Consider the following 114,876-nt stretch of genomic DNA (forward strand, 5'->3'; position numbering starts at 1 on the left):
ATCGCTTAACGGTGGTGGCAAGTTTGTTGAATACTATTAGAGGTAATGAGTGTGGGTCTGGGTTAGTAACCGGGGGGAGTTGTGCACTTTCAGTCTGTAATTGCAACACTGAATGACTTTTGGGCTAAGCAGGGCTGCGTAATTATGCAGCCCTACGATACGGAGAAGGGAGCCGGGACGAAAAGCCCACACACGTTTTTACGGGCGCTAGGGCCAGAGCCTTGGGCGGTGGCCTATGCAGAACCCTGCAGGCGTCCAGCGGATGGGCGCTATGGGGAGAACCCGAACCGCTATCAACATTATTTTCAGTACCAGGTGTTGATTAAGCCATCACCTGAAAATATTCAGGAGACTTATATAGAGTCGCTGCGATCGCTAGGGATTAAACCGGAAGACCACGATATCCGGTTTGTGGAAGATAACTGGGAGGATGCGGCGGTAGGCGCTTGGGGCGTAGGCTGGGAGGTATGGCTGGACGGGATGGAGATTACTCAGTTCACCTATTTTCAACAGTGTGGGGGGATTGACTGCCGTCCGGTATCGATTGAACTGACCTACGGGTTGGAGCGATTGACAATGTATTTGCAGGAGGTGGATGCGATCGCAAAGATTCGCTGGAACGATCAGCTCACCTATGGCGATATCTATATGCAGGCGGAGGTCGAGAATTCGACGTACAACTTTGAGGCCTCAAACTCAGAACTGCTGTTCACGCTGTTTGATTTGTACCAGCAGGAGGCAGAGCAGCTGATGGATCGAGGGCTAGTGCTGCCGAGCTATGACTATGTGCTGAAGTGTTCACACACTTTTAATCTGCTGGATGCGCGAGGCGTGATTTCGGTAACAGAGCGCACTCGATACATCCGCCAAGTACGAGGACTAGCCCGGCGAGTAGCGCAGCTTTACCTAGAACAACGGGAGAAGCTAGGGTTTCCTCTGTTGACAAGCGGGCAGCAGAAAGTAGCTTAGAAAATTACCTCGGCCAAGAAGGCGTCTCTATAAGTTATGGAGACGCCTCCTCAGTTTGCTATGGTAGTCAGCGATTTGACGCGTTAAGCGGATTGACGCAGCACCGTCCCCAGAGCATGTAACAAAGTATCGACGTGCTTTGGCTGACTGTTGTAGCCCATCAGGCCAATTCGCCACACCTTGCCCCCAAGCTCTCCAAGGCCGCCACCGACTTCGATGTTGTAGTCGGTCATGAGTTGGCGACCAACGGCTTTGGCATCGACACCGTCGGGCACGCGTACAGTAGTTAGGGTAGGTAGACGAAGGGATTCTTCAACGTGGCAGGTGAGGCCAAGGTCGGCTAACCCTTGCCAAAAGTAGGTGGCGGTTTGTTGATGGCGCTGCCAGCGAGTCTCTAGGCCTTCTTCGGCTAGCAGACGCAGAGCTTCGCGTAGAGCGTAGGTGAGATTGACTGGCGCGGTATGGTGATAAACCCGCTCTGGCCCCCAGTATTTGCGCAGCAGAGCCGCATCAAGATACCAGTTAGCGACGGGTTGGCGACGGCGCTCTAGCTTGGCGACGGCCCGAGGGCTCATGGTGAAGGGAGAAATACCGGGGGCGCAGCTCAGCCCTTTTTGGCTACAGCTGTAGGCTAGATCGACCTGCCATTCGTCGAGAAAAATTGGTACGCCGCCTAGGCTGGTAACAGTGTCGACCAGCAGCAAACAGTTGCGATCGGCGCAGGCTGATCCTAAACCTTCGAGGGGTTGGCGGACTCCAGTAGAGGTTTCGGCATGGACGATCGCCAGCACTGCGGGCCGATGCTCATCCAAAGCAACGGTTAGTTCCTCAAGGGTAAAAGCTTCGCCCCAGGGTCGGTGAATAGTGACGACATTGGCTCCGTAGCGTTGGGCCATATCGACAAGGCGATGGCCGAAGTAGCCTTTGACGGCGACAAGGATGCGATCGCCCGGCTCTACGGCATTGGCGATCGTGGCTTCCATTGCTGCAGACCCGGTACCGGCTACCGCATAGGTGAGGGGATTGGTGGTTTGCCAGGTGTAGCGCAGTAAGTCTTGCACCTCGTCCATCATCGCTAGATAAGCGGCATCGAGGTGGCCGATGGGCTGTTGGTTCATTGCCGCAATAACGCGAGGGTCGGCATTGGAAGGACCTGGCCCTAGCAGTAATCGCTTGGGCACCTCAAGGGGAGCGAGGGGAGCAGGGGGCGTTAGCCGAGTGGAAGGGGTAGGGGAGAGGGTGGTTGCCATGAATTCACCGATGTTTAATTTTGAATTGACTTTGGATTGACTACTGAATGCAGAAATACATCTATTGCAGAATCTGTTGCAGAATCTGTAAGTTAAGCGTTTACAGTCGAAAAGACCAAAGTGATACGACGTCGAACATGAAAACGACAAAGGCACCAGCGGGGCAGATTAGCTGATTTCATTCTCCTATGGAAGCGGCTTTTAGTAGCGTTGAGCACAGCTAGGGGAATGCCTGCACCAAGACCTGGCGGGTGGGCTTAAGTATCTGCTTTGGCAGGCGATACTGACGAAGACTCTCTGGGGGAGACCCGCAGCCACACTACGAATAGTGTTCCTGGATGGGGAGGATAGGCGGCGGCCTCGGGGGGTAGCCAGGGGGTACCCTGGACTGGGCTAATTAAGTCGACGTGCCCCCCCATACCCTGCACAAGATCTTGAACAATTGCTAAACCTAGACCAGTGCCGGGAATGTCACCCCGGGCCTGCACGCCGCGAAAGTGACGGGTAAACAGCTGCGGCTGATCGTCAGTGGGAATGCCCGCTCCGGTATCGCCCACGGCAATGCCCTGGAAGATCTGGGCGTTTAGCTGCTGAACTAGCCCGGCTGTTACCCACACCAGCGCTCCGGGGGAGGTGTACTTAAGCGCATTGTCGATCAGGTTGTGAAGCACCTCGCTCAGGGCGGCTGCGTCAAGCCAGACATCGGGTAGAGCGCTAGGAATGTAGTGCACCAAATGCAGCCCCCGCTCCTGGGCCAGGGGCAGAACTGACTGCACCAAGGGTAGAGCTACATCGGCGATCGCACCAGATTTTACGGTTAGCGATCGCCCCAGACCGTGACCCGTTGGGGCGATCGCCAGTCCACTGGGGATTTCTTTTGGGTCAAATGTAGCGGCAGCGTGCTCGGCAAAACCGACGGTTGAGCCGGGCAATAGTAGCCCACCCACCGAAGGACTGGTGGGCTGAGTAAGGGTTTCATCGACGGTAGCGACAGCGTCATCAAAGTGCTGAGCCAAATCTTGCAAGCGTCGACTTTCACGCACAATACCCTCGGCAATGGGGCGATTGGTATCTTCGGGAGGCAGGCGCTTGACCATCAACTTGCCAAAGGTCTGCAACGCCGTCAACGGGTTGCGAAACTGGTGCAGCAGATCGTGGAAGGTTTCGGACTGGTCAGCCTGGTTGAGCTGGCGCTGGTTGAGCTGGCGCTGTAGCCACTGGCTGCGCTGATCCATAACGCAGGCGATCGCCAGAGTGCTAGCCACCTGCTCTGCCTGCTGATAATCATCGGGCGTGAAGGGTTGGGCATCACGGGTGCTGACCATCATGCCGAGCACAATTCCCTCGTGAGTTAAGGGCAGCACCAGGGGATAGGCCGTCGTCTCGGCCCCTGCCCCTGGGGAGGCTAAACTTGAAGGCGAGGAGTAGGCCGACTGCTCGGGCTCGGTCGCCCTGGGGCGGGAAGACCAGTCGTCCAGCTGAACCGCAACTCGAGACAACTCCTGCCCGCTGCCTTTACCCTCACTTTCGCGATCAGAAACCGCTGCCAACCCTTCGCGCAGACCGTTCCAGAGATCGGCGGTCTCCGGGTATGCCACCAGGGGTACTAGGGTTGGGTTGATTGAGTCTGCCGCCGTTTCGACCAGGTAGACCACTGTCGACATTGCCCCTAAAGCCTGGGTCAGCAGGAGAACCTGGGACTGACACAGGGCCATAAATTCGGAGCTAGGGGAGCCAATCATGGCGAAGCAACTTAAGAGTTTGACGGAAGAATAATTAAAGTTTTGTCAATTTTTTAACAATTCTGTTCAGGCCTATCTCCATTGAACACCCTTGTAACCGTTACAAGTTATGGTTTGTAGCACTTTAGACCCAATTTTTAAGAGAAGTTGAAATTCTTATTTTGAGCCTATATACTTGGCCTGGTTAACAAATTTTGTAACCGAAACTACATCCAAATATCCACTGAGAGGGAGGTAGGCAACTTGGCAAGGAGACGCAAGCGTAAGAGTCGTCGTCGCTTAGAAGGCCGTCGCATCTTAGAGGCTGTTCCTCAGTATAGTATTGAGAGCGGCAACGAAAAACCCGTAACCGCAGCTCGGAATTTTATTCATTCCGAGGGCATCGCCCCCCCAGCCCTGCTGCTGGTTAAACGGAACGAGCATACTACTGACCGGTACTTTTGGGCCGAGAAGGGTTTGTTTGGAGCCCAGTACGTTGAAGAGAATCATTTTCTCTTCCCCAGTCTACGAGTACTGCTTGGCGAAGAAGATGAAGAGAATTCTTCAGCCCTAGAGACCCTGACTCACTAAACCAGATAGACTGCTGACCAGCCCAGCTGGTTTAGCGGGGTTGACTGAGTCATCGTATCCAGTAGCGCAAAGCTAAGTACCGAAAAGCTAGCCTAAGGGCTAGCTTTTTTTTCGGTTTCACGCTGTAGATCTTGCTCTAGGGCAATCAGCTCGTCCCGATGGGCGGTGATGGTGACGGTGGCAGACGGGCGGGTAGGGTCTTCTGATGAGGCCTCCGGGCGGACCTGAAGAATGATGTCTTCGTCGCGGTCTGACCCTCGCCAGTAAAACCAACCAGCCACTGGCGCGACCCCAACCAATGCCCAGAAAACAGTACCGTAGGCAGGCCATAAATTGGTCAGCACTAGTGCAAAGCACAGTCCACCAATAGCGGCTAGTAGGGTTAAAAAACCGGCTAAAAATAGGCTAGGCCGCACTCGTCCTTGTAGCACAATGCGCTGAGCCTCGACCTCGGCGGCCGTTACCCTGTAGGCCCGTTCTTCAAAATGGGTAGTTAGCGTTTGCAGCAGGGTGAGCGGCGCTACGGGGCGGGCGAGCGTTAGGGTTTCTATGCGATCTTTAGTAGATGCCCGAATAAAAAAGACTAACCCCACCATCATGAGCAGGGTTAGAAAGAGGGTTGAGTAGGTTATGGTTTCAGTCACGGGTGGGCCAACTGGGGTACCTCTCTAGGGTACGGAATGATGGATCATTCAGGTAGGCCCAGTCTGGTTAATAGCCCTTGAGAGTTTGAACGGCCTGTCACCGCCGTGGGGAAGAGTAAGCAGGGCTTTGAGCGGTGGTGGGCCGCACCGGATCGCCCATGTAGGTTTTCCAGAATTCGGCTAGCTCCTCAGACTGCAGCCGCCAGTCAGGGTTGAGGCGGTACATGCGGCGGGGGCGGCCCCGGCCTTCTACCTTTTTCCAATAGCCATCAATAGCGTTTTCGTCTTCTAAAAACTTAAGCGCTCCGTACAGTACGGTGTCAGATAAGCGATAGTGGGGATAGTTGTGAGTCAACCGCTGGATCAACTCAGTACCGTAGGAATCTTGCTGAAGCAACACCGACAACACATAACAGACGGCAAGCTCTTTGTTGAGGTAGATTGGCGGTGGATCCTCGAAGAACTGATAAATATCCTCAAATTTCATGGGATCGCTCCAGATATATTAAAGTTTGCCTGCTTCGACACAGACCAGGGCTAAAAGCAATTGATTAGCAGCTGACAGTTAGGCTAATTCTAAACACAGGTGATCCCCACCGTATAGAAGTGGGGGTATATGGTAACTATCTGCAAATTTTTTTAGACATTATTAAATATTCGCCGTCAAGGATAATTAATCTTGGATCCTAATAGGGTTAGCGACCCGTGGAATTGGAGCGATTATCGCCATTCTCCAACAGCGTAGGAGCTACGTCCGTTTGAAATAGGATTTGCCCGTCACGCACAGCGGCTAAATTGATCTGCACTGGCCCGGCTGTAAAAATATCGGTTGCGGCAATGGCCTGGAAATCAACGGCCTGCCCGGATTGCTGTACCGCCTCTAGAAAGTTCAGAATGGTTTCAGGGCGGTTGTCAGCTACCTGCAGGTTATCGCTGACAATGCCGTCTTGGCGAGCCCGAAACTGGGTGGCGGCCAATAGCAGATTGAGCCGTTCAAGCAGCTGGCGGTTTCCAAACGGTGGCGGATCGAGCGCTACGGTGGCCAACAGCTCGCCCTCGGCATAAATTTGCTGGTTGGGGGTGGCGTCGATGAATACCTGAATGCAGGGTTCGCCTCGCTGTAGGACGCAGGGTTCACCGGTGATGTAGTTGGCCGCCGACAGCAGGCGCACGACGTAGTCTTCGCCTGTGGCTAGACGGTCAATGAGGGCTTCGACCTCGCGATTGCCAATTAGCAAAATTTGCTGATCCACTGGCGTACCAGGGGCAATGGCGCGAGAAACGATGCGGTTAGCTTCCTGCAGAAATTCGGTTACAAATTCTTCGGCCTGAGCGCGGTTTTCGGCCCGCCCCTGCCCTGCCAAAATCTCCTGGTTGCGGTTGAGGGCAATGTTGCCGCGAAAAAGCCCTTGGTACTGAGTTTGCAGTGCCGCTACCTGCTGCTCTAAAAAGTCTTGCTGGGACTCGAGGTCGGCCAGCAGCTGCTCGCGTTCGGCAATCTGCTGATCCCGCTGGGCAATCTGCTGGTCAAGCTCAGCAATGGCGCGATCGCGCTGGGCAATCTGGCTGCTAATGGTGGCCTGCTGCTGCAGCAAGCGATCGCGCTCTACCCGCAGCGTAGCGGTCGACTGTCGCAGCGTTTCAGCCTGCTGCGAGACGGTGTCTAGCTGGCCGAGGGTTTGGCGCAGCTCTTCCTCGGTGGCATCCTGCTGCAAGACGGCCCGATTGAGTGATTCATTCACTTCCTGAAGCCGCCCTAGGGCTCGCTGGCGCTCAGCTGTGGCTGATTCTAAATCAGCTTCAACGTTTTCCTGCGTCGCCTGGGCCTGGGCCAGGTCGGCCTCGGCACTGGCCAGATCGTCCTGAATGCGGCCCAGCTCAAATACTCCAGTACGCAGCTGGCTGCTCACCCCGAACAGCAGGGCCAGCGTCGAGGCTGAAATGATGCTCCCCGTAGCAGTGCTGACTACCGTCGCCGTTTGCCGAGGACGCATGTTGAAGAGGCTGAGGCGGGCCTTGCCCACTCGCGTACCAATGCGATCGCCCAGGGTGGCAATGACTCCCCCCAACATTAAGACCGCCAAAATTAATACGTACCCAGAAACCATGCACCAGCCACAGGGGAGTTTGCATTTACTCTACTGCATGGGTTGGGCTCTTGTACGCCCAGGTCAAACCGACTAACCGCCTCAGCCCCAGCCTCAGACCAGACCATCGTTGTGCCCTTGGCTTAGCCACCGTCTAGGTAAACTGCTGACTCAGGTTGACCGGGTCGTGAACGGTGATCTTCTTTTTATAAATAGAGATCATGCCCTCCTGGCGCAAATCGCCCAGTAGGCGAGTGACGGTGACTCGAGTTGAGCCAATCGCCTCAGCGATCGCCTGGTGGGAGAGCTTGAGGTCAATCGTGATCCCGTCCTGGCTTGGAACGCCAAAATCGCGGCAGAGAATCAGCAGGAAACTGACCAGTCGCGATCCCATATCGCGGTGAGCCAGCGTTTCAATCATCATTTCGGTCTGCAAAATCCGAGACGATAGCCCTCGCAGCATCAGCAGCGCCAGCTCAGGATTCTCCTCTAGGGACTGCTCAACCTGCTCAATGGGCACCGACAGCAGCTCGACCGGCGTAAATGCCACGGAGTGATAAAAGCGATCGGACCGATTGCCCGTAATCAGTGACAGCACCCCAAACACGCTGTTTTCTCGCAGCAGGGCCACCGTAATTTCTTCTCCCGCCTCGTATACTCGCGATAGCTTAACGGCTCCCTTGAGCAAAAAATAGACGCGTTCGGCGGGGTCTCCCGGAAAGAAAATAGTCTTGCCCCGATCGTAGGACTCAACAACTGGGGGAAACGCCCCCCCAGACAGCTGGCGGAAGACATTGGCAAGCGGCTTATCTTGGGTCACTACCATAAACGTTTTGCTAAGAGCATCACAGAGGGCATCTGCACTGAAATTGCTATTCTATGCCGCCAAATTATGGCTGAGCCCTCAGTACAGACCACCTTGGGCACCAAGCATAGAGCAGTTTGATCGGTCTGGCACATTAGATAATGCAAACGTTCCATGACTTTAGATCACTTAACCTCAACTACCTGGAAGGCGTTTGTATAGCACGCTACTTTGTCAATCCCTAGGCGGTTTTTTCCGTTGTCAAAGTGACTTCTATAACCCAGCTTCCTCCCCGTTTACCTCAGGCCAACTTCAGGCTAAAGCAGTAGGTGCACAAGGAAGAATGGCCCAAGTAGCTGCTGCAAACCTAAATTAGCCCAGAGGACAGTTTTGATAGATTGTTGGCCACGGGTGCGAAGCCCTGGGCACCAAGGATTCAAACATACCCGACAAAAATAGTCGGGTATGTTTGACCAGATCTTGTTTTCGGTGTTACGTTCTGAATACCTAATTCAGCAAGACCTCTACCAGACTCTAGAGAACCGCCATGACGCAGTCCATCGAACGCTCCACCGCCACCACGCCTACCTTTTCGGCTCTAAAGTGCCGAGAGTGTGGAACAACCTACGACTTGGGTGCCAAGCACGTCTGTGAAGATGTCTGCTTTGGCCCACTGGAGGTGGCCTACGACTACGATGCAATTCGTCAGCGGGTGACTCGCAGCACCATTCAAGCTGGGCCGCTGTCAATCTGGCGCTACAAAGACTTTTTGCCGGTCAGTACCGACACCCCCATTGATGTGGGCACGGGCATGACGCCCCTGGTGCGCTCTAACCGCCTGGCTCGGCGGCTGGGCCTCAAAGAACTCTATATAAAAAACGATGCCGTCAACATGCCCACCCTCAGCTTCAAAGACCGGGTGGTATCGGTAGCGCTGACGCGGGCTCAAGAGCTGGGCTTTACAACGGTTTCTTGCGCCAGCACGGGCAACCTGGCCAACTCTACGGCAGCGATCGCGGCCCATGCCGGGCTAGACTGCTGCGTATTCATTCCCTCCGACCTAGAGGCCGGCAAGGTGCTGGGCACCTTGATCTACAACCCCACCGTAATGGCGGTACAGGGCAACTACGACCAGGTCAACCGCCTCTGTTCTGAAGTGGCCAACACCCACGGCTGGGGCTTTGTCAACATCAACCTGCGCCCCTACTACTCAGAAGGGTCTAAAACCCTGGGCTATGAAGTGGCTGAACAACTAGGCTGGCGACTGCCTGACCACATTGTTGCCCCCCTCGCCTCTGGCTCTCTGTTCACCAAAATCTACAAGGGCTTTCAGGAGTTCGTTAAAGTGGGTTTGGTCGACGACAAGCCGGTGCGCTTTAGCGGGGCCCAGGCCGAGGGCTGCTCCCCGATCGCCCAAGCCTTTAGGGAAGGCCACGATTTTGTCACCCCGGTGAAGCCCCATACGATCGCCAAATCGATCGCCATTGGCAACCCCGCCGACGGCATCTATGCCCTCGACATTGCCCGCAAAACCAACGGCAACATTGAGTCGGTCACCGACGCTGAAGTGATCGAAGGCATGAAGCTGCTGGCCGAAACTGAAGGAATCTTTACCGAAACTGCAGGCGGCACCACCATTGCAGTACTCAAGAAGCTGGTGGAAGCCGGTAAAATTGACCCCAACGAGTCTACGGTGGTCTACATCACCGGCAATGGCTTAAAGACTCAAGAAGCCGTACAGGGCTATATTGGCGAACCCTTCACCATTGAGCCCAAGCTCGAAAGCTTTGAGCGGGCTCTAGAGCGGTCTCGCACCCTGGACCGTCTGGAGTGGCAGCAGGTTCCTGTATAGCGCCGTTGCTAACTGGGCTGAGCCAGTTTGGCTTGGCCCGCCCGATCTCCCGGCGATCGCTGTGGGATCATTTTTTTGACTGCTCCTAGACCTTAACTTCTCAAACCTTAGCGATAGACACCACCATGGCTGTAAAAGTACTCATTCCGACCCCTCTGCAAAAGTTCACCAACAACCAGGCCGCCCTTGAATGTAGCGGCGGCACCATCGTAGAACTGCTCAACGACCTGGAGAGCAACTGCCCCGGCATTAAAGCTCGCCTCTGCGACGATGCTGGGGAACTGCGCCGCTTTGTCAACTTCTACGTCAACAGCGAAGACATTCGTTTTCTCGACGGCAAAGAAACGGCCCTCAGCGACGGGGATGAAGTTAGCATTGTGCCCGCCGTAGCCGGAGGCTAGAGGTTTTAAGATAGTCTGCGCGATCGCCCCAGGGGAATTTGAATCCCTGGGGCGATCGCGTTTTTGTAGCCTGGGCTTAACCTCGGAGCGCTCAACCGTCACAATAGACACAATAGAAAGGTGGCGTTATGGGCAGCGGCCTACTTTAAACCTATGGACATTGAACCGATTCTTGCTGAAGCTCTGGCTGGAGCCGACATTTCAGCCGCTGACGGCGTCACGCTATTGCAGCAGCGCGACCCAGAGGCGCTGGCGGCGATTCGGCAGACGGCCGATGCCCTGCGCCTGCGTCAGGTTGGAGAAACGGTGACCTACGTGGTCAACCGCAACATCAACTTCACCAATATCTGCGAGCAGCACTGCAACTTCTGCGCCTTTCGCCGCGATGCCGAGACCGAGGGCTCCTACTGGCTCGATTTTTCTCCCATTCTTGAAAAAGCTGCCGAAGCGGTTGCCGTGGGCGCAACCGAAATTTGCATGCAGGGCGGGCTTAACCCCGCAGCTACAGTTGACGGCAGTTCTCTGCGCTACTACCTGAAGCTAGCAGAGACCATCAAAGGCAGCTATCCAGCTCTGCACCTGCACGCCTTTTCGCCCCAGGAGGTACAGTTCATCGCTCGCCAAGACGGGCTGGGCTACCGAGACGTGCTGCTGGCGCTACAGGCGGCTGGGGTCGATTCGCTGCCGGGCACGGCAGCAGAAGTGCTCGACGACGACGTGCGGCGGGTGCTGTGCCCTGAAAAAATCAACTCGGCTACCTGGCTGGAGATTGTTGGGCAGGCCCACGACATTGGCCTACCGACCACCAGCACCCTGCTGTCGGGCCATATCGAAACTCCGACCCAGCAGATTACCCATCTGGAGAAGCTGCGCCAGCTGCAGCGTCAGTCTATTGCGTTGGGCCGAACAGCGGCGATTACTGAGTTTATTGTGCTGCCCTTTGTCGGGCAGGAGGCACCTAAACCCCTGCGCCGCCGGGTAGGGCGCGACCAGCCGGTGCTGGCCGATGCGCTCCTGCTGATGGCGGTAGCCCGCATTTATTTAGGCAACTGGATTGTGAATCACCAGCCCAGCTGGGTTAAGCTCGGGCTGGCGGGGGCTACCGAGGCGCTGACCTGGGGCTGCAACGATATCGGTGGCACGCTGATGGAAGAGCACATCACCACGATGGCTGGAGCCCAAGGGGGTACCTGCATGACGGTGGATGATTTGCGGGGTGCGATCGCCAGCCTGAATCGCCCCGCTCAGCAGCGCGACACCCTCTACAGATTGGTTTCATCCAGCGGCAGCGCATCAGACGGGGCTGCATCAGACGGGACTGTGTCAGAAGCGTCTGGGAACCCAACGGCGTCCTCGACATCGACAGGGAACACCGCCCCAGCCCGACAGTCGCGTAGCCAGAGCCTGATCGCCTGACCCACAATGCCATCGCTACTTTCCTCGGGTGGGGTAGGCGGACGCTGATCTGAGACTGCGGCCAGGGGGCCAGCGCCTGCCGCATAGCGACCGAGGCTGGAGTAGAGCAGGGCCATGTACCAACCGTCCTGGCTCTGCACTAAAAACAGCCAGTGATAGTTTTGCAGCGCAGCCACCTGGTTTCGCCAGTACTGGCGCTCCAGGGTGGTAAAGAACACCTGCTGAAGCGGACTGTCGCCACGGGCCGCAGAATCACCGTCCGGATCTTCACGGCCTAAGGAATCAGCCGGGGAATCCGTTGGAGAATAGTCAGACAGATCGATGGGGGTAAAGTCGGGCAGGCTAGCGATCACAACGATGTTAGGAGGAGCAACGCTGGGCTCCTCTGCCGATAGGCGCAGGTTGCGGCTGGCCACCCGGTTGGCATAGCTGGGCAGGTCTGTCAACAGCCGGGCAGTCAGCCCCTCGAGATCGCTAGGGCAACGGTTGGGGGGGCGTAGATACGGCGTCTCTGGGAGCGGGGGAGAAACTTGTGCAAAGCTACCGCTCAACGGACTCAAAGTCGCTACCAGAGTAGCTACTCCCAGCCGCAGAGCCAACAGCAGTCGGTATAGGGGTTGATGCACTAGGGGGCGATCGCGGCAGAGCATTCTTCGCAAATGCGCCCAAAGGCGGCAGCGGGGTCGGGGGCCGCCGTAATCGGGCGACCAATCACCAGGTAAGTGGCTCCGGCCTGGAGGGCCTGCAGGGGCGTGAGCGTGCGCCGCTGGTCGTGGCTGCTGGCCCAGGTGGGACGTACCCCAGGGCAGACCAGGGCAAACTCGGCGGGCAAAAAGCGCCGCAGCTGACTGGCTTCTTGGGGTGAGCAGACCGCTCCCTGTAGGCCACTGTCTTGGGCCAGCCGCGCCATTTGCAGCACATAGCTGGTCGACTCAAGCGGAATTTTTAGCTCCTCAGCCAAAACACTGGGGGCAATGCTGGTCAGCAGCGTCACACCCAGCACAGTGGGGGGCTCGACACCTGCCGCTGCGGCTCCGGCGATCGCAGCGGTTTGAGCCGCCACCAGAGCCTCTTTGCCCGCCGCCGTATGAACGGTGAGCAGGTCAACCCCATAGCGGCCTACGGCGGCGCAAGCCCCCGCCATCGTATTGGGAATGTCGTGAAACTTGAGGTCGAGAAACACCCGCTTTTGCCGCGCCTTGAGGGTCTCAATCAGCGCGGGGCCAGCGCTGACAAACAGCTCAAGACCCACCTTCCAGAAGATCACCTGGGGTAGCGCCTCCACCAGGGCCAGAGCCGCCGAGGCCGAGGGCACATCTAAAGGCACAATTATGCGCTGGTCAACAGACATAGACACACCAGGGCAAAGGTCACGCCGGTCGCACCAACATCAGGGTTTGGCCAAACTCTACCGGCTGAGAGTTCTCGACTAAAATCTCCACAATTTCGCCGCTAACCTCGGCCTCCAGCTCGTTCATCAGCTTCATAGCTTCGATAATACACACCGTTTGCCCAGTGCTGATGCGATCGCCCACGCCTACAAAGGGAGGCTCTTCCGGAGCCGGAGACCGATAAAACGTGCCTACCATAGGAGAATTGATGGCGATTAAATCGCTGCCCTTGCCCGGTGGTGCGACCGGCGGCGTAGTCAAGGCCGGGGTCGGCTCAACCACAGGCGGCGGAGCGCTCACAACCAGCTCTGGCCCAGCCCCCGAGGCTACAGGTGCCGCGGCCACCGCTACCATAGCGCCGGGTTTACGCAGGGTAAGCTCAAAATCTGAGCTTTTGAGGGTGAGCTCAACAATATCGCTCTGGCTCAGGGCGGCGACTAAGTCTCTCAGGTCGGTGACGCTTAATTCCACGGCGTAAGTCTCATACGGTCAGATCGGGATTTATAAAAATTTGGCGACTCAGCTGAGCCAGAGGCGGCTTAGATCGCTTGGACACCATTGCATGTTGACGACGGTTGCTCTACTCGCGGCCCAGGTAGGTGTCGGTGCGGGTGTCAACCTTAATTTTTTCGCCAATCGAGATAAACAGCGGCACCATCACCTGGGCCCCGGTTTCAAGGATGGCGGGCTTGGTGCCGCCGGTAGCGGTGTCGCCCTTCACCCCAGGGTCGGTTTGAGTGACTTCTAGCACAATGGAGTTAGGCAGTTCAACCTCTAAAATTTGACCATTCCAGCTCACTACGCTGACGGCCATTTCCTCTTTTAGATATTTCACCTGGGGGCCAATCTCATCGGTAGTCAGGCGCACTTCCTCATAGGTTTCCATATCCATGAAGACGAGGTCTTCGCCATCGCGGTAGGTGTGCTGCATGTCTCGCTTTTCAATCACCGCCTGGGGTACGGTTTCGCCAGCTCGAAAGGTTTTTTCAACGGTGTTGCCAGATTTGACATTCTTGAGCTTGGTGCGCACAAAGGCAGAGCCTTTACCCGGCTTAACGTGGAGAAATTCGACCACGCGCCAGACGGAGCCGTCTAGCTCAATGGAGGTACCGGTGCGAAAGTCGTTGCTAGAAATCATGGCGCTGGCTACGGTGGACAGTCTTTATTTGGCATCTCATTTTACCCCCCTATGGCCATTTCCCACAGGATTTTGCCCCTAACCAGACCTCAGGCTAGACGAATCAGAACGCCACTCCTCTAAAGCCTAGCTCAGCTAGAGATAACGCCTTGCCCCAGAGGGAGTGGCCTAAGTCAGAGGACCGGGGTCGGAGGAGCAAGGCCAGGGGGGCTCCAGAGTATGACAAGATTGTAGGGGCGCAGTGCGCTGCAGGACAGAGGCCGCCTGGGGCGGAAAATGACGTTATGGCCAAGAACATGCAGGCAATGAACAAACGGCTGGGTTTAGGCGGGAGTACTCTGACACGGCTTTTGGCGCGGCTGGGGTGGGGGTTGGTGGTGATGGTCAGCCTGTGGCTTGGTCCGGCGGCCACAGCCAATGCCCTGCCGACTGGTCCGCTGGTGGCCTACCTGCCCCCGGGCAACGCCATTACCGACGGTCGGGCGCTGCTGCGCTACTCGTTGCCCATCGACAACCCGGATATTCGAACGGTGCAGGCCACCCTGGAAGGTCTCTCAGACTGGTTGCGCAGCAAGCGCTGGGGACCCATGGGCAAAGACCTGACCAAGGTGGAGCGCATTCTAATGCGCAATCGGGAAACCATGCTGGCAGCGGTGCCCAGCGGTAAGCGGGCGGCCGCAATCTCCTACCTTGACGACATCGAAACCCAGCTGGTGCCTCTGCGAGAGGCGGTTGACCAGCACGATCGCGAGACCGTATGGCTCAAGCGAGCGGCTATTCTCGACGACGTCAGCCGCATTGAAGAGCTGATGGTGACAGACTTTCCCTACGCTGTGCCGCCGGAGTACGACGCCCTACCCCAGCTCAAGGGCCGCGCTACGGTGGAAATTAAAACCAGCAAGGGCACAATGCAGGCCGTCATCGATGGCTACAGCGCTCCGGTAACCGGCGGCAATTTTATCGACTTAGTGCAGCGCGGTTTCTACGACGGCATGGAGTTTACCCGAGCCGAAGACAACTACGTGCTGCAAACAGGCGACCCGGCTGGCCCCGAAGACGGCTTTGTCGACCCTAAAACCAAGGCTTACCGGGCTATACCCCTCGAAATTTTGGTCAAGGGTGACGAGGCCCCGGTCTACGGCACCACCTTAGAAGACATTGGTCGCTTTTTAGATGCGCCGGTGCTGCCCTTCTCGGCCTTTGGCACCCTGGGTATGGCCCGCCCCAATACCGACCCCAACGGCGGCTCGTCGCAGTTTTTCTTTTTCTTGTTTGAACCCGAGATGACGCCAGCGGGGCTCAATTTGCTGGACGGGCGCTATGCGGTGTTTGGCTACGTGGTCGAGAATAAAGAGGTTTTAGAGCAGCTCACCCAGGGCGATCGCATCGAATCAATTCGGGTGGTTGCCGGGGCCGACAACCTGGTGCAGCCCGCCTAAGTCTGTTTCTCTGGCCTGCCCGTGAGCGACCCACAAACCATTGCCGAGCTGGGGGAACTGGGGCTGCTGCAGCGGCTGTTCCGGTTCTGCCCTGGGGATGTGATTGGCGACGACGGAGCGGTGGTGGCCCTGCCCCCCGATCAGCGCCTGGTCGTCACCACCGACGTATTGGTCGATGGGGTCCACTTCAGCGATCGCACCACCGCCCCGACCGATGTGGGCTGGCGCGCTGTCGCCGCCAATCTCTCTGACCTGGCCGCCATGGGGGCAAGCCCGGTGGGCATTACTGTGGGCCTGAGCCTGCCGGGGCACACCCCCCTAGCCTGGGTAGAAGGGCTATATGAGGGCATGGCCGCTGGCCTTAGCCGCTGGGGCGGCGTGGTGCTGGGGGGCGACCTCTGCCGCGCCGACACCAAAAGCGTGGCCATTACGGCCCTGGGCAGCGTGCGGCCTGAGCGCGCCCTCTACCGCCACCGCGCTCAGCCGGGGCAGGCGATTGTGGCCACGGGTCACCACGGGCTGTCGCGGGCGGGGCTGGAGCTACTGCTGCACCCCGAGCGGGGCGTAGAGGTAGCCGAGGCCGATCGCGATCGCTGGGTAGCCGCCCACCAGCGGCCCCAGCCCCGTTTTGATGCGATCGCCGTTCTGGGGCAAGTGCTGGGGGCCGAGGCCAACACAGACGCGATCGCCGCGATGGACTCCAGCGACGGCCTGGCTAACGCGGTGCTGCACCTGTGCCAGGCCAGCGGCGTTGGAGCTGTGCTGCGGGCGGACGACCTGCCCATTGACCCAGCGGTAGCGACCTGGGTGGGGCGATCGCAGGCAATCGACTGGTGCCTCTACGGTGGCGAAGACTTTGAGCTGGTGCTGTGTCTGCCCTGGCCCCAGGCCAGAGCGCTGCGGACCGAGTTGGGGAGCAACTGCACCATCGTCGGCGAAACAACAGCGACCCTGGGCGTTGAGCTGCAGCCCGCAGACGCAGTGCCCCCCACTGTACTCAGTTTTAACCAGGGCTTTCAGCATTTCGCAGCGGTCCCCCAACCGGAGGGCCAGCCCTAAATATCAGCCTCTAATATCAGCCCTAAACAATAGTTTCAGAATGCGACGGCCCCAGCCCGGTGGGGTTTAATGGGGGTAAACCTGGCCAGAGGCCGGCTCGCCGGATTACCCATCAGCCCGACGCCCCGTTTTACCATGACTGCTAACCCTCTGGACGACCTACGGCCCCTCTGTCGAGACGAGGCCGCCTTTGAGCAACTGCAGCAGGTGTTAGCTCGGCACCAGGCCAGCCGCGATCGCGGCTACCTCGAGCAGGCTCGGCAGACCCAGCGCACCCAGGCCCTAGAGGCTCAGCGCCAGGCAGCAGAAGCCGCCAGCCAGGCCAAAAGCCGCTTTTTAGCCATGATTAGCCATGAGCTGCGCACCCCGCTCAACGCCGTGCTGGGGCTGTCGGCGCTGCTGTCCCGCCAGGTAGTGGGTCCGCTCAACGCCAAACAGGTGGAGTACCTGAACTACATCCACGGCAGCGGTGAGCACCTGCTGGCCATCATCAGCGACATTCTCGATCTGTCTAAGGTGGAGTCAGGCCAGGAGCACCTGCGGCTGACGGAGGTATCGCTGCCGGAGCTGTGTCAATCGTGTTTGGCTATGATCCAGCCCCGCGCCGCCGAGAAGGGGCTGACGCTAGCCTATCGGGGGGCAACCGACGCCGACACCTGTTTGGCCGACGAGCGTCGCCTGCGCCAGATGTTGCTCAACCTGCTGTCGAACGCCGTCAAGTTTACGCCCCAGGGGCAGGTCACGCTGGCGGTGCAGCGCCGCGATACCCAAATAGAATTTAAAGTTGAAGACACCGGCATTGGCATTCCGGCCGATCAGCTGGAGCAGATTTTTCAGCCCTTTACCCAGCTCGATCACGAGCTCAACCGTCAGTACGATGGTGCGGGTCTGGGGCTGTCTCTGACTCGCCAGCTGGCCCAGCTTCACGGGGGTTATCTGCGGGTTGAGTCGGTGGTGGGGCGGGGCAGCCAGTTCTTTTTGCAGTTGCCAATCCACGGGCCGGGGGGTAGCACATCGTCAACTGCCCAAACGATCGGCGCGCCGCTGTTGGGGGCCGGGGGGCAACGCCTCGTGGTCATCGATACCGACCTCGACCATCACCGGGCGCTGGTGGCCTACGTTCGAGCCTGCGGGTGGCAGGTGAACGGCTGCCGCAGCTGGGCCGAGGTGCAGCAGCAGCTGGCGGTGAATGTGCCCCATCTGCTGATTGTGGGCGATCGCGAAGCCCGCAACCCCGCCCTAGCCGCCCACCTGCAGCAGCTCAAGCCACCGCGAGTGCCCCAGCCTATCAAAGTCGCCATTCTGTGCCCTCAGGATGCAGCGATCGCCACGCTGGTGGCAGCGGACGCCTACATCGACCTCCCCCTCACCATTCCCAAGCTAGAGCGAGTGCTGTCGCTGTAGACAACTTGGCCCGCCCAATCGTTGACAGCCAGCTCAGGTTGAAAGGATTGGCGTCAGCTGGGGAAGATTTACAGAATTCGATACACTATTAAGGGTCAAGCCCTGATTTAGCGAGTACTTGCCCGATATTACGTTCAGGATCAGCCTCCATGATTTCGGTTTTGCCCCAAGCGGTTTCCTCAGCGCCTGCCATTGCCCCTGAAAAGACCCGCCAAACTACGCGCAAGCCGTACCCCAACTACAAGATCATCGTCCTCAACGACGATTTCAATACCTTTGAGCATGTGGCGGCCTGTTTGATGAAGTACATTCCGGGCATGGGCAGCGATCGCGCCTGGGAGCTCACCAACCAGGTGCACCACGATGGCCAGGCAGTTGTCTGGGTTGGGCCACTGGAGCAGGCCGAGCTGTACCACACCCAACTTACTCGGGCTGGCTTGACGATGGCACCCCTCGAGAAAGCATAATCAAAGTAATGTCTTCTTAAATCTTTCTTAAATCCTCACATGACACAAGCTTCGGACGGTCGCCTAGTCTGGAACCACTCCACCCATCTGCCCGGGCTGATTCCCATCCTCGAACGCCTCTTAGAACAGACCGGCATTGGCACCGTTACCCCAGGGGTGATTGCAAACGTAAGAGCCCACTCGCCCGAGCTGCGCGTCAAGGTATCAGTTCCCATTCGCGGTGGCTTCAAGCTGATTGCCCGCAAGGGTAAAACCGTTCAAGAAGTGTTTGTGCTCACCGATCTCGACAAGCTCACCCTGGAGAGCGCGATCGCCAAAGCCGTAGAGGCCGCCGGGTGACCGTGGGGCTAGCCCAGGATTTAGTTCGTGAAGGCAAGGTCACCTTCAATGTAGGGTCGGCCTTTTATCGCCCCCAAAGCGCGATCGCCCGCGACTTGGCCATTTTGGCCGCCGCTGTCTATCGCCAGCGCCACGGTCAGCTGCGGGTGCTCGACGCTATGACCGGCTGCGGCGTGCGGCCCCTGCGCTACGGGCTAGAGGCGGGAGCCGACTGGGTCTGGGCTAACGAAGGTAACCCCGACCTGGGTGATCTTTTGACTCAAAACCTCGCCGCCCTGCCCGCCGACGCCTGCCGCCTTACCCATCACGATGCCAACCAGGTCTTTTTTACCTGCTATCAGCAGCGCGACTTTTACGATCTGGTCGATATTGACAACTTTGGCAGCCCCGCCCCCTACGTCAGCACTGGGCTGTGGGCCACGCGCCTGGGCGGAATGCTCTACCTGACCAGCACCGATGGGCGTGCTACCAGCGGTCACGACCCAGAACGCAGTTTGCGCACCTACGGAGCCTGCGCGCGATCGCACCCCGCCGTCCACGAACAGGGTCTACGGCTCATGCTCGGCCACGTTGCCCAGACCGCAGCGGCCCGAAGCTTGGGTATTGAACCGGTGTTTTCGCTATTTACAGGCCAGGTGCACCGGGTGATGGTGCGGTTGGTGAACAAGCCGACGCTGAGCGATGCAACCTACGGCTTCTTGGCCTACTGCCACCGCTGCGGCCATTTTCAAATGGTGGATTGGCGACACCTGGGCCGGGTGCCCTGCCCCTGTGGAACTGCAGATACTGCTGTGGTGAGCGGGCCGATGTGGCTGGGATCACTGCACGATGGGCCTACGCTGGCGCAGATGCAGGAGTTAGCAGAGGGGTGGGGCTGGCGATCGCAGGCCAGGCTGCTGGCGATCATGACTCAGGAAAATGACCTGCCGCCCTACTACTATCCCCTCGGCGAAATTGGGCGGCGGGGGCAGATGGATATTCCCAATCGGGATCAGCTGATCGCAGCTCTGCAAGTCCAGGGCTACCGAGCCGCAATTCCGTCAATGGACTGGCAGGGGGTAAAGACCGATGCGGCCTTTAGAGATTGCGTGGCGATCGCTCGATCGATTCAGTTCTAGGGGCATCAGCTGAATCTTGGTTTGCCTGGTGGGATAGGCGTCTTGCCTGGCTTGAATGGACAGCCGAGACAGCTATCCCACAGGAGTAGAAGCATTACTCAGTTTCCATTCCTGCAACCGGGCCGCCCTACCCCATTCCCCCGTGACAAGGTAGGTGCAGCGTTAATTAATACCTCTGTTATGGAACACCGATGGATGGGGTGGGCCGCGCTTTCTGGCGGGTTAGCCGCCCTAACCCTGGGCTGGGCTCAGCTCCAGGCTCAGCCCCCTGCCCCCGCTGCCCCTCCCGCCAACCATTTAGCTCAAGAGCCTCCTGTAGCCCCCACCGTGAATCAAGACCTAACCCAGGCCCATATCGATTTTGGCTTTGCCCTGTTTGACCAGCTGCGTCAGGAAACCCCCAACGACAACGTGCTGGTATCGCCTACCAGCGTAGCCCTGGCCCTGGCAATGGCCTATAACGGCGCGAGCGGCGAAACCCAGGCAGCGATCGCCAACACGCTCAAGATTCAGGGTTTAGACATCGACCAAATCAACGCAGGCAACCAGGCCCTAACCCAGTATTTAACCCAGCTCGACCCTGAGGTAGCGCTTGAAATCGCCAATTCTCTCTGGGTCAATCAGGAGCTACCAGTGCGAGCCGACTACATTGAGCGGATGCAGGCCACCTACAGTGCGGAGGTGGCCGCTCTCGACTTCAGCCAGCCTAGCGCCGCCGATCGCATTAACAACTGGGTCAAAGCCCAAACCCGCGATCGCATTCCCACCATCGTTGACCAGCTGAGCGCCGATCAGCTGCTGGTGCTGGTCAATGCCATCTACTTCAAAGGAGCCTGGAGCGAAGCCTTTGACCCCGCCCAAACCCGCGATCGCCCCTTCACCCTGACCAACGGCGAGACCATTCGGCATCCCTTGATGGCCCAAAACGGCGACTATCGGTATCTAGAAACCGACCAGTTTCAAGCGGTCAGTCTGCCCTACGGAAACGCCTCGCTTAGTCTGGAGGTAATTTTGCCCGCCCCCGACACCGACCTGGCCGAGTTTTCTACCCAGCTCACCGCCGAAAATTGGCAGAGCTGGATGAGCCAGATGCGATCGCGCCCCGGCGAAATTCAGCTGCCCAAATTTCAGTTTGAATACGAAGCCGATCTGATCCCAGCCCTAGAAACCCTAGGCATGGGCATCGCCTTCGAACTCGGCCAGGCCAACTTTTCGAACCTGACCGAGCTAGAAGCTTTTATTAACCAGGTGCGCCACAAAACCTTTATTGAAGTCAACGAAGAGGGCACCGAAGCCACCGCCAGCACCGCGATCGGCATCATGCCCACCTCCGCTGCTCTACCGCCCGATCCCCCCTTTGAAATGGTGGTCGAACGGCCTTTCATAGCAGCCATCCGCGATCGCAACACGGGCACGCTGCTGTTTATTGGAGCGATCGTCGATCCGCGTTAGGGGGTGGATGGGTAGGCGGGTAGGCGGGTAGGCGGGTAGATGGGTAAGCGGGTGGATGAGGCAAAAGAGATCCTGATCTCCCATCCACGCATCCACGCATCCACACATCCACTCTCCCACCCGCCTACTCTCCTACTCTCCCACTCTCCCACCCTCCTACTCCCCCCTCCCCCGCTGCTCTAGCAACCGCTGCCACTCGGCGTTAATCTTGTCCCTCTGGGCCACTTCCTGATCGGTCAGATCACTCTCGGTGGTGTAGGCCAGGTTATCGGTACCCAGCACCGTCTGACCGGTGAGGGTTTCAGCAAAGGCGAGCTTTTCGCGCTGATCGGCGGTAGGCTGGTTGAGTTCTGCGGCCCGCTGCTCGCGCTCGGCATTGCGAGCCTCAATGCGCCGGTTTTGCCACTGCACCCAGAAGTAGCGCACTAGGGGAATGCCCAGGAAGGCTGCGCCATAGCCCAGCAGCACCCAGTAGAGCGAGTTTGCCAGGGCCACAACGCCACCCAGTTGATACACCAGAGCCTGATCTCGCAGCATGCTGCCCAGCACCAGTGCCCCAATTAGGTTGGCCCCGCCCAGGCCGACTGCGGCCATAATTTGACCCGAGCTAGCCTGGCTAAATCGGCGGGGAATTTCACGTAAAAATTGGGGTGGCCGCAGGCGGCGACGCTCGTTGGCGGTCACCTGCAACTCTGGGAACTGATAGGCAATACCGCCCTGGGGGCTAACCTGGGGTACCCCATTAAAGCGGCTCAGCACCGGCACCATAAAGTCTTCGAGATCGCGATCCCAGCCTTTGCCCAGATCATCTAGGAAAGGAACGATTTGCTCGGCGACCACGGCCCCACCATTGGCTTGAATTACCTGAGCAATGCTCTGCCAGCGGCGATCGTCGAGGTCGGCATTGGGGTCGCCATCGCCAAATAAGAAGGAGAATATCGCCTCCAAAAAGTTCATCTCCTCTTGAGTGCGAGGCTGGCGATGACGGCGAGCACTGGGAGGTTCAAAGCTGCGAAACATTCTGGGGCCAAACCATATCCGGGGCAGAAATATCATGCCGCCGCCGCCACGGTTGCGGTTGTCGTTTTGCTGGCCTGCACTACTGGCTGCGATCGCCAGCAGGGTAATCGCCACCACAATCAGCACCAGCGACAAAATCAGCAGAATGCCAAAGGAAATGCGGATCAGGTAAAACAAGACCCGCCACACTTTCTCCCAGGCTGCCTGCCACCGCAGCCGCCAGGATTTGCTCCACAAAATTGCCTGAATATTTTTGGGGAAGACGTAGGCGATCTCGCCCGACTCGGCCACCTGGAGGTGAGCCTGCACCTCAGAGGCCAGGGCTAAAACCCCCTGCTGTGCCTCCATCAGGGGCATACCGGCTTCAGCGGCCACATCCCCCACGGTCACTCGATAGCCCAAACGTTCTACCGCTTGGGTAATTGTCTTTGTCTGCGCCACTACTTGCGCCATAAGCAAACGAACCCCCTGGGTTCTAACGACCGCACAACCACCCGTTGCATCTACAACCAGTATAGAAAGCGCGACCCTGAATCACAGGGGGCAGTTAACCGTACTAAGGTAAAGTAGGGAGTAGTGCCATGGCACCTACACCTGGCCCTTCCCTAACACCTGGTCACGGATGGCGGCAATGTCGCCCAGCAGCTCTTGCCGGTTGGAGGCTTTGAGCAGGTAGCGATAGAGGAACCAGCCGCTGTAGATCAGCCCGATCAGCTCGAAGGTGGGGGCCAGCAGCGGGAAGTCGTTAATGGCATCAAGCAGAGCCAGCACCAGCTTGACCGCAATAATGGCGGCAATAATCAAACCCACCGTCACAATGGGCCGACGGTAGCGCTTAAAAAACACAGATACATAGTCTGGCAGGTCGCCCAGTAGCCCAGACACCTTATCCCACACGATCTGAACCTGGCGGGTGGCCTCCTCCCCCAAGCTATCAGTGGTGGATTCTGACGTGTCTACGTCAATTACCGGATCGGGCACCGGCGTTACGGGCTCTGTAAATGCAGTATCCGATTGATAGTCATTCATGACGGCTTATCCCAGGGGCTTAGTTAAGGTCTATTAGCATACCGAGCCCAGTTAAGGAAACGTAGCTTCCTATAGACATAACTCCACGTCTAAATGGGCTCGGAGTCAAACTCGAGATAAGGATACACCCAATTCTCACTGAGCGTATTGAATTTTAGGAGTGTTATAGACCAAAATCGGACGATTTTCATTTTTTTTGCCCTGGTCAGGTGCACAGGCAATGCCCTTGGGACAGCCTATTCACCTGAGAACCCCTCTAGAGAATCTAAATACTTGTAAAGCTGTTTGCGATCGACTACAAAACCAGGATCGAGCCTGTCGGGCTGGCCCTGTCGCCGAGATGGGGTTGACCACCGAATAAAACCGCCCTGGCGGCGATCGCCAGCCCGGCCAGAGCGATCGTTAGAATGTTGTGGTGCCATGGATGTCGTTGACGCTCTCACTTCGGCCCCATTACTATGGCATATCCCATCGATCCCAGGGGGGGACTAGCCCTATCGAAACGGTTTACGGAAATCTAAAGGGTCTCAAACCCAGCCAGCTCAAGCAGCTGCAGCGTCTTTACCACCAGAGGCTGCCGGGCGATTGCGTGGTCACCCCCGAGTTTGCCCAGCGCCTTGCAGCGGTCAGCACCGACATCGACAGCCCCCTGTGCGCCTACATCAATCGGCGCGGCCAGGTAATTCGAGTCGGAGTGGGCACGCTTAGGCAAACCCAAATTCCGCCCTCAGAGCTGCCGCGCTACGGGGCCGAGCGCCTCAGCGGCATTCGCTGCGTGGCCACTCAGTTTGAGCTCGACCCACCCAGCGATGCGATTCTCACGGCCATGGCCCTGCAGCGGCTCGACGTGCTGGCGGTGCTGGCGCTGACGGGCACCGGCTTTACCCGCCGCGGCGGCGGCGCGACCGGCTACATTCAAAGTGCTTACCTGGCCCACCTGGTGCCGCACCCCGAGCAGCGCTGGCTGGTGTCTGAGCCCATTGATCTAGACGCTCTGGCCCAGCAGGACTTTCTTGCCCTGGCCGAAGGGCTAGAGGCTGAGTTTAGCCGCGCCTTTACCGCCCTACAGGTCGAAGACACACGCGATCGCGTGCTGGTTGTAGGCCTCTTCACCCAAGACCAGAGCGACGACCACTTTCACACCCGCCTCGAGGAGCTAGAGCGCCTGGTCGACAGCGCTGGCGGTGAAGTGCTAGAAACCCTCTACCAAAAGCGCCCCCGCCCCCATCCCCAGACCGTACTGGGAGCTGGTAAGGTGCAGGAAGTCGCCCTGGCCGCCCAAACCGTAGGGGCCAACCTGATCGTGTTCGATCGCGATCTGTCGCCCATGCAGGTGCGCAACCTGGAAGACATGGTGGGCCTGCGCGTCGTCGATCGCACCGAACTCATTCTCGATATCTTTGCCCAGCGAGCCAAGAGCGGGGCCGGTAAGCTGCAGGTAGAGCTAGCCCAGCTAGAGTACCAAATGCCCCGGCTCAAAGGACGCGGCCAGGCCATGTCGCGACTGGGGGGCGGCATTGGCACCCGTGGTCCCGGTGAAACCAAGCTAGAGACCGAGCGCCGAGCCATTCAGCGACGAATCAACAAACTACAGCAGGAAGTCAACCAGCTCCAGGCCCATCGCGCCCGCCTGCGCCACCGCCGCCAGGACGACAACCTGCCCTCGATCGCCGTGGTGGGCTACACCAACGCGGGCAAGTCAACCCTGGTTAACACCCTGACCAACTCTGAGGTCTACGCCGCCGACCAGCTGTTTGCCACCCTCGATCCCACCACCCGTCGCCTGGCCATTACCGACCCCGATACAAATGAAACCACCCAGCTAGTCGTCACCGACACCGTGGGCTTTATCGAAGAGCTGCCCGCCTCGCTGATGGATGCCTTTCGCGCCACCCTCGAAGAAGTGACCGAGGCCGATGCCCTGCTCCACGTGGTCGATGTGTCGCACCCGGCCTGGCAAGACCAGATCCACTGGGTGATGCGCATTCTCAAAGAAATGCCAATTGTGCCGGGGCCAATGCTGCTGGTGTTTAACAAGGCCGACCGGGTTAGCAGCGAAACCCTGGCGATCGCCCAGGACGAGTACCCCAACGCCCTGTTTATCTCTGCCACCGAGCGCATGGGCCTAGAGACGCTGCGATCGCGATTGCTGCAGCTGATCGACTACGCCGTCACGGTTTAAACTACTGGTCCCTTAAATCTAAACGAAGCGCTCACGGTAGACCAAAGTATTACCGTGGGCCAAGAAACAAATCCACTCTGGTAGAGCGTCTACAATGCCGGGAAATATCACCAGGTCAATTGCGATCGCGGGAGAGAGTTAACGGGTGCCTGATCAACCCATCAAGCGCAACATGCGCCGCTACGAGCAAGACTGGTTTAAGCTGCTGTTTAGCGTGCGGGGGTCGGTGATCCCGGCGGTGATGCCCCGAGTACTGCTGTGCGCCGTCTTTTCGGTAGGCATCCTGCTGCTCTACAGTCGGGACTGGCCGGTGGCGTCACCGATCTTAGGGTCGCTGGTGCCCAGTCTGGTGCTGGGTCTGCTGCTAGTGTTCCGCACCAACACCTCCTACGAGCGGTTTTGGGAAGGTCGCAAGCTGTGGGGCAGCGTGGTGAATTTGACCCGCAACCTGGCCCGGCAGATGTGGGTGGCGATCGAAACGCCCCAGCCTGGAGACTACGAGGCCAAAATGGCAGTCGTGCGCCAGTTACCCGCCTTTGCGATCGCCATGAAGCTGCACCTGCGCGGCGAAGCCCCCGACGCCGAACTGGCCAGTCTGCTCACCGTCGACCAATTCGCCAAACTGCGGCAGATGAATAACCCGCCCCTGGAAATCGCCTTCTGGGTGGCCGACTACCTGCAAACCCAGCAGTGCCGGGGCACCCTCAACCCCTACCAGCTCACCTACTGCCTAGAGACGCTAGATGACCTGGTGGATGCCCTGGGCGGCTGCGAGCGCATTCTCAAAACGCCTATGCCGGTGGCCTACAGCATTCACCTGAAGCAGCTGCTGATGCTGTACTGTCTGGCCCTGCCCTTTCAAATGGTGGATTCGGTGGGCTGGGGTACGCCCCTGCTGGTGGGGCTGATCAGCTTTGCGGTGTTTGGCATCGAGGAGATCGGCATTGAGATCGAAAACCCCTTCGGCCACGACGCCAATGACCTGCCGCTGGATGCGATCTGCCGCACCATGCAGCAAAATATTGAGGATTTGATTTCGCTGGTGCCGGGAGCAGGGCGATCGCCCACCAAGGCCGGTCTTTGACCATCGCGTAGCATCCCCTTTGGGGAATCGTCTCAAGCCTAGCTACTGGAGACTCGGTAAAGCGATCGCAAGCACTGTAAACCTAGGGTTGTACTAAGCTAAACCCGAAGAGGTTACGCCGTTTTTCTCATCTTTTTGGTGCTGCGTCCAGCAATTTTACCTTTCGCGCCTCCCGCCACACGGCTCAGACTAAGCAGCCCAATACCTACTACAGCAAAGTTACTGGTACTGGCAATACCAGATCGCGTAATGGTGTTTTTGGCATTTTGTCGCAGGGTTTCTGCCTGAGTGTCAATTGCCCTGAGGGCGTTGGCAAAGTCGTCTTCGGTGGCATTGGCGGCAATCTCAGGGTTAGAGCGGCTTTGCTCAACCTGGGTTTGTAGCTGTGTGGCTTGACTGCCAATGTTGTTTACGGCTTGAGAATGTAGGGAGAAGCTCTCGCGTACTACAAAAAGACAAATAAGTAGGAACAGGGAACCCAAGGCTAAGGTAACGTAGCTCAGGGTTTTGCGCAGATTCTGATTGTCCCAGGCGCTATAGATCAGCAGAGCAATGCCAATCAGCAACACAATACTGCGATCGCCCATCTGCTGCAGCAGCCCCACCCGCCAGGCCGTACCCGACCCCAGTGGAAAGGTGAGGGCTGTCATATCGACAATAAAGCCAAACACACAGGTCAGACCGACCACACGGGCGATCGCCTGACCGCTGAGAGAGGGGGAAGAGAGCGGATTTGAGGCACCAACCATAGGTAAAACTCCAGATCTATAAAATGCTTAGGGCTAGGGTGAAGAGAGCACGCACCACCAGAGCCAGGCTCACTTCAACCTTTTTCAAGGAGTGAGGACAATTTCCGCCAGGTTTATTCCAACTTCACTGGATGTTTAAGGTTAGCAACGCTGAATCTAAAAAGGCTCCTGCTGCTCAGCAGGAGCCTTTGGAGCATCTATACCAATTTCTTTCAGTGATGGCTACCTATTGCTAGCTTCGACTCCGCTCAGCCAGCATCCTATGAGCGGAGCCGAAGGGGTCATCAGTGGCATTATCACAAAGAACTGGTATTAGAAGTTGATCACCAATATGACCCTAGGAGGCCTGTTCCTCATCGGTTCGGCGCTTGCGCAAGGCTGCTACCCCCATGCCAATTAGCCCCGGCAGTAAGGCTGGGGTAGGAATAGGCTGATAACCATACTGAAGATGATCAACTTCCCAATCGATGCTGTTAGGCATAGAGATTTCGAAATAAGAAATACCCCCCAAGTCTTTAACGCCAAAGAAGCGATCTTCAGCGGTTTGGCCACCAAATAGCCCATCACCGAGGTTAGTTCCGGTAATTTGGGCCAGCAGTTGATTACTTGCACCAAAGGCTCTGAAGACGACGTCGCCGAACCCATCGAGACCCGAAGTAACAAATCCAACATCTGTCCAGACAATGCCAACGTGGGTGGGTAGCTTACCAAGTACCGAGGTATCAAAGGTAAATCGAAGAGTGTTACTTCCATTGGAATAGAGGCTGTGACCATCATTTCCGTTACCATTCAAACCACCGGCGTCACCATCCACAGAATCTGTCAGAGGGGCAGGAGATAGAACATTCGCTGATCCAGGAGTCAAGGTTACTCCTGGGGTGTCTAATCTTCCATCTTCAAAGTCTTCGAGATGAAAATACCCGCCGCTAAAGTTAACCCCTGAAAAAGGACTATCGCTGGCCCGAACATAGGGGCTAGGGCCAAACGTGGCCGCGTTGGCGGAAGGAGCCTGAATGACCATTGCAGCCCCTGCGATCGCAGCCGCAATACCAAGAGATGTCTTGCTAAAAATGTGTTTTTGCATTGCTAGTGTGCAACTCCTAGAAAAGAACAGCGGTAGACTATCCCTGAGTTGCCGTCTAAGCATGATTGCTAAACTATCTAATTAGGTAAATGACCTGGGAATTTCAGAGGACTACAACCGCGTTGCAGTCCTCATTTTAAGTGTAGCTGAGCGGCAGTAAAGTTAAGAGTTTTGGTGTGTCAGTAGGTGTAAGAAGAGGATGAAGTTTACACCTACTGCTTTGCCCAAACTACTTTAGGCAAAGTAGTTAGTCACCGTTAAACTCCCAGCCGTAGAGTCGCTCCCGACCATGCGTATGCCTGTTACTTCAGCCACCAGGTCGGTGTCTCTAGAAAAGGCAGCGGTACCGTTATTGACCGATAGGAATGTACGAGTTCCCCAGCGGAAAAATACTGCCTGATTTGCCGCCATAACCTGCGCTCCACTGGCTGCTTGATCTTTATCTTGGTAGGCGGCCAGAGCGGCCTGCTCCAGGGTGGCACCAGCTTTTAGACCAGCATTAAATAGACCCGATGGTCGCTCAGAGGTGAGCAGGTTGTTGTCGTAGTCAAGCTGAATGCGATCGCCCTGGGTGGCATCAAACCCGACAATGCGGTCGAGCGCTGCCAGGGATGACTGGCTAAAGGCCTCGGCCTGCGATCGCCCTGTATAAACGATGCGATCGGCCCCGGCACCGCTAGTTAGGGTATCGGCCCCGCCCAGCCCTAGCAGAGTGTCGTTGCCGTCGCCGCCCGAGAGGCTATCGTTGGCTGAAGTGCCTAAAAGCACGTCGTTGCCGCTGCCGCCGGTCGTTGGTAAACCGCCGCGCTCAAAGGCTCCCACATCGGGCAGAGAGTCACGGGTAAACTGGCGCTGGTCTTGGGTGGGCACGCCCGTGCCTTTTACCCCAGTATTGATGGCTGGGCTGCCTGCTAGCAGCGGATGCACCAGATCGTCGCCAATTTTCATCAGCGGACCCAGCAGGGGATCGACAATGCGACTATTGGTGGCTACGCGCGGGCCAGAATTTACCGGCGCTGGAAACTCAATGTTGCCACCGCCATCGCGAGGGGTGTAGCCGACTTGGTTCTGCCTCGCATCAACCGCTCTGTTAAAAGCAACAATCGAATTGCGCAGGGTAATTGAGTCTTTATTGCCGCCGTTCATCCACAGCGCCCCGTTGGCGCGTCCAGCAAAGTTGTTGACAATGGTGGAATTGGTGATGTTGACCGGTGTTGAAGCACCAGTGTTGATGAACATGGCCCCACCAGCATCCTGGTTAACCCGATTACTTGAAAAAGTGCTGTTGGTAATATCTACCGGCAAACTGGTCTGCACCCACAGCCCGCCTCCCTGAGTTTGGGCGACGTTGTTGGCCACCGCTACGTTGCGGAGTATGACGCTGCCGCCATTGACTTCAAGTCCACCCCCTCGTCCCCGGCTATAGGTTCCCGGAGTCACGGTATTGCCTACCAGCGTGCTATCTTCTACCCGCAGTTTGTCAGGCCCATAACTCCAAATATATAGAGCACCGCCGCCATCAGTAGACTTGTTGCCTTCAAACCAGCTATTGGCAATGTAAATTGTGCCGCCCTGGGTAGTGCCAGCGCCGCCTGGGCCAGCACCATCGGAGAAAATTGCTCCGCCCTCTCGCTTAGAAGTATTGTTCAAAAACGTAGAGTTTTTGACCGTCAAAGGGCTCGATATGTTATAAATCGCTCCACCAACATACCCTTTGTTATTGGTAAATTGTGAGTTTTCAACGACGAGGAAACCTAGTCCGCCAGCTCCTCCAGCACTGTTGGTAGAAATAGCGCCACCGCTTTTGCCGTTGTTGGTTAGGGTGCCATCATTGCTGTCAAATACGCTGTTCCGAATAGTGACCTGGGCTCCAGCACCTACCTGTAGCGCCCCGCCTCGGTCCGCCTTGTTATTTTTAAGCAAGGTGTCAACCAGCGTGATGCCGACAAAGTTGGCACCGTTAATGGCACCGCCCATACCCGGAACTTGAGCGCCCTGGCCGTTGCCGTTGACTAAAGTCAACCCTTTGAAGGTCGCCTGCACAGGTGACTGAGAATTGCCCACCTGAAAGATGCGGCTGCGGTTGTTGCCGCTAAGGGTCAGGTTAGACACCCCGCTGCCGTCGATGGTAATATTGCGGCCCAGAAAAATCTCGCCGCTGGTGAGGTTGATGGTTTTGTTGGCCAGGGTTGTGGCAAATTTAATCACGCTACCAGCGGGGGCGGCGGCAATGGCGGCCCGTAGCGAACCGGGGCCACTGTCGGCGGTGCTGGTAATTGTGACAGTATTAAGGCTGCCACCATAGCTACCCTGGGCCTCAGCACTAAATACTGAAGTTGCCTCTACTGTGCCCGCAAACACCTCAAACTCCCAGTCGCCACCGCTGCCGGTAATGTCGTCAGAGGCCGCTACATCGGTCTGAGTCCACTGGCTTAAACGATCGACAAAGTTGTGGCCGCCGAGGCCGAATCCTACGTTACAGCCGTAGAGCAGAAGATCAGCCCCACTGTTGAGCGATCGCCCCCACTGGCTGAGCTGCGAGCCATAGCTGTCGAGGGTGTTGGTGTTAAGCGCCGTCGCCCCCAAGGTCAGCCCACCCGCTTCGCCGTGGGAGAGCAGATGGATGCTATCTAGGCCAGAGCGCGATCGCAGCGCTTCGGTAATTTGGTCAATACCATCCTGAGCCGAGTCGAGAAACACCACATCAAGGCCAGGGTTGAGGCCTTTGAGCAGGGTATCGGCATCGGCGATTGAGTCATCTACAAAAACAATGCCTTTAATCAGGCTAGGAACACTTTGAGTTTGAGTCGTCATTTTTTCTCCAACCTACAGGGAATAAATGCCGTCTCCATGCCTTTACTAGAGCCTTAGACTGCGATCTAAGGCTCGTACATTTAATGTGTCTCCGTTGTCAGGGGTGTGATGACTCGCGTGGCTACAATTCAAAGCTTTAGGTAAGGATCAGCTAGTAGCAACTAGCTGGATCCATAGAGACAAATTAATGTTAGCAAAAGGCAAAGACGGCAAACAAAACTGATAGGTAAATGCCCTGAGGTAATGCACGATTGAGGATGTGATTTAACGATGTACCTTTACAATTACTCACGTCTCCCCAACCACCTTACACTAACTTTATAAATTCTCATTGCCTTCCGTATACTTACTCAGCACTTTCCACAAACGGTTACTTGCAGACGTACAAAATACCACCTAGACTTTGCCAGAGATCAATGCTAGTTAAACCTAAGTTAAAAAAAGCGCTATCCCAGCTATGAGATAGCGCTCTCAACAATCAATCAACCAAAAGTTAAAAGATGCTCTTAAGCAACTTCGCCTTCTTCCTGCTGACGCTTACGCAGGGCTGCTACACCCAAACCAAACAATCCAGGCAATAATGCTGGAGTTGGGACTACGCCAACATTTCCTACGCCGCTGGCTCCGGTAACTGTTGTGCCACCAAAATTACCATTGATGCTTTGGTATCGAGCGTAGAAATTGCTCAGGGTAAATTGTGATACTCCCGGGCTAGTAAAAGCAAGGGTTGGGGAAAAGGTAAGTGAACCACCCAATAACACACCACCGTTGCCGTTATTGCAGTTGTTGATTTGACTGCCCGGAGTTTTAAAGCAGACATCTACATCCCCAAAATTTTGAGGTGTATTACCACTTGCGACAGCGATAGGAGCTGAGGCAGTTCTCGTGCCACCTAAGCTAAAGCTACCTTGGCCATTCGGAGTATCAACATTGAAGCCAAGCACAGAGAGTCTAGCAGCTGTAACATCGCCACTCGAGTTATTATCTACCGTAATGTCAAAATCGGCAGAAGATCCATTAAATGCAGTCAGGACAAAAGTTGCTACTGCCTGCAATCCATCAGTAGAAAATGGGTTGGGTGTTAAAGCATTGCTGCCAACATTGCCACCTCTAAAGAAGACCTTAAATTCCTGGCCAATGCTAGAAGCATCAAAGGTTACCGTATTGTCTACGGTATTAAAGGTTATTGCCTGAGCGGGCTGAGAGGCGAAGGATCCAGCGGCCATTAGAGCACCGGCGGCTAGAGCAGAAACAGACAATCGATTCAGTTTTGTGGTCATAGTCCTTAGCAAAAGAGGGATTTAGGTGAATGAGTTTGAAGATCAAGTCTAGGGCTAGAGGCTCTAGATATTGATATGTTAGGTGGCAAAAAACTTAAGCAATCTCGGTTAGCAAAAGCAACTCAACCGTGAACCAAATGCACTTAAATTTCTCACAACCTGGTAGTGCCCCTCGTTTATAGAACCAGTGGTTCGCAAGTGTGGTAGTAACTTAATTGGTAGTGAACCAGCTTGAGATCAAACTCAAAATCTCAGTAACCCTTCAACACTTAGTATAGAATGATATACGTGCAAATACTAGTCCTAACTGTAGTTTTTACAATAACTCTATACAGGCGGCTTTGAGGAAAAAGCTAGGTGCTTTAATACAACAATAAAAGCATTTAACAATTTGATGCATCAAAGCATCGGTTTTTTTGGCGATATTCAGATAAGTGAAGTGCGCCTCAAATTGGGAAGCTAGGGAAACTAGCAAATTTGAGCAATTGGTCTATCTCTCATTCAGACGAAAGCCGCTACAGTACAACTGCAAAGGGGAGAAACCAAGCGCAATGTTTTTTTGAATTCACCATTAATTCATCAAGTCCACAGCCTCGACCAGTAGAGAGCTATGCTTTTAGTTCTTTTTTGGATTTTTCAATCATCGCCATCATGGCGTAGTAATACACAGTGAGCAGTAAACCCACAAAAATTTGCCCGCCCCAAAAGCCGTGCCAAAAATTAAACCACCACTCGCCCCAGTACACGTGAGCAATGGTGACCAGCATCAGTCGGGGAATATTAAAAATCAGCGAAATAATGACTGCAATAAAGATTAACAGCGCCATCTGTCGGGGCTTTTGTTTGTAGAGAATGCCCATAATAAAGCCAGTCGCGGCGATTGATAGGGCCATATCAAGGCCATTGCAGCCCCAGCCCACCTCAACCGCCCCTTCGGGAAAAGTAATGTAGACCCCATCTTGCACTGCCGGAAACCCGACCGCGCGCATGGCGGCACTGCTAATCTCAGCCATTTTGACTTCAAGAAATTTGTAAGGGGCAAAAAAGTCCCACAAAAAACGCGAGACAAAGCCAATGCGCGGGTAGGTAGTCAGGCCAATTAAAAATGTTGGCACGATAAAGCGGGTGAAAAAGCTAGCCCCCCAGGTGCTACAGGCAATGCCCGCCAAAATTGTCAGCCACAAAAAGGCCTGGGACCAGAGGGCAAAACGGCAAAATGGAAACAGCACCGCTGCACAGACGATCAGCAGGTGGCCCAGCAGGCGATCTTCCCCAGAGGCCGAGAGCTTTTGCAGCACCGTGCGGCGATTCCACAGTTCGGCGGCGGCCACCCCCAGCATGCACAGCACCAAAAACCAGCCTACTTTGCCTCGCAGCGCCCTGGGCAACAAGTAGCCCAGCCAGGCTGGCAGGTAAACTAGCCCGACCGTTAGCCCCAGCAGCACAAAGCGCCCGTGAGTGTCTTTGGCCAGGGTGGCTACCCAGCCCTGGATAGTTTGCAGGTGAGGCTTAAGATTTAGGGTGGGGGCTGCCATAGTTCTTAAAGATGAACATACAGGGCAATTCGCAAAGCATTCGGGAATCGGCGGAGAACGAGCAGTGCTCGTTCCACAGTTGCCAAGTGCCCCTAGAGGCTGTGTTTGAGGCCAAATCGCCCCAACGCCATTAGCCCAACGCCAACGACTACTTGGGTACTCAACATTGACATCATTGACTTGGTCGTCTGACCGCGGGCGTTTTCGAGCAGGGCTTGGGCTTGAGTTTCGACCTGTACCAAAGCTTCTTCAATGCGCTCGGGGGTAACCTCGGCGGGCAGGTTGGGGTTATCTTGAGCGGTCAGTAGCTGAGAGCGAATTTCAGTAGCTTCGCTTTCGATGTTGCGCACGGCCTGATTTTGGAGCACCAGCCCATCGCGAATTACAATCACCCCAGACAACGTAAACAAGATACCGACGACCAGGCACACCAAAGCCAGCAAACGGGCCAGAGCAGGCCGTTCCAAACTGCTATGGACCAACATAGCCAGGCCTAGAAAAAACAAGATGCCACGTCCGCTGACCTGCTGCGTAAACCCAATTCGCCACTCCAGGGCCATTGGGTCAAGGGGAACAGCGCTTGCCAGCAGGTTCGCGACAAAGCCCGCCACACAAGCCAGGCCAATAACTAGAAAAATGGTGCTGGCCGACGGAGTCTGCGATCGCGATGGAGTAACTAGGGGGGACTGAGGAAAGCTAGTCATAGTTATCGTTAAAGTTAAAACTAATTGATATAAACCTTTAGGAGTTAAAGCGCACCTTGAGCCAGAAGGCGACCGCTCTGAGTTCACTTTTCTAGCCCGACCAGGTTCAACCGGATAATTTTGCTCCGGGCTGGCGCAAAACATCAAACTTTTATCGGCTTTTACCAGCTTTGAGTAGAACCCTTAGAAAGCTGCCCTTAGTTGAGGTAGGGATTGACTCCAGCCCAACGCATCGCAGGAGCATCCGCAGTGGGGCGGGGGTTAAGCTCATGCCACCGCAGCCCCAGCAGCACCGCAATGGTCAACATAAAGCCGGGCTCTTCCATAGTGGTGAAGATAAATCCGTTGACGAGCACGTTCAGCAGCAAAAACCGCGATAGGTCATCCAGGCATACGCGAGTCCACAGCAGCCACCACAGGCCCACATAGACCCCCAGCCCTAGAAAGCCCAAGTCTCCCCAAATACCGGCAAACCCCCAAAAGGGGGAGAAAAAACTGGAGTCGAGGTAGCTGTTGTTCCAGTAGTTCCAAATTGACTCTACTACTGGATGGCGAGTCGCACCCAGTGGGTTAAGCAAGCTGCTGTAATCGCGAATCATCCAGCCGCCAATACGGCCTACGGTGTGTCCTGGCCCCAAGCCCAAAAACCAGTTGAGTAGCGAGGTGTAGTGCTCGGGAATAGTGCGCAGCGGAAACAGCTTTTGTACAGTAGCATCGCCGTTAGGGCCATAAATCTCAGGCCGAATCCAGGTGCGAAATGTGCGCAGATACTCAATCTCAATGTTATAGACACACCAATAAAAGCTGTAGATGACTACAGTTGCCAACACCGTATACTTAATTGTCTTTTGAATGTCTGCCGTGCGGCTAACAATCAGCACGACCCAGGCTATGGCTCCCACTAATAGTACCTGCTTGGCATCAGCAACTAATACCTCGAATAAGCCAGCGCCCAATACAAAGGTTCGCAGCGCGAATCCAGCTTCTTTGGCCGTCACATAGTAGAAAATGCTGTACATAAAAGCTACAGTTGCACCGACCACGTGCCCACCGCTGGATAGATAAAAAACTCCCTGGATGTTGTCATCCAGCGTCATGCGGCTGTGGGATAGGAGGCCAGTGTGAAGGCCAACGAATTGGCCCAAAGCCAGCACCAAGTGCAGCAGTCCAAAGCCCAACACCCAGCGCCGAAACTGCACCAGCTTTTCAGCCGTGAAGGGAATGCTAATGATCGCAGCCAGCACCAAAAACGGCTCCGACTGAATCATAAAATTCAGAAAAATATTCACCGCCCCAGCCCGGTTCAGCAGCGCGCTGGCAGTGCTAACCGCAAAATAGAGGTACAGACCAATCAAGATCGCTCGCATTAGCTGTCGCTGCTGCTGGCTGACGTTGCGGCTGCGCAGGTACACCAACAGGCAGAGAATGGGCACCACCATAAAGTGCACAAAGTTGATCGGTGACGGTGCCCCTATCGACTCTAAAATGCGGGGAAAAAAGGCCGTGGCAAAGGCGATCAAAATTAGCCTTGAGCTGGAGATAAACCCCTTTTGTTGAGTGGTTTTATAGGCACTGAGGGGAAGAACATTCATCGCGATCGCTGGCTATACTTCGCTTTGTCGTAGATGTCGGCAATGTAGGCGTAGTTTTGGGTGGCGGTGTAGCGCTCCAGGTAAGTTTGGCGAGCGGCGTGGCGCATGGCAAAGCGCTGGGTAGGGTGCTCGAGCATCTGCTGTACCTGCTGGGCCAGGCTTTGGGGGTTACCCGGTTCAAAGTGCAGGCCCGTTTTGCCGGTTTCGACGAGTTCGGCGATCGCACCAATTTTTGCCGCTATCACTGGGGTTCCCTTCGCAAAGGCCTCCACCGCTACCCGACCAAAGGTCTCATACCACTTAGACGGAAAGATCAAAAAGCTGGCCTCTCCCATCAGGCGGTGAACGTCGTCCATAGGGCGGCGACCCAGCCACTCGATGGCGGGCAGGGCCTTGGCAGCGTCTTTTACCAGGTCTGCCAGGGGGCCGTCGCCAACAATTTTGAGCGGATAGGGCACAGGCAGCTGCTTCCAGGCATCGATCAAAGTATCGAGCCCCTTCTCGACCGACAGCCGCCCGACGTATAGAGCAAAACCGCCCGCGCCGCTGCCCAATCCAGGATCGGGGTCAATGAAATTGGGTTTGACGATAATTTGGTCTGCAGATAAGCCCCCTTCTACCAGCTTTTGTTTCGCAAACTGCGTCAGAGTAACAAACAGGTTCACCTGCTGATCCCATGTTTTGAACAGGCGGTGAGTACTAATCATCGCTGTCACCATCGCCGTGGCCGGGCGGCTCTGGCGATAACACTTGTGGACGATACCTGCGTAGGGCACCGCCTGCCCCACGCAGTCTTCGCACACCTGACCGTCGCGAAAAAACAGCCCGTTGGGGCAGATCAGACGGTAGTTTCGCAGGGTTTGCACCACCGGCACCCCCTCGGCCTGGGCCGCATAGTATACCGAGGGCGAAATCAGAGGAAAAAAGTTTTGCACATGGACGATGTCATAGGGCTGCGATCGCAGCCTGCTTCGCACCTCTCGGTAGGCCGTCTGTGACCACAGGGTTTTAGCCGCCAGCCTCAGAGGGCTGTAGCTGGGAATGTCATCGTTAGTGGCGGTATAGCGATCGACCTGGTGGCCGTGGTTCTCGAGCAGGCGCTCCTCAGCCGCGCAAGACTCATCTTCGCCGCCGCGAATTTGATAGGCATTGTGAATACTTAGGATGCGCATGGGACCACCTCCCGACAGAGGGCAGCGTACTGCTGGCCGAGTTCTTGGCCCCGAGCCTGCCAGGAAAAATGCTGCTGCACGCGGCGCTGTCCCGCCGCCCCCATCTGAGCCAGCAGGGCGGGGTTGGCGGCCAGTTTTTCCATCGCTGCGGCCAGTTCTTGAATGGTCGGCTCGGGGGCCTGGGCAGGAATTTTAAAGCCGGTTTCGGCGGTCACCTGCACGCTGGGGCCGCCCAGATCGAGGCAGATAACTGGGCGGCCCGCCGCCATGGCCTCCAGGCAGACCCAGCCCCCGGAGTCGTGCAGGCTAGCGTGCACCAGGGCATGGCACTGACCCAGCTGGTGTAGAGTTTCGGCTCGGGGCAAACGGCCCCAAAACTTAACCCGCTCGGCAATGTCCAGCTGCTCTGCCAGGGCTTGCAAGTTGGCGCGCTCTGGCCCGTCGCCTACAATCCAGTACTCGGCGTCGGGGGGTAGCTGCGCGGCAGCAAAGGCGCGCAGGCCCAGGTGTAGCCCCTTCCAGTGCAGCAGACGGGCCATACTAATGAAGCGCACCGGAGCCGGGGCCGGGGCCGGGCACTGGGCCAGCCGCTCGATTTCGTCAGCCGACAGGCCTGACTCGGACTCAATCTGAAGATTACTAGCCCCCAGAGGCCTTAAGCGGCGCGCGGTATCGGGGGTGGTAGCCTTGACCAGAGCGCTGCGGCGGGCCGTCATAGCGGTAAAGGGGTCAAGCTCGCCGACTCGGTGTACCAAGCTGCGCAGCACCTCGTAGACCTGTCCACGGCGGCTAAAGTCACCCCAAAAGGATTTGGGGGCCATTTCGCCACCGCCCACCGGCCCCCAGACAAAAGGCACCGGCAGCAGGGCCAAAAAGCTGGGAGTGGAGTAGCGCACGTAGGTGACGTGGTGAATCACGTCAATATCCACAGACTTGAGCAGGGTTTTGGCGGCATAGTAGGCCCCTATCTGCCAACCGTAATAGTGGGGCACCTGAGCCGGGGGCAGCCAACGCAGCGGTGGCGGGGGGTCGCAGTAGAGAAAGGTGAGGGTGGGCACCGGAACCTGGGCCAGCTCGGCCTCGATCGCATCGCGATTGCTGCGGCGGGTCAGCACCCACACTTGGTGGTGCTTGGCGAGTTCCTGCACGAGATGCCAGCCCACGCCCGGCTCAGAACCCATATGAGGCTGGCAGGCGTAGGCTGAAATTAATATATTTAGCGGTTTCATAGCGGTTAGCCCCGATTGAGCAGGGTTTCATAGATGGCAGCAACGCGATCGCCGTGGGCGGTCCAGGTAAACAACCGAGCCCGCTCGCACCCCGCCTTGACCAGGCGAGCATAGGCCTCGGGCTGCTCATAGAGCTGGTGCAGGGCAGCAGCAATCGCGCCAATATCCTGGGGCGGCACCCGTAACCCGGCATCGCCCACCACTTCGGGCAGAGCAGTGGCATTGGCTACCACCACTGGAGTACCACAGGCCATCGCCTCTAGGGGAGTGATACCAAAGCCCTCGTATAGAGAGGGGGCTACCAGCACATCGGCGGCGTTGTACAGCGCCACCAGCTCGGCTTGATCAGGTTTACCGACGTAGGTGACACAATCCGTAAGGTTTTGCTGCTGCACGTAGTTTTTTTGCGCGGCGGTCAGGTCGGCCCCAGCTTTGAGTAAATAGGCAGGCACCCCTTGCTGACGCAGCAGCGCCAGAGCCTGGAGCACGGCAACTACGTTCTTGCGTGGATGATTAGAGCCCACATTGAGCAGACAGAAGCGATCGCGTCCCAGCCCGTAGCGCGATCGCGCCGCCGCCGCCTGCTCTGTAGACAGGGGGCGAAAAGCCGGGTCAACGCCGTTGTGGGCCGTAGTGACCCGCGCCGGTTCGACCCCAAAGGTGGCCATCACATCCTTGGCGGTGTGGTCAGACACCGTGACAATGTGGTCAGCCTGGGCTATGCCGCGCACCGCGTAGCGCCACAGCCCGGTACTCAGCCAGGGCAGCTTGGCCTGAACGCTAATATTTTCGGGTTGAATGTAGTTGATCAGGTCGTGGCAGGTGACCACAACCGGGTGGGGGGTACGCCCCAGGGCGTAACACAGGTGGCCGTCGCTGTGGTCAACTACGTGGAACAGGTCAATGCCCTGCTGCCGCGCCACCTGACGCGGCAGCAGCCCGTAGCGCCGAACATACTTAAGCAGCCCCCCCAAGGCCGAGCCCTGAAACTCTTTAAAGGCCGGGGTAATTTCTACAATCTCCCAGGCGGGGCGAGCCTGGCGTAGCCCTGCCACCAGACCATTGGCATAGACATCCATGCTAAAAGATGCGCCGGGGGCTCGGCGCACGACAGCAACGCGCATGGGTTAACCCTCGACCTGAGGCTGAGCGGCAACGTGGGCCGCCAGACTGGGCACCGGCTGCGGTACAGCGTCAGAAATCGCCGCATCGGGCCGCAGCTGCCGAAAGGTGGTAAGAAAGGCACGTAGCTCGCAGTCTAAATCCTGCCCGGCAAACACCTCCTGCGATCGCTGGCTGTAGCGCTGGCGGGTGTTGACGTCGGTCAGAGTCATTATGGCTTCGGTCAGGGCGGCGCGATCGCCAGAGGGGTAGACCAGCCCGTTGTAGCGGTGCTGCACCGTGTCGCGGTAACCCCAGTTGCCGCAGCGATCGCTCAAGATTGGCGGTGTGCCCGCTGCCATGGCCTCAGAAATAACCAGGGGGTGCGGGTCGCTCAGCGATGTTGAAACAAACACATCCAGCGCGGCGTAGTAGAGGGGCAGCTTGCTCTGGTTGACAAAGCCCACGTTCACCACCTCGCCGTTGAGGGTGGCTAGGCGCTGGTTAATCGCGTCTGTAAGTTCGCCGCCGCCAATCATAATGCCGCGCACACGAGGGTCCTGCCGATGGGCCTCGACCACTGCCTCTATAAACTCAAAGGGGTTTTTGCGCTCAATGTACTTGCCGCAAAAGCCGTAGAGAATGGTGCTGTCGTCCCAGCTTAGGGTCTGGCGCAGGCGCAAAATCTCCGGCTGGTTTTGGGCCATGGTGGTCTCCCAGCGATCGCGGTCGACCGGGTAGCAGCCCCGCACCACAATCTTCGGGTTGACGCCGTAGTGGCGCAGGTAAATCTCGTTGTGGTCGCCGCTGCTAATCCAGCGATCGGCCAGGCCATACATCCACGGATACAGCAGCGCCTTAGCCAAACGACGGCTGCCCGACTGATCGCTGTCGGTAATAATCGTGGCGTCATTCTGCATAATGACCGGAATGCCCCGCAGCTTGCATAGCGCCACCGTCAGTCGGTACGACAAAGTATAAAAGCTGGGCAAAAACACCGCATCCACATTGGCTTTAGTCAGGCGGTTAACCAGAGCTGGGGTCAGCAACCCCTTGGTGGTGGCGGTAGCGGTTTTTCCCGTCCAAGTTTTGAGAAACTCGTGGGGGTAGCCGCTGAGCAAATCCACATCCCAGGGTTCGCTGCTGCCCAAGGCGCGATCGCCCCCCGACTGGTTTTCATTGCACAGGTAAAATACCTGTACCTCTACCCCTGGCTGCTGATGCAGCTGCCGCCACAGAGGGGCATGGTGCTGAGTTGGGTGGGTGAAGACCACCCCTAACCGAAATGATTTAGTCATGGTTTTTACTACTTTAGGAATTAATAATAGAGTTCACTCTTTAGGCTCTATGAGGCTGCCCCGTCTTCAGCAGTGCTAACCGCCACCGGCTTAGATCGATTGACCAGTGCTTTGAGTCGCCCCAGTATTTGGGCGATCGCCTTGGGGCGATATTGAGGAGCAAACAGCCAGACAATCATTGGTTTGGCCAGGGATTGCGGAGCCAGCCCCACCCAAACAAACCACACACTAAAAATGATTCGTTTTTGCCAGTTAAAACCCGAATACAGCCACAGCGATCGCAATCCTTGGTAGGTAAGCCACAGAGAGGTATCAGAGGGTACCGGATGCTGCTTGGGGTCAAACCGCAGTGAGGCCAGCCGCGACCAGGCCCGGCCAAAAAAGCGCATGTAGAGGTCGTCGGGCACAGCGTAGCCCAGCTCGCGGCCACGCTGCTGAATTAGTTCACAGCGTTGCAGGTCGTGGCGGATAAAGCGGCGAAAGCGATCGCCCGTTACCTCACTCAGTGCCCACTGGTTGCTGGTGTGAATGCGGTAGGCCCCCAGAGGTGTTTCCACTGAACCAACCTTGCCGTAGAGAGGCATTAGTACCGAGAGGTAGTCATCGGCGGTAGTGTAAAACTCAGGCGGAATGGGCATTACCTTAGCCAGGGCCTGGCGACTGAGGGCGTTGCCGCTGGTAGGCACCCCGGTGTAGGTGCCGCTACTAATTACATAGGGGGCTACATTGCCCTGACTGAGCTTGCCACCACCAGGATAGGAAAACCCTCGTGGGTTGCCCTCTGAATCAATCACGTCTAGACGGTAGTGAAGCTTAGCCAAATCGGGTTGCCAAGCGGCCACCACCTGCTCCACAGCATTGGGGTACAGGTAATCGTCCGCATCTAGAAAAATAATAATGCTGCCGTTGCTATGGGCAAACCCGTTGTTAAGTGCTGCTCCCTGTTTGCTGTTTTCCTGCAAAATCGCTGTGATGCGATCGCCGTATCGGGCAATAATCTGGCGCGAAGCATCAGTTGAACCATCGTCTACAACAATGATTTCGGTATGGGGATAGCTTTGCGCTAAAGCGCTCTCGATCGCTTTAGCCAAGAAGTGTTCATAGTTATAGTTATTTATAATTATACTTACCAGCAAAACAGCATTCATAGGTCTAAACTTTCCTTGTAGAGTCTAAATTAACGACTTTCAAAAGCTTTACAACTATGCTTTAATATCCAAAATCATCTACTCTACGTATTCTTTCCTCGATCAGCCAGAGACAGTGCTCACGGTTCTCAAGGAGTCTATTACGCTCTTTAAGCTGTTACGATTTAAATTGCTTGACCCCATACAGAAAGGTGAGACAAGCAAATAGTGAAAGGCTTCAGATTTTTCTCCTTTTTGAAAAAATGTTGCTTAAAAGTCACATATATACGTGGTGCATTTGATAAAGGCAGCAATAGTTAGCCTTGAGAAGCAACGGATAGTAAAAGTTAATCATTTGAGGGGAAGAATATTTTCAAAGCTTTGCTTAATTGCCCGACTAGTAAAATCCACTTCGCCACAGTCGTGAGCTAGCTTAGATCGAAACCTTGAAATCGTTTCTTTTCAAACCTGCCATAAGATTCAGTTGAATGCTTCAATTAATTGGTTATCAAGCTATCAAGTACACAGACCAGGTCAGTATTCAAGGTTTGATACTGCTTCAGCGCTGTAGCGCCAATGGTCTGCCAGCAGAGCTGGTCGAGCACATACTTTCGGGCCTGATCGCCCATCTGGGGCCATTCGTTCCGCCGCTGCAACAGCTGTTCTAATCCAGCTTTAACCGACTCCACTGTAGGTTGCACTACCACCCCACAATCGCTGGCCTTGATATGGGGTGCCACCCCGGCAATTTCCGACACCAGCAGCACTCGCCCGGCCAACATGGCTTCCAATGCCGCTAGGCTGAAGCCCTCGAACCGCGACGGCACGCAAAACACATCGTGGTGCTGAATTAGCTGCGACGGGGCACTGTCGTAGTCAGGGTCAAGAAACTGAATGCGGTCTTGCTGATGCAGGTCGGCTACCCGTGCCTCTAAAGCCGCGCGATCGTCCCCGGTTGAGCCCTGAAACGTGAGCTGAAGCGGGTAGGTGTCAGACAGCTGCGCCACAGCGTCGATCAGCAGGTCTAGCCCTTTGTTATAGGCGTCGAATCGACCGAGAAACATGAGCTTAACGGGGTTGCCGGGTTGCCAGGGGGCAGGCTCAAAGTCGATATCTTCAGGATGAAAACCGTTGGGAGTTTCAATTACCGGGGTGGCAATGCCCAACCCCCGCAGCCACTGCTGATGGCGCTTGTCGAGCACCTGCACGGCGGCAGCCTGTTGCAGCATGGGCTTTTCGAGCAAAAACCAGTAGGGCCACTTTTTGTGGCGGCTGCGGCGAAAGAACTCGGGGGTGTAGGGGTCGTGGGGAGCAACAATGTAGGGCACCCGCTGCCGCCGCAGCACCCGCGACAGGCTATAGATAGTTGGGTGCAAAATGCCGTTGAGAATCACCAGATCGGTAGGGCACACCTGCTGGTGCAGAAACCGCCGCAGCCCTGGCGAAAGCTTAAAGGTGGGGCGGTGCTGTACAGGTTGGGCAAAGCTGCGAATGGTGTACCCGGCGGGGCTACGGGTAACCGCTTCGGCGTCGGGCAGAGCTTCGCTGAGCACCGTAACTTCGGCCCCGGCGGCCGCTAGGCCGCTGGCCAACCCATGCACCGCTTTAATCAGCCCAGCATAGCGGTTGTTGAAGCTTTTGCCGTCGGGGGGAAAGTTGCGCAGGTAGAGGTAGAGCTTCATGGGTCAGGGGGCGTTAGGGTTGATTACAGTTACTGTTTCGGTACGGTGTAGAAAGCATCAGTGCAGTACGCAAAACTTTCATCTAGACTGCCAAATGTTAGGCCCAGCCCAGCCAGCCCTGAAATCGCCCCTGAAGCGTAGCCCAGTACGATCGCACATCTTCACCTCGACCTCGCAGCAGGGCTACCCCCAGCCCCAACCCCGGCCGCAGCCAGTTATAGATCACAAACCAGATTGGAAACTGATGCTTGCGCAGCAGTCGCCCCCGCCCCATTGCATAGGCATGGGTCTTGGTAAAGTCGCGCTGGGCTGGGGAGGGCACCTCAACCGGCTGGGACACCTCAACCGGATGAATTACCGTAAGGTCTGGGTTGTAGTAAAGGGCAAAACCGTCCTGAATGGCCCGCAGCAGATAGTCAGATTCTTCACCAGAACCCCAGGGGGTACCTGCGCCGACACCGAGGGTTTCGTCAAAGGGGCCAACGCTATCGATTACAGCCCGACGCAAAAAGATTGTGTAAGAAATGCCTCGCCGCCAGAGGTTGAGAGGGTTAATCAGGCCTTCTTTGGCATCCCAGATTTTGGCTGTGCCTGCTGGTCTGCCAGTAAGGCCATCGTGCTGAGGGCTGTCTATAAAGAATTGATTGACCTGCGCCAGCAAATCTGAAGGATAGGCGCAGTCATCATCGGGGAAGGCTACTAGCTCTCCTGAAATCTGCTTGAGGCCAAAGTTGCGAGCTAACGATAGTCCTTTGGCCGATCGCAAATGTTGCAGCTCGAATTTGTCCTGGTAGGGGGCCAGCACTTCGACTAGGCGATCATCGGGGTTTTGATCGATAACGATCAGCTCAAAGTCGCGGTAGGTTTGGGCGTCGAGAGATGTCAAAAATGTACTGATTTCCGCAGTACGGCCGAGGGTAGCTAGGATTAGTGAAAACTTCATAGAGAATCAAAGTAAAATCATTTTTATCTAACGCAGCTTAGGGTAGATAACACAGCTGATGCAAGGCAAATTCTACTGTCCAATAGATGCATCCTCAATGAGGTAAACATTATCTTTTTCAGCCAAAGAGTACTCGTATATTCCCTTTATTTTATGATAATTTCCTGTTTTAAGATAAGTAGTTTTACCAAGCATTGCAGCCAGTATACCTACATGTAGTCGAGTAGAAACGACAACTTCAGAATTAACAATCAAATTGTTAAATCTATCAAAATCACAAAGAGCAGGATCGCTAATATCAGCGGCAACAACAGGTAATCCCCGAGTATTCGGATACTTTTCCGAGATTAAATTTATCTGCTCTTGAACAAACGGTCTATGCAAATCCATTGAAACTATTTTGGAATAGTTCAAAAGCCTTCTTAATGGCCAAACCAAGCTGTTATTGATAGGACGTTTAACAGACCAAGGAATTTTCTTTTTAATTGCTGTCACCAATCCAGGCTTTTGAGGTCTATTAATTCTTGTTGTAGTTTCAGGATCGTTTCTTTCTACAATTAAAATGTGCTTTCCTTTGCTTTTTCTATGTAGTCCCTTCAAATAATTTGAATTACTCAAAAAGAAAGCCATATCATGATCAATTCCCAATCTAACTTCCGTTGAAAAGTTTATACCTTGAAGAATCTCAAGGCTGTATCGTTCTCGAGAGAAAATATACGCAGGAGATTTACGATCGGCAAACAAATCGGCAAAATTAGTAGATTTAAAGAAAAAGCTAGAAGGGAATATTATTAGTGGAGTTGAAGGATAATCACTATTATACATCTTGAGTTTTCCAAGCCCATGAGACCATATGTCAGTCATCCCTGCACCACCATTAATTGCTATCAAATCTGCTTCAGCCGCATTTTCTACAACTTTCATGTTGGCAGTTTTTATGGCAATCAAGCTACCCATAGTTATTAAAGCGTCACCGTTATTGCCTTCTAGCTTCTCAAAAAATACCTTTTTGTTAGCGTATAATGCCAATACTTCTTGCAGGGAATTCAAGATCTCTTTGTTCATAGTATTTGAGAATTAACGTTACTAGTTCTATTGGTCAAAGCTAATAGTTTAATCAAGAGAAATTTTTTGAGCCTTGCTGCATCTGGTGATACTTCCAAAGCTCACCACGAAGACCTAAAAGCTCTTGGTAAGTACCCTGCTCAACAACGTGTCCTTTTTCCATAACGACAACCTTATCTGCTCGCATAATGGTTGATAAACGGTGAGCAATAGCTATAACCGTTCTACCCACCGATAGTTCCTCTAAAGATTGTTGAATTAATCGCTCTGATACAGAATCTAAAGCGCTTGTAGCTTCGTCTAAAATCAAAATTTCTGGATTTCTTAACAACGCGCGAGCAATAGCAATCCGCTGTCTCTGCCCGCCAGAGAGCCTTACACCGCGATCGCCTAGCACAGTCTCTAATCCCTCTGGCAAAGATTCAATAAACTCCAATGCATTGGCCAAGCGAGCTGCTTCAAAAACGTCCTTATCGCTTATGTTATCTAATCCATAGGCGATATTGCCTCGTACAGTAGCGTTGAAGATAAAAGTCTCTTGGCTTACAATTGCCATCTTCTGGCGCACTGAAGTAATGTCAAATTCTCGCAGGTCAATACCATCCAGCAAAAGTTGTCCTTGAGTGGGGTCATAAAACCGTGCAATCAAATCTGCCAGAGTAGATTTGCCAGCCCCAGAAGCGCCTACTAGAGCTACGGTTTGCCCCTTTGGAATAGCCAGCGTAATGCCTTGTATCACAGGTTCTTCCGGGGTATAGCCAAAGTCAACGGCAACCAGTTCTATAGCCTTCTGTAAACCACCAAATGAACGATAACCGTTTTGAAGATAGGGTTTATCATCAACTCTTAAAAAGTTTTCTATATTATGAATTGCTCCTTGCAAGTTGCTTAGCTCTGCAAATCGTCCACTTATCTCTTGCACAGCGGGAGTCATTCTTACCAAAATAAAAATAAATGTTAGAAGCGAAGCAACTTGCAAACTTCCATTAGGGACGTAGATAGTCATACCTAATACGATAATACCAACTAGAATAACGCTGGCTAGGGCCTCAACAATAGGTTTGACAGAAGCGAATCGTATAACTGCATTCATAGTTGCTGCTTCTACCTGATCAGACGCATGGTAGAAACGATTGCGTTCAAAGTCCTGAGTTGCAAATGCTTGAACCGTACGAATACCGGTAATAAACTCAACAGCAATTGATGATAATTTCCCTCTTGCCACTGAAAGGGGAAAGCTAGATTCTCGAATGTATTTATTCAATGTTGTTATGCTAGCAGCAGCAATACTAAAGAGCACTACTGCAATAGAGGTTAAAGGCCAAGAAATTCTCATGGCCATTACAACATAAGCAGCCGTGATAACAGCTCTGATAAAGATATTACTGAAGGTGCCTACGGCCTGTCTAGTCTGAGTAATTTCTACAGTCAGAGTGTTAATAATTTCTCCAGTCTTTGTTTGGCCATAAAACTCGAGGCTAAGCGATTGCAACTGCTCAAATATTTTCTTGTATAAGTTGTTTACTAGTCTTACTCCACCTCTCTCTGCTGCAATAATACCTGCGTAACTAAAGGCTACCCGCAAAATAGTTGACAACAAAATCAACCCAGAAACACGATAAAGCTGGTTAACGGGTGACGAGTTAATACCTAGTATAGTGACATCAAACCATTCAAAACCTGTACTAAAAGGTTCTCCACCAGGCTCTACCAGCTTTTGCAAAAAAGCCAGCAAAAAGCTAATACCAAAAGCTTCAAAGAGGCCAGCAAGCAGAGAAAGAACAAGTACAGAAGCAATAATGCCTGGAAATCGCCTTATTTCTCTTAGTAGTAACTTGTTGTTACGCCAAAATTCAGTTTGCTTTAAAATTGCGCGTAGAAATTCTGGTTTATGTAAGGCCATAGACTTGTTTACCTAGAAACCACAAAAAAAGAGCGTCCTTACAGGGCGCTCTCCATACATAATCGGTTAATTAATCTTATTCCATTACCCCATCGTCACCGTCTTCCGTTGGGGTCGCTTGCGCTCCGATCGCCGTACACCCCCTGCCATCTCATACTCATAGCTATCGCGACCAAACTTTACCTTTACTCCACTCAGCATATGCTCAGACATTTCGCCCAATGCCCGTTCCTCTGCCAGCATCTCGTTATACAGATTATCTACACTCGATAGCAGCGTATTATACTTCTGCTGCTTGGCCCGCAGCCCGTTAATTGCCTCCCAATACATTTCCAACGTTCGCCCATTGCCCAAATCTAGCTCCGGCTCGATCGACACCATTGATGTAGCCCGCAGCTCAGCCTTTTCTAAAATTCCAGATAGTCTTTTGCGTCTCGACATAATGCAGATGCCCCAATGGCTTTAAAAAACAGTGTTGGTACTATTGCCAACCTCCATACTGTAGCCAAACACCAGGCTCATCATCACCGTATAAATTAGGATCCCTTTAAAATAACTTTGTGGTTGAGCCCTTAAAAGATCCGAGAATTCCCTCAGGGCAATAAACCTTTGCTAAAAAGCATTAAAGCTTTCTTTGCACGGCTTTAGCTTTTCTCTGAAGCACTTATAGCTTTCCTCGCAACCCATAAGCCTTCCTTTGAAATGCTTGCTGATTTCTTTGTATGGCTTGAGCCCTCCGTTGCAGCGCTCAAGCCATACAAAGAAAAGCTTATAGGTTCTGAAGCAGTGCATAAGCCGTGCGACCAACGGCTCAAGCTGTCCTTTGCACCCACAGCAGTTCTCGATTAAGTGAAGTACACAACCGCTAGGTTCTAGATTTCCCCGGTACATTAGGTTACCTAAGCCTCACTTGGTTCCCCCCCGATAAACGGGGCAGGGGAGATAATCGTGATGTGTTTCAACCGAGTGAAATTCGCTGTATTTAGCTCTCTGCTTACTTCTTTAACCATGGCAAACGCTACCTTCAAGTAGCACATCTGCATAGGTACACCTATCCTATCTACTGCCCCGTCGCCTCACAGGCGTTCAAGGACAGGGCAAAGAAACTGAGATCCTGAAGACCATCAAAGCCCCTCTACCAAGAGCCCCTTCAAGAAGGGGGTGTACTCAGGTTGTTATTTTCCTTTACAAGGTTAAAACGTCTATCCCGGAAACATCTGCGGTCTGTGTAGAGCTTTTTCGAGGGTTAAGCGTTCAGTAAAATATGTATCAAAACTTTAAAAACATCCGGATGGCTGATTTGAAAATTTCTTAGGTCTTATCCGGACAACAGATTAATAAAAGGTAAAGAGAAGGTAAAAGAGCTACCCTTGTTCCCAAATCTGACAGATTAATCGATAGATTGACTTTAGAGCGGATGCAACTGCGTCATAGGGTTGCCCTACCGAAATATTTATCACCCATGAGCCATGCAAGAAATGTTAAACCGCCCTGTAGAAGTGGCGGTTAAGCTTCCTAAAATCACTCGTTTCTTAGGTGCTGCGGTGGCTTTGGCCGCAGTAGGCCACATCGTTGTACATGCTTTATCCTTTTTATTTGACATTACAAATACGCCCTTCGTCGGTATTTTCTTATTCTTTAGCATGGGTCAAGAAGCTAACTTGCCCACCTACATTTCGGCCCTCAACCTACTACTGTCTGGAGTGTTATGTGGAATAATCGCTTTCCATGAGCCAAAGCTCAAAAACCGCCTGGGCTGGCATTGGGCTGGGCTTTCTGCCGGGCTCGTACTCATGAGCATAGATGAAGCTGCAAAAATCCATGAGGGTATTGTCGGGGTTTTTCTAGAAATGTCTATAGGTCGAGGCACAGGTATTTTTTATTACCTGTGGTATCTCGTGTATATTCCAATTGTGGTAATTGTTGGGTTTTTGTATTTCCCCTTTCTAAAGTGTTTGCCCTTACGATATTCAGCGCGCTTTTGCTTAGCAGCTTCAGTTTTCTTAAGCGGAGCTATTGGGTTAGAAATGCTGGAGTCTGTTTTGAAGTATGCTCAAATTAATACAGCTATTAGCATGTTGTTTGAAGAAACTCTTGAAATGCTCGGCATTGTTATTCTTATTCACACATTGCTAATGTATTTATCAGAGCGTAGGTTTGCCCTAACCCTTAACTTTGCCAACTCAAATCGTGATAAGTAGTAAAACTTATCTAAGGAGGCTCGAACGCAGTAGCCAAAATTACTGGCTACTGCAAAGTGAAATAGCCCTAAGATATGCACTTTCAGATTGCCACAAGCATTGATTTGCCTCAGAGGATGCCAAGCTATTCTCCGCTCTCCTCAAGCTGCTCAAGACAAATTTTCTAGATCGACGCTCAACATTCTCAAACGTTCCGACAAGCAATCGCATAGCAAACGTTAGACCTCTGCTGCTGGCCACTCTAACGCACCCTCGCTGCCCTAATAGGCCCCTCGGCTGAGCACCACAGCCCCAACTGTTTGGCAAATCAGCATCACATCGTACCTCAGCGACCACTGAGTTTGGTAGTCCAAATCCATCTTAACAATTGCCTCAAAATCTTTGATATGCGATCGCCCCTGGGCCTGCCACTTGCCCGTTAGCCCCGGCTTTACATTCAGTCGCTGCCAGTGGTGAGGTTCATACTGCTGCACCTCCGCTACCGTCGGCGGGCGCGTACCCACCAGGCTCATGTCGCCCCAAAGCACATTCCAAAACTGCGGAAACTCATCCAAGCTGGTGCGCCGCAAAAACCTGCCCACTCGGGTAATGCGGGGGTCATTGTCGTTTTTAAAGATGAGGCCCTGGGCCTGGTTTTCTACCAAATGTCTTAGCTCATCGGCATTGGTTACCATTGAGCGAAACTTCCAAATCCGAAAGGGTCGCCCTCGGTAGCCACAGCGCACCTGACTGTAGAATACTGGGCCAGGGTTGTCGAGCTGAATGGCGATCGCAATAGGCAGCAATAAAATTAGTGTAATCAACACTCCCAGCAGCGCCCCCACAACGTCTAGACATCGCTTAAAGAACGACGTGGCCGAAGGATGGGTAGGCCACGAACCAACATCTGGAATAGCTGGCTCGACCCCGAGATCAACCGGTTCGACTTTAAAAAACGAACGCAAGTAAAAAAACATACACTTGTCAAAGGTTTAAACTACGCAGAGACCAGATATCTTTTGGTAGATGGTCTTTACGACTCTCAAATGCGCCATCGCAGGATGCGCCAGTTCAGCTCAGCGATGCATTGAGATGACGGTCTTATCGAATCGTGCCATAACGTACCTGCATTGTTCAGCGACGGCTTTTTACTTAACTCCTAACAAACTCATATCCTGCAGGCAAATCTGTGACCATTACCCTAGTCTGACCATTTGAGCTTACAAAAACTGTTTTGAGATCGGGCAAAGACTCAAACTCAGAAATCGTTTTTTTATCACTGTCTTTATTAAAAAATCCACGAGAATAGCAGATTAAAGGGCACTCTTTTTCATCAGTTACCCAAAATATTTTAGCTGGTCGACTTAAGTACGCTTTTTCCCAAAACTCTCCATCGGGTATGCGTCGAATTCCCACAGGATTATCTGGATTGAGATAGTCCATGTATTTAGTATATCTTTGAGCAAAAAACAGAGCTTTGGGATTTTGAGCTTTCAATTCAGCTAAAAGCTTTAGAGATTCCCTATCTTCAGACAGCATGATATTACTAGGGTAAGGAATTTCAAAGTTTTCCCTAGGATCTAGACCAAAAGGTAGTGCCGCCAGAGACATTGCTCCATAGTCAGCAAAATAGTAGATCGGAGCAATCAACACATTAAACAGCACAAAGATAATTACAAGCCCCTTTGCCATCTGCTTATATAGCCAGGAGAAGCGAGGCAAAGTCAATAATTTGTAAGCAATTAAAATTAAACAGACCTTGAGCGGGTAGTAATATCTTTCATCCTCAAGCGGGCTGTATGTCAGCACAGGAGCGAGCGCAGACGAAAATATGATGAATGAAATAAGTAGATTTGAGAGTAGCAGGGGAGTATGTAAACCAAAATCGTCTGACCTGCTTCGGTCTATACAGGCCCTTTTATATCGCACCAAAACCACAGGAAGCGATGCAAAAAGCAACAAAAAAACTAATCCAACACAGATATTCAGGGCCGAATTTGTTGCCAAAATATCTTGAATTTTGCGTGGATCGATACCGGTTAAGAAATACAAACTGGAAAAGCTGGAAAAGATGAGATCAACCGATGGAATCAACCAGTTGTCAGTATTCTCACCTAAATGTTTTGCGCCGTGGTCATACAGCAAATTGCCTAAAGGATTTGCACCAGTCTGGGCCTTGGCCACACTATTAAATAAGAGAATCGGAAACACAACGAAGCCAGCGAAGGCGGCAAAAATGCAACCAGAGATGACCATCGATTTTATCTTGGGTAAGAATCGATAGCCGATTACCACAAAAGCGGCTATCAACAAAAAGCCGCTAGCGTAGCGAAAAGCCAGCAGCAACCCTATGGTTAATCCTAGCAAAGCCGTAGCGGCAAGGCAAAAACGGCTTTTTAGCACAAATAGCAGCAGCAGGGTAACGACAGGTGTACCCGCCCACAGAAAAACATCCGTGCCTTGAATAGTCCATGAAGGGGTATAAACCAGAGGCAGAATAACCGAAATCACCAAGTTAAATGGGATAAATACCGTTCCCACTCTAATGGGGTTTACCAGGCAGCGAGAGGCAACCATAGCCCAGGCTACCCAGCCAATTACAGTAGTGAGGCTATAGATGGTCTTCAGGGCGATCGCCGTAGACGTACCCAGGCGTAGAAAAGCCGCCACCAGCAGAGGGAGGCCAGGCGGAAAGTGAATTAATGTTTCTGAAATAGGAGGCAGGCTGAGGTCGAGTTGCGGGGAAAAGGCGTTTGTCAATCCCAACCCCTGGGCCAGCCGATGAGCTGCATCTAGCTGAATGCTCAAATCCCAGCTAACTGGAAGTGGCCCAAACAGCCGAATTAACGTTACCAGGGCGGCGGTTACAAGTAGCGTTACAAAAACCTCAATATTGCCGCCGCTGAGGCGAGAAAGGGTTGCGTTGAGGCGAGCCATGTTTAGATCCTCAGTTTCTAAAACTTTTTGCGATCGAAACGGCGTGCTCCAATATCAAAGTAGTCACTTAGCCAGGGGCAAAAACGGTTCGGCCCCTGGTTATTAGGTAACAGCTATAGATCAATAGGTGGTCCTAATTTTGGTCGGGTGCGTCATCGCTTGGGGTGACGCACCAAAACAAACTTCGACCTACCCCACCACCAAACTTTCTCCGCTGCCAGCTCGCAGGGTAGCCCGATCGAGCACACTGGTTGCGGCGCTGCCGTTGAGCGTCACCAGGCCTAGGGCTTGCAGGTCGGCCTCGACCATTAGGTGCACCAGTTCCTCAAAGGTGACCGAGGGCTCCCACCCCAACTTAGTCTTAGCCTTGGTAGGGTCACCAATTAACAGCTCAACCTCGGCGGGGCGCAGGTAGCGCTCGTCGAAGGCCACATAGTCTTGCCAGTTGAGGTTGACGTGGCCAAAGGCAAGCTCTAAAAATTCTTTTACTGAGTAGGTTTCGCCCGTGGCGACCACGTAGTCGTCAGGTTCGTCCTGCTGCAGCATCAGCCACATGGCTCGCACGTAGTCTTTGGCGTAGCCCCAGTCGCGCTTAGCATCGAGGTTGCCCATGTAGATCTTGCTCTGCTGCCCCGCCACAATGCGAGCCACCGCGCGAGTAATTTTGCGGGTGACAAAGGTTTCGCCCCGCCGCGGCGACTCATGGTTAAACAAAATGCCGTTGCAGGCAAACATGCCGTACGACTCGCGGTGGTTAAGGGTTTGCCAGTGGGCGTAGACCTTGGCGCAGGCGTAGGGGCTGCGGGGGTAAAACGGAGTGGTTTCACTCTGGGGTACATGCTGCACTTTGCCGTACATTTCAGACGATCCCGCTTGGTAATAGCGCACCTCAATACCGGTGCGCTGGCGGTAGTCGCGAATGGCCTCTAGCAGGCGCAGGGTGCCCATGCCCACGGCATCGACGGTGTATTCAGGCGAGTCAAAACTTACCCGCACATGCGACTGTGCCCCCAGGTTGTAGATTTCGATTGGCTGCACCTCTTCGAGAATGCGGCGCAGGGTGGTGCCATCGGTGAGGTCGCCGTAGTGCAAAAACAGTCGGGCGGTGGTGCTGTGGGGGTCTTCATAGAGGTGATCGATGCGATCGGTATTAATGGTTGAAGTGCGCCGCACAATACCGTGCACCTCGTAGCCTTTCTCCAATAACAGTTCGCTTAGGTAGGAGCCATCTTGGCCAGTAATGCCGGTAATGAGGGCTTTTTTTAGGTTAGTCATAGGGCTTTTAGATGTAAGTAAACAACGATAGAAGAGAGGGTGAAGTAGGTGAGGAGGGGAAAATGCAAAATTCAAAGTTCAAAATTTTGAATTGTGAATTCATTCCCATCTACTCATCCTCATTACCCAATGCGGCCAAAATCTTTCACCCCACCAAAGCGGGTCTGCCGCGCCTGACGGCGGGTAAACTCGCCTACGGTAGGGTTACCGGTGGGTAAAATAACCCCAGCTACCTGCGTCCAAAGCGTCTGAGGTACCGTACAGAGGCTGTACTGGTTGGCTCCGGTCTTGCGGACGTGGTACCACTGGGTAGCCTGGCAGCGATCGCACCAAAAGGCCTCTAGCCATTCCCCCTGCAGCGGCACCGTGCCAAAGCTAGCAACGAGCGTTAGGGCAGCCCGGCGACTGAGCCCATGCTGTTGTAAATGCTCAGGCTTGGTAGCAAACAGCGGATACTTTTGGCTAACGCTGTCAAGATAGCCGCCATGATGGGGACAGGTAATGCTCCGTCGTTTAGACCGATTTCGATTGCGCGATCGGGGCTGAGTCATAGTAAGTATTGAGGGTAGATACGGCTCTAGATTCAGTTTCTAGTCAAAACCCGAAAATCAGGATAAATATTAGCAATTGGGGTAGTTTTTCACGGCGTTTGCATAATCTTGGCCCTATTCCAACAGTTGTTGCCCCACCTCTACAGCAGAGCTGGGGCAACAACGTTCGTTCTACTATTCAACTCGCTCTAAAAAGCCCGCAGCATGCGATGAATACGACGATGCAGCCGCGTGACTACCACCTGCTTAATTGATAAATAAACAAAGGGAGGAATGGTTTTGAAGTAGCGCTGCCACAGGCGACCCGGCTCTTGGACAAGACGATAGAGCCACTCTAAACCCGATTCTTGCACCCAGGTTGGGGCATGTTTTTTGATACCGGCGTAGATTGGAAACACGCCGCCAATGCCTACCATCGCCGCTTTAATTTTAGAGCGATGCTGATACATCCAAATCTCTTGTTTAGGACAGCCCAGAGCAACAAATACAATGCCAGCCCCGCTACGGTTAATGGTTTGTACTACCTGGGCATCTTCTTCTGGGGTTAGCGGGCGAAAGGGCAGGGGCTCCATACCCGCAATAGTCAGGTTTGGATACTCTTGCTCTAGGCGCTGTCGCATTTTACCGAGGGTAACGCTATCAGTGCCAAGAAAATAGACTGGCAGCCCGGTAACAGAAGCTCGCTCACAAACTTCCTGCAAAATGTACATGCCCGCTACGCGATCGTGGGTACTTTTGCGCAGCAAATTTAAGGTCCATACTAGGGGCATGCCGTCTGGGGTCAACAAATCTGCGTGGTTTAAAACCTTGGCAAACGTGTCATTCCACCGAGCTTCCATCAGCATATGTACATTGGCAACACATACTACACGGCTCAGCCGTTGCTGTCCCCAGTGCATGATGAGATCGATTTGCTCTGCAAAAGGGTTAGCCGCAACCGAAAATCCAATCACGGACTCACTAATGAGATTTTTAGAGATTGACATGATCCTAGGGAGCTTAAAGGACAATCTGCGGTAGACGCCCCGGTAGGATTGTCAGTTAAAAGTTAAGTGGCTACACCTGGTAAACGTTCAAACCATAGCTTGGCTAAGCCATAGCCCTGATGAAACACAAATGACGCACGTTGTCTAAAAAAGTTCATTGCTTAAGTAAAAAATATCGACCTAACAGGCAAACACTAACTCGCCAAAATAACGTCAGCGGACCGCTTAAACCACTTCAAAGTGCTCTAGCTAGCAAACCCAGAGCTAACTAGATACTTCTCGCGTTAAACAACCTAAGGTTTTAGGCTGGTAGGGTAGCTCAAAAAGATGCCGTGAAAATAGTTCTAAGCCAACTATCTCAATCGTTTACCCTAACCCTACGTGTGGCTGACAGTGCCCCAAACCAGTACTGGAGGGAATAGCCTAAGGCACTTGCGGTAATGCACCGTTAAACACTAGCACGTATGTAAATTAAGGTGACACACTTTTGCGTGACCAGTGAAAATACGCATTCTACTTCAACTTATCTTGGCAGCTTGTCACTATATACGAAAGTTGTGTGAAAGGATCAGGAAAATTACAGTTTCCTTCCAAAACCGTTCGGATTCACGGCGCGACCCACGGATAGTAGATAGACGCAGGGCCATTTACTAGAGAAGTGGAGTCTATTCATGTCCAAAGCGCTGAAACACCGTCTAGGCTTAGCTCTGACAGCAGGGCTACTGTTCGTTGGCATCGATAGCCTGTATCCCAGTAAATCCCAGGCTCAGCGCATGCCGGGAGGCAGTTCGCCCTCTGTACCTCTAGCCGAGCCAGTGCAGTCGAGGCAGCCAGCAGCAACACCGGCTCCTCGTCTCTCTGCCCCCGCAGCCAATGAGCCCTATACGTTGGGGGCGGGCGATCGCGTGCAGATGGTCCTCTTTCAACTTCCCCAGTACAGCGGGGAGTTTGAAGTGCAGATTGATGGCACCCTGTCCCTGCCGCTGGTGGGCGATATCAACGTACAGGGGCTTACCCTAGAGGCAGCTAGAGAGCGAGTTACGGCCCGCTACAACCAGTACCTGCGGCGTCCCGGAGTTACCTTCAACCTGCTGACCCGCCGTCCCCTAGTCGTCGGCGTTGCTGGAGAGATAAACCGCCCCGGTTCTTATACCCTGAGCAATGAGGGTACGACCTTTCCAAAGCTAACTCAACTACTCACCCAGGCTGGCGGCATTACCCGCAGCGCCAACCTGCGAGAAGTACAGGTGCAGCGGTTTCGCAATGGGCAGCCCCAAATGTTTAGCGTCAACCTGTGGGACCTGATCAGTAGCGGCAACCTGAACCAAGACGTTACCCTACGCGACGGCGACAGCATTTTTATTCCTTCTACCCTGGTGCCCCTCGAAGAAGCTCAGCTGTTGGCTGAAGCTGGCATTGCGCCCGCCACTACCGCACCGATCAATATTGCGGTAGTTGGCGAAGTCTTTCGCCCTGGGCCGTACACACTCCAGGGCGGCGTCACGCGCACTGGCAATGCGGGGGTGCCAGGGGGAGAAGGCGGCAACAGGGCCGGGGGTAATGCCCAAAAGGTAACCGATGCCATTCAAATTGCGGGGGGCATCAAACCAATGGCCAATATTCGCCAGGTGCAGGTGCGGCGTCTTACCCGCAGCGGCGGCGAGCAGGTCTTTAGCGTTGATCTGTGGAGCCTGCTAGAGATAGGGGCGACTCAGCAAAATGCACTCCTGCAGGAGGGCGATACGGTGTTTATTCCCACGGCAACAGCAGCGGTGGGTGCAGCAGAATCCTCACGATTGGCCGAATCGAGCTTTGCGCCCGATACAATTCGGATCAATGTAGTGGGCGAAGTTCGCAATGCTGGGCTAGTAGAGGTACCTCCCAATACACCCCTCAACCAGGGCATTTTGGCTGCAGGCGGATTCAATACTCGAGCCCGAGCAACTTCGGTGGGGTTGGTGCGTCTTAACCCAGACGGCACCGTTACCCAACGAGAAATTAGCATTGACTTTGCCCAGGGTATTAGCGATGCCGACAACCCCACCCTGCAAAACAACGACATTATTATTGTTGGACGCTCGGGGTTGGCCGCATTTTCGGACAACTTGGGCAGCGTAGCCAACCCGCTTGCCAATTTCCTCAACATTTTGTCTGCGCCCTTTCGTCTCTTCAACTTATTTGACTAAGGCTTTTGGAGCAGCGACTCATCCTGCCCTTGGCCCAACATGGAGCGCACGTTTGGCTAATGGAGCACCTCTTCACCGCTCACACTACTATCTATTTAGGAATCAGGGATGAAAGCTCAAACCCTCCAACCTTCCCCCCCGCAGCCCATGGCAATGGCCACAGACTCTAGTACCAGCGAGGGAGGTCTAGATCTGGGCAGCCTGCTGTCTACCCTCAAACGTCGGCTTTGGCTAATTGCAGGAGTAACAGCGACTATAACCGCCGCCGCTGGAGTGCGTGCTTATCTTAGCCCACCCACTTACTCTGCAGCTTTTGAAATTTTGATTCAGCCCCAAAGTGCTGAGACTGAGGTGATCTCTTCACTGTCTGAAGTGCCTGTAAATCAGCAGGAGAGAGAGCTAACCTTAGCTGACCAAACCAAAATTTTAACCAGCCCTGGGGTACTGCAACCTGTGGTCGCAGATCTGCGCGCTAAAGGATTAGAGGGCTGCGTTCCTCCAAACCAAGCCGCCACAACGGGCCTCTCTGAAGAAGAACTAAACAGCATTTGCTACAGCCGTATCAAAAGTCGATTAGGGGTTCAGCTAACTAAAGACTCTAGAATTTTTCAGGCGGTATACCGAGGCGATTCATCCCAAAATGTAGAGTATATAGCCAATTTAATTGCCCAAACATTTCTAGATTATGGGCTAGCCTCACGCCAGCGTGACCTGCAGCAGGGGCTCAACTTTTTAGACGACAAAATACCTGATGCTCGCGACCGGGTCGATGAGCTCCAGGTCAATCTGCAAAATCTGCGTCAGGGTTCTAATCTCATCACTCCTGATGCTGAGGGCAACAAGCTATCAAGTCAAATTGCGGCCTTTGAGAATGAGTACCGGGCGGTGCTGGTTGAGCTTGAAGAAAACCTTACCCTTTACGAAGAGCTACAACGCCAGCTTACCCAGCGACCTCAAGATGCGTCAGTATCCTCAGTGCTGAGCAGCAACAGTCGCTACCAGGCATTGGTAGAACAGCTGCTAGCCCTAGACAGCCAAATTGCCCAGGCTTCTACCATTTTTCGCAACACCAGTGACGATATGCAGGTGCTGCAAGAGCAGCGCCAAAATCTGCTGGCACTTATGGCTCGCGAAGGTGCCAATGCTCAGCAAGAGCTGATGGGCAATATAAATGTGTTAGCCTCCCGCGAGGCAGCTTTGGCCTCTACACTGGCCAATCTTAATGTGGATGTGGGTCAGCTAGCCGGGGTAACGCGTGAGTTTACTGATCTTGAGAGAGAGCTGACCATTGCCAATACCAATCTGAGCCAGCTGCTACAGCGCCGTGAAACCTTACAGATTGAGGCGGCCCAGCGCGAGCTGCCCTGGGAGTTAATTACCCCTGCTGCGGTAGCGACCGATGTCGCTAACCTAACAAACAATTTGGTGCTGGGGGGGCTGCTAGGGCTTTTGTTGGGGGTTGGTTTGGCGCTAGCCCTCGACTCACAAAAAGATGTACTCTACACCGCTCGCGATCTAAAGCGGGTAACTCCGGTGCCTATTTTGGGGTTAATTCCCCACAACGGAGCGGTGGAGCAGGGGTACGACGAGCAGCATTTGCTGGCTCTATATCAAACAGTCGATGAGATGTTGAACGGCAAAGGGCCTAAGAAGGGAGAATTGCCCATAGAGGATCTCTACACGTACCGCGAGGCATTTCGATCGCTGGTAGCCAACCTGCAGCGGCTCGATGCCGATCGCCCGCTCAGGTCAATCGTAATCAGCTCCGCCGACAACCAGCTGGCCGACTCGACTACCGCAGCCTATTTAGCCTGGGCCGCCGCAGAACTAGGCAACCGGGTGCTGCTAATTGATGCCGATTTTCGCTTTCCGCACCTGCACAACTTTCTAGAGTTACCAAACCAGCAGGGCTTTGCCAACATCTTGGCTGGCGAGCTGGATTTAAAGAACGTGATCAAGCGATCGCCTACCGAGCCCAACTTATTTGTGCTCACCACCGGCACCACCGATGTTGACCCAGCCCGCTTGCTGTCGTCAACAAAAATGAAGCAGTTTGTTGCCAAGACCGAGTCGTACTTTGACCTGGTCATCTATGACTCACCACCGTTTGCTGAGTACGCCGATGCTGCCCTGCTATCGGCAGAGAGCAGCGGTATGGTGCTGGTTTCGCACCTAGGTACGGTGAAGACTGCCCAGCTAGAGCAGGCGCTTGAAAAACTCTGGATTTCAAAGATTCCGCTGATTGGTCTAATTGCTAAAGAGGCAGCTAACAAGCTAGCTCTACTACCTGTCTAGGCAATAGCACGTGTAGTGGTCTAAGCTTGTATACGAACATTCACTGAACAAAGTTTGTAGAAACCATAAAGCTTTCTGGTCAGTTGTAGTCACCCCTAGCGTAATTGCTTATAACTGAAAGAGTTGATGATAAAAAGTGTTCTGTGCATTTGCTGTCTAATCTACCTGTGGTGTACCTACTCTTGCTCTGATTCAGTTTCTGATCAGACAGCTTCAAAGATTAGGCCTGAGAGATTTAGCCCCAACTTCAGCAAATTTAAGTAGGTTTTTAAGTCATGACATTTAAGGCATTTGTATCAAGTGCTGCGATCGCAGGCACATTAGCTACAGGCGCACTAGTTGCCCCCGCCCCTGTTGAGGCTGCCACAATCAATGTTGGTAGCACCATTAACTTCTCATCCGTGCCCAACGGAACAGTTGCGTTCAACCAAAGCACTGGCGTGTTGAATTTTAGTGCTCCAACCTTTGGTTTTCCTTCGTTCTTTAACCCGCAACGTATTGAAGCAGGAGCTGGAACGGACAGCTTTGCGGGAGTCGGGCCTTTTGCTCTCATTTCAGACTTGACCCTGACTAACAATGGAGGTGGTTTTTTCTCTTTAGCGACACCAGTCGAAAATTTCATCAGCTTCATTAACTTGCCGCCTTTGCTTGGTGGTTTTAATGACGTGCAGTTTACGCTGACAAAGTTTATCTTTAACGCCAACTCGGGTGACTCTACTCTATTAGAAGGGTTTTTCACAAGAGATGGCAATACAGTAGCAGCTGTAGGGCAATTTACATCTCAAATCGGTACCATTCCAAATAGCAGTTGGTCACTGTCTCTTGTAGCAGTACCTACTCCGGCCCTACTACCTGGCCTAATTGGCATGGGTATTGCGGCCCTACGCCGTAAGCAAGAAGAAGCTAGCGAAGAGAACGTCTAGTTTTCTGAACTAGTGCGTTGATTAGTACGGTCAAAAGTCTAACTAACGCATTGAGTATCTAGCCGGTTCTTTTTACTCAAGGTCGCTTTAACAGGCGACCTTTTTTATGCAGAAATTCAAGCAAATAGAATATCTAATACCCAATTTATTCGCAAATCCTCAATATAAAGCCAGAATTGACAGTGAGTACTGCCCCATAACGTAGCAAGTCTCAATAGACCGTTTCGCAGTAAGTTGCCAGGGCAAAGCGTGACGCATCTTACTCTTTTAGACTGCACGAGTACATCCCAATTTTGCAAAGTTATCATTCTGACAGCTATCTGGTCTGTTGTTCCTGTGCAGGCGAACCTCTTGCTTACGAATAGATTCTTACTTGTGTGAGATAGCGTAGGCACCAGCAAAACTGGAATGCACCCAAACAGCGATGAATAAGTAGGTGCGCCTAATTAAACGTAGTCCTGGATCGCTGTAAGCCTTGCTGTACCGTGGCCAACATGCCGATGAATTAGGTCTACCTACTTATATTGTCCATTTGATATGTGGTTTTCCAAGAAAAAGGGGGTTACCAGATGGCAATCCCCCTTATCTATCACCTAAATCTCAAGGAATAAACTGCTACTCATCAAGCATCTTCTTCAGAGCCATCTTGCTCTCGCTTGCGCAGGGCTGCAACTCCCAAACCTACTAGCCCAGGCAGTAGAGCCGGAGTGGGCACAGCGGTAATATCAGCCGAGAACGACGAACCACTGCCAAACATCAGACGCCCTTGGGACGTCAATGAGCCACTACCGTCCAGGCCAGAGGGCGTGAAAAAGCCCGAGACAAAGGCCACATACAGTGGCACCGTAGCTGGCCCTGCGGTAACGTTGACGTTTTGCAGCACAAATCGCTCAAGGGTAAACCCAAGACCGTTGGGTAAGCCCGACAGCCAGTTGTCAACGGTGCCTGTGGTTAGTTCCCAGGTAGTGGCGCTGGTGTTAGTCAGCGTCAGGTCGCCGATACTAAAGCCTTCTCCGCCCAGGCCAAACACATCGTCAGCGGCATCAGCAACGGTTGCCGTGCCAAAACTGGTGTCGCCAAAGCTAGAGAAATTGAGTAGGCTGGTGGCCGCACCGGGTGTTTCTAACCGTACTGAGCCATTAAAGCTCAGGGTTTGGCCAGCAATGCTGGCGGCTTGAGCCGGAGCTGAGACAGCAATAGCCGAACAGACGGCAACCGCGCTCAGGCCAAGAACTTTTGAACGAATCATATGAATCTACCTTGTAGGTCTGGATGGATACCAACTTCGAGTCGGGCTAGGAGCACAAACTCGCTTTTTAACAAGCCGGTAGTTGCACCTGGGGTAGACACGGCGTCTTGCTTCCTAACCAGAGTTTCTAAATCTCCAGATCAGAAACTCGTTACATCCTGCCGATCGGGTAAACTCGCGCATTGGGCAGCTCCATTTGAGAAAGCAGCGCCTAAACTCGACAGATGTGAGCCACGTTTTGCCCTTGGCCTGTTGTTTATTAGCCAAGGGAATTGTGTTGCACCCAAAGCTAAAGAGGCATTTGAGATCTAAATGGATGCACGATTGACGCACAGTTCATCAAGCGCTTACCGTCACCCGCGTCCGGTAAGCGCTTCTTTAAGCCTTGCTAACAGCCGGGAACCGTAGCCCATTTCGTGGAGTCAGGTGGTAGTTGTTCAGCGGCGTTATTTAGCTACCTGACGCAGGAGAATGATGGTGACGTCCGTATTCTGGGCAATCTCAAGGGGCACGTTGCCCTTGATCACCTGGCTGAGGAGGTTTTCCCGCGAGGCCCCGAGCAAAATGGCGTCGGTGCGGCACAGGCGAGCCATATCGATAACGGCTGCAGATACCGAGGGGTGGGTGAGCACCTGGGTGTAGACCGGGCGTTTGAGCGTGGTCTCTAACCCGTCGGCCATCTCTGACAGGTGCTGGAGGGTTAGACACTCGCCCTTTTCGGGGTGGCAGATGGTGCAGAGCTGAATTTCGGGAGCGTGGCCCAGGGTGAGCAGACCCGGCAGCAGGGCTTGAGCACTCTGGGCGTTGGGGCCGCCTGCGGTGGGTATCAGCCAGCGATCGAAGGTGAGGTTGCGGCCAGGGCGCACCACCACCACCTGGCAGGGGGCCTGACGAATGAGGGTATCGACCACACCGCTGATAACGCGGCCGGGGGTGAGGGTGGGGTGGTGCCAGCCCATCAGCACCAGATCGATGTGGCGATGTTTAATTACCTCCAGCAGGGTGCGGCCAATTTCGTGGGCGGCACGCACCTGAAAGTGCACCGACAGGCCACTATTTTCGGCATAGGATATAGCCAGCTGGCGCAGGGGCTCGACCTTATGCAAATCGACGTTGGCCTCGGCGGGGGCAACGCTGCGGGGCACCGATACCACGTGGACGCACTCTAGCTCGTAGTGCAGGCCGTGGGCGATCGCCGCCGCAATCTTAATCAAATCGGGCGCGGTGCGGGGGTCGGCCAGGGGCACCAGCAGTCGTCCCTGGCCGGTGGCGGGGGCGCGCTGCTGTAGCACCACATAGGAGGGTTCGGCCTGGGGGCCAAGTTCGAGCTGATCGCCGCTGACCTGGTCAGACTCGGCGCGAATGATATCGGCGCGGGTAATGATGCCCACTAGCTTATTGCCCTCAGTGACGGGCAAACGGCTGAGCTTTAGGCGGTTGAGCAGGTGCAGCACCCGGGGCAGGGTAGCGTCGGGGGCCACCGTCACCGGGTGAGGGGTCATAATGTCGGCCAGGGTGAGGTACTGGTCTAGCCCCTGGGCTGCGGTTTCGCCGAGGTCGCTCTGGGTGACAATGCCCACCAGCCGCCCCTCGTCGAGCACCGGAAAGCCCCGGTGGTGCGATCGCGAAAAGGCCTGCACCACCTCGGGCAGCGTCATCTGGCTAGAGAGGGTTTCGACCCGCCGCTGCATCAGGTCGGCAGCCTTGAGGTGGGCCCAGGGGTTGTTGGCCTGGGGCACAGGTTCGAGGTGAATGCCCTGCATAGCCAGCAGCCGATTGTAAATAGAGCCATTGTTGGCGCGGTCAGAAATCAAGTAGGCAATGCCCGAGCCAATCATCAGGGGCAGCACCAGGTTAAAGTTGGCCGTCATTTCAAAGACAATGACAATGGCGGTAATCGGTACCCCGGTTACCGCACTAAAAAACGCCCCCATTCCGGTCAGGGCGTAGGTGGTAGGGCTGGCCAGGGCCTCGGGCAGGGGCCAGGCTCCAAAGCCGGTATAAAACCCCTGAGCCAAAAAGCTGACCAGGCAGCCCAGCGCCGCCCCCAGCACCAGCGATGGCGCAAAAATGCCCCCCGCCGCCCCCGAACCGTAGGCGAGCAGGGTAAGCAAAAACTTGACCACGAAGGCGATCGCAATTAGCTGCCAGCCCGCCGACCCGGTAACCAAAAACTCCTGCAGGCCGGTGTTGTCGATCGCCGCCACCGGCAAAAACACCCCGACCAGCCCCGTCACCAACCCCGCCAGGCCAATGCGCCCCGGCAGCCCCAGCCCCTTAAACTGCCGAAAAAAGGCCAAACTGCCAAAAATACCGCTGCGAAACAGCGACCCCAACAGCCCCGCCGCCAGCCCCAAAATCATCAAAAAGGGCAGGTCGTGCACCGACAGACTAATGGGCCGGGAGTCCATAGCCAGGTTTAGCCCCTGGCCACCCAGCAGCCGCGACACCACCGCCCCAATAAACGAGGCCAAAATGGCGCTGCCCAAGGTGAGGTCAGAAAAGTCTTGCAGCAGCTCTTCGACTACAAACAGCACCCCGGCAATCGGGGCATTAAACCCCGCCGCCAGACCCGCCGCCGCCCCCGCCGAGATCAGCTGTCGCCGATACTCCGGTGAGGTGGGCACCCAGCGGCTGAGCTGCGCCGCCAGCGCCGCCCCAATTTGCACCGTTGGCCCCTGCCGCCCCAGCGACAGCCCCGACCCCAGCGCCAGCAGGGTGCTACATAGTTTGACCAGCGCCACCCGCAGGTTTAGCGGAATTTTGGCAAAGCCCAGGGCTGCCTTCACCTGGGGAATGCCGCTGCCCGACGCCTCGGGGGCCAGTCGCTCTACCAAAAAACCCGATAGCCAGCCACCGACCAAGCCGATTCCAGGCAGCACCATCCACAGCGGCAGCTCGCTCGTCGTGCGCCACAGGGCCAGCTGCTCTACGCCCTGCTTGAGCAGCACCGCCGCCAGCCCCGACACCAGCCCAATCACGCAGGCCTCAACGATGGCAACCCGCTTGCGGCTCAGCAACGGCTCCAGTCGTTTGTGCAGCATCGGATTAGGAACAGTAGGGGGCAGAACAGTGGGTTATTGAGCCAACCCAAAGTGTAACCCTTCAGGTTTGTCTAATTTATAGACCCAGCTATAGCCATCCTACGTGAACCCTAAGGGTGCAGCTCACAGTCGGGAAAACGGCCCAACCCGTTGGCTTCCACAATGGCATTGCGGCACCGCAGCGGGGATTTGCCGGTCAAATCGGACAGCCGCTTTAGGCTGATGGCAGGCGAAGAGGAGTGAGGGGCCGTCATGTAGAGCTTGTAGGCTACTTCTAGCACCTGATCATCGAGCAGCAGGGGTCTAACGGTCGAACTGATGACGTCTAGCATGGCGGTAGGGAAACGCTATACCTAAGCATATTTACTGAAATTGGCCGCCAAACCGTCTGCCTARARGMRGRYWTYGKWKRMYRMRRGSRGWKSRGSCRGGRSWRRGYSGKWGGGTRGGCRSNTGSMYRSSWSSAWSSGTGGATGGGTGGATGTAAACATGGAGTGGCTTTCCCTGGGTAGGGATAAGAAATCTAAAATCTAAAATCTAAAAATTCCTGGGCCTCCAGGCTCTTCACTGACAAGGTGCTGCGCGGGAGAGCAAAGTTGTTTATGCTGTCGGTGAAGTCTTTAGAGAACGCTATGGAACTGCAAGTGATTCGCGATCGCATTGCCACGATTCGCTCCAAGCGAGAGGCGCTGATTCAGCTTCTCGAACAGCCTGACTTGGGCACCCTGCGCATTGACGTCAACCAGGCGATCGAAGAAATGGACGATCTGCTGGAAGAATTTGACCGCACCTTCCCGATGGGATGACCCAGTGAGATGATAGGTTGAGATTTGGATCGCGACGATCAAATTTAGGTTCAGGGGGTGAGCTTTGCCGCTAGGGCAGCTTAGGCTTCTGAACTCGACTTGCCACTGTCATTACCACTACTCACTTCAACTCCGCCCGACTCACTATGGCCACCAGCTACACCGTCGAAGTTCACCACCAAGGCACGACTCAAACCATTACCGTACCCGAAGATCAGACTATTTTAGAGGCGGCTCAGGCGGCAGGGCTAGATCTACCCACCTCCTGCGGGGCCGGGGTCTGTACCACCTGCGCGGCGCTGGTGCTAGAAGGCGAAGTCGAGCAGAGCGACGGCATGGGGGTGAGCACCGAGCTGCAGAATGAAGGGTATGCACTGCTGTGTGTGGCCTATCCCCGCTCCGACATCAAGCTGGAGACCGAAAAAGAAGACATCGTTTACCAAAAGCAGTTCGGCCAGGGCTAAGCCGTAGGGTGGGCACTGCCCACCACCAACCGTTTTCAGGAAACGAGGTACGGCTAACGATCTAGGTCTACCAATTTAGGCAAGCCTGATCGTTGCATTCTTGCGTTGTTCAGCGGTGGGCAGTGCCCACTCTACCTCGGCTGAGTAGGGTTTCGACAGGATTGGTTAACTGATGGCGTTAGCAACTCACTTCATCACCATCGACATAAGCCTGGAGAAGACAGGCGGGGATCTGGTCAGCATCATTGAAGCGGCTCTGGCTGAGCGGGGGGAACCCCTGCGCTGGGCTATCACTCAGGTCAACGCTGCAACCCAAACCGCTACTGTGGAAGCGGTGGTGACGACCCTTTATAACCCTTAACTATGAGCCAGGCTGCCCCCCAAGCTGCGACTAGTCGTCCCTACACTGCGGTGCTGGTGGTGCCCACGGGCATTGGCGCGGCGGTGGGGGGTTATGCGGGAGATGCGCTGCCGGTGGCGCGAGCGATCGCCTCGGTGGTCGACACCCTGATTACTCATCCTAATGTTATGAATGGGGCGCAACTCTACTGGCCCTTGCCCAATGCTTACTACGTCGAGGGCTACGGGCTAGACCAGTTTGCGGCGGGGCGCTGGGGGCTGCGCCCGGTACACCGTAACCGCATTGGCCTGGTGCTGGATGCCGCCATTGAAGACGACCTGCGCTGGCGGCATCTACAGGCGGCGGACGCGACGCGAGCCACCCTGGGGTTAGAGTTGACCGACTACGTGGTGACCGATGCACCCCTGGGGGTTGAGCTGCGCCGCGCCGAGTCGGGGGCCACCTGGGGCACTATTGGGCGGCCCGATAGCCTGCTGCGGGCGGCGGAGCGATCGCGCGCTGCCGGAGCCGAGGCGATCGCCGTAGTAGCTCGATTCCCTGACGATACTGATGCCGACGCTCTGCAAGACTACCGCCAGGGGCACGGGGTAGATCCGCTGGCCGGGGCTGAGGCGGTGATCAGTCACCTGGTGGTGCGTACCCTGGGGTTGCCCTGCGCCCACGCCCCGGCCCTCAGCCCGCTGCCGCTGGACACCTCCATTTCGCCCAAGTCAGCCGCCGAAGAAATTGGCTACACCTTCCTGCCCTGCGTGCTGGCCGGGCTGAGCCGGGCACCGCAGTTTGTGGTTGGCCCCAGGTTAAGTGGTTTTGGAGGTGGTTTTGGGGCCAGCTCTAGCGCCACCCTATGGGCCGACCAGGTCGATGCCATTGTGGTGCCAGCTAGCGCCTGCGGCGGCAGCGCACTGCTGAGCCTAAGCCGCCGGGCGCTGGCGATCGCCGTTGAAGCCAACACCACGGCCCTGGCGGTTAGCCCAGAAGCCCTAGGTATTTCTGCGGTGCGGGTGGGCTCTTACCTGGAGGCGGTGGGGCTACTGGCAGCCCATCGGGCCGGGGTTCACCCCCAGGCGCTAACGGCCCAAATGCCCCAACTTAAAGAGTTTCACCCTGTTGCGGAGGTTCACCCTTTGGGCAGATAGAAACCCCAAGCCCGCTTTCTACAATGAACCAGGAGGAGGCCGATTGGGATTCAGTGGTCAGCTGTTACCCAATCACCGCGTTAACCCATTCTGGAAAAGCAACAAGCAACAGTTTTAGCCTGCCCGGACTGCACCTCGCCTAGATAGTGCCTACTGCTGCTATCGTCAATGCCATCAATCGGCTGTAGCGATCGCGACCTGGTAAGCTGACTTGGCCTAGCCTCCGCTGTTGTCACAGGATCACGTTATGCCAAAACGCACTGTCAACGTCTTGCTGGTCGAAGATGACGAAGTAGACGTGATGAACGTACAACGGGCTTTCAAGCGCAACCACATCGATAACCCTCTCTACATTGCCAACAACGGGTTAGACGCACTTTCGATGCTGCGCGGCAGCGACTCCGAGCCTCCCTCTGTGCCGGAGCATCGGCGGTTGGTGCTGCTCGACATCAATATGCCGATGATGAACGGGCTAGAATTTCTGCAGGAGTTGCGCCAGGATGCTGCGCTGCGATCGACCCCCGTGGTGGTATTGACCACCTCTGATGCCGACCAGGATCGGCTGGAGGCCTACCGATTAAATGTGGCGGGTTATATCTTAAAGCCAGTGACTTTTGCTACCTTTGCAGAGGTGATGGCGTCGCTTAACCAGTACTGGGCACTGTGTGAAATTCCTTAGACAGACCCATTGGCAGCCGCCGTGGGCCGGGGGAACAGGGGCTACACGAATGGGTAAAGTGCTGGATATTTTGCTGGTAGATGATGATGCAGTCGATCGCATGGCCATTTGCCGGGCTCTAGACCGCGCTGACCTATCGGTACAGGTGACAGAGGTTAACAACGCCGAAGAGGCGATCGCTCACCTAAACCATTCCTCCTACGACTGTGTTTTTTTAGATTATCGCCTGCCCGAGCAGGACGGGCTATCGCTAATTCGGCAGTGGCGCGCCGAGGGGGTAACGATTCCGCTGGTGGTGCTGACCGGCCAGGGCGATGAGCAAATTGCCGTCGATTTAATGAAGGCCGGAGCCAGCGACTACCTGATCAAAACGCGGGTGTCTCCCGATCGCCTGGCGCTGCTGTTGCGCAATGCCCTGCGGGTCTACGAGGCCGAACAGCGGGAAGCCTCCGCCCTGGCCCAGCTCCAGCAAACCAACATTCTGCTGACTAAGCAAAACGAAGAGCTAGAAGATCAGCGCCGCTACATTGAAGACCAAAACTTCAAGCTGATCGAGGCCTACCGGGTGAAGTCGGAGTTTTTGGCCACCATGTCCCACGAGCTGCGCACGCCGTTAAACGCCATTTTGGGCTTCTCGCAGATTCTCGACAGCCAATCTAAGGGACCGCTCACCTCCCACCAGGCAGAGATGGTCAAGCGCATTTTTACCAACGGCAAAAACCTGCTGAGTCTGGTCAACGACATTCTCGACTTGTCGAAGCTAGAGGCCCAGCGGCTGACGTTGACCCCAACCTCCCTCGACCTGCACAGGCTGGTCGAGGCAACGCTATCGGACCTGCGATCGCTGGCCGACGGCAAGACCCTAACGCTCAAAAGCGACCTCAACCTCAGCGATTCCATCGTCATCAACGACGAGCATCGCCTGCACCAGGTGTTGGTCAATCTGGTTTCTAACGCGATCAAGTTCACCGACCGGGGCCAGGTGCGGGTCAGCATTACCGAGAGCGGGCCTAGCGACATCACCGTCACCGTCGAAGATACCGGCATTGGCATTGCTAAAGAGCAGCTGCCCCACATTTTTGAAGCCTTTCGCCAGGTCGATCAAACCATTCGCCGCCAGCGCCCCGGCACCGGCCTGGGGCTTGCGATCGTGCATTCCCTCGTCACGGTCATGGGCGGAACGGTGGCCGTCAGCAGCGAGCCAGGGCAGGGCACCACCTTTACCGTTACCCTACCCCGACAGATTGCCGCACTGCCTTCAAGCGAGACCTTTGGCATTGAAGTTTGGTAGCCAACCCACCGCCGCGCCCAGTCAGCAGCGTCGTTGCCCCAGGCTCCGCCATCGGGGTCGCATCTTCACCCTTTAGTGACCGACAGCGGCGGTCAAGATGTAGCCTTCACAAACTTCAGCAATTTGCCTGTGGTTTTAGCTGGCAACGTGGGAAAATGAAGGGCGCATTTCTTGGAAAACTGCCTGTGAAAGCTCTTGTGGTCGGCAACGGTGGCCGTGAACATACCCTGGCCTGGTCGCTACTGCAATCGCCCCGCATTACGGAGGTGGTCTGCGTGCCCGGCAACGGCGGCACCGCCACCCTACCCCACTGCCGCAACCTGGCCATGAACACCGACGCCTTTGAGGGTATCGCGCGCTTTGCTCTGGTCAACAACCTGGAGCTAGTGGTAGTTGGCCCCGAGCAGCCCCTGGCGAACGGCATTACCGACTACCTGCAAAAACAGGGGCTCAAGGTATTTGGCCCCACCCAGGCCGGAGCCCAGATTGAGGCCAGCAAAGCCTGGGCCAAGGCCCTGATGGTAGAGGCAGGCATTCCCACTGCCAGGGCAGAGGTTTTTACCGACGAAGCGGCGGCTCTAGCTTACCTAAAGCAGCAGGGTGCCCCCATTGTGGTGAAGGCCGATGGGCTGGCGGCGGGCAAAGGCGTTACCGTAGCGCAAACCCTGGAAGAAGCCAGTCAGGCGGTGCGCGATGCCTTTAGCGGTCGGTTTGGCGACGCCGGCCACCAGGTGGTCATCGAAGAATGTATGACCGGGCAGGAGGCCTCGGTGCTGGCCGTCACCGACGGGCAAACCATTCGCCCCCTGGTGCCCGCCCAGGATCACAAAGCCATCGGCGAGGGCGATACCGGGCCAAATACCGGCGGCATGGGGGCCTACGCACCCACTCCAGTAGTTACGCCGGAGATCATGGCGCGGGTGCAGAGCGAGGTGCTAGAGCCTGTGATCGCCACCCTGCGCCGCCGGGGCATTGACTATCGCGGCGTGCTCTACGCCGGGCTAATGATTACCCCCACAGGCGATCCCAAGGTGGTGGAGTTCAACTGTCGCTTTGGCGACCCTGAAACCCAGGCGGTGCTGCCCCTGCTCGAAACGCCCCTAGACGAGGTGATCCTGGCCTGCATTGAGGGGCGGCTCGATGAACTAGAACTCCAGTGGAAGCCAGGAGCCGCCGCCTGCGTGGTGGTGGCCGCCGAGGGCTACCCCGACACCTACCCCAAGGGCATGGAGATCTTTGGGTTTGAGGAAGCTGCCGCCACCGGAGCGCTGGTGTTCCACGCCGGTACCCGCCGCAAGGGCGACAGCATTGTGGCCGATGGCGGGCGCGTGCTGGGGGTCACGGGACTGGGCGACACCTTCGAGGCGGCGATCGCCAATGCCTACGAAGCGGTGGACAAAATCTGCTTTGAGAATATGGTCTACCGCCGCGACATCGGTTACCGGGTGATGGGGAGATGAGGGGATGAGGAAATGCAAAATTCAAAATTGACAGTTCAAAAAATCTTGACTGCGGCTTGGCTTGGTCTAAGCCCATTGCCTCCGCAGGAAAAACCTTGAATTTTGAACTTTGAATTCTTCCTCTTCTCCACCTTCCTCACCCCTCCACTCCCCACCTCCTCTATAGCTTGCGCTCCGTCACCAGGGTCAGGCTTACCCAGGTTCCCTGAGCACTGTAGGTGCGAACTAGCCGCTGTCGCAGGGTGGGGCTAATCAACCAACCCACTTCTAAAAAGAACGGTTGCCCCGGCTGAATTTCGGTCGGAAAACTGGCCGACGCCCCCCCCGGTAAGCAGAGCACGGTGACCGGCTGGCTGCCCTGGCTAAACTGCAGGGTAGAGCCAACCACCCGCCCTTGGGACTGAATCGCCGGACTTTGGCCAAAATTGAGGGTTTGGCTCACCGTTCCTGGCCCTGCCTGCCGAATTTTCAGTCGGGTTGCCATTGTCTGCGGCGGCTGCAAATCGGGGAACACGGTTTCTGCTTCCCCGACCCAGGTGCCCAGAAGCTGCTCAACAGACAACTCGGGGCGGGGCGTTGGGTCAGTGCCCGCTAAGTATTCTCGAATTAGCGTCAGGCTGCCCAGGCTGGGCTGCTTCGGAAAAATCAGGGCCAGGCGCAACCGCTCGGTACCGTGAATCAACCCCAGCTCGGCCCCAAACTCGCTCACCGGACTGCGCTGAATCGACCCCTGAGAAAACGCCCCGGTTCCACAGAACAGTACCCCCCGCCCCAGGGAGCTGTACTCCAGCACCGTTTCGCTGGGCGGCTGATCGGGGGGGCGTTTGCGAATGGTCTGGCGCATGGTGTTGCCCCCGTTCAAGGGCGTCAGCGCCACCTCCGAAGGCGTGTCTTGCCGCACATCTCCGCTAGGAGATAGCTGGGTGAAAGAACCTACCCAAACGCCCTGGTTTTTGAGCAGTCGTTGCCATTGGGTCAAAGGGGCGGAGGCCATAGAGCCAAACCACGTTAAATGACTAAAGTTTGGCGCTGGCAAGGGTTTATGGTGTTAGGTGGCAGGTTTGGGGTCTGACCTTGCACCTGCAACCCTGAACCGTAAACCCTTTTCCCCTAGCCCTGCATCTGGCTGACCAGGTGGGGCAGCTCAGGCAAAATCAGCGCCTTCATAGCCAGGGTGACGGCGTTGCTCGACCCCGGCAGCGAAAAGATTAGCGTCGATTGGTAGACCCCAGCCACGGCGCGGGACGCGATCGCCCGCGAGCCAATCTCCTGAAAGCTGAGCTGCCGAAAGATCTCGCCAAAGCCGGGCAGGGTTTTCTCCAGCAGGGCGGCGATCGCATCGTAGGTGGTGTCGCGCGGGGCAATGCCCGTGCCGCCTGTGAGAATAATGCAGTCTACCTCAGCCCCCTGGGCCAGGGTTTGACACAGGGGGCCAATGCGATTGGGCTCGTCAGGGATGATCCGGTAGTCGTGCACCCGATGACCCGCCTCGGTGAGCAGGGCCTGAATGATCTGCCCACTGCGATCGCTCTCGACGGTGCGGGTATCGCTAACCGTGACCACTGCACAGCGCACGGGCCGCGACAGTGTCTGGGAGTGGGCCTGGGGATGGGCCATAGCTGGGAGACGTTAGCTCTTGGTGAAGCCCAGACCGTTTTGCTCGGCGTAGCGGTTCATAAACCGCATAAAGCGATCCCACTCGGCTTCGCTCTTCATGACGTAGGTGGCCTCAATACCCGCTGGTTCGCCGTTGACAAACTTGCCGTTGACGTCGCGGCTCGTCATCTCGCCCTCTTCATCGACCAGATACATGCCGGTGATTTCAACCCCATCCTGCTGGGAGAGCGCCTGGGGGTGGTCAAAGTAGAAGGTAGCCGTACCGTCTGAGCCATCCTTAGCGCGGGTGAGGCGCACATCGGGAATAACGGGTTCTGCAATACCACGGGAAAATTGAATCTCGGCCATGCCAAAGGTCCTAATCTAAGAATGCCATTTATTAAGGTTTATTCTCGCACGTTAACGGAACTGGATCAGTCACCCCTCCAAACTCCACTCCCATCCCTCTCCCACCCATGCACTCCCCTCACGGCGAATCCCCCATCGGGTCCCCCATCGGGTCACCCATCGGGTCTCCGGTTAGCACCGTCAGCGATTCCGCCAGGGCCACGGCCTCCTTGGGGGCAACGTCTTCGCAGCTCTGCAAGTTTTCAAACAGAGCGCCGATGTAGGTGGCCCCAACGAGCCGGTAAGCACCGGAGCTGCCCATCAGCCAGTCGGTGAAGAGATTGGATTCAGGAAACTCGGCGCTGAGATCGGCATCGGTAAAGGGGCCATAGTTGAGGCCGTAGCCCTGGTCGCCAAATAGCGGCGGCTGAATGGGCAAACGGCTTTCGGTAGCAGGCATGTCGCCGACGCCTGTGGCGGCAAACTCCACAGCGAAGCACTGGCCGCTTTCGCTTTGATAAACCACTAGATACCCAGGGCCAGCTTCGCTCTGGTCAACCCGCATTTCAACGATCGAAAACGACGGCGGCACCTGGCCCGGCACCACAACGTCGACGCCCAAGCTGGTGAGCTGACTGGTCTGGGTCGGCGACATCTGCGCCAAAAAGGACCCGTCGGGCGGCGGCGGTGGCCCGTCTGCCGGGGCATTGAGGGGGGTTGAGGTGTCGGCGGCAGACTGCTCTGTGGAGCCGAGTTGCCCGTCGCAGGCGGTTAGGCCCGCCGCCAGCAGCAGCACGGTGGCTGCGATCGCCGTTTTGGTGGTCATGGTGCTTGGTTACTCTGCAAACAATACTTTGCGAACGGGGCCGAAGCTATCTTATCGCGATGCCCAAAGCCTAACCGGAGCCTTGACCTGCGACAGATAGAGCCGGAGGGTCTGGCCCGGCCGTTAAAACCGCCAATCGAGGGTAAACCTGTGGCATGATAAACCCCTGTTGCCCTGGAGCCTGATGCCGTTGCGTAAGCTGCCGCCCCTGCCTGTTTCGGTGAAAGTGTTCTACGGCGTGGGGGAGCTGGCGGCAGCGGTGCCGGCCAGCCTATCGGCGTTTTTTGTGCTCTATTTTTTTACCACCGTAGCGGGGCTGAGTCCGGCGTTGGCGGGGGCCGTACTGCTGTTTGGCCGGGTGTGGGACGCCATTAATGACCCGCTAATTGGCTGGCTGAGCGATCGCACCCAGTCGCCCCTGGGTCGCCGCTACCCCTGGATGCTGGGCGGCGTGATTCCCCTGGCGATCTGTTCGGTGCTGCTGTGGACGGTGCCGCCATTCCCGACTCAGATGGGGGTGTTTGCCTACTATATTGTGCTGTCGATTTTTGCCTTTGCGGCCTTTACGGCGGTGCAGCTGCCCTACACGGCCCTGGCAGCCGAACTGGCCGACGACTACGACGAACGCACCGATTTGATCGGCATGAAAGCGGCCTTTAGCATTGGCGGCAGCATTGCGGCGCTGCTGATGGCGCAGGCCGTCTTTGCGCGGGTGGCCGACCCGGCCCGCCAGTTCTTTATTTTGGGGGCGCTGTCAGCGAGTCTGGCAGTGGTGATTATTGGGCTTTGCGTGGTGGGTACCTACCGGCGCTACTGGCAGGTGCAGCGGGGGCGACCGCGACTGGTTACCGCTGCCGAGACCCCGGCGCTGCTGAACCAGCTGCGCAGCGTCTTTAGCAATGGGGCCTTTCGCCAAATCTTGGGCCTTTACCTGTGCGGCTGGATGAGCGTGCAGGTGACCGCCGCCATGCTGCCCTACTTTGTCGGCGGCTGGATGGGGCTGCCTGCCACCCACTTTGCCCAGATGGCGCTGGCGGTGCAGGGTACCGCGATCGCTATGCTCTGGGGCTGGGACTGGGTGGCCAAGCGCACCGGCAAGCGCACGGTTTTTCTGATGGGGGCACCGCTGGCGGCGATCGCCCTGGGCGGCCTGGCCACGGTGCAGCCTGGTCAGGTGGTGTGGATGTACACCCTGGGGGTGATCGCCGGAATTGGGGTGGCCACGCTCTACGTCATTCCCTTTGCCATGCTGCCCGATGTCGTTGACCTTGACGAACTCAACACCGGCCTGCGGCGCGAGGGGCTTTACTTTAGCGCCCTGGTGTTTTTGCAAAAGCTAGGCCTGGCGCTGGCGCTGTTTATTTCGGGCCAGGTGTTAAGCGCCACGGGGTACCTGGCCACTGCCGAGACTCAGCCAGCGGCAGCGCTCAACGCCATTCGTCTGCTGATTGGCCCCCTGCCCGCCCTGCTGCTGGGGGTGGGGCTGTGGTTTTGCTACCGCTACCCGATTACCCGCGATCGCCATCAGCAAATTTTGCTGGCCCTGACGGCCCAGCGGCAGCAGCGACTCGATGCCGAGGCTGCCTCCGGTTCCGACGCACCAGCGCCGGGAGTTTAAACCAGCTTGAGTCGATGGCGGCTGGTCGCTGTCTGTCGTAGGGGAGATATTTTTGCGCTTTGGGGAACAAACCTTTCCCTCCTGCGGTGGAGGAAGGCATGACACCATATTGTTAAGTTCTTTGAAGAGTGTTCATGCGCTGATTCGCATGCATATTTTTTATACCGTTTCGAGTGTAAGGAATTTTCCCATGGCTATTAAGCGTTCCTCCCAAGCTAAGCGCTGGCTAACTGGTTTTGCGAGTATCGGTGCTGCCGCACTGCTGGCGGCCTGCGGCGCAGAGTCTGAACCTACCGCTGTAGACACCGCTCCCCAAGCCCCCGTTGCAACCGAAGAGCCTGCTACCGACTCCTCCACCGCTACCGATGGGGAAACTGTGGCTGACGTTGCCGCTAGCTCCGAAGAATTTAGTACCCTGGCCCAGGCCATTGAGGCAGCGGATCTGACCGAAGCACTGGCTGCTAGTGGTCCCATTACGCTGTTTGCGCCTACCAATGAAGCCTTTGAAGCGCTACCCGAAGGCACCCTTGACGAGCTGCTGCTGCCCGAAAACCAGGATCTGCTGCGGCAGGTGTTGACCTACCACGTGGTGCAAGAGGAAGTGGCTGCCGCTGATGCCACCTCTGGGGAAGTGTCTACCGCCGCCGGTACTCCCCTGACGCTGGAAGTGGACGAAGCTAGCGGCGATGTCATGGTCAACGAAGCCATGGTCGTTGAGCCCGATATTCAGGCCAGCAACGGTATCATCCACGGCATCGATCAGGTCATTTTGCCCCCCGATCTGGCCCTCTAGTAGATACCGATAGAGAGGGGCTGACGCTATTTGGCCGCCTCCCTTACCTTGCAAAATCCCGACTCCTGCCAAAACCCAGGGCTGCGGCCCTGGGTTTCTTCGTTGGGAAGTGACAGTCTAGCCGCTGTGGTTAGAGGGCTGCTGCCCCAGGCGGGGCTCGGTGCCGGCCAGCAGACGTTCGATATTGCCCCGGTGGCGCAAAATGACGTAGGTTGCCCCCAGCGCCCCCAGCACTACATAGGCCAGCGGCTGGCCGGTAGCCACCATAAGCACAGCCGCTGCGATCGCCGCCGCAATGGAGCCCAGCGACACAATTCGGCTGAGGGCCAGGGTAATGCCAAAGGCGATCGCTGTGCCTAAGGCCACGGGCCAGGCCAGGCCAATCAGCACGCCCAACCCCGAGGCCGCCGATTTGCCGCCGGTAAAGTTAATCCACACCGATTTGCTGTGACCCACCAGGGCCATCAGCCCCGACAGCATGGTGATCCAGGGTTGCCATTGGGTCACCCAAGCACCCTGCACGGCCAAAGCGGAGATTTGGGGCCAAAGCGCGATCGCCAGCAGCACCGCCAGCAGCCCTTTGAGCAGGTCGATGACGAGAACGGCGATCGCCGCCCCTTTGCCCACCGTTCGCAGCACGTTGGTAGCGCCCGTGCCCCCCGAGCCGTACTGTCGGATATCGATACCTTTCATCCAGCGGGCCACCAGATAGCCCGTGGGAATTGACCCCAGTAGGTAAGCTGCCACCAGCAGCAGCACAATCGCTAAAACCGCCAACGCCCTATGTCCTCGTGCGTAAAATTTGCCACTATCAGTCTAGGAGGATTGGGGCATTAGTTTGGGCAAGCGGTTAGCAATCCTTACCTAAACCAACGGCTAGCTCTACCCGGAGGTGACTGGGTTATCTACTGAAAGTCTGGCTTCGGGAGAGCCTCGGTGACGGCGCAGAGGCGTTCAATTACCTGCTCAGCGGTAATTAAACGCTTCAGCACCACCTGCCCAATCGGTTCGCTAGTGGTGTTTTCGGGCTTGACCTCGACCATCAGCACCGTTTCTTCTACCTGGTACAGCCACAGGGTTTCGCCCTGTTCTTGAATCGACAGATTGAGCCGAACCATGTGGGGCTTGCGCTGCCAGCCCAGCTCGTTCCACAGACCGCCAAACTCCCACACCCGGCCCGTTGTCCAACCGTCAGAAAGAAAAAAGTACTTCACCGCTCACTCTGCCACACCGTGTATCAATGGCATTATGCACTGTGATGAACGATTGGCCGCAGCCCCACGCCATTTAAATACCATCGAGGTTAACGCTGACAGGGCTAACGCTGGCCCGCTTTACTCTGCCCTAATTAACTCTAGCCAGGTTACTTTGGCCAGAGTAAAGGGCTGGCCAGTGCATCCCCAGACCTTATAGAATGGCCGCCCTTGCCCTCAGCCCAGGTCTACACCGATGCCATGATTCAAGTGCGTGCCCTCGACCATCTAGTGCTAACGGTTGCCGATGTCTCCCGCACCTGCGAGTTTTACCGAACGGTGCTGGGCATGGAGGTGGTGACCTTTGGGGCAGGGCGCACGGCCCTGCGCTACGGGCAGCAAAAAATTAATCTGCACCCGGCTGTGCGGCCCTTTGCCCCCCACGCCCGCGTGCCCCAAGCCGGCTCCGCCGACCTGTGCTTTTTGATCGCGCCGCCGCTGGAGGCCGCGGTGGCTCACCTGCAGGCGCTGGCGATCGCCATTGAGCAGGGGCCGGTAGCGCGAACGGGAGCAACCGGGCCGCTGGTCTCGATCTACATTCGCGACCCCGACGGCAACCTGCTAGAACTCAGTGTTCCGGGCGATCGCAGGCTAGGGGCCAGGGCTTGAACAATCGGCGGGGGGCAAAAAACTTTGGCCAACCATCCGGATGAGTCTGGCTGCCGGCGTAGTAAGGAAAGGTAGATGCACCCTGATTGTTAAGCCTTGGGATACCTGGAGGGATTCCAAGGCTTTTTTTTGCCTACCCACAACCATCGCTACGGCCATCGCCTAGGGTCAGCGCAGCGGGCGATCGCTCCTGTGATACCCTATCCGCAATTAGCGCGAAGGCAAAAACTCTATGGCGACAGTGACGGGGGCGACAGTAACAGTAGGGCTGGTGTTTGGCGGCTGTTCGGGCGAGCACGAAGTATCGATTCGATCGGCTCAGGCGATCGCCCGCGCCCTGGCCAGCGGCACCAACGCCGCCAAATACACCGTGCTGCCGGTCTACATTGGCAAAGATGGCCAATGGCAGGCAGGCCCCGAGGCGGCAGCGGTGCTGAGTGCTGGCGTGCCCCCCCAGGAGTCGGCAGCCCAGGCGGCCTCACCCCGGCTGCGACTGCCCCAGTTTGAGCAGGTCGATGCGATCGACATCTGGTTTCCGGTGCTGCACGGCCCCAACGGCGAAGACGGCACTGTGCAGGGGCTATTTACCCTCATGCAGCAGCCCTACGTGGGGTCTGGCGTGCTGGGTTCAGCGGTGGGTATGGACAAAATTGCGATGAAAATGGCCTTCGCCCAGGCCGGGCTGCCCCAGGTGAAGTACCTGGCGGTGAGCCGGGAGGAGGTGTGGTCAAACCCCTGCATTTTTCCAAAACTGTGCGATCGCATTGAGGCCGAGCTGGGCTACCCCTGCTTTGTCAAACCCGCCAACCTGGGCTCATCGGTAGGCATTGCCAAAGCCACTACGCGCAAAGAACTCGAAGCTGCCCTCGACAGCGCCGCCAGCTACGATCGCCGCATCATCGTCGAAACTGGGGTCGTGGCCCGCGAAGTGGAGTGCGCCATCCTGGGCAACGGCAATCCCAGAGCCTCGGTACCAGGCGAAATCACCTTCCAGAGCGACTTCTACGACTACGACACCAAATACACCAGCGGCCAGTCGCAGCACACCATCCCGGCCCAGGTGCCCGAAGATGTCGCCCGCCGCATTCAAGAAATGGCGGTAACAGCATTTCAGGCGGTAGATGCCGCCGGCATTGCGCGGGTAGACTTTTTCTACATCGAAGCGACGGGCGAAATTTTAATCAACGAGATCAACACGCTGCCGGGGTTCACCGCCACCAGCATGTACCCCATGATGTGGGAAGCCAGCGGCGTCAGCTTTGCGGAACTGGTGGACAGGCTGATTCAGCTGGGCTTTGAGCGCACGGGGCGAGGGGATGGGGAGTAGGAGCGGGGGTGCGTAGATGGGTGGGAGGGTGGATGAGTGGGAGGGTGATGGTCCCTGAGCGGAGTCGTTTGCACTAGCGTCTCCCGTAGGGAGAAAGGGGCTGATACCAAATCCTGTCTGTATACCCCCGATTTGTAGGGGCATTGCAGTGCAATGCTCCCTACGAGGTACCGATTACGAATCGGGGTTGTGTGACTCGGATTTGCTCTATAAATAGCCGATCCCTGAGCGAAGTCGAAGGGACGGCTATCGCTGTTTTTATCGTTGGGGGTGCCGCGCTAGCGGCATGGACGATTGGTATGAGAGGGTTAAGGAGTGAATTAGCAGACTATAAACCTGTGCACCAGTACCGTAGTACCGTAGGCACTGCCCACCATCATGCCATCAGCGCTACTTGATCAGGATTGGCTCGACTCAGTTTGGGTTAAATAACGCTGGTAGAGCGGAGCTGCAGCCAGGCTCGCAGGGCCAGGAGGGTTACTCCGAGGGCCAGCCACAGGAGGGCGGCGCGGCGGGTGAGGGCCAGGGCGGCAAGAATGCGATCGCCCGTAATTGGCACCACCGCGTCGCCCAGCAGCGGCTTCTCTTTAACCTGTCCACGATAGGTATTTTGGCCCCCCATTTGCACCCCTAGAGCGGCGGCGTAGGCGCACTCGCTCCAGCCCGCATTGGGGCTGGGGTCGGCTGGGGCATCGCGGCGGCAGAGGCGCAGCACGTGGCGAGGCCGCCCCGACAGCAGGGCAATGGTGAGTACCGTCAGGCGGCAGGGCAGCCAGGTCAGCCCGTCCTCCAACCGAGCGCTAAACCAGCCGACGTAGGTGTAGGGCGCTTCTCGGTAGCCCACCATCGAGTCGAGGGTGCTGGCGGCTTTGTAGGCCAGGGCCACGGGCACGCTACCCACCGGCAGCAAGGCCCCAACCAGGGCATAAAACAATGGAGCCAGCACCCCGTCGGTGGCATTTTCGCTCACGGTTTCGAGTACCGCCCGCCGTATTTCGGCCTCATTCAACGTTGCGGTGTCACGACCGACGTAGAGGGCCAGGCGTTCTCGTGCCCTGGAGAGATCGCCAACCTCTAGGGGCATCAGAACGTCCTCTGCCGCTCGTCGCAAGCTGCGCCCGGCAAAACAGCTGGCCAGCAAAATCACCTCGATCCCCAGGCCGACGGCAGGATGCAGGCCTTGAGCCAAACGCATGATGCTCCACCCCGCCAGGCCGCTGCCCACGATCACCCCCAGACCTAGAATCACCCCCAGGCCCCGCTCGACCAGCGGCGGTAGCTTGAGGCAAAGGACACCCTTAGAGGCCCGGCTAATCGCCCAGCCAATGACCTGCACGGGGTGGGGCCAGCCCCAGGGGTCACCTACCAGGCGGTCAAGCCCTGCCGCCAACACCAGCACCAAACCTGGCTGAAACTCCAACGCGCTAAACCACAAAGCTGACATCATCCCCCTGGGCCGCCTGCCAACTGCGGGCATCGAAGTACAAATCTTCTAGGGAAATACTATAGAGGGCCTCTTTGAGTTTTTGCGAGAGCCGGTTCCAGACGGCAAAGGTGACCCAGTCTTCAGCCTGATCGGCCTGGGGGCTGTGGCGAGGCAGGGGGTCTACCTGTTCGCCCACCGCCTCTAAAATTTGGCCCAAAAAAATTTGGTCGGCGGGTTTGGCTAAGCGATAGCCGCCGTGGGGCCCGCGCACCGAATCGACAATGCCGGCCCGCCGCAGATCGATCAGCAGTTTTTCTAAGTAGGGGGGCGGCAAACCCTGGCGATCGGCAATGGTGTTGACCGAAACGGGCTGCCGAGAGGGGTGCAGGGTTAGGTCGAGCAGGGCTTTGACGCTGTAGTGGCCGCGAGTGGTGAGTTTCATGGGCTGATTTAGGGATTGTTTTAAGGTAGTTCTGCCATAGCAGGGAGTACTGACTACCCCCGCCCGCCGCCTTTCAAAAGGGGTTAAGGCCAGGCCAAAATTTCTGTTCATAAACGCTGGTAGCTTTCTGCAGGATAGGGGGTTTTTGGCAGATTTCGACCGTTGCAACCAGCGGTACGACCTTTCAAAGGGCCTCCACACTGGCCAAAAAGTTAGCCTTTGATGACGCTGGCGGCATACCGATTGGCAGCGCCTCTGCTGAGCCAGAACGATTCAAGCGGGCGAGCGCGGCTGTGGTTAAATAGTCTGCCCCATCCCTATCTGGGCGTAGGTTAAGGGTCGTCTTTGGCCCCAGGTGACTCCTAGGCTGGCGGCCTATTTTCCCCAAGCAGTAGGTTAAAAGAGCTGGTTAGTGAGCATTTTTAGTAGTTTTAAGTAGGGCAAAAGGGCGCTTATTTTGACCTCAGAGGAGGAAACGTTAAGAGGTCAAAAAATAGCATGCAAAAATTATTTCACTGTAGTATGATTTTGCGTGTTGTCATTAAGGTGGAGCTGGGCGGATACAGTTTTGCTACCCCTGCTCAAAAAAGTCTGAAACAAACCGTTGTGAACGAGAATAGAGTTAATGGCTAACGCAACTCAAGTACAACCCCTGGTCGGCAAAGAGTTACTGCAGAAGGTTAAAGACCTGGACGATCTAAGCAAAGAAGATAAGGCAAAAGCCTGCGGGTATTACACCCTGACTAAATCGGGCAACCCCCGAGTCAACATGATGAAATTCCTTAATGCACTGATTGAAGCTGAGGGCATACAGCTTGACAGCGGCCAAAATGGCAACGGACGCGGTGGCCGCAGCGCCAGCTTTCGCATTACCGTACAGTCAAACGGCAACCTATTGATTGGGTCAACCTACACCAAACAGATGGGGCTAAGGCCGGGCGACGAGTTTGAAATCACCTTGGGCCGCAAGCACATTCGGCTGAAGCAGTTGGGCGACGGCGGGGCTTTGCTCGAAGATGAAGACGAATAAGCCGGCTGACGGGTAGGAAAAGCACCTGGGGTTTTGGGCAGGGTGATCCGTTTTGGGATCGCTTTAGTACAATGGGCGAACCAAGTCTCTGAGAGGTTAGCTCGCCCATTTTTGATGCTCTCTAGTTACTAGCCAGAGTTCTTTTTTGCTGCCTTTTGAGCCTGCAAAGAGGCAAAATAGCCGATTTTTAGAGCTGTTTTGGGTCTGACGACACAGGGCATTTGTCGAACACCTCATACCAGATGAGCTAAGTTTTGAAAAATAAAGAATTGTGCGGTAGTCTATGAACTTTCCTATAGTTTTAGACATTGCCCTGGGGCTGGTCTTTATCTTTTTTGTGTTGAGTTTGCTGGCCAGTGAGACTCAAGAGATCATTGGTACTCTTCTGCAGTGGCGAGCCGAGCATTTGAAGCAGTCAATTGAGGTGCTGCTAGCCGGTAACGAGCGTGAAAAAGAAGCGGCGGCTCAGGAGTTGGCCGATGCCCTCTACGAAAGCCCGTGGATTCGCAGCTTGAATCAGGAGGCGAAGGGGACGATCGCGCGATCGTTTCGCCGTATTTCTCACTTTATTGGCCGCATTTACCGCACTTTGACCGGTCAGCGCAACGTGTTTGGGGCGGGCAAAACCAGCGGTCCGTCCTATATTCCCCCTGAGGCGTTTGCCAACAGCCTGCTGGAGCGGATGCAGCTGGGCAACCTGTGGCAGGTGCTGGCCAACGATCGCATCTACGGCTTTGCCCGCGATCGCGTGCTGGCCCCGGTCAGTAACATTCTCAGCGACCTGAAGGCCAGCACCGGCAACGAGTTCCTGCTCAACGCCGAACTGCAGCAGCTGGAGGCGGGCGTGCGGCAAATTGTGGACGACTTTGAGGCGGGCATTGTCTCGCTGCCCGAAAGCCTCGATCGCGTCGTCAACCGGCTCGAAGACTTTGGCCTGATGGCCGCAGATATTTTGCCCGATAACCATCCCCTCACCGAGACCTTTTTGCGCCGTCTGGAGTACATTCAGCGCGGCCTGGCCAGCACCCCCACCGAAAAGGCGGCCCTGCTCAGCAAGCTGCGCCCCAACGTGGCTCAGCTGCTCGACATTTTTGACAGCAACAGCCCCGCCTACGGCGAACTCAGCCGCCTGGCCCAAAACGGCAACCCCGAGGCTCGCGCCCTGATCGAGCGGCTGACGCAGGCCCCCATTACCCCGGCCCTGCGCAGCAGCCTGGCGGCGATCGCCCGCAAGGTCGAGGTCACGACCGATGCCACCCGCGACGACGTGAAGCTGTTTGGCCACGAGTTGGAAAAGTGGTTCGATCGCGGCATGGAGCGAGCCACCGGGGTCTACAAGCGCAACGCCAAGGCCGTCGCCCTGATCATTGGCATTGCCACCGCCGTCTCGATCAACGCCGACTCGTTTCACATTGCCACCCGCCTGGCCGTAGACCCGATTTTGCGCACCTCCATTACCCAAGCGGCCGATCAGGTGGTGGTCGGTTCACCCGGTGACTTCAACCAAAACATTGAGCAGATGCAGGCGGCCGTCAACCGGGCCCTCGACGAGATTCCCTTTCCCCTGGGCTACAGCGAGACGGTGATGGAGCAGCAGCTCGCCGCCGAAGCATCGTGGCCGGTTCCCCTAATTCCCCGCCGCCTGCTGGGCTGGCTGGTAAGCGGGTTCGCCATCTCTATGGGGTCGACCTTCTGGTTTAACGTGCTCAAAAAAGTGATTAACGTGCGCAACACCGGCGGTAAGCCAGAGGGGGTGAGGGAATGAGGGAGCGGGATGGATGGGTGGATGGGCGAGCGACACCAGGTGAATGATCGAATGGGAGTGATAGAGGCATCGGCACTGTCCTTAGGGCAAGAATATGTCTGTAGCCGGGGGCTAAATCTGTATAAAACTGCCGAGTTAGAGGGGCTAGTCACCCAGGCGGCGGCGGGTCGGCATCTGCGGCTCTCTGAAAAACCGGGGCAGGGATCTCTGGCTGTTGTGCTCTGCGAAGACGACTATCCAGGCTGGATTAGCGCTGCCGATGGCAATTGTCTCAGGCCTGCCGATCGCCCCTACCAGCCCCCGGTTTTAGACCGCGCCGCGATCGCACCCCGCCTGCCGGAGGTAATTGCCTTTACGCATGCGGCCATGGCCACCCCCAACACCTACCTGTGGGGCGGCACCGTTGGCCCCAACTTTGACTGTTCAGGGCTGATGCAGGCGGCGTTTGCCTCCGTGGGCATTCCCCTGCCCCGCGACTCGTACCAGCAGGAGGCCTTTACCCAGCCAATTGCCTGGGACGAGCTAGAACCGGGCGATTTAATTTTTTTTGGCACCTCGGAGCGCACCAAGCACGTGGCCCTATACCTGGGAAATGGCCAGTACATCCACAGCTCGGGCATCGACCAGGGCCGCAACGGCATCGGCATCGATTCGCTGAGCGATCTCACCGACCCGGTCAGTGCCGCTTACTACGGCCAGCGGCGGCGGGCAGGCCGAGTGATGGTGAGCTACCAGCCGAAAGCGCTGAAACAGTAGCCGGTGATTGCGCGCCACGATGGGCTTTCGGCTAAACTCAAGGGGCGTTATCTGGCGCGTTTCGGTGCTCTGTCCCATCGTCATCCCGCTGTTATGATTCCTGCTACTCGCCCTAGTTTGGCCCTGCCGGTGTCGGGGACTACTGCCCCGGTCGACATTTCAGTGGTGGTGCCAATCTACAACGAGTACGAAAGTCTGCCTGCACTGGTGGCGGCGATCGCCCAGGTGCTCGACCCTCTGGGGCGCAGCTACGAAATCATTGGCGTTGACGATGGCTCGACCGACGGCTCCAGCGATCGCCTGCGCGAGTTGACCCAGCAGTACCCACACTTAGTAGCGGTGCTGCTACGCCGCAACTACGGCCAAACTGCGGCTATGGCTGCCGGGTTTAAGTACGCTCGCGGCGGCACTGTAGTCACCCTCGACGGCGACCTGCAAAACGACCCCGCCGACATTCCCCGCCTGCTCGATCGCCTCGACGAGGGCTATGACCTGGTGAGCGGCTGGCGCAAAGACCGCCAGGACAACACCCTCACCCGGCTAATTCCGTCTAAGATTGCCAACTGGCTGATTGCGGGGGTCACAGGCGTGGCGCTGCACGACTACGGCTGCTCGCTGAAGGCCTACCGGGCCGAGGTGATTCACGACCTCAACCTCTACGGCGAGCTGCACCGCTTTTTGCCCGCCCTGGCCTTTATTGAGGGGGCGCGCATTACCGAAATGCCGGTCACCCACCACGCCCGCCGCTTTGGCACCAGCAAGTATGGCCTGGGCCGCACCCTGCGGGTGGTGATGGATATGCTCACCGTCTACTTTATGAAGAAGTTTCTCACCCGGCCCATGCACATCTTTGGCAGTCTGGGGCTGGCCTCGATGGCGGCGGGCGTTGCCCTGGGCCTGTACCTCACCCTGGTTAAGTTTTTGGCCGACCAGGACATTGGCGATCGCCCCCTGCTGGTGCTGGCGGTGGTGCTGTTTTTGGCGGGTATTCAGCTGTTTAGCTTTGGCCTGCTGGCCGAGCTGCTGATGCGCACCTACCACGAGTCGCAGCAGCGCCCGATCTACCGCGTGCGCGAAATTGTTGGGCCGGCTGGGCCTGAGGGGTAGCCTCAAGCGGTGAAACCATGAGTGAAACCCTGGACCAACTCGGGCACGGAGCGACTAGGCCCGCTACCCTTAAACCAGCGGCGATCGCGATGGAGAACGTGTCGCGCGTGTTTGGCAGTGGTGAAGCGGCGGTGCGGGCCTGCGATCGCATCGACCTCACCATTCACCCCGGCGAATACTGCGCCATTATGGGCCAGTCGGGCTCGGGCAAATCGACGCTGATGAATATTATCGGCTGCCTCGATCGCCCTACCAGCGGGCGCTACTGGCTCGATGGCACCGATGTTTCAACGGTGGGCAAAACTCGACTCACCCGGTTGCGCAACCGCAAATTGGGCTTTGTGTTTCAGCGCTACGAGCTGCTGCCGAACCTAACCGCGCTCGAAAACGTGATCTTGCCCATGATGTACGCCGGGGTGGGGCGAGCGGCACGGCGGCGGCGGGCCGAGGCCGCCCTCACCCACATGGGCCTGGCCAACCGCATGGACAAGCGCCCGCCCCAGCTGTCGGGCGGTCAGCAGCAGCGGGTTGCCATTGCCCGCGCCATCGTCAACCAGCCGGTGCTGCTGCTGGCCGACGAACCCACCGGAGCGCTCGATTCACAGTCAGCGGCGGAGGTGTTGGGCATTTTTCAGGCGCTGCACCAGCGGGGTATTACCATCGTCATGGTGACCCACTCGCACGAGGTGGCTAGCCACAGCCAGCGCATTATTATGATGAGCGACGGCCAGGTCACCCACGCTCACCTCAGCCCCGCCGAACTGGGGCACCTGACGCCGCTGTAGGTGCGCGCGACGGCGGTAGGCTGGCGACGAAACTACTTGTTTGGATGATGCACTGTGCTGCCCGACCCTCACCCCGATGCCTCTACCGTTCAACCCGATTTGGCCCCCGCTGATTCAGCCGTGGAGCATCCGTTAGGGCAGGCTGATTCAGGACAGGCCAATTCGGGGCCGCCAGATTTAACCGCTAAACCGCTCGGCCCCGGCCTATTTGACGATGATCTATACAACGACGGCCCAGCTACTAAGCAGCGCACCGGGCTGAAGTGGATTGTCGCCTCGGGCCTGGTGCTGGTGCTGGGCCTGGGCGGCTGGTGGGGCTACCGCACCTGGCAGCGCCGCAGCGTTGACCCCATAGTAGTGACCACCGGCAGCCCCAGCCGCGACACCCTCGAAAACCGCGTCGATGCCTCGGGGGTAATGAGCCTGGGCAATCAGCAAACCCTCAAGGCCCCAGGAGATGTCACCGTAGAATCGGTGCTGGTAGAAGAACGCCAGCGGGTGGCGCGGGGTACGGTGCTGCTGCGGCTGCGCGATCGCGCCCTGGAGCAGCAGCTCAACGATGCCCAAATTGAGACCGAAATTCTGCAACTGCAGCGCCAGCGCCAGAGTGAGGTGCGCCAAGACCGCCAGCGCACGGTGCAGCGAGCCCAGGAGCGCCTGAGCGAGTCGCAGTCGCTGCTAGAGCAGGGGTTTATTTCAGAAGATGACTATGACCGCGATCGCAACGATCTCGAAACCGCCCAGTCAGAGCTGCGCGGTGCCGAAGTTGACCTACAGCGCTCCGAACTAGAAATTCGCCAAAACCAGGCCAATCTAGCCAACCTGCGTGCCCGCATCGCCGACAATGCGATCGTCGCCCCCTTCGATGCCGTGGTGCTCAACATTGACGTGCAGTCAGGAGACGGCGTGCAGAGCGAGGGCAACCTGCTCACCGTCGGCGACCCCGCCCAGGAGGTGGTGCTGTTCGACCTCATGACCCTTGACGCCAACAAAGTGTCGGTTAACATGCCCGTGCGGGTCAGCGTCATTGGTCCCAGCGCCGCCAGCTACACCGGACGGGTAATCAGCATTGCCCCCCAGGCCATTACTGACAGCGAAGACGGTGGCGGCGGTTCCCAGGCCATGGTCAAAGCCGTAGCCCGGCTCGAGCGCCCCAGCGGCGTGCTAATTCCCGGCAGCGCGGTCAGCGTCGAAGTTATTCTAGTGCAGCGCGAAAACGCCCTCGCTCTACCTACTAACGCCATTCAGCAAGACGGTGGCGAAGCCTACGTGTGGGTAGTCGACGCCGAAAGCCGCGCCCAGAAGCGCCCCATTACCACCGGCCTAGACACCCTAGAAGCCGTCGAAATTCTCTCCGGGCTAGAGGAGACCGATACCGTCATTCTCAACGCCCCACCCGACCAGCCCCTAGTCGAAGGCATGGCTGTTGAAACATCCTCCCCCGGTTCACCCCAAAGCGGCGATCGCCCCTCCCCCTAACGCCCTCCCTTTCCCCCTACGGGAGACGCTAGCGCGAACGACTCCGCTCAGGGACCGCCTTTCTCCCTACGGGAGACGCTAGCGCGTTGGCGAAGCCTGTCCACAGGACAAACGACTCCGCTCAGGGACCGCCCTCGACTCCGCTCAGGGACCGCCTTTCTCCCAACTCCCACCTACCCATCCACCCTCCCTCCCCTCCCCATGCCCCTCTCCCCCCTCGATCTCACCCTCACCACCCTGCGCGATGTGACCGGCAACTGGGTGCGCTCTGGCCTCACCGCCCTGGGCATTTTCATGGGGGTCGCCGCTGTCAATGCCACCCTCAACATTGACACGATCGCCAATCGGGTGCTGCAAGAGCGGTTAGAGGCCAGGGATAACCCCAACATCACGCCCTTTGTCTACGGGCGCGATCGCCCCCCGGTTGAGTTTGACGAGGCTGCGATCGCCGAAATTCAGCAGGCGGTGCCCGGCATTCTCAGCATTAGTCGCGTCACCCAGCTCTGGGGGTCGGAGGTGCAGTACCAGGGCACCGTAACCGACAGCCTTGACGCCTTTAGCGTGTCAGAAAACTACCAGCGCACCACCGGGCGACAGGTGCTGGCGGGCCGTTTTTTTGATCGCGAAGACTTCGATGCTTTTCGCCCCGTTACTGTAATCGATACCGTACTGGCGCAGCAGCTCTTTCAGCAGGCCCCGCCCCTGGGCGAGGGCATTTTTATCAACGGCACCCGCTTCACCGTCGTCGGCCTAATCGAAAACAAAGACCTCTACGGCAGCGAAGACGGCGAACCCACCGGCAGCCTCTGGGTGCCCGAACCCTACGGCGACCTGCTGCAGGGGCGCTTTCGCTTCGGGGGGCAAATTCAAATTGCCCTGCAAAATCTCGACGACTTTGCCACTACCCGCGACGCCGTTGAAGCTCAGCTGCAGCAGATGTTCCCTGGCTATGAGACCTACATTGGCGGCAATGTCGAAGATCTCTACGAGGAAGAGCAGCGCCAGCGCGCCTCCATTCGCGTTCTCAAGGCGGTGGGCCTGCTGGCCCTGGTCATTGGCGGCGTCGGCATCGCCAATATCACCATCGCCGCCATCATGGAGCGCACTCGCGAAATTGGCCTGCGCCGCGCGATCGGGGCCACCGACCTCGAAATCATGGCCCAGTTTATTGCCGAAGCCGCCCTGCTCAGCCTAATCGGCGGCACCACGGCGGTCGGCACCGTACACCTTCTGACCAAAGCCGCCACCACCACTATTTTTGAGGCCCCCTACGAGTTCAACTGGCGCGATGCCGCCCTATCAATGGGGGCAGCCTTTGGGGTGGGGGTAGGCGCAAGTTTCTTGCCTGCCCTACGGGTAACGCAGATCGACGTGGTGCAGGCGCTGCGGGGGGAGTAGGACTGAGCGGTGGCTAAGCGGCGTCGAAGCCAGCATTACAGAAAAAGCTTTTATATGGAGAAACGCTCGGTAGTTCCCTTCGACTCCGCTCAGGGAACGAGACAATCGCTGGCTGAGCGGAGTCGAAGCCCGGTGGCTGAGCGGAGTCGAAGCCCGGTGGCTGAGCGGAGTCGAAGCCCGGTGGCTGAGCGGAGTCGAAGCCAACGTCACTCCTGCTGATTAAAGCGAAAGTGGCTATTGTTCTGACAAACCGATAAGTCAGCGAGCTGATCCCAGGCACCCGCAATTAGCGCCTGCTTTTTCTTCCTGCTCCAGCCCTGAATTTGCTTTTCTCGATAGAAAGCTTGATCGATGCGATCGCACTCTTCTGCATAAACGAGCTTCACAGGTAGTCGTTTAGCTGTGTAGTTGGCTCCCAGTCCGTTTTGGTGTTCCCACAGCCGTTTTTCTAGATTCCAGGTGCTGCCGGTATAGTAGCTACCGTCAACACATTCCAGTATGTAGGTGTAAGGCATGGGTGTGGAGGCCGTTGGATCTGCTGCGATCGTGCCCGTTTCGTCGGCTAGATTCTCGCTAGGGCGAATTGCTCGCTGGTTCCCTTTTCCTAAAGGAAACGCTTCGCGAACGACTCCGCTCAGGGAACGCGATGATCCGCTGGCTGAGCGGAGTCGAAGCCAGCATAATTAAGTGTTTCGCCTGTAGAGAGAAACACCTAACGTTGCCCTATTCCTTTGTCTACATGTAAGCAAATTACTCGATGGTTCCCTTCGACTTCGCTCAGGAAACGCGAGACTCCGCTGGCTGAGCGGAGTCGTTCGCTTTGCGTCTCCCCAAGGGAGAAAGCCAGCATAATCAAAGAAATTCGGTTGTAGAAAGCAATGCTTCATGGTTAAGAGCATGAGAATTATGACGGTTCTAGTCTGTGAGGGGCTGAGGATGGGGTTTGCCCTGGGGCTGGTAGCCCTTGCCCTACCCGCTCTAGCAGAAACTTTACCGTTGGCAGAACCACCGTCAGAGGCTGAACCCGCGATTCCAGACAGGGGTGATTTAGGAGATGCTGAGATCGTCAACCTGACGCTGCCCGACCTGCTCAACCTCACCCTGGAGGGCAATCGCGAGTTGCGCAACCAGGCGCTAGAGCGAATTGTGCAACGGCAGCAGCTCTCCGCCGCCGAGCAGACCTTTAACCCTCGCTTCACCCCAACCATTCGGGCAGACGCGGCTCGTAGCCGGTTCAGTAACGGTGGTGATGCCACCGATGAAAGCTTAGGGTCGGTGCTGCTGGGGGGCGATCGCACCGACTTTGACCAGGAGGTGCGCCTCGATACCGCCCTCACCACCCGCCTGGGCACCAGCTTTGAGCTGGGCCTCACGCCCTTCGAGGGCGGTCAGGCGCTTCAGTTTCGAGTCAGTCAGCCGCTGCTGCGGGGCTTTGGCCGGGCCGTCAACGAGGCCCCGCTCAACCAGGCCCGCCTGGGCGAAACCCGCAACCAGCTGGCCCTGCGCGGCACCTTGATCAATACGCTGACCACAGCCATTCTCGGCTATAACGACTTGATCAATGCCCAAGCCCAGGTAGAGATTCAGGCCCAGGCCCTAGAACGGCGGCAGCGACAGCTAGAAATTTTGCAGGCTTTGGTGCAGGCGGGACGGCGCGCCCCCATCGACCTGTTCGACCCTGAGCGATCGCTAGCCGATGCCCAGCGCAACCTAGTCGAAGCCCGCAACCGGCTCGACCAGGCCAACAGCACCCTGCTCAACCTAATTGGCACGGACGCCGATCTGCGCTTTGTGGCTTCAGTAGATGCGATCGCCCAGCTCTTTACCGCCGCCGCCGCCCAGGTCGCCACCTATGAGTCTGAAGAATTAGTGGCGCTGGCCCTGGCCCAGCGCACTGACTACCGCCAGGCCCAGCTACAGCGGCAGCAGCAGGAGCTAGACCTGTTGGTAGCTCGCGACAACCTGCGCTGGCAGCTCAACGCCGTGGCCGATGGCACCCTGGGCGACAGCGATCGCAGTGCTGTCGGGCTGGTCGCCACGCGCACCTTTGGCGACCCCGCGCCCGAAACCAGCCGCGTCGCCAGCGACATTGCCCTGCAGCAGCAGGACAACACCCTGGCCCAGCTGCAGGATCAAATTCGCAACGATGTGATTGCCGGACTGAACGAGGCCCAGGCCAGCCTGCTCCAGGTGGAGGCCGCCGAGCGAGCCACCCTCAACGCCCGTCGCCAGCTCGAAGCCGACCAGGCCCAGTTTCGCCTGGGGCGCGGCGGGGTCACCCTGTTTCAGCTAATCAACCAGGAAGAATCGCTGGTGAATGCCCAAACCAACGAACTCGCCGCCCGCATTGCCTTTCTCAATACCGTCGCTCAGCTAGAGCAAACCGTGGGCATTACGCTAGAGCGCTGGGCAGGAGACATCGAGCTGGGGCGGGAGGAATGGGAGTAGGTGCCCTACCTTTCTCACCCACAAGGCGGCATGATTAGACATGTAAGCTTTTCTAACGTGAGGACCGTATGCTGGGGCGAATTCAACTGGGGCGCTTTAACCTGAGTCTGGTGCTGCTAGCGGTGGGAGGGGTGCTCACCATTGTGGGCTTTGTGGCCTACTTTCAAGACAACTCAACTCTTAACCTGGTCGGGTTTTTCTACGGCATTCCCGTGCTGCTGGGCGGGCTGGCGCTGCGGGCGGCGGAGCTAGAGCCTGCGCCCTACACCCAGCCCACTTCTCCCGATATCCTCAAGCTGCGCGAAGAGCAGGCCACCCCTACCCAAAACCAGGTGCGCCAGGATGTCACCCGCTACCGCTACGGCCAGGAGGCCCATCTGGATGTCGCCCTGCAAAAGCTAGGGCTGAGCCCGTCGGGGCAGGAGTGCCCTGAACTCAGCGGCCTCCATGAAACAGAACACGACGGCAGCTATGCCCTGGTGCTGGAGTTTGATTCGTCCACGGTGCCCTTTTCCACCTGGGTAGAGAAAAAAGCCAAAATCGAATCGTTCTTTGGCCCCAACGTGCGTGCCGAACTGAGCCAGCCAGCCGAAGACCAGGTCAATTTGGCCCTGATCACCCAGCTAGAACCGGCCACCCCTGCTCCAGTAGAAGCCTGATTTTCGCCACTGCCCTATGACTCGTCCCACTACATTGCCCCATAGTCGGCCCCAAGCCTGGGCTACGATTCGCGAAGCGTTTGGGAACCGACTCGGAACGAGTATCCGTCCCAGAATTGCCCCTGTTCTACGCTGCCTGGCCCTGGTTGCTTTCCTCTGGGGTCTAGCCGCCTGTGGTAGCCCGGCCCTACAGGCCAGCACCGACTATCAAACCGTTGCCCCCAGCCCCGACGGCATTGGCCGCGTGTATCTAGGTCGCGAAATTGCCCAGACCATGGGCCACCAGGGTGCGGGCTGGCTCGATCGCCCCAGTCGAGCGTTGCAAGAGCGGCCCCAAGCGGCGATCGCAGCCCTCGATCTAGCCCCCACTGATATCGTGGCCGATATTGGCGCTGGCACCGGCTACTTCGCCCGCCGCATCGCCCCTCTGGTGCCCCAGGGCAAAGTGCTAGCCGTCGATATTCAGCCCGAAATGCTGGCCATGCTGCAGCAGGAACTCGAAGCCAAAGGGATTGAAAACGTAGAGCCCATTCTCGGCCAGATCGACAATCCCAACCTGCCCCCAAGTTCAATTGATCTGGCGCTGATGGTCGATGCCTACCACGAGTTTGCCTACCCCCGCGAGATAATGCAGGGTGTGGTGGCCGCCCTCAAACCCGGCGGACGGGTCGTGCTAGCCGAGTACCGAGCCGAAAACCCGCTGGTAATGATCAAACGCCTACACAAGATGAGCGTAGCCCAGGTGCGCCGCGAAATGGCTGCCGTGGGTCTGGAGTGGATCAAAACTGACGACATCCTGCCCGAGCAGCATCTGTTGTTTTTTCAGAAGCAGGCTTGAGCAGCCCGTGTGAGACAATTAACAATTATTGCTGATCGTGATCCAAGGACGTCGACCCATGCTGAAGCGGCTGGCTACAGTGCTTTTAATTGTTTTCGCTGTTACCCTCCAGAGCTGTGTGGCCGGCGGCGGCGGGCTACAGGCCTACGCCGACCAGTACTCGGGCTACGAGTTTATGTACCCTACCGGCTGGGTTGAGGTCAACGTGCCTGGGGCCGCCGACGTCGTGTTCCACGACATCATTCACGAGACCGAAAACGTCAGCGTGGTGGTCAGCGACGTACCCGAGGGCAAAGACCTCGACGATCTCGGCACCCCCACCGAAGTCGGCTACAAACTCTCCAAGAGCTTTAGCGCCCTGGCGGGCAACGAGAGCAGCGTAGACCTGCTCAGCGCTCAGCGCATTAGCACCGCCGACGACAAGACCTACTACATTCTCGAATATCTGGCCGACCTGCCCGCTGGGCAGCGCCACAACCTGGCCAGCGCCATTGTGCGGCGGGGCAAGCTCTACACCTTCAACGCCTCCACCGACGAGGGCCGCTGGGAAAAGGTCAAAGACATGATGAAGCAGTCGGTGGCCTCCTTTAAGGTGTCGTAACTTTAGAAACCGGGTTTCTTGGCCTGACCCTCCTATTGTCCTGATTTATCTGAGTAGAAACCCGGTTTCTGACGACAGCCATGCCGACCTCTCCTCGCCCTCAATTCGTACTTGCCTCAGCCTCTAAGGGTCGCCGCCTGCTGCTGGTGGGGGCGGGCATTCACCCCTTTGTCTGCCCCAGCAACTTTGATGAAGACCAGGTCGCGCTCACGGCCCCGCCCAGCTACGTCGCCACCCTGGCCCGCTGCAAGGCCGAGTCAGTCGCGCCCCAGTTTTCTAGCGCGCTGGTGCTGGGCTGCGACTCAGTGATGGCCTTTCAGGGCAAAATCTACGGCAAGCCTGAGGATAGAGCCGATGCGATCGCCCGTTGGCAGGCAATGCGAGGCAACATCGGCGAAATTCACACCGGTCACGCCCTGATTGCCCCTAGCGGCATTACCCTGGTGCGCAGCGCCGTAACGCGAGTTTACTTTGCCGACATCGACAATGCCACCATTGAGGCCTACGTCGACTCAGGTGAGCCGCTAGCCTGCGCCGGAGCGTTTTCAATCGACGGCAAAGGCGGCATGTTCATCGAAAAAATTGAGGGCTGCCACACCAACGTCATTGGCCTCAGCCTGCCCCTGCTGCGGGTCATGCTAGAAGAACTGGGCTACCGGGCCACAGAGTTCTGGTAGGGTTCTTTTTACGATACTTTTTTCCGATACTATGGAGGAATGCTCAAAATTGGGCGGCCTTATGCTGGGGCTTGACGTCAGATACTCGTCTCGATGGGGTCGCAGGATGATAAGGTTTTTTGTTGTCGATTAATCCGTACAAAGAGGCGTTGGAGAACCATGAGCGCAGAGACTTTTGAAAAGGTCAAAAAGATTGTCAGCGAGCAGCTAGGGGTTGAAGAGGCTGACGTTAAACCCGAAGCTAGCTTTGCCAACGACCTGGGCGCTGATTCTCTCGATACTGTAGAGCTAGTCATGGCCCTGGAAGAAGAATTCGGCATCGAAATTCCTGACGAAGCGGCCGAGGGCATTGCCACCGTGCAGGATGCCGTTAATTTCATCGAAGAAAAAGCAGCAGCCTAGGCCGTTATTCCCAGGCCTTTCAGCCAGCGGATTGGGTTAGGGATTGAGAACTGGGGTGTCAGGTTCAAAGGATAAGGCAAGTCTGCAACCTCAAACCTGACCCCTCAAACTCTGCCCTAACCCACTGCCAACCCCCTTTAAAATTTCCCTGGTTTTACCCCACATTTGGTTATGGCAAACTCCGACTCAAAGCGCGTTGTGGTAACTGGCATGGATGCCATTACTCCCATTGGCAACAGTCTAGACGAGTACTGGGCAGGGCTGGTGGCCGGGCGTAGCGGCACCGATCGCATTACCCTCTTCGACCCGTCTCAGCACGCGTCGCAAATTGCCGCCGAAGTGAAAGGGTTTGACCCAGGCGAATTTCTTGACAGAAAAGAAGTCAAGCGCATGGACCGCTTCTCCCAGTTTGCGGTGATTGCGGGTCAGCGCGCCCTGGCTCACTCCGGGCTGGCCATTACCGACCTCAACGCTGAGCAAATTGGCACCTGTATCGGCTCCGGCATTGGCGGCCTCAAGGTGCTCGAGGACCAGCAGGAAATTTACCTGAATCGGGGGCCTAGCCGGTGTAGCCCCTTCATGATTCCGATGATGATCGCCAACATGGCGGCCGGGCTGACCGCCATTCATACCGGCGCTAAGGGGCCGAGTACCTGCCCCGTCACCGCCTGTGCCGCCGGGTCTAACGCCATCGGCGACGCCTTTCGGCTAATTCAAAACGGCTACGCCCAAGCGATGATCTGCGGCGGTACCGAGGCGGCGGTGACCCCCCTGTCGGTGGCGGGGTTTGCCTCCGCCCGTGCCCTCTCTACCCGCAACGATGACCCCACCACGGCCAGTCGCCCCTTCGACAAGTCCCGCGACGGCTTTGTGATTGGCGAAGGTTGCGGCATTCTTATCCTCGAAGAGCTGCAGCACGCCCTCAGCCGGGGGGCCACCATTTACGGCGAGATTGTCGGTTACGGCATGACCTGCGACGCCTACCACATGACGGCCCCCGTGCCCGGTGGCGAAGGGGCGGCCCGCTGCATTCAGCTGGCCCTCAAGGATGCTGGGGTGTCGCCGAGCGAGATTAGCTACATCAACGCTCACGGCACCAGCACCGGAGCCAACGACCCCACCGAAACCCAGGCCATCAAGACGGCCCTGGGAGAGGCCGCCTACAAGGTAGCGGTGAGTTCGACTAAGTCGATGACCGGGCACCTGCTGGGTGGCTCTGGGGGCATTGAGGCGGTGGCGACCTGTTTGGCGATCGCCAACGATGTGGCCCCACCGACGATCAACCTGCACGACCCCGATGTCGACTGCGATCTCGACTATATTCCCAACCAGAGCCGCCCAATGCCTATCGAAGTGGCCATCTCCAATTCCTTTGGATTTGGTGGCCACAACGTCACCCTGGTATTTAAGAAATACCGTAGCTAGAGCTACAGATTGGTAGGTATAATGACCTAAAGCGTGCCCCAAAAAATTGCCCATAGGAACCCGAGCGTTGTGCCTTGCCTAACCAGGGGGTATTGACAATCGTCTGGTTGCGGGGTCTGCTGAAAGGCAAAGGCAATGTGTGTGGTGTCTTGTGTGTGGCCTTGATTTACTCAGGCCGATGACCGTATTAGCCCCTGGGCTACCTCTAGTGCTGCGTGCTGCTCCGAAAACCCGTCGTTAAGCTGTTGAACCTATGGCTGTTGCAACCCAATCCCTGGAAGAACTCTGTATTAATTCCATTCGCTTTTTAGCGATTGATGCGGTGGAAAAGGCCAAGTCTGGCCACCCCGGTCTGCCGATGGGCGCTGCTCCTATGGCCTACGTGCTGTGGGATAAGTTCATGCGGTTTAACCCCAAAAACCCCTACTGGTTTAACCGCGATCGCTTTGTGCTGTCGGCGGGCCACGGCTGCATGCTCCAGTACGCCCTGCTCTACCTGACCGGCTACGACAGTGTGACGCTGGACGACCTCAAACAGTTCCGCCAGTGGGGCGCTCGCACCCCCGGCCACCCCGAGAACTTCGAGACCCCCGGCGTCGAAGTGACCACTGGCCCTCTGGGTCAGGGCATCGCCAACGCCGTGGGTCTGGCCATGGCCGAAGCGCACCTAGCTGCCAAGTTCAACAAGCCCGACTGCACCCTGGTTGACCACTACACCTACGTGATTTTGGGCGACGGCTGCAATATGGAGGGCGTCTCTGGCGAGGCCTGCTCCCTGGGTGGTCACCTGGGTCTGGGCAAGCTAATTGCCCTCTACGACGACAACCACATCTCCATTGATGGCTCGACCGATATCTCCTTCACCGAAGATGTGGCCAAGCGCTTTGAGGCCTACGGCTGGCACGTGCAGCACGTGGAGAACGGCAACACCGATTTGGATGCGATCGCCAAGGCCATCGAAACTGCCAAATCGGTCACCGATCGCCCCTCGATGATCAAAGTCACCACCACCATCGGCTACGGTTCGCCCAACAAGCAAAACACGGCCGGCGTTCACGGCGCAGCCCTGGGCGGCGACGAGATCAAGCTCACCCGCGAAAACCTGGGCTGGAGCCAGGGCGAGTTTGAAGTGCCTGAAGACGCCCTCAACCACATGCGCAAAGCGGTCGAGCGCGGCGCTAACCTCCAGGCCGAGTGGGAAGAAACCCTGGCCACCTACCGCAGCAAGTACGCCGCCGAAGCGGCTGAGTTCGATCGCATGCTGGCGGGTAAGCTGCCCGAGGGCTGGGCCGACGCGCTGCCCACCTACACCCCCGAAGACAAAGCTCTGGCCACCCGCAAAAACTCTGAAGTCACCCTCAACGCGCTGGCTCCGGCTATCCCTGAGCTAATCGGCGGCTCCGCCGACCTCACCCACTCGAACCTGACCGAGCTGAAGATCTCCGGCAGCTTCCAGAAGGGTGCCTACGAAAACCGCAACCTGCGCTTCGGCGTTCGCGAGCACGGCATGGGCGCGATCTGCAACGGCATTGCCCTGCACAATTCGGGTCTGATTCCCTACTGCGCTACCTTCCTGGTGTTTGCCGACTACATGCGGGCGGCCATTCGCCTCTCGGCCCTCTCCCAGGCGGGCGTGATCTACGTTATGACCCACGACTCCATTGGTCTGGGCGAAGACGGCCCCACCCACCAGCCGGTGGAAACCATTGCCTCCCTGCGGGCCATCCCCAACTTGATCGTGATTCGCCCCGCCGACGGCACCGAAACCTCGGGGGCCTACAAGATCGCCGTAGAGCACCGCAAGACCCCGACGCTGATGGCCTTTAGCCGTCAAAACCTGCCCAACCTGCCCGGTTCTTCGATCGAAGGCGTGGCCAAGGGCGCTTATATTGTTGACGACTGCGACGGCACCCCCGACCTGATCCTGATCGGCACCGGCAGCGAGGTCAGCCTCTGCGTCGATGCGGCCAAGGAACTGCGGGCAGCGGGTACCCAGGTGCGGGTGGTCTCTATGCCCTCCTGGGAACTGTTTGACGCTCAAGACGCTGCCTACCAGGAGTCGGTGTTGCCCAAGGCGGTGACTAAGCGACTGGCGGTAGAAGCGGGTATCACCATGGGCTGGTGCCGCTATGTGGGTGCCGAAGGCGACGTGATTGGCGTCGACCGCTTTGGGGCTTCTGCCCCCGGCGGCCTGGTGATGGAGAAGTTTGGCTTCACCGTGGAAAATGTGGTGAGCCGGGCTAAGGCGCTGCTGGGCTAACGGTCTAGCTAGTTAATGTGTGAAAGGGGGGCGATCGCCCCCCTTTTGTTTTAGCTTTGCTACCTGATTGACTGGCGAAAGTTCTGCTGTAGGTTGGTATTGAGCGAAGCGTTCGCGTTGGCGAAGCCGCCCCTTTGGGGCTAGCGTCTCCAGAGGAGAAAACTCAATACCAGTAACGGTTTTGTTGGGTTAGGCTAACGCTAACCCAACCTACAGCAGCTTCAGCAATTCCTAATCACTCATGTAGGAGCAATTATGTCACTTCCTTTGATTTTGCAACCGGGTGAAGGGCAAACAGTACAAATCCGCACCAGTACTTGCACCTTCAAAGCAACAGGCCAAGAAACCCACGGGCACTTTGGTCTGTTTGAGTTTGTGATGGAACCTGGAACTGATGGCGCTAGCCCTCACATTCACAAAGAATTGACCGAAGCGTTTTATGTGGTGGAAGGCAATGTCGAACTTGTTTTGGGCGATCGCCGCATTGTTGCCGAACCGAAAACCTTCATTCTCGTACCGGAAAATACACCGCACGGATTCTCTAATGCTGGACAAACACCAGCAACACTGCTAATTCTGTTCTGTCCAGCAGATTCACGGGAGCAGTATTTTGAGGGACTGGCTGAACTGACCAAAGACGGACGAGAACCGACTCAAGCAGAGTTACTCGATTTAATGCAGCAGTTTGATCAATATCCGGCGACTAATACTGATTCTTAAATCGATAATGGCTCCTCAGGCCAATCACCGATGAATTGATTCCGCTCCGTTATGGAACAAAAAGACGACCAACACCCATCCAGGTTTCAATATCCAGCAGGATTTCGAGGATACGGTCAACACAACGGTTTCGGTAGACTCGATCTGCTAAAAATCGATCAGCGTCTGCAATTGTAATAACAGGGAAGGAATCTAGAGTATTTTCTTCTCGAAGCACTTGTTCTAGAGAGTCTTCGCCTTTCATGCTTCGGTTGGCCGTTAGCAAAATCATCTTATTTGACTGAGCAGTTCGCCAAACAACGCGATCGCTACTATCGATAGGTAAATTCATCTCCTTAAAGGTGATGAAACGGATCGAGACAAGCTCTAACCAACCTTGACTCGCAATATTGCCCAGTAAAATTTCTGCATGTCCTCCCAAGTTGTGATCAACCAGAAAATTCATGCTTCTAGCTCATGCTTAGCTTTCTGGGCTCGGAGTTTTTCCCAAAGAGCATCTCGACCTGGTCTGGGTTGCGTTGCTCCAAGACGAGCAACATGCTCACGGTTACGTTCCTCCCAATACTGCCGATTTTCCTCAGATTGCTTTAGAACAAGCTGATATTCTTCTTCGACTTCAGAACGATTTGCTTCAATGTAAGATAAAGCAGCCTTAATCTGTTCCTCTGTTAGGTCAAACAAGGCGCGGATGAATTTTGGAGGGTACTGAGCCGTCACGTAGTCCATCACATCGTAGAGGGTGATGCGTGTACCAGAAATTGTTAGCCCTCGTTCTGTACGGATGATGGCTGGTTGGTTGTGGGATACTGAAGTCATATCCATAGCCTCCGAAGCCACGTAGGAAGTAATACTATCGTAACTTACAAATCTACATTGGCTAGATCCCCCCTGCCCCTATATTTAGGGGGTTAAAGCGTGCACCTTAGACAGTGAGAAACTGGGGGGATCTATAGCTGAGTAAATATGTATCTCACTCAATCGGGAACCGCCATAACAGATAAAGCTAGACTTCGCAAATCATAATTACAAATTCTTCCTCAGTACCGGTTTTAATAAACTTCCCGATCTGCTCAAATCCCACTTGCTCCCAACTCGTTGCGCCCGCTTGTTAAATTCCGCGATCGCCCCCCTTTTGCCTTAGCCTGCTATACTGCTTTCCTCCTTACTCGGAAAGAACAGATTGATGTTTATGGTGGAATGCCTAGCGGTGCAGTTGTGCGACGGCAAACACCCACCGACAACCTTTGCACCGTCCGCACCAATGAGTGTTAGGCGGCTTTAGCGACTATAGGGTTGCTCCATGCTCAAGCCTGAGATGACTTGGTAGTGCTTCACATTGAAAGTGCAGAGGGTTGAGTTACGCCCAACGGCACAGGCAGCAATCAAAGCATCAATCAATCCAACCTTGTGAGACAGATGATAGGCTGTAAAATCAGATAGAGCACGAGCGCAGTCAGTTTCGGTCGGCCAAACAATGGCCAATGGCGCTACAAGCTGTAGAACTTTCCGCACCTGTTGCTTATTTTGAGCATCCTGAATTAATTTCATCACCACAAAACCTGGGATGCTCGGCAGATCTGAGAGCGAGGCAAACCAAGTCAGTGCTGGCCCGTAACCACGCTGAATGTCGATCATGACATCAGTATCAACTAAATACATTCGCTGCCTAAGCTTGCTCACGGTGTTCAGCCTGGTCGCGCAATCGGCGGGCGTACTCCTGACTGTCAGCAATATCAGGTCGAGAGTTGATCACCCCAACGCTTTCCCAGTAGGCAACGAGATCTATCCCCGTTTTGGGAGGATTTTGCAGAAAAGGACGAAATGAGAGAACACGCAGAATGTATTCCGACAAAGGCAATTTAAGCTGGGAAGCCTCAGCAGAAAGCTCGTTCTCTAACTCTGAGGGTAAATCTAAAGAGATAGTCATAGCACCAAGCTCCGATGTACCGTTCGTCTAACAGATAAAGCTAGACTGCATAAATCATAATTACAAATTCTTCCTCAGTACCGGTTTTGACAAACTTCTCTATCTGCTCAAATCCTACTTGCTGCCAAACTCGTTGCGCTCGCTTGTTGAGTTCCGCGATCGTTACTCGGCACTTCTGTGCTTTATATTGGTTAGCTCCGTACTTCACTACGGCTTCAGCATAGTGCTTGCCCTGTCCCTGACCAACTAAGTCTGGGCGCATTCCCATGCCGATGTCGAGGGCTTCAGTGCAGTAGTCTCCGCCTGGCACTTGGCCATCTGCTCCGAAAGAGCAATAGCCTTCGAGTTCTTCGTGCACATTTAAGATTGCATAAAAAGCATTTTTGGGGTCAATTAGATAACATAAGCCTGCTTGGATAGTATTAATATCAAAGTTGTAAGAGTCATAGGGGGGAAGGTAACGCCAACGAAGAATTGATAGTGCGTGTTCTTTCTCGAGTCGTCGAAAGGAAAATTTCATTTCGAATTCCCGATTAAAACTGTTTGAGAGAAAAATTTCCTATCACAAGATTGCGGCCTAACAGTTCGCTTGAGCGCCTGCAAACAGCCTTCGCAATTCACTAAGATCTTTTGGCGATCCGCTTCAAGCGAGTTGTTAGCCCATAGAACTCCTGAATCAATTGATGAATAAGACATTATCAATGCAGTTTAACCAGTTAGGTTTGGGCTATCAACTGTGAATGTTTGTGCCAAGTGCTTAAGAGTATCAATTTGCTCTGAGGCAGTTATTGTCCTACCATCTACCCAATCAGATGGAGGCACAGAAGGATTTAGCTTTCCAAAAGCTTGAAGGCAATGTGAGTAGGCAACAGCCGCCTGAAGTCTGTAGCTTCCTATAAATTTTCCATCATTACCAAGGAACGACCACGCAATAATTTCTTGCTTAATCCCATTCAAAAGAGCGATAGCTAGTTCTTCTACATCGTTTATAGTCAGATCAAAATGATGCTGATTAGCTGGATAGAAGTCCAGATTATTTTCAGGAGTAAAGTCGTAATAAGTAGTTTTAGGAAGACAGGATATTGGGATAATTAAGGAACCACGTGTACAACTAGATTTCCGTTTAGAACCTCTACTAGAACGAAAGTTACTTTGAGACATACCTTCTGCTACAACAGCGAGAGCATGTCCACGATCTAGAGGATCAAGAGTAGCTGAACTGTAGACTGATATACCCGAATCTGCTCCGTCCAAAACACATTGAATCACTCTACCAACTAGTTCTTGATCCCAACTTTGATTGCGATGATGAATCGCCTCATTAACTATAGTAATGAAATCAACACGATTCCTACAAAGACGCACAAAGTTTTCAGGATAGAGCTTGCCAGACTTTAAACTTTTAGCTCTCCCAAAAGATGTATAAATTTGCTGCAAGAAGTCAGGAAATGAAGACATCATCAACTTAGAAGCTCACTTATGCCTCTAACAAGTTGCGAGTGAGGTAATTCTTGAGTAGAAAGTATTTGAGATAGAATATCTCCACCCAGAGTTCCACCACATGTAAGCAGAAAAATTGATGCCGTTTGAGCTAAACGTTTATCAGTGGATTTTAGAAATAAACTAACAGAAGCAAGCAAGCTATCATTACCAGTTGAAAATTCTGCATCACTAAGAGCCGCGATTAGAATTTGGGCACTTGTGGAAGGGATAGCTTGAATATAACCAGCAAAAAATGTTTGATATTCATGAGAAGCATCCATTAACCACTCCGTCATCAAACTTGAAGTCTCGTATAAATTACTTTCCCCCTCTTGAACTTGAGAAAGTTTGTCAAGGCATTCCCTAATCTTATAGGGAACACTATTTAGAGTTAAAAATTGAACTGAGGGGAATGTAGACGTCCCCATTTCTTGCAAATACTGAAAGCTTGCTACACCTTTGTGCAGAAATATTCTGTGAACAGCTTCATTTTGAAGAATTCTTCTGTCAATTGAACTATGATCAACTGAAGCTTGAAAATACTCTTCAAATATCGAGGAGATGTCATCTGTAAGAGTTGGCGAGGCAAGAGAAAAGAATATTCTTTTAGATTTTTCCTTGCTTTCATGCAAGGGGTTTAGGTTGGAGAGCTTGTTGTAACTCTTCTGTGATGCACCAGCGGAAGAAGTTTCCTGCTTCTCGGTTAAATTGGTCGAGAAAGTGAGTGACATCATTTATCTCCGTGTTGTTTTCAGTATAAAAATCAGCATCTATCAAATAACCTAATTCATCGGATTCATCTTTCCGAGCAAGACCATACCGAACCCGTAAGACTGCATCAGCATAATCAAGACGACAAGCGAACACTGATAATGCTTCAGTAAAATCATACTCTGGCAAATTATCAGCGACAAAAACTCCTAATACAGGAGGCTGAAGCAAGCTTCGCCAAGAATGCTGTGTTAATTCAAGTTCCGAGCGGATAATTAAGTCTTGATAACGTAATCCAACTCTAGTGAAGTGTGAAGGAGAGTAGCATTTAACTAATAAGTTGATAGCAGAATCTAAACGAGATCTAAAGTCTTCCCACTTCTCATAATCCATTGTTGAAAGAGCGATGAAATCACTAGACAAGACAAGTTTCCACTTTCCTTCTTTATCAAGAAATTCATAAGTCAATCCTTGACCCATCACTATAGGAGGTGAGTTAGTCTGAGGATTTGACAAAAATGGTAGCTCTATAGCACGAGAGGTGTTCAAAGTTGGATACTCAGCACGAATTTCTTCCTGAAAATCAACCGGAACTTCAGTCTCAATCCGTAGAATTTTTGGAAAGCGAAGTTGGCAAATTACCTCTAAAAGAGGGTTCCGGGAATACGTTACACGTTGAGACTCAGGGAACTTCATGTATTATCAAACACTTACTACTATGGTTTCCATATCAAGAAAGGTGGAACAGTGTGCTTTTTGACCCGCATATATACTCACTAGCATACAGGGTATGACCCGCTAGATTAATTATCTTCGTTGCATTACCCTTATGGCAACACCTGATTCTAAGCTCTTAGCAGCTAACTAAGACCCCTCGTTATATGCTGCCAATGCAGCAATTTGGCTTATCTCAATCCAAAAAAATATAATTTCTTGTTATAAATCCTTCAGTCGCTAGCTATTGCAGATACGAGGAGTCAGAGGCAAACTATGTATTGAGTGTCAGATCTGCTGGATAAGCCCCGTTCTCTCCAAAATTATCTGGCAGATCCACTAGATAATGCTTGAATCTTAAAGAATTAAACATCATTTCTGCTCGATAAGCCCTTAACGTCTGGGTGTTATCCAGCATTTTTGACAGTTAACTCTGGGCATTAGGAGTATTATCCGTCAAATGTGCTGGATAAGCCCTTAATTTGGGGTGTTATCCAGCAAGCCCTCATTAGTGTGCTAAACAAGGGCTAAGAGCTGAGTTATCAACTGTAACCAGTTCTCCGAGAACGCATCCCCCACATGCGAGCTTAACCGAAGGCTCTCTGGAGTTGGCTCACCGTCAGCAAACCCTGAACTGCAAAGTAGCCCATACGGTTGTACTTTGGCCCCGCTTCTGGCACGTTAGTAGTGCGGGGAATGATTTTAGGCGGAGAAGAGAGGAGTTCGCACCTCCTCTCTTCTCCTGAGTCATCCCAACTTAGTCACGGTAAGCTGGCGATAACCTGGAATCATTCTAGGCTCTAGCGTCTTATTACCTGCAATGGGGACAGCTAGACTCGTTCCCCGTTTTCTTTAGCGAAAACGGAGACCCGTATGTTTTTAGAACCCACCTCGGGGGATGAGTCCCCCGTACCATTCACCCTACCCTACGACTTCGCTCAGGGCAGGCCCACCTACCGCCAAGAAACCCTGCGGCACATTCTGCTGGGTGACTACGGCGCAATCACCGATGCCATTAGCCAACTGGTGGCGCTGGGCTACAGCGATCGCGTCGCCTGGTCAGACCCCATTCCCACCGGGCGCAGCGGCGAGTACGTCGCCGTAATGACCCGCAGGCGTGGGATGTGATCGTAGGGCGATCGCCAATAAAATAGGCCTGTAGGGGTTTAGCATGCTAAACCCCTACAGGCCCTACAGGGTGCCTGATTATGAATCGGGGCTTACCAAATCCGATTTCGGATCAGACAGCGATCGCCCTCTTTTCCCCAAACCGCTATGACGCAAACCCTGCCCATTCCCCCCTTCTTTGACCCCGCCAAGGTCGGCGAAATCTGGCCCGTACCCTACCAGCAGCGGGCCACCGACGCTAAAGCCTGGGCCGCCACCCACAACATTGCCCCCGCCAGCGACGACAGCTGCCGCCTCTGCCTGCTGCTGATCGATGTGCAAAACACCTTCTGCCTGCCCGGCTTTGAGCTGTTTGTGGGCGGGCGATCGGGCCAGGGGGCCGTCGACGACAATCGCCGCCTGGGTGAGTTTATCTACCGCAACCTGGGGCAGATCACCAGCATTACCGCCACCCTCGACACCCACACAGCAATGCAGGTGTTTCACCCCTACTTCTGGGTCGATGCCGAGGGCAACAACCCGCCGCCAATGACCCTGATTCACTACGACGATGTGGTGCAGGGCAAGTGGCGGGTCAACCCAACCGTCGCCGCCAACCTTACCACCCCCCGCGACCTGCAAGAGTACGCCCTGCACTACACCAAAACCCTGGATGACCGGGGCAAATATCCCCTCACCATCTGGCCCTACCACTCCATGCTGGGGGGCATTGGCCACGCCCTGGTGCCCGCGATCGAAGAAGCCTGCTTCTTTCATACCATCGCCCGCCAGAGCCAGACGCGCTTTGAACTCAAGGGCAGCAACCCCCTGACCGAAAACTACTCGGTGCTCAGCCCCGAGGTAATGGAGGATGGGCAGGGAGAGGCGATCGCCCAGAAAAACACCCCCCTCATCCAAACCCTGCTGGAGTTTGACGCCGTGGTTATCGCTGGCCAGGCCAAGAGCCACTGCGTCGCCTGGACGGTCGCCGACCTGCTCAGCGACATTCAGGCCACCGACCCGGCGCTGGCTCAAAAGGTTTACCTGCTCGACGACTGCGCCTCCCCGGTGGTCGTGCCTGGGGTAGTCGATTTTACCGACCAGGCCGAGGAAACCTACCAGCGCTTTGCGGCGGCGGGCATGCACCGGGTGCAGTCAACTACCGCGATCGCCGACTGGCCCGGGGACATTTAGCGTTACCGTAGCGTAACTGTCCCCTGAGCGAAGTCGTTGGCGCAGCCGCCCCAGAAGGGCTAGGGGATGTCTCGGGTAAGTTTTGGCTTTCTCCCTTTGGGAGACGCAGAGCGAACGACTTCGCTCAGCCAGCATAATCGCAGGGACACTTATGCCAAAGCAGCAGTCAATTTAGTTAGGCACTTTAACAAGCGTGATTCTCTGGTAGGGGCATTGCATGCAATGCCCCTACGCCGCACCTGCCCTTACTAAGGGGACTTAGAACTCAGCGACTGTGTACCTCACTCCATTGAGAATCGCTACACCCCCCTGGCTTCAACACCTGTAAATTCTCAAAAAGCGTTTTCAAAAATGAATGAAAAATGAATTGAGGCCAAATTTTCTAAATAGAATGTCTGTAATTCTGCTGACGGCTTGATGCCGAAACAGTGGTATCATGCTACTCATTGAAGGGGAGTAGCTTTAGGCTTTTGAGCCTAATCACCTGAGTCAACACACTGGCGATGAGCCTGGTTCAGGTGGTGAACTGTCACTTTTTAGATCAAAAAAGCGGCCATTCGCAAGCGAGACCTTCACTAAGTCCACAGCAGATGTGGGCTTGGTGGGGTCTTTTTAGGTGTCCACCATGCCCACTCAGTTTCTGTACTACTGGAGAGGAGCATGCACCCACTTACTGGCTTTACCGCTGGCCTACTGCTGATCACCCTATCTGAACTAGGCGATAAAACCTTCTTTATTGGGGTTATTTTGGCCACTCGTCACCCCCGTCGCTGGGTGTTTGTGGGGGTCACCGCCGCGCTATTTGTCATGACCGTTTTATCGGTGGCCATCGGTCAGGTCGTCACTATTTTTCCCGATCGCTACGTGCAGGGGCTAACGGTGGCGCTGTTTTTAGGCTTTGGGCTCAAGCTGCTGTACGATGCCAGCCGCATGAGCGGGCCGGGTAGCCTGGCCGATGAGCAGGCCGAGGCCCTAGAGGCGGTCGAAGAGCGCGAGGCCGAGGTCAAAAAATGGACGGTCAAAACAGTACTGCTGGAGGCGTTTAGCCTCACCTTTGTGGCCGAGTGGGGCGATCGCACCCAGCTTGCCACCATTGCCCTGGCGGCGGCGAACCATCCGGTGGGGGTGGTACTGGGGGCAACCCTGGGGCATGCGGTGTGTGCGGCGATCGCGGTGGCCTGCGGCAAACTGATCGCCGGACGCATTTCAGAGCGCTGGCTCACCATTGTCGGCGGGGTTTTGTTTCTTATCTTTGGCCTGGTGGCCGCCATGGATATGGGCTAGGGCAGCGCACCAGTCGCTAACGTACCCCTGTACCATAGGCCATCACCTCTAAGGCCACTACTCCCCTACCATTGTTGCCGCTCAGCTCAGCGGTCTGAATGCGGATGTTGACGACCCGTTCGGCTCCCCAGGCCAGGGCAGACTCTTCCATTCGCAGCAGGGCCTCGCGGCGACCGCGTTCGAGCAAACTTTCGTAGACCGTAATGCGCCCGCCAAACAGCTTTAGTAGCCCTGCAATAAAGGTTTTAAAAAAGTCAGACGAGATCACCACGCTACCCACAAATAGCTCTGCCTGCCGAGCATCAGGCACCGTTGCCTTTGCCCCCGCCGTACTGAGCACCAGCCCTTTAATCGCCTGCTCTCGGTGCTGCAAAAGGCGCAGGTGCTGCTTTTCAGCCCTGGCACCAAAAAAGTACCCGATCCCCAGCAGGATCGCAAAAACAACTATCTCCTCCATAGCTACTCCACCCGCACGGCGGTGCCGTAGGCGAACAGTTCTGCTGCCCCTTGGGTCAGCGATGAGGTGGCAAAGCGAACGTTGACAATGGCATTGGCACCTAGCTTTTGGGCGTCCTGCACCATGCGGCTAGTGGCCTCTTCACGGGCCTCCTGCAGCAGTTCGGTGTACCCCTTCAGCTCGCCCCCGACAAGATTTTTGAGGCCCGCCGCAATATCGCGGCCCAGGTGCTTAGCCCGCACTGAGCTGCCCTGCACCAAACCCAAATGCTGGGTAATGGTTTTGCCAGGGACAGTTTCGATATTGGTGAGAATGAGATTGGATACAGAAGATCGAGGCTGAGAAGATCGAGGTTGAACGGTCATCGTATGCGGCCTGAGGCCCGATAAAACAACCACAACCCTAGCCTTTGGGATTATCTGCGTCGATGGTTTCTAACGGTTTGCCCACTATTGCTTGCAAACCGTTACACAGGAAGCGATCGCAGCCATTGCAACCGTCGAGCGCTATAGCCATCGCCAGGCTGGTTAGGTCGTTTCGGCATCCTTGAAGCAATGCTATACGTCGGTGCGCCGCCCCGGTTTTTGCTAACGACAGGTACCGATAGCCTAAGCGAACTGGCCACAGCTATACCAAGCGTGATTTGAAACAGCGCCAGGGCTGCCCGCCGGGGGAGAACATTTGCCCCTTGGAGGCCGCTAAAGGATGCGGTAGTATCGGCAATAAACCTTAAGCAGCCGGGAGGGTTGATCTCATGTTCCATCTGTACTTTGGTGGGTTTGATGTGCTGCTCTACCTGGGGGGTATCTACGGCGCGATCGCCCTTTCGAAGGCGCTCTGCGATCAAATGGATGCGGCCGAGGTAGCCCAGAGCACCACCACCGAGACAACGGTAGCCCCCATGCAGCCAATCGCGCCCCACCTGGTTGCCCCCGCCGCCAAGCGGGAAGAGGTCAGCGTCAGAGTTTCGGTGAATTGAAGGCAAACGGATAACAAAGTCTGGGTCGCTGTCATCGAGCCAGCCGGGGGGCAAAATTACGCGATCGCAAGCGTCGGCTGGTGAGGGCGCTGGTGCGCTGAGCAGCGTTCTGGTGTTGGCTGCTTAGCCATTGGCAGCTTTGCTCAGCCATTGGGCCAGCCCAGGATGACAAACTGGCCTAGATGTCTGCTGATAACGATAGCGCTGTGAGCAAGATGGTATCTATAGAGTCTACGGGAAAATTTAGAGGTTAAAGCCCTGGTGTAAAGGGGCGATCGCCTTAAGATGAGGTAATTTTTCCCTCTGGTGCTCTACTTTTTGTGTTTTATGCCAATGTAGGTAGCTGGCATAGCACTCTAACGAGCGAACAGGGTCGATAGAATGAGGAAACAACTGGCGCGGTTTGGGCATTGGCGACGCGCATGGGCACTGGCACACCACTGGATTAACAACGCGGCTATGCTCGATTTTTTTAAGTATCGAGTGGGGCAGTCGGCGTGGACTAAGCTGATTGGTCGCACCCTGATGAAGTGGCAGCAGGATGACTGCCTTGAGATGGGTGCTGCCCTCGCCTATTACGCCTTGTTCTCGATGTTTCCGATGATTTTGGTGTCGCTGAGCGTAGTCGGCTTTTTGATTGGCCCCAACACCGTCGCCTACAATGCCGTACTCATCTTTGCCCAAGAAACCCTGCCCCCCGATGCGTTTCCCATTGTGCAGACGACGCTCATTCAGTTTCATACCGGCAGCACCAGCGCCAGTATTGTGGGTTTTTGCATCTTGCTGTTTACCTCCAGCGGTTTTTTTGGGGCGCTCAGCCGCTCCTTCGACAAAATTTGGCATACCAAGCCTCGCCACCACCGCTTCGACGGCGTGGGAGAAGTGGCGTTTATCTTTTTGTGGCGGCGGTTTCTGGCGTTTTTGCTGGTGATGGGGGCAACCAGCCTGATTTTTGTGTCGCTGCTTTCTAATATTGCGATCGATACCGTTACCAAAATTTTAGAAGGTGTTAACCAGTGGGTGACCGTAATTGGTATCGATCAGGTGCAGTTGTTGTCATGGCTGCGGCTGGGCATTTCGTTTGTGACGCTCACTCTGGTAGTCATGGTGCTCTACAAAACGCTGCCCAGCACCCGCGTGAGCTGGCGAGATGTGTGGCTGGGAGCGCTGTTGACCGCCATGCTGTGGCTCGTTTTGCAGCAGCTAATCAGTAATAGTGTGATCAGTCTGGGCAGCCAGTTTCGCTCCTACGGTGTGGTGGGGGGGGTGATGGTGCTAATGCTGTGGATCTATCTCACCAGCCAAATTTTCTTTTTGGGGGGCGAGTTCACCTACGTCTATGCCCACCTGTTTGGCAGCCGCAAGGGCCAAAAAAAGCTGATGACCAAGGTCGGTAGTCAGTAAGAGGGGTAAACCAGTAAGTGGTTTATCCCAAGTTCAGATAGAGATTTGTCTTTTCCTACAGGTAGAACTCCACTTCTGGACTTGAATTTGGTTTATTTTTATAGAGCAGTTACGGAGTTGGTTTGATGGCTACAGCGCAGCGTGGAGTAACGATCTGGTTTACGGGGTTGAGCGGGTCGGGCAAGTCGACCATTGCTCGCGCCCTGGAGGCCGAACTGCGTCAGCGGGGCTGCCAGCTAGAGGTGCTCGACGGCGACATCGTGCGCACCAACTTGACCAAGGGCCTGGGCTTTAGCAAAGAAGACCGGGACGAAAATATTCGCCGCATTGGCTTTGTCTCGCACCTGCTAACTCGCAATGGCGTCGTCGTGCTGGTGTCGGCCATTTCGCCCTACCGAGAGGCGCGCGACGAAGTGCGCGATCGCATCGGTGATTTTGTTGAAGTCTTTGTCGATGCTCCTCTCAACGTGTGCGAAGACCGCGACGTCAAGGGCCTCTACAAAAAGGCTCGGGCTGGCGAAATTAAGCAGTTTACCGGCATAGACGACCCCTACGAAGCCCCCCTCAACCCCGAAGTACACTGCCACACCGACCAGCAAACCGTCGAGGAGAGCGTGGCTCAGGTGCTGAGCAAGCTCGAAGCAATGGGCTACCTGGCCACTGCAGCGGTGGCCTAGGCAGAGGTCAAGGCTTTAGAGAACAAAGTCTGGGGTTTACACTGCCGAGTGCCAGACATCCCCTAAGCCGTAGACGGGGTTGCTGAGCACAGGGATCCATCAAAAAAGCAACATCGTCCGTAGGGGCAAACGGCCTTAAAGCCTTTGGCTTAGCTGCGCCCCTGCCCCTACCCAAATTCGCGCCTCAATTCAGTAACGCCCCCTAAACCCTGTACCTAGTTGCCCCCTTTTTTCCGTCTGCGGGTCCGCTTCTCTAGCAGGTGGGCTGGAACTTCGCGGCGGGCGTAGCTGACCAGGTAGTCGTGCACCAGCTGATGGCGATCGATGGGGATGTCGGGCAGCAAAAACACCAGGCCCGACCCCACCAAAATTTCGAGCACCAGGTCCATCTGGTCTTCTCGGTAGTTGGCCCCGCGCAGGTCAAGGTCTTCTTCCAGGTGTTCGCGGCTTTTTTGAGGGCGGTAGGGGCGGCCTTCGCGATCGATATCGGTCAGCAGGTAGAGCACCAGGCGGGCGAGGTCGGCATTTTCGGGGCCGCAGTCGTGCACAACGGTGCTCAAAAAATTTTGTACCAGGGTTTCTTTGGGATGGTTGCCCAAAGCCAGGTATTCGGCCAGGGTGTTAATCTCCTGGCGCTGAAGCTGCGCTCCCACCACCTGTAGCTCGATCGGGCGCACCTCGTCGATGGCATTGGTCAAGTCGGCGACCAGGCGATCGATCAGGGCGGTTTCGAGGTAGAAGTGGGCGTCGTCGGTGAGGCGACGAATTAAAAACTTGGCATCGGTGGCTTTGAAGTTGCCCAGGTAGTAGCGATAGTCGCGGCTGAGAATATCGTTGTTAATAATATCGAGGTCAAAGCCGCGCTCGATCTCCAGCAGGTGGTGCAGGTAGTCTTCCCGCAGGGCCAGCACCACCTTCAGATAGGGGGTATTCAAACAGTCGATTAAAAAGGCGTAGAAATCGCGCCGCTGAAACAGCTCCACGGCTTCGACAAAAAATTCTTCGAACTGATCAAAAATCAGCACAATTTGTCGGTAGCTGCGTTCGGTTAGGGTTTTAAGGCGCGTGATCAGATCGGTTGAGTCGACAGGGGCCGCGGGCGGAATGCCGTCGGCCTCGCTCTGCTGCTGCAGGGCGCGGGCCAGGGCCTGGTTGACCTCGTCGGGCCAGTCGCGGTAGCCCTTGACCAGCACCGGCACGGTCGATCGCCCCTCCGGAAACGATTTGGCCAAAGCGGGCATCAGCCCCGCATAGAGAATGGAGCTTTTGCCCACCCCCGACGGCCCGTGGATGACAATCAGCGGGTAGCGAGCTTGCTCTAGCCGGTAGGTGAGGGCTTCGACATCGACCTGGCGGCCCGAGGCCTGAATTTCGGTGGCCAGTAGGAGCTGGGGCGATGGCCTGAGGCCGGTCGTTGACCATCGCTCAGGGGTCGCCAGAGGATATTCCCGGGGCTGAATTTCACCGGCCCCAATGAAGGCCCGCAGCCGAAACTGGGTATCAACTCGGCGCTGTTTGAGCGTGACCTCAAAGGCAGCCCGATAGTTTTTTTGCTGGTAGTACTGTCTTTGCAGGGTCTGCAAAATGCTGCGAAAGAGGGTCAGATCGGTTTTAGGGTCGGTGTTAGTGCAGGCGTCTTCGAGTAGGGCAATGGCGGTCTGGGGCTGGCCCTGGGCAATGTGGACGCGCCCCAGCAGATAGAAATACCACCCCCGCTGGTACTGGTTGGCCACCGCTAGCTCGGCGGCGGCGACGGTTAGGTCATTGGGCAAATCGTCGGCCAGAGCGGCGGGCATGGCATCGGGTAAGGCATCGGGGGACGACCCCTCAGTGGTCACGGCTGCGGCACTAATGGCTTCGGCACCAGTGGCTCCGGCACCAATGGCTCCAGCGATCGCCAGAATGTGCAACGCCCGCTCAGCCTGAACTTGGGCCGTAGCCGCATCGCCCTGGGCCAGGGCTACCTCTGCCAAGTAGCCGTGATCGCGGGCCAGCCGAATTGGGTCTTGGCGGTGCAGAGTTAGCCCCTCTTCGGCGGTGCGGGCCAGGGCGGCCCAGGCCCCTAGCTTTTGCTGCACCTCGGCCAGGGCGTGAATAAACTTACCCACCAGCTCGGGCTGGTGCAGGTCGCGAAAGATGCGCAAACAGGCCGAAAAATGGCCCTCGGCCTTGTGCAACATGCGCTCGTACACGACCCGCTGCAGCACCGCCTGACTGCGGCAGGTGACTCCCAGGTAAAAGAGGAGGACGGCTTGTTTTTGGCGAGGGGCAGGGGGCGACGGGGTATAGACGCSSTNGCSGCTKSMCGMMRNGGTRRRGMGSMRRTGGSKKYASGNGMASGSRMAGSGKKYSSKRCRKSKKTGWWWYKKKRMYRGKMSGKCMGGCTYKGSWSG

107 protein-coding genes and 1 pseudogene (1 of these 108 cut by a window edge) are annotated in these 114,876 nt (G+C 55.8%); 51 read left to right on the plus strand and 57 right to left on the minus strand.

From position 1 onward, the window contains the following. The first annotated feature begins 81 nt into the window (after positions 1-81). A complete protein-coding gene (gene glyQ, locus IQ265_RS02560; RefSeq protein WP_194050647.1) occupies positions 82-969 on the plus strand; it encodes a glycine--tRNA ligase subunit alpha in 888 nt (295 codons plus the stop codon). An 83-nt stretch (positions 970-1,052) separates the two neighbouring features. Here the strand turns inward: glyQ and IQ265_RS02565 are convergent, their stop codons facing one another. Continuing rightward, a complete protein-coding gene (locus IQ265_RS02565; RefSeq protein WP_194050648.1) occupies positions 1,053-2,219 on the minus strand; it encodes an alanine--glyoxylate aminotransferase family protein in 1,167 nt (388 codons plus the stop codon). 257 nt (positions 2,220-2,476) lie between these two features. Further along, the gene (locus tag IQ265_RS02570) at positions 2,477-3,961 is read right to left on the minus strand and encodes a GAF domain-containing sensor histidine kinase (RefSeq protein ID WP_194050649.1); all 1,485 of its coding nucleotides are present in this window, start codon (positions 3,959-3,961) and stop codon (positions 2,477-2,479) included. 243 nt (positions 3,962-4,204) lie between these two features. On the opposite strand from IQ265_RS02570, the gene IQ265_RS02575 reads away from it, so the two are divergent. Then, positions 4,205-4,531 (plus strand): DUF3155 domain-containing protein, encoded by a 327-nt coding sequence (locus IQ265_RS02575; RefSeq protein WP_106920989.1) that lies wholly within the window; start codon positions 4,205-4,207, stop codon positions 4,529-4,531. 92 nt (positions 4,532-4,623) lie between these two features. Here IQ265_RS02575 and IQ265_RS02580 read toward each other — a convergent pair whose 3' ends face one another. From IQ265_RS02580 to ntcA, 4 genes are all read right to left on the minus strand, one after another. Further along, entirely contained in the window at positions 4,624-5,175 is a 552-nt protein-coding gene (locus tag IQ265_RS02580) for a cofactor assembly of complex C subunit B (protein ID WP_347404902.1), read from the minus strand. Between the two features lie 97 nt (positions 5,176-5,272). Further along, positions 5,273-5,662 (minus strand): PadR family transcriptional regulator, encoded by a 390-nt coding sequence (locus IQ265_RS02585; protein ID WP_194050650.1) that lies wholly within the window; start codon positions 5,660-5,662, stop codon positions 5,273-5,275. 208 nt (positions 5,663-5,870) lie between these two features. Further along, positions 5,871-7,283, minus strand: a complete 1,413-nt coding sequence (locus IQ265_RS02590) for a DUF3084 domain-containing protein (RefSeq protein ID WP_194050651.1) — start codon at positions 7,281-7,283, stop codon at positions 5,871-5,873. A 133-nt stretch (positions 7,284-7,416) separates the two neighbouring features. Beyond that, on the minus strand, positions 7,417-8,088 hold the full coding sequence (gene ntcA, locus IQ265_RS02595; protein ID WP_017297200.1) for a global nitrogen regulator NtcA: 672 nt from the start codon (positions 8,086-8,088) through the stop codon (positions 7,417-7,419). A 526-nt stretch (positions 8,089-8,614) separates the two neighbouring features. Here ntcA and thrC point away from each other — a divergent pair. From thrC to cofH, 3 genes are all read left to right on the plus strand, one after another. After that, the gene (gene thrC / locus IQ265_RS02600; protein ID WP_194050652.1) at positions 8,615-9,919 is read left to right on the plus strand and encodes a threonine synthase; all 1,305 of its coding nucleotides are present in this window, start codon (positions 8,615-8,617) and stop codon (positions 9,917-9,919) included. 125 nt (positions 9,920-10,044) lie between these two features. After that, a complete protein-coding gene (locus tag IQ265_RS02605) occupies positions 10,045-10,320 on the plus strand; it encodes a MoaD/ThiS family protein (RefSeq protein WP_106868885.1) in 276 nt (91 codons plus the stop codon). Between the two features lie 153 nt (positions 10,321-10,473). Next, positions 10,474-11,736, plus strand: coding sequence for a 7,8-didemethyl-8-hydroxy-5-deazariboflavin synthase subunit CofH (gene cofH, locus IQ265_RS02610; protein ID WP_194050653.1), 1,263 nt, complete (start codon positions 10,474-10,476; stop codon positions 11,734-11,736). A gap of 625 nt (positions 11,737-12,361) precedes the next feature. Here cofH and pyrF read toward each other — a convergent pair. The 3 genes from pyrF to efp form a co-directional block, all read right to left on the minus strand. Beyond that, a complete protein-coding gene (pyrF, locus tag IQ265_RS02615) occupies positions 12,362-13,087 on the minus strand; it encodes an orotidine-5'-phosphate decarboxylase (protein ID WP_194050654.1) in 726 nt (241 codons plus the stop codon). A 19-nt stretch (positions 13,088-13,106) separates the two neighbouring features. Then, a complete protein-coding gene (accB, locus tag IQ265_RS02620) occupies positions 13,107-13,598 on the minus strand; it encodes an acetyl-CoA carboxylase biotin carboxyl carrier protein (protein WP_194050655.1) in 492 nt (163 codons plus the stop codon). Positions 13,599-13,707: 109 nt separating this feature from the next. Further along, positions 13,708-14,265, minus strand: a complete 558-nt coding sequence (gene efp / locus IQ265_RS02625) for an elongation factor P (protein ID WP_194050656.1) — start codon at positions 14,263-14,265, stop codon at positions 13,708-13,710. Between the two features lie 284 nt (positions 14,266-14,549). Here efp and IQ265_RS02630 point away from each other — a divergent pair, with 284 nt between their 5' ends. The 7 genes from IQ265_RS02630 (at position 14,550) to IQ265_RS02660 (ending at position 21,543) form a co-directional block, all read left to right on the plus strand. Continuing rightward, entirely contained in the window at positions 14,550-15,704 is a 1,155-nt protein-coding gene (locus IQ265_RS02630; RefSeq protein ID WP_194050657.1) for a peptidylprolyl isomerase, read from the plus strand. 21 nt (positions 15,705-15,725) lie between these two features. Continuing rightward, entirely contained in the window at positions 15,726-16,763 is a 1,038-nt protein-coding gene (gene thiL / locus IQ265_RS02635) for a thiamine-phosphate kinase (protein ID WP_194050658.1), read from the plus strand. Positions 16,764-16,898: 135 nt separating this feature from the next. Next, complete coding sequence (locus IQ265_RS02640; RefSeq protein WP_194050659.1) at positions 16,899-18,167, plus strand: HAMP domain-containing sensor histidine kinase; 1,269 nt, start codon at positions 16,899-16,901, stop codon at positions 18,165-18,167. A gap of 149 nt (positions 18,168-18,316) precedes the next feature. Further along, positions 18,317-18,634 carry an ATP-dependent Clp protease adapter ClpS gene (gene clpS, locus IQ265_RS02645; RefSeq protein ID WP_194050660.1) on the plus strand — a complete coding sequence of 106 codons (318 nt, stop codon included), beginning with the start codon at positions 18,317-18,319 and terminating at the stop codon, positions 18,632-18,634. Positions 18,635-18,673: 39 nt separating this feature from the next. Next, positions 18,674-18,973, plus strand: a complete 300-nt coding sequence (locus tag IQ265_RS02650; protein WP_194050661.1) for a DUF2103 domain-containing protein — start codon at positions 18,674-18,676, stop codon at positions 18,971-18,973. Continuing rightward, positions 18,970-20,091, plus strand: coding sequence for a tRNA (guanine-N1)-methyltransferase (locus tag IQ265_RS02655; protein ID WP_347404903.1), 1,122 nt, complete (start codon positions 18,970-18,972; stop codon positions 20,089-20,091). Before IQ265_RS02650 ends, IQ265_RS02655 begins: the two co-directional genes overlap by 4 nt. Positions 20,092-20,271: 180 nt before the next feature. Next, positions 20,272-21,543 carry a serpin family protein gene (locus tag IQ265_RS02660; RefSeq protein WP_228037524.1) on the plus strand — a complete coding sequence of 424 codons (1,272 nt, stop codon included), beginning with the start codon at positions 20,272-20,274 and terminating at the stop codon, positions 21,541-21,543. A gap of 156 nt (positions 21,544-21,699) precedes the next feature. On the opposite strand, the gene IQ265_RS02665 is transcribed toward IQ265_RS02660, so the two are convergent. From IQ265_RS02665 to IQ265_RS02675, 3 genes are all read right to left on the minus strand, one after another. After that, on the minus strand, positions 21,700-23,016 hold the full coding sequence (locus IQ265_RS02665; protein ID WP_194050662.1) for a hypothetical protein: 1,317 nt from the start codon (positions 23,014-23,016) through the stop codon (positions 21,700-21,702). 135 nt (positions 23,017-23,151) lie between these two features. Then, positions 23,152-23,592: a CAAD domain-containing protein gene (locus tag IQ265_RS02670; protein ID WP_194050663.1), complete on the minus strand. Its 441-nt coding sequence runs from the start codon at positions 23,590-23,592 to the stop codon at positions 23,152-23,154. Between the two features lie 236 nt (positions 23,593-23,828). Next, the gene (locus tag IQ265_RS02675; protein ID WP_194050664.1) at positions 23,829-24,014 is read right to left on the minus strand and encodes a hypothetical protein; all 186 of its coding nucleotides are present in this window, start codon (positions 24,012-24,014) and stop codon (positions 23,829-23,831) included. A 2-nt stretch (positions 24,015-24,016) separates the two neighbouring features. Here IQ265_RS02675 and hflX point away from each other — a divergent pair, with 2 nt between their 5' ends. After that, positions 24,017-25,774 (plus strand): GTPase HflX, encoded by a 1,758-nt coding sequence (gene hflX / locus IQ265_RS02680; RefSeq protein WP_278002705.1) that lies wholly within the window; start codon positions 24,017-24,019, stop codon positions 25,772-25,774. A gap of 172 nt (positions 25,775-25,946) precedes the next feature. Beyond that, positions 25,947-26,858: a bestrophin family ion channel gene (locus IQ265_RS02685; protein ID WP_194051088.1), complete on the plus strand. Its 912-nt coding sequence runs from the start codon at positions 25,947-25,949 to the stop codon at positions 26,856-26,858. Between the two features lie 113 nt (positions 26,859-26,971). Here IQ265_RS02685 and IQ265_RS02690 read toward each other — a convergent pair whose 3' ends face one another. The 17 genes from IQ265_RS02690 to IQ265_RS02770 form a co-directional block, all read right to left on the minus strand. Continuing rightward, positions 26,972-27,607, minus strand: coding sequence for an HpsJ family protein (locus IQ265_RS02690; RefSeq protein ID WP_194050665.1), 636 nt, complete (start codon positions 27,605-27,607; stop codon positions 26,972-26,974). Between the two features lie 337 nt (positions 27,608-27,944). Continuing rightward, complete coding sequence (locus tag IQ265_RS02695; protein ID WP_194050666.1) at positions 27,945-28,691, minus strand: PTPA-CTERM sorting domain-containing protein; 747 nt, start codon at positions 28,689-28,691, stop codon at positions 27,945-27,947. 234 nt (positions 28,692-28,925) lie between these two features. After that, a complete protein-coding gene (locus tag IQ265_RS29250) occupies positions 28,926-31,505 on the minus strand; it encodes a DUF4347 domain-containing protein (RefSeq protein WP_194050667.1) in 2,580 nt (859 codons plus the stop codon). A gap of 506 nt (positions 31,506-32,011) precedes the next feature. Beyond that, on the minus strand, positions 32,012-32,785 hold the full coding sequence (locus tag IQ265_RS02705; RefSeq protein ID WP_194050668.1) for a cistern family PEP-CTERM protein: 774 nt from the start codon (positions 32,783-32,785) through the stop codon (positions 32,012-32,014). A gap of 608 nt (positions 32,786-33,393) precedes the next feature. Further along, on the minus strand, positions 33,394-34,320 hold the full coding sequence (gene crtC / locus IQ265_RS02710) for a cyanoexosortase C (protein WP_194050669.1): 927 nt from the start codon (positions 34,318-34,320) through the stop codon (positions 33,394-33,396). 92 nt (positions 34,321-34,412) lie between these two features. Further along, entirely contained in the window at positions 34,413-35,024 is a 612-nt protein-coding gene (locus IQ265_RS02715; RefSeq protein WP_194050670.1) for a hypothetical protein, read from the minus strand. Positions 35,025-35,221: 197 nt separating this feature from the next. Continuing rightward, complete coding sequence (locus IQ265_RS02720; RefSeq protein WP_194050671.1) at positions 35,222-36,616, minus strand: hypothetical protein; 1,395 nt, start codon at positions 36,614-36,616, stop codon at positions 35,222-35,224. Further along, a complete protein-coding gene (locus IQ265_RS02725) occupies positions 36,613-37,788 on the minus strand; it encodes a glycosyltransferase (protein WP_194050672.1) in 1,176 nt (391 codons plus the stop codon). The genes IQ265_RS02720 and IQ265_RS02725 overlap by 4 nt, the downstream gene beginning before the upstream one ends. Further along, positions 37,776-38,969, minus strand: coding sequence for a glycosyltransferase (locus IQ265_RS02730; protein WP_228037525.1), 1,194 nt, complete (start codon positions 38,967-38,969; stop codon positions 37,776-37,778). The genes IQ265_RS02725 and IQ265_RS02730 overlap by 13 nt, the downstream gene beginning before the upstream one ends. Before the next feature lie 53 nt (positions 38,970-39,022). Then, complete coding sequence (locus IQ265_RS02735; RefSeq protein ID WP_194050674.1) at positions 39,023-40,141, minus strand: glycosyltransferase family 1 protein; 1,119 nt, start codon at positions 40,139-40,141, stop codon at positions 39,023-39,025. Positions 40,142-40,144: 3 nt separating this feature from the next. Further along, the gene (locus tag IQ265_RS02740) at positions 40,145-41,416 is read right to left on the minus strand and encodes a glycosyltransferase family 4 protein (RefSeq protein ID WP_194050675.1); all 1,272 of its coding nucleotides are present in this window, start codon (positions 41,414-41,416) and stop codon (positions 40,145-40,147) included. A 47-nt stretch (positions 41,417-41,463) separates the two neighbouring features. After that, positions 41,464-42,564, minus strand: a complete 1,101-nt coding sequence (locus IQ265_RS02745) for a glycosyltransferase (protein ID WP_194050676.1) — start codon at positions 42,562-42,564, stop codon at positions 41,464-41,466. A 476-nt stretch (positions 42,565-43,040) separates the two neighbouring features. Continuing rightward, positions 43,041-44,225, minus strand: coding sequence for a glycosyltransferase (locus IQ265_RS02750; RefSeq protein WP_194050677.1), 1,185 nt, complete (start codon positions 44,223-44,225; stop codon positions 43,041-43,043). 97 nt (positions 44,226-44,322) lie between these two features. Beyond that, the gene (locus IQ265_RS02755) at positions 44,323-45,168 is read right to left on the minus strand and encodes a glycosyltransferase family A protein (RefSeq protein WP_194050678.1); all 846 of its coding nucleotides are present in this window, start codon (positions 45,166-45,168) and stop codon (positions 44,323-44,325) included. Between the two features lie 72 nt (positions 45,169-45,240). After that, positions 45,241-46,233 (minus strand): polysaccharide pyruvyl transferase family protein, encoded by a 993-nt coding sequence (locus IQ265_RS02760; RefSeq protein ID WP_194050679.1) that lies wholly within the window; start codon positions 46,231-46,233, stop codon positions 45,241-45,243. Between the two features lie 52 nt (positions 46,234-46,285). Further along, on the minus strand, positions 46,286-48,136 hold the full coding sequence (gene hepA, locus IQ265_RS02765; RefSeq protein WP_194050680.1) for a heterocyst formation ABC transporter subunit HepA: 1,851 nt from the start codon (positions 48,134-48,136) through the stop codon (positions 46,286-46,288). Positions 48,137-48,220: 84 nt separating this feature from the next. Further along, positions 48,221-48,577: a hypothetical protein gene (locus IQ265_RS02770; protein WP_194050681.1), complete on the minus strand. Its 357-nt coding sequence runs from the start codon at positions 48,575-48,577 to the stop codon at positions 48,221-48,223. Positions 48,578-49,605: 1,028 nt separating this feature from the next. Here IQ265_RS02770 and IQ265_RS02775 point away from each other — a divergent pair. Next, positions 49,606-50,337 (plus strand): hypothetical protein, encoded by a 732-nt coding sequence (locus IQ265_RS02775; protein ID WP_194050682.1) that lies wholly within the window; start codon positions 49,606-49,608, stop codon positions 50,335-50,337. Positions 50,338-50,597: 260 nt separating this feature from the next. Here the strand turns inward: IQ265_RS02775 and IQ265_RS02780 are convergent, their stop codons facing one another. The 5 genes from IQ265_RS02780 to IQ265_RS02800 all read right to left on the minus strand — a co-directional run bounded on the left by IQ265_RS02780 (position 50,598) and on the right by IQ265_RS02800 (position 56,065). After that, complete coding sequence (locus tag IQ265_RS02780) at positions 50,598-51,293, minus strand: sugar transferase (protein ID WP_194050683.1); 696 nt, start codon at positions 51,291-51,293, stop codon at positions 50,598-50,600. Positions 51,294-51,468: 175 nt separating this feature from the next. Beyond that, positions 51,469-53,253 carry a hypothetical protein gene (locus IQ265_RS02785; RefSeq protein WP_194050684.1) on the minus strand — a complete coding sequence of 595 codons (1,785 nt, stop codon included), beginning with the start codon at positions 53,251-53,253 and terminating at the stop codon, positions 51,469-51,471. A gap of 189 nt (positions 53,254-53,442) precedes the next feature. After that, positions 53,443-54,528 (minus strand): GDP-mannose 4,6-dehydratase, encoded by a 1,086-nt coding sequence (gene gmd / locus IQ265_RS02790; protein ID WP_194050685.1) that lies wholly within the window; start codon positions 54,526-54,528, stop codon positions 53,443-53,445. Positions 54,529-54,650: 122 nt separating this feature from the next. Beyond that, positions 54,651-55,079, minus strand: a complete 429-nt coding sequence (locus tag IQ265_RS02795; RefSeq protein ID WP_194050686.1) for a hypothetical protein — start codon at positions 55,077-55,079, stop codon at positions 54,651-54,653. Positions 55,080-55,267: 188 nt separating this feature from the next. Further along, complete coding sequence (locus IQ265_RS02800; protein ID WP_194050687.1) at positions 55,268-56,065, minus strand: WecB/TagA/CpsF family glycosyltransferase; 798 nt, start codon at positions 56,063-56,065, stop codon at positions 55,268-55,270. A gap of 671 nt (positions 56,066-56,736) precedes the next feature. Between IQ265_RS02800 and IQ265_RS02805 the strand changes: the two genes are divergently transcribed. The 3 genes from IQ265_RS02805 to IQ265_RS02815 all read left to right on the plus strand — a co-directional run bounded on the left by IQ265_RS02805 (position 56,737) and on the right by IQ265_RS02815 (position 61,469). Next, the gene (locus IQ265_RS02805; RefSeq protein ID WP_194050688.1) at positions 56,737-58,251 is read left to right on the plus strand and encodes an SLBB domain-containing protein; all 1,515 of its coding nucleotides are present in this window, start codon (positions 56,737-56,739) and stop codon (positions 58,249-58,251) included. Between the two features lie 147 nt (positions 58,252-58,398). Continuing rightward, positions 58,399-60,546 carry a polysaccharide biosynthesis tyrosine autokinase gene (locus IQ265_RS02810; RefSeq protein ID WP_194050689.1) on the plus strand — a complete coding sequence of 716 codons (2,148 nt, stop codon included), beginning with the start codon at positions 58,399-58,401 and terminating at the stop codon, positions 60,544-60,546. A gap of 275 nt (positions 60,547-60,821) precedes the next feature. Beyond that, the gene (locus tag IQ265_RS02815; protein WP_194050690.1) at positions 60,822-61,469 is read left to right on the plus strand and encodes a PTPA-CTERM sorting domain-containing protein; all 648 of its coding nucleotides are present in this window, start codon (positions 60,822-60,824) and stop codon (positions 61,467-61,469) included. Positions 61,470-62,091: 622 nt separating this feature from the next. Here the strand turns inward: IQ265_RS02815 and IQ265_RS02820 are convergent. The 3 genes from IQ265_RS02820 to IQ265_RS02830 form a co-directional block, all read right to left on the minus strand. Next, positions 62,092-62,718 (minus strand): PTPA-CTERM sorting domain-containing protein, encoded by a 627-nt coding sequence (locus IQ265_RS02820; protein ID WP_194050691.1) that lies wholly within the window; start codon positions 62,716-62,718, stop codon positions 62,092-62,094. A gap of 446 nt (positions 62,719-63,164) precedes the next feature. Beyond that, entirely contained in the window at positions 63,165-65,762 is a 2,598-nt protein-coding gene (locus tag IQ265_RS02825; protein ID WP_194050692.1) for a chloride channel protein, read from the minus strand. A 110-nt stretch (positions 65,763-65,872) separates the two neighbouring features. Continuing rightward, positions 65,873-66,094 carry a hypothetical protein gene (locus tag IQ265_RS02830; RefSeq protein ID WP_194050693.1) on the minus strand — a complete coding sequence of 74 codons (222 nt, stop codon included), beginning with the start codon at positions 66,092-66,094 and terminating at the stop codon, positions 65,873-65,875. Positions 66,095-66,394: 300 nt separating this feature from the next. Here IQ265_RS02830 and IQ265_RS02835 point away from each other — a divergent pair, with 300 nt between their 5' ends. The 7 genes from IQ265_RS02835 (at position 66,395) to purD (ending at position 71,959) form a co-directional block, all read left to right on the plus strand. After that, entirely contained in the window at positions 66,395-66,568 is a 174-nt protein-coding gene (locus IQ265_RS02835) for a hypothetical protein (RefSeq protein WP_194050694.1), read from the plus strand. A gap of 146 nt (positions 66,569-66,714) precedes the next feature. Next, complete coding sequence (locus IQ265_RS02840) at positions 66,715-67,032, plus strand: 2Fe-2S iron-sulfur cluster-binding protein (RefSeq protein ID WP_194050695.1); 318 nt, start codon at positions 66,715-66,717, stop codon at positions 67,030-67,032. A 172-nt stretch (positions 67,033-67,204) separates the two neighbouring features. Then, positions 67,205-67,393, plus strand: a complete 189-nt coding sequence (locus IQ265_RS02845) for a hypothetical protein (RefSeq protein ID WP_194050696.1) — start codon at positions 67,205-67,207, stop codon at positions 67,391-67,393. Positions 67,394-67,395: 2 nt separating this feature from the next. After that, positions 67,396-68,529 carry a DUF3326 domain-containing protein gene (locus IQ265_RS02850; protein ID WP_194050697.1) on the plus strand — a complete coding sequence of 378 codons (1,134 nt, stop codon included), beginning with the start codon at positions 67,396-67,398 and terminating at the stop codon, positions 68,527-68,529. Positions 68,530-68,776: 247 nt separating this feature from the next. Then, positions 68,777-69,208, plus strand: coding sequence for a response regulator (locus IQ265_RS02855; protein WP_194050698.1), 432 nt, complete (start codon positions 68,777-68,779; stop codon positions 69,206-69,208). 49 nt (positions 69,209-69,257) lie between these two features. Next, a complete protein-coding gene (locus IQ265_RS02860) occupies positions 69,258-70,499 on the plus strand; it encodes a hybrid sensor histidine kinase/response regulator (RefSeq protein ID WP_194050699.1) in 1,242 nt (413 codons plus the stop codon). Between the two features lie 185 nt (positions 70,500-70,684). After that, the gene (gene purD / locus IQ265_RS02865; protein ID WP_194050700.1) at positions 70,685-71,959 is read left to right on the plus strand and encodes a phosphoribosylamine--glycine ligase; all 1,275 of its coding nucleotides are present in this window, start codon (positions 70,685-70,687) and stop codon (positions 71,957-71,959) included. 160 nt (positions 71,960-72,119) lie between these two features. Here the strand turns inward: purD and IQ265_RS02870 are convergent, their stop codons facing one another. The 4 genes from IQ265_RS02870 to IQ265_RS02885 form a co-directional block, all read right to left on the minus strand. After that, on the minus strand, positions 72,120-72,953 hold the full coding sequence (locus IQ265_RS02870; RefSeq protein ID WP_194050701.1) for a DUF3598 family protein: 834 nt from the start codon (positions 72,951-72,953) through the stop codon (positions 72,120-72,122). A gap of 116 nt (positions 72,954-73,069) precedes the next feature. Next, on the minus strand, positions 73,070-73,576 hold the full coding sequence (locus tag IQ265_RS02875) for a MogA/MoaB family molybdenum cofactor biosynthesis protein (RefSeq protein ID WP_194050702.1): 507 nt from the start codon (positions 73,574-73,576) through the stop codon (positions 73,070-73,072). A 12-nt stretch (positions 73,577-73,588) separates the two neighbouring features. Continuing rightward, positions 73,589-73,924, minus strand: coding sequence for a photosystem II reaction center protein Psb28 (gene psb28, locus IQ265_RS02880; RefSeq protein ID WP_194050703.1), 336 nt, complete (start codon positions 73,922-73,924; stop codon positions 73,589-73,591). 118 nt (positions 73,925-74,042) lie between these two features. Continuing rightward, positions 74,043-74,729, minus strand: coding sequence for a hypothetical protein (locus tag IQ265_RS02885; protein ID WP_194050704.1), 687 nt, complete (start codon positions 74,727-74,729; stop codon positions 74,043-74,045). A gap of 184 nt (positions 74,730-74,913) precedes the next feature. Here IQ265_RS02885 and IQ265_RS02890 point away from each other — a divergent pair, with 184 nt between their 5' ends. Beyond that, a complete protein-coding gene (locus IQ265_RS02890; RefSeq protein WP_228037526.1) occupies positions 74,914-76,347 on the plus strand; it encodes an MFS transporter in 1,434 nt (477 codons plus the stop codon). Positions 76,348-76,537: 190 nt separating this feature from the next. Beyond that, positions 76,538-77,140 carry a fasciclin domain-containing protein gene (locus IQ265_RS02895; RefSeq protein ID WP_194050705.1) on the plus strand — a complete coding sequence of 201 codons (603 nt, stop codon included), beginning with the start codon at positions 76,538-76,540 and terminating at the stop codon, positions 77,138-77,140. 117 nt (positions 77,141-77,257) lie between these two features. Here the strand turns inward: IQ265_RS02895 and plsY are convergent, their stop codons facing one another. Together plsY and IQ265_RS02905 are read right to left on the minus strand one after the other, a co-directional pair. Then, a complete protein-coding gene (gene plsY / locus IQ265_RS02900) occupies positions 77,258-77,917 on the minus strand; it encodes a glycerol-3-phosphate 1-O-acyltransferase PlsY (RefSeq protein WP_194050706.1) in 660 nt (219 codons plus the stop codon). Between the two features lie 128 nt (positions 77,918-78,045). Beyond that, on the minus strand, positions 78,046-78,354 hold the full coding sequence (locus IQ265_RS02905; RefSeq protein WP_194050707.1) for a hypothetical protein: 309 nt from the start codon (positions 78,352-78,354) through the stop codon (positions 78,046-78,048). 243 nt (positions 78,355-78,597) lie between these two features. Here IQ265_RS02905 and IQ265_RS02910 point away from each other — a divergent pair, with 243 nt between their 5' ends. Then, complete coding sequence (locus IQ265_RS02910; protein ID WP_194051092.1) at positions 78,598-79,002, plus strand: VOC family protein; 405 nt, start codon at positions 78,598-78,600, stop codon at positions 79,000-79,002. Between the two features lie 232 nt (positions 79,003-79,234). Next, complete coding sequence (locus tag IQ265_RS02915; protein ID WP_194050708.1) at positions 79,235-80,329, plus strand: D-alanine--D-alanine ligase family protein; 1,095 nt, start codon at positions 79,235-79,237, stop codon at positions 80,327-80,329. Between the two features lie 424 nt (positions 80,330-80,753). Here IQ265_RS02915 and cbiB read toward each other — a convergent pair whose 3' ends face one another. Next, positions 80,754-81,776: an adenosylcobinamide-phosphate synthase CbiB gene (gene cbiB / locus IQ265_RS02920; protein WP_278002707.1), complete on the minus strand. Its 1,023-nt coding sequence runs from the start codon at positions 81,774-81,776 to the stop codon at positions 80,754-80,756. Continuing rightward, the gene (locus tag IQ265_RS02925; RefSeq protein ID WP_194050709.1) at positions 81,754-82,197 is read right to left on the minus strand and encodes an Rrf2 family transcriptional regulator; all 444 of its coding nucleotides are present in this window, start codon (positions 82,195-82,197) and stop codon (positions 81,754-81,756) included. The genes cbiB and IQ265_RS02925 overlap by 23 nt, the downstream gene beginning before the upstream one ends. A gap of 625 nt (positions 82,198-82,822) precedes the next feature. Here IQ265_RS02925 and IQ265_RS02930 point away from each other — a divergent pair. From IQ265_RS02930 to IQ265_RS02960, 7 genes are all read left to right on the plus strand, one after another. Further along, positions 82,823-83,227: an AbrB family transcriptional regulator gene (locus IQ265_RS02930; protein WP_194050710.1), complete on the plus strand. Its 405-nt coding sequence runs from the start codon at positions 82,823-82,825 to the stop codon at positions 83,225-83,227. 283 nt (positions 83,228-83,510) lie between these two features. Then, a complete protein-coding gene (locus IQ265_RS02935; protein ID WP_194050711.1) occupies positions 83,511-84,992 on the plus strand; it encodes a hypothetical protein in 1,482 nt (493 codons plus the stop codon). Positions 84,993-85,043: 51 nt separating this feature from the next. Continuing rightward, entirely contained in the window at positions 85,044-85,748 is a 705-nt protein-coding gene (locus tag IQ265_RS02940) for a C40 family peptidase (protein ID WP_194050712.1), read from the plus strand. 93 nt (positions 85,749-85,841) lie between these two features. Next, positions 85,842-86,855 (plus strand): glycosyltransferase family 2 protein, encoded by a 1,014-nt coding sequence (locus IQ265_RS02945; RefSeq protein ID WP_194050713.1) that lies wholly within the window; start codon positions 85,842-85,844, stop codon positions 86,853-86,855. Between the two features lie 89 nt (positions 86,856-86,944). Next, the gene (locus tag IQ265_RS02950) at positions 86,945-87,640 is read left to right on the plus strand and encodes an ABC transporter ATP-binding protein (RefSeq protein ID WP_194051096.1); all 696 of its coding nucleotides are present in this window, start codon (positions 86,945-86,947) and stop codon (positions 87,638-87,640) included. Between the two features lie 54 nt (positions 87,641-87,694). Then, positions 87,695-89,119 carry an efflux RND transporter periplasmic adaptor subunit gene (locus tag IQ265_RS02955; protein WP_194050714.1) on the plus strand — a complete coding sequence of 475 codons (1,425 nt, stop codon included), beginning with the start codon at positions 87,695-87,697 and terminating at the stop codon, positions 89,117-89,119. A 201-nt stretch (positions 89,120-89,320) separates the two neighbouring features. Further along, a complete protein-coding gene (locus tag IQ265_RS02960) occupies positions 89,321-90,517 on the plus strand; it encodes an ABC transporter permease (protein ID WP_194050715.1) in 1,197 nt (398 codons plus the stop codon). Positions 90,518-90,723: 206 nt separating this feature from the next. On the opposite strand, the gene IQ265_RS02965 is transcribed toward IQ265_RS02960, so the two are convergent. Further along, positions 90,724-91,032 (minus strand): GIY-YIG nuclease family protein, encoded by a 309-nt coding sequence (locus tag IQ265_RS02965; RefSeq protein WP_194050716.1) that lies wholly within the window; start codon positions 91,030-91,032, stop codon positions 90,724-90,726. Positions 91,033-91,423: 391 nt separating this feature from the next. Here IQ265_RS02965 and IQ265_RS02970 point away from each other — a divergent pair, with 391 nt between their 5' ends. From IQ265_RS02970 to IQ265_RS03010, 9 genes are all read left to right on the plus strand, one after another. Then, positions 91,424-92,965: a TolC family protein gene (locus IQ265_RS02970; RefSeq protein ID WP_194050717.1), complete on the plus strand. Its 1,542-nt coding sequence runs from the start codon at positions 91,424-91,426 to the stop codon at positions 92,963-92,965. Between the two features lie 68 nt (positions 92,966-93,033). Next, the gene (locus IQ265_RS02975) at positions 93,034-93,624 is read left to right on the plus strand and encodes a DUF2854 domain-containing protein (protein ID WP_194050718.1); all 591 of its coding nucleotides are present in this window, start codon (positions 93,034-93,036) and stop codon (positions 93,622-93,624) included. A 16-nt stretch (positions 93,625-93,640) separates the two neighbouring features. Beyond that, positions 93,641-94,462 carry a class I SAM-dependent methyltransferase gene (locus IQ265_RS02980; RefSeq protein ID WP_228037528.1) on the plus strand — a complete coding sequence of 274 codons (822 nt, stop codon included), beginning with the start codon at positions 93,641-93,643 and terminating at the stop codon, positions 94,460-94,462. A 58-nt stretch (positions 94,463-94,520) separates the two neighbouring features. Further along, entirely contained in the window at positions 94,521-95,063 is a 543-nt protein-coding gene (gene psbP / locus IQ265_RS02985; protein WP_194050719.1) for a photosystem II reaction center PsbP, read from the plus strand. Between the two features lie 80 nt (positions 95,064-95,143). Beyond that, positions 95,144-95,740 (plus strand): Maf family protein, encoded by a 597-nt coding sequence (locus IQ265_RS02990; RefSeq protein WP_194050720.1) that lies wholly within the window; start codon positions 95,144-95,146, stop codon positions 95,738-95,740. Between the two features lie 159 nt (positions 95,741-95,899). Beyond that, positions 95,900-96,142, plus strand: a complete 243-nt coding sequence (gene acpP / locus IQ265_RS02995; RefSeq protein ID WP_106867565.1) for an acyl carrier protein — start codon at positions 95,900-95,902, stop codon at positions 96,140-96,142. A gap of 171 nt (positions 96,143-96,313) precedes the next feature. Then, positions 96,314-97,567 (plus strand): beta-ketoacyl-ACP synthase II, encoded by a 1,254-nt coding sequence (gene fabF, locus IQ265_RS03000; RefSeq protein WP_194050721.1) that lies wholly within the window; start codon positions 96,314-96,316, stop codon positions 97,565-97,567. Positions 97,568-97,820: 253 nt separating this feature from the next. Further along, positions 97,821-99,827, plus strand: a complete 2,007-nt coding sequence (gene tkt / locus IQ265_RS03005) for a transketolase (protein ID WP_194050722.1) — start codon at positions 97,821-97,823, stop codon at positions 99,825-99,827. A gap of 255 nt (positions 99,828-100,082) precedes the next feature. After that, positions 100,083-100,547, plus strand: a complete 465-nt coding sequence (locus IQ265_RS03010) for a cupin domain-containing protein (protein WP_194050723.1) — start codon at positions 100,083-100,085, stop codon at positions 100,545-100,547. A gap of 49 nt (positions 100,548-100,596) precedes the next feature. On the opposite strand, the gene IQ265_RS03015 is transcribed toward IQ265_RS03010, so the two are convergent. The 8 genes from IQ265_RS03015 to IQ265_RS03050 all read right to left on the minus strand — a co-directional run bounded on the left by IQ265_RS03015 (position 100,597) and on the right by IQ265_RS03050 (position 105,363). Further along, on the minus strand, positions 100,597-100,992 hold the full coding sequence (locus tag IQ265_RS03015) for an ACP S-malonyltransferase (RefSeq protein ID WP_194050724.1): 396 nt from the start codon (positions 100,990-100,992) through the stop codon (positions 100,597-100,599). After that, a complete protein-coding gene (locus IQ265_RS03020) occupies positions 100,989-101,363 on the minus strand; it encodes a DUF433 domain-containing protein (RefSeq protein ID WP_194050725.1) in 375 nt (124 codons plus the stop codon). The genes IQ265_RS03015 and IQ265_RS03020 overlap by 4 nt, the downstream gene beginning before the upstream one ends. A gap of 462 nt (positions 101,364-101,825) precedes the next feature. Then, a complete protein-coding gene (locus tag IQ265_RS03025; protein ID WP_194050726.1) occupies positions 101,826-102,206 on the minus strand; it encodes a PIN domain-containing protein in 381 nt (126 codons plus the stop codon). 7 nt (positions 102,207-102,213) lie between these two features. After that, the gene (locus IQ265_RS03030) at positions 102,214-102,474 is read right to left on the minus strand and encodes a hypothetical protein (RefSeq protein ID WP_194050727.1); all 261 of its coding nucleotides are present in this window, start codon (positions 102,472-102,474) and stop codon (positions 102,214-102,216) included. Positions 102,475-102,514: 40 nt separating this feature from the next. After that, a complete protein-coding gene (locus IQ265_RS03035; RefSeq protein WP_194050728.1) occupies positions 102,515-102,994 on the minus strand; it encodes a GNAT family N-acetyltransferase in 480 nt (159 codons plus the stop codon). A gap of 188 nt (positions 102,995-103,182) precedes the next feature. Continuing rightward, on the minus strand, positions 103,183-103,932 hold the full coding sequence (locus tag IQ265_RS03040) for a hypothetical protein (RefSeq protein ID WP_194050729.1): 750 nt from the start codon (positions 103,930-103,932) through the stop codon (positions 103,183-103,185). A 2-nt stretch (positions 103,933-103,934) separates the two neighbouring features. Continuing rightward, positions 103,935-104,588: a hypothetical protein gene (locus IQ265_RS03045; RefSeq protein ID WP_194050730.1), complete on the minus strand. Its 654-nt coding sequence runs from the start codon at positions 104,586-104,588 to the stop codon at positions 103,935-103,937. Then, complete coding sequence (locus IQ265_RS03050) at positions 104,581-105,363, minus strand: TIGR04255 family protein (protein WP_194050731.1); 783 nt, start codon at positions 105,361-105,363, stop codon at positions 104,581-104,583. The genes IQ265_RS03045 and IQ265_RS03050 overlap by 8 nt, the downstream gene beginning before the upstream one ends. 891 nt (positions 105,364-106,254) lie before the next feature. Between IQ265_RS03050 and IQ265_RS03055 the strand changes: the two genes are divergently transcribed. From IQ265_RS03055 to IQ265_RS03065, 3 genes are all read left to right on the plus strand, one after another. Then, positions 106,255-106,509, plus strand: a complete 255-nt coding sequence (locus IQ265_RS03055; RefSeq protein WP_194050732.1) for a hypothetical protein — start codon at positions 106,255-106,257, stop codon at positions 106,507-106,509. A gap of 147 nt (positions 106,510-106,656) precedes the next feature. Then, positions 106,657-107,682: an isochorismatase gene (locus IQ265_RS03060; protein WP_194050733.1), complete on the plus strand. Its 1,026-nt coding sequence runs from the start codon at positions 106,657-106,659 to the stop codon at positions 107,680-107,682. A gap of 660 nt (positions 107,683-108,342) precedes the next feature. After that, positions 108,343-108,966, plus strand: a complete 624-nt coding sequence (locus IQ265_RS03065) for a TMEM165/GDT1 family protein (protein ID WP_194050734.1) — start codon at positions 108,343-108,345, stop codon at positions 108,964-108,966. A gap of 16 nt (positions 108,967-108,982) precedes the next feature. Here the strand turns inward: IQ265_RS03065 and IQ265_RS03070 are convergent, their stop codons facing one another. Continuing rightward, entirely contained in the window at positions 108,983-109,423 is a 441-nt protein-coding gene (locus IQ265_RS03070) for a heavy metal-binding domain-containing protein (RefSeq protein ID WP_194050735.1), read from the minus strand. A 2-nt stretch (positions 109,424-109,425) separates the two neighbouring features. Further along, positions 109,426-109,788, minus strand: coding sequence for a YbjQ family protein (locus IQ265_RS03075; protein WP_194050736.1), 363 nt, complete (start codon positions 109,786-109,788; stop codon positions 109,426-109,428). 389 nt (positions 109,789-110,177) lie between these two features. Here IQ265_RS03075 and IQ265_RS03080 point away from each other — a divergent pair, with 389 nt between their 5' ends. The 3 genes from IQ265_RS03080 to cysC all read left to right on the plus strand — a co-directional run bounded on the left by IQ265_RS03080 (position 110,178) and on the right by cysC (position 112,483). After that, the gene (locus tag IQ265_RS03080; RefSeq protein WP_194050737.1) at positions 110,178-110,402 is read left to right on the plus strand and encodes a hypothetical protein; all 225 of its coding nucleotides are present in this window, start codon (positions 110,178-110,180) and stop codon (positions 110,400-110,402) included. Between the two features lie 459 nt (positions 110,403-110,861). Further along, positions 110,862-111,806, plus strand: coding sequence for a YihY/virulence factor BrkB family protein (locus IQ265_RS03085; RefSeq protein ID WP_194050738.1), 945 nt, complete (start codon positions 110,862-110,864; stop codon positions 111,804-111,806). 125 nt (positions 111,807-111,931) lie between these two features. Continuing rightward, positions 111,932-112,483: an adenylyl-sulfate kinase gene (cysC, locus tag IQ265_RS03090; protein WP_194050739.1), complete on the plus strand. Its 552-nt coding sequence runs from the start codon at positions 111,932-111,934 to the stop codon at positions 112,481-112,483. Positions 112,484-112,698: 215 nt separating this feature from the next. On the opposite strand, the pseudogene IQ265_RS03095 reads toward cysC, so the two are convergent. After that, a pseudogene (locus tag IQ265_RS03095) lies at positions 112,699-114,876 on the minus strand (ATP-binding protein) (it continues 729 nt past the right edge of the window).

The sequence above is a fragment of the Nodosilinea sp. LEGE 06152 genome (assembly GCF_015207525.1).
Taxonomy (GTDB): domain Bacteria; phylum Cyanobacteriota; class Cyanobacteriia; order Phormidesmidales; family Phormidesmidaceae; genus Nodosilinea.

Excerpts from the sequence above, each read along its gene's own strand:
- IQ265_RS02855 (WP_194050698.1), top strand. The coding sequence starts at position 68,777 with ATGCCAAAACGCACTGTCAACGTCTTGCTGGTCGAAGATGACGAAGTA.
- IQ265_RS02590 (WP_194050651.1), bottom strand. The coding sequence starts at position 7,283 with ATGGTTTCTGGGTACGTATTAATTTTGGCGGTCTTAATGTTGGGGGGA.
- IQ265_RS02895 (WP_194050705.1), top strand. The coding sequence starts at position 76,538 with ATGGCTATTAAGCGTTCCTCCCAAGCTAAGCGCTGGCTAACTGGTTTT.
- clpS (WP_194050660.1), top strand. The coding sequence starts at position 18,317 with ATGATTTCGGTTTTGCCCCAAGCGGTTTCCTCAGCGCCTGCCATTGCC.
- IQ265_RS02875 (WP_194050702.1), bottom strand. The coding sequence starts at position 73,576 with ATGGCCCATCCCCAGGCCCACTCCCAGACACTGTCGCGGCCCGTGCGC.
- hflX (WP_278002705.1), top strand. The coding sequence starts at position 24,017 with ATGTCGTTGACGCTCTCACTTCGGCCCCATTACTATGGCATATCCCAT.
- IQ265_RS03035 (WP_194050728.1), bottom strand. The coding sequence starts at position 102,994 with ATGAAATTTTCCTTTCGACGACTCGAGAAAGAACACGCACTATCAATT.
- IQ265_RS02815 (WP_194050690.1), top strand. The coding sequence starts at position 60,822 with ATGACATTTAAGGCATTTGTATCAAGTGCTGCGATCGCAGGCACATTA.
- IQ265_RS02850 (WP_194050697.1), top strand. The coding sequence starts at position 67,396 with ATGAGCCAGGCTGCCCCCCAAGCTGCGACTAGTCGTCCCTACACTGCG.
- IQ265_RS02780 (WP_194050683.1), bottom strand. The coding sequence starts at position 51,293 with ATGTTTTTTTACTTGCGTTCGTTTTTTAAAGTCGAACCGGTTGATCTC.
- IQ265_RS03025 (WP_194050726.1), bottom strand. The coding sequence starts at position 102,206 with ATGTATTTAGTTGATACTGATGTCATGATCGACATTCAGCGTGGTTAC.
- IQ265_RS02665 (WP_194050662.1), bottom strand. The coding sequence starts at position 23,016 with ATGGCGCAAGTAGTGGCGCAGACAAAGACAATTACCCAAGCGGTAGAA.
- IQ265_RS03080 (WP_194050737.1), top strand. The coding sequence starts at position 110,178 with ATGTTCCATCTGTACTTTGGTGGGTTTGATGTGCTGCTCTACCTGGGG.
- IQ265_RS02755 (WP_194050678.1), bottom strand. The coding sequence starts at position 45,168 with ATGAAGTTTTCACTAATCCTAGCTACCCTCGGCCGTACTGCGGAAATC.
- IQ265_RS02975 (WP_194050718.1), top strand. The coding sequence starts at position 93,034 with ATGCTGGGGCGAATTCAACTGGGGCGCTTTAACCTGAGTCTGGTGCTG.
- IQ265_RS03030 (WP_194050727.1), bottom strand. The coding sequence starts at position 102,474 with ATGACTATCTCTTTAGATTTACCCTCAGAGTTAGAGAACGAGCTTTCT.
- gmd (WP_194050685.1), bottom strand. The coding sequence starts at position 54,528 with ATGACTAACCTAAAAAAAGCCCTCATTACCGGCATTACTGGCCAAGAT.
- IQ265_RS02840 (WP_194050695.1), top strand. The coding sequence starts at position 66,715 with ATGGCCACCAGCTACACCGTCGAAGTTCACCACCAAGGCACGACTCAA.
- IQ265_RS02730 (WP_228037525.1), bottom strand. The coding sequence starts at position 38,969 with ATGGGTTCTGAGCCGGGCGTGGGCTGGCATCTCGTGCAGGAACTCGCC.
- IQ265_RS02750 (WP_194050677.1), bottom strand. The coding sequence starts at position 44,225 with ATGAAGCTCTACCTCTACCTGCGCAACTTTCCCCCCGACGGCAAAAGC.
- IQ265_RS29250 (WP_194050667.1), bottom strand. The coding sequence starts at position 31,505 with ATGACGACTCAAACTCAAAGTGTTCCTAGCCTGATTAAAGGCATTGTT.
- IQ265_RS02805 (WP_194050688.1), top strand. The coding sequence starts at position 56,737 with ATGTCCAAAGCGCTGAAACACCGTCTAGGCTTAGCTCTGACAGCAGGG.
- IQ265_RS02760 (WP_194050679.1), bottom strand. The coding sequence starts at position 46,233 with ATGAACAAAGAGATCTTGAATTCCCTGCAAGAAGTATTGGCATTATAC.
- IQ265_RS02585 (WP_194050650.1), bottom strand. The coding sequence starts at position 5,662 with ATGAAATTTGAGGATATTTATCAGTTCTTCGAGGATCCACCGCCAATC.
- IQ265_RS02565 (WP_194050648.1), bottom strand. The coding sequence starts at position 2,219 with ATGGCAACCACCCTCTCCCCTACCCCTTCCACTCGGCTAACGCCCCCT.
- IQ265_RS02930 (WP_194050710.1), top strand. The coding sequence starts at position 82,823 with ATGGCTAACGCAACTCAAGTACAACCCCTGGTCGGCAAAGAGTTACTG.
- IQ265_RS02890 (WP_228037526.1), top strand. The coding sequence starts at position 74,914 with ATGCCGTTGCGTAAGCTGCCGCCCCTGCCTGTTTCGGTGAAAGTGTTC.
- acpP (WP_106867565.1), top strand. The coding sequence starts at position 95,900 with ATGAGCGCAGAGACTTTTGAAAAGGTCAAAAAGATTGTCAGCGAGCAG.
- IQ265_RS02825 (WP_194050692.1), bottom strand. The coding sequence starts at position 65,762 with ATGCTGCACAAACGACTGGAGCCGTTGCTGAGCCGCAAGCGGGTTGCC.
- IQ265_RS02740 (WP_194050675.1), bottom strand. The coding sequence starts at position 41,416 with ATGACTAAATCATTTCGGTTAGGGGTGGTCTTCACCCACCCAACTCAG.
- IQ265_RS02845 (WP_194050696.1), top strand. The coding sequence starts at position 67,205 with ATGGCGTTAGCAACTCACTTCATCACCATCGACATAAGCCTGGAGAAG.
- IQ265_RS02935 (WP_194050711.1), top strand. The coding sequence starts at position 83,511 with ATGAACTTTCCTATAGTTTTAGACATTGCCCTGGGGCTGGTCTTTATC.
- cbiB (WP_278002707.1), bottom strand. The coding sequence starts at position 81,776 with ATGATGTCAGCTTTGTGGTTTAGCGCGTTGGAGTTTCAGCCAGGTTTG.
- IQ265_RS02675 (WP_194050664.1), bottom strand. The coding sequence starts at position 24,014 with ATGGCACCACAACATTCTAACGATCGCTCTGGCCGGGCTGGCGATCGC.
- IQ265_RS02960 (WP_194050715.1), top strand. The coding sequence starts at position 89,321 with ATGCCCCTCTCCCCCCTCGATCTCACCCTCACCACCCTGCGCGATGTG.
- IQ265_RS02775 (WP_194050682.1), top strand. The coding sequence starts at position 49,606 with ATGCAAGAAATGTTAAACCGCCCTGTAGAAGTGGCGGTTAAGCTTCCT.
- IQ265_RS02605 (WP_106868885.1), top strand. The coding sequence starts at position 10,045 with ATGGCTGTAAAAGTACTCATTCCGACCCCTCTGCAAAAGTTCACCAAC.
- IQ265_RS02885 (WP_194050704.1), bottom strand. The coding sequence starts at position 74,729 with ATGACCACCAAAACGGCGATCGCAGCCACCGTGCTGCTGCTGGCGGCG.
- IQ265_RS02735 (WP_194050674.1), bottom strand. The coding sequence starts at position 40,141 with ATGCGCGTTGCTGTCGTGCGCCGAGCCCCCGGCGCATCTTTTAGCATG.
- hepA (WP_194050680.1), bottom strand. The coding sequence starts at position 48,136 with ATGGCCTTACATAAACCAGAATTTCTACGCGCAATTTTAAAGCAAACT.
- IQ265_RS02770 (WP_194050681.1), bottom strand. The coding sequence starts at position 48,577 with ATGTCGAGACGCAAAAGACTATCTGGAATTTTAGAAAAGGCTGAGCTG.
- efp (WP_194050656.1), bottom strand. The coding sequence starts at position 14,265 with ATGATTTCTAGCAACGACTTTCGCACCGGTACCTCCATTGAGCTAGAC.
- IQ265_RS02670 (WP_194050663.1), bottom strand. The coding sequence starts at position 23,592 with ATGAATGACTATCAATCGGATACTGCATTTACAGAGCCCGTAACGCCG.
- IQ265_RS03075 (WP_194050736.1), bottom strand. The coding sequence starts at position 109,788 with ATGACCGTTCAACCTCGATCTTCTCAGCCTCGATCTTCTGTATCCAAT.
- psb28 (WP_194050703.1), bottom strand. The coding sequence starts at position 73,924 with ATGGCCGAGATTCAATTTTCCCGTGGTATTGCAGAACCCGTTATTCCC.
- IQ265_RS02950 (WP_194051096.1), top strand. The coding sequence starts at position 86,945 with ATGGAGAACGTGTCGCGCGTGTTTGGCAGTGGTGAAGCGGCGGTGCGG.
- IQ265_RS02640 (WP_194050659.1), top strand. The coding sequence starts at position 16,899 with ATGACTGCTAACCCTCTGGACGACCTACGGCCCCTCTGTCGAGACGAG.
- IQ265_RS02785 (WP_194050684.1), bottom strand. The coding sequence starts at position 53,253 with ATGGCTCGCCTCAACGCAACCCTTTCTCGCCTCAGCGGCGGCAATATT.
- IQ265_RS03060 (WP_194050733.1), top strand. The coding sequence starts at position 106,657 with ATGACGCAAACCCTGCCCATTCCCCCCTTCTTTGACCCCGCCAAGGTC.
- thrC (WP_194050652.1), top strand. The coding sequence starts at position 8,615 with ATGACGCAGTCCATCGAACGCTCCACCGCCACCACGCCTACCTTTTCG.
- IQ265_RS02940 (WP_194050712.1), top strand. The coding sequence starts at position 85,044 with ATGGGAGTGATAGAGGCATCGGCACTGTCCTTAGGGCAAGAATATGTC.
- IQ265_RS02660 (WP_228037524.1), top strand. The coding sequence starts at position 20,272 with ATGGAACACCGATGGATGGGGTGGGCCGCGCTTTCTGGCGGGTTAGCC.
- IQ265_RS02570 (WP_194050649.1), bottom strand. The coding sequence starts at position 3,961 with ATGATTGGCTCCCCTAGCTCCGAATTTATGGCCCTGTGTCAGTCCCAG.
- IQ265_RS03055 (WP_194050732.1), top strand. The coding sequence starts at position 106,255 with ATGTTTTTAGAACCCACCTCGGGGGATGAGTCCCCCGTACCATTCACC.
- IQ265_RS03065 (WP_194050734.1), top strand. The coding sequence starts at position 108,343 with ATGCACCCACTTACTGGCTTTACCGCTGGCCTACTGCTGATCACCCTA.
- IQ265_RS02650 (WP_194050661.1), top strand. The coding sequence starts at position 18,674 with ATGACACAAGCTTCGGACGGTCGCCTAGTCTGGAACCACTCCACCCAT.
- ntcA (WP_017297200.1), bottom strand. The coding sequence starts at position 8,088 with ATGGTAGTGACCCAAGATAAGCCGCTTGCCAATGTCTTCCGCCAGCTG.
- IQ265_RS02860 (WP_194050699.1), top strand. The coding sequence starts at position 69,258 with ATGGGTAAAGTGCTGGATATTTTGCTGGTAGATGATGATGCAGTCGAT.
- IQ265_RS02795 (WP_194050686.1), bottom strand. The coding sequence starts at position 55,079 with ATGACTCAGCCCCGATCGCGCAATCGAAATCGGTCTAAACGACGGAGC.
- IQ265_RS02945 (WP_194050713.1), top strand. The coding sequence starts at position 85,842 with ATGATTCCTGCTACTCGCCCTAGTTTGGCCCTGCCGGTGTCGGGGACT.
- IQ265_RS02725 (WP_194050672.1), bottom strand. The coding sequence starts at position 37,788 with ATGCGCATCCTAAGTATTCACAATGCCTATCAAATTCGCGGCGGCGAA.
- cysC (WP_194050739.1), top strand. The coding sequence starts at position 111,932 with ATGGCTACAGCGCAGCGTGGAGTAACGATCTGGTTTACGGGGTTGAGC.
- IQ265_RS02705 (WP_194050668.1), bottom strand. The coding sequence starts at position 32,785 with ATGACCACAAAACTGAATCGATTGTCTGTTTCTGCTCTAGCCGCCGGT.
- IQ265_RS02870 (WP_194050701.1), bottom strand. The coding sequence starts at position 72,953 with ATGGCCTCCGCCCCTTTGACCCAATGGCAACGACTGCTCAAAAACCAG.
- IQ265_RS03040 (WP_194050729.1), bottom strand. The coding sequence starts at position 103,932 with ATGTCTTCATTTCCTGACTTCTTGCAGCAAATTTATACATCTTTTGGG.
- IQ265_RS02980 (WP_228037528.1), top strand. The coding sequence starts at position 93,641 with ATGACTCGTCCCACTACATTGCCCCATAGTCGGCCCCAAGCCTGGGCT.
- IQ265_RS02830 (WP_194050693.1), bottom strand. The coding sequence starts at position 66,094 with ATGCTAGACGTCATCAGTTCGACCGTTAGACCCCTGCTGCTCGATGAT.
- IQ265_RS02820 (WP_194050691.1), bottom strand. The coding sequence starts at position 62,718 with ATGATTCGTTCAAAAGTTCTTGGCCTGAGCGCGGTTGCCGTCTGTTCG.
- cofH (WP_194050653.1), top strand. The coding sequence starts at position 10,474 with ATGGACATTGAACCGATTCTTGCTGAAGCTCTGGCTGGAGCCGACATT.
- IQ265_RS03070 (WP_194050735.1), bottom strand. The coding sequence starts at position 109,423 with ATGGAGGAGATAGTTGTTTTTGCGATCCTGCTGGGGATCGGGTACTTT.
- IQ265_RS02810 (WP_194050689.1), top strand. The coding sequence starts at position 58,399 with ATGGCAATGGCCACAGACTCTAGTACCAGCGAGGGAGGTCTAGATCTG.
- IQ265_RS02695 (WP_194050666.1), bottom strand. The coding sequence starts at position 28,691 with ATGCAAAAACACATTTTTAGCAAGACATCTCTTGGTATTGCGGCTGCG.
- tkt (WP_194050722.1), top strand. The coding sequence starts at position 97,821 with ATGGCTGTTGCAACCCAATCCCTGGAAGAACTCTGTATTAATTCCATT.
- IQ265_RS02925 (WP_194050709.1), bottom strand. The coding sequence starts at position 82,197 with ATGAAACTCACCACTCGCGGCCACTACAGCGTCAAAGCCCTGCTCGAC.
- IQ265_RS02800 (WP_194050687.1), bottom strand. The coding sequence starts at position 56,065 with ATGTCAATCTCTAAAAATCTCATTAGTGAGTCCGTGATTGGATTTTCG.
- IQ265_RS02990 (WP_194050720.1), top strand. The coding sequence starts at position 95,144 with ATGCCGACCTCTCCTCGCCCTCAATTCGTACTTGCCTCAGCCTCTAAG.
- IQ265_RS02720 (WP_194050671.1), bottom strand. The coding sequence starts at position 36,616 with ATGAATGTTCTTCCCCTCAGTGCCTATAAAACCACTCAACAAAAGGGG.
- IQ265_RS02965 (WP_194050716.1), bottom strand. The coding sequence starts at position 91,032 with ATGCCTTACACCTACATACTGGAATGTGTTGACGGTAGCTACTATACC.
- IQ265_RS03020 (WP_194050725.1), bottom strand. The coding sequence starts at position 101,363 with ATGACTTCAGTATCCCACAACCAACCAGCCATCATCCGTACAGAACGA.
- IQ265_RS02970 (WP_194050717.1), top strand. The coding sequence starts at position 91,424 with ATGACGGTTCTAGTCTGTGAGGGGCTGAGGATGGGGTTTGCCCTGGGG.
- IQ265_RS02835 (WP_194050694.1), top strand. The coding sequence starts at position 66,395 with ATGGAACTGCAAGTGATTCGCGATCGCATTGCCACGATTCGCTCCAAG.
- IQ265_RS03010 (WP_194050723.1), top strand. The coding sequence starts at position 100,083 with ATGTCACTTCCTTTGATTTTGCAACCGGGTGAAGGGCAAACAGTACAA.
- IQ265_RS03085 (WP_194050738.1), top strand. The coding sequence starts at position 110,862 with ATGCTCGATTTTTTTAAGTATCGAGTGGGGCAGTCGGCGTGGACTAAG.
- crtC (WP_194050669.1), bottom strand. The coding sequence starts at position 34,320 with ATGGCAGCCCCCACCCTAAATCTTAAGCCTCACCTGCAAACTATCCAG.
- fabF (WP_194050721.1), top strand. The coding sequence starts at position 96,314 with ATGGCAAACTCCGACTCAAAGCGCGTTGTGGTAACTGGCATGGATGCC.
- IQ265_RS03015 (WP_194050724.1), bottom strand. The coding sequence starts at position 100,992 with ATGAATTTTCTGGTTGATCACAACTTGGGAGGACATGCAGAAATTTTA.
- pyrF (WP_194050654.1), bottom strand. The coding sequence starts at position 13,087 with ATGTCTGTTGACCAGCGCATAATTGTGCCTTTAGATGTGCCCTCGGCC.
- IQ265_RS02715 (WP_194050670.1), bottom strand. The coding sequence starts at position 35,024 with ATGACTAGCTTTCCTCAGTCCCCCCTAGTTACTCCATCGCGATCGCAG.
- IQ265_RS02630 (WP_194050657.1), top strand. The coding sequence starts at position 14,550 with ATGGCCAAGAACATGCAGGCAATGAACAAACGGCTGGGTTTAGGCGGG.
- IQ265_RS03050 (WP_194050731.1), bottom strand. The coding sequence starts at position 105,363 with ATGAAGTTCCCTGAGTCTCAACGTGTAACGTATTCCCGGAACCCTCTT.
- IQ265_RS02745 (WP_194050676.1), bottom strand. The coding sequence starts at position 42,564 with ATGAATGCTGTTTTGCTGGTAAGTATAATTATAAATAACTATAACTAT.
- psbP (WP_194050719.1), top strand. The coding sequence starts at position 94,521 with ATGCTGAAGCGGCTGGCTACAGTGCTTTTAATTGTTTTCGCTGTTACC.
- IQ265_RS02685 (WP_194051088.1), top strand. The coding sequence starts at position 25,947 with ATGCGCCGCTACGAGCAAGACTGGTTTAAGCTGCTGTTTAGCGTGCGG.
- IQ265_RS02690 (WP_194050665.1), bottom strand. The coding sequence starts at position 27,607 with ATGGTTGGTGCCTCAAATCCGCTCTCTTCCCCCTCTCTCAGCGGTCAG.
- IQ265_RS02915 (WP_194050708.1), top strand. The coding sequence starts at position 79,235 with ATGGCGACAGTGACGGGGGCGACAGTAACAGTAGGGCTGGTGTTTGGC.